Annotated in this window: 108 protein-coding genes, 5 tRNA genes, 2 pseudogenes and 1 riboswitch (2 of these 116 running past the window's edge); of the genes and pseudogenes, 68 read left to right on the top strand and 47 right to left on the bottom strand. The window is 70.3% G+C overall.

Annotated features, from left to right (window positions below; translation table 11 throughout):
* The 3 genes from M4486_RS09670 to M4486_RS09660 form a co-directional block, all read right to left on the bottom strand.
* Nucleotides 1-900, bottom strand: the 5' portion of a protein-coding gene (locus M4486_RS09670) for an NADP-dependent oxidoreductase (RefSeq protein ID WP_249480923.1). Its footprint begins 123 nt before the window's first position; only the first 900 of its 1023 coding nucleotides appear in the window; its start codon is at nucleotides 898-900; the stop codon falls past the left edge of the window.
* Nucleotides 901-1042: 142 nt separating this feature from the next.
* Nucleotides 1043-1116, bottom strand: a tRNA-Asp gene (locus M4486_RS09665).
* Between the two features lie 154 nt (nucleotides 1117-1270).
* Nucleotides 1271-1343: transfer RNA gene (locus M4486_RS09660), tRNA-Glu, on the bottom strand.
* 166 nt (nucleotides 1344-1509) lie between these two features.
* Here M4486_RS09660 and M4486_RS09655 point away from each other — a divergent pair.
* From M4486_RS09655 to M4486_RS09645, 3 genes are read left to right on the top strand one after another with little or no spacing between them, the layout of a single operon-like run.
* Nucleotides 1510-2574, top strand: coding sequence for an Atu2307/SP_0267 family LLM class monooxygenase (locus M4486_RS09655; protein WP_249480922.1), 1065 nt, complete (start codon nucleotides 1510-1512; stop codon nucleotides 2572-2574).
* Nucleotides 2571-3365: an NADPH-dependent F420 reductase gene (locus M4486_RS09650; RefSeq protein ID WP_249480921.1), complete on the top strand. Its 795-nt coding sequence runs from the start codon at nucleotides 2571-2573 to the stop codon at nucleotides 3363-3365. The genes M4486_RS09655 and M4486_RS09650 overlap by 4 nt, the downstream gene beginning before the upstream one ends.
* Nucleotides 3362-3733, top strand: coding sequence for a metallopeptidase family protein (locus M4486_RS09645; RefSeq protein WP_152352175.1), 372 nt, complete (start codon nucleotides 3362-3364; stop codon nucleotides 3731-3733). Before M4486_RS09650 ends, M4486_RS09645 begins: the two co-directional genes overlap by 4 nt.
* 29 nt (nucleotides 3734-3762) lie before the next feature.
* On the opposite strand, the gene M4486_RS09640 is transcribed toward M4486_RS09645, so the two are convergent.
* Together M4486_RS09640 and M4486_RS09635 are read right to left on the bottom strand one after the other, a co-directional pair.
* On the bottom strand, nucleotides 3763-4476 hold the full coding sequence (locus tag M4486_RS09640; protein WP_283257974.1) for a response regulator: 714 nt from the start codon (nucleotides 4474-4476) through the stop codon (nucleotides 3763-3765).
* A complete protein-coding gene (locus M4486_RS09635) occupies nucleotides 4455-5651 on the bottom strand; it encodes a sensor histidine kinase (RefSeq protein ID WP_249480920.1) in 1197 nt (398 codons plus the stop codon). Before M4486_RS09635 ends, M4486_RS09640 begins: the two co-directional genes overlap by 22 nt.
* Before the next feature lie 204 nt (nucleotides 5652-5855).
* Here M4486_RS09635 and M4486_RS09630 point away from each other — a divergent pair, with 204 nt between their 5' ends.
* From M4486_RS09630 to M4486_RS09615, 4 genes are all read left to right on the top strand, one after another.
* Nucleotides 5856-6869 (top strand): ABC transporter ATP-binding protein, encoded by a 1014-nt coding sequence (locus M4486_RS09630; protein ID WP_249480919.1) that lies wholly within the window; start codon nucleotides 5856-5858, stop codon nucleotides 6867-6869.
* A gap of 2 nt (nucleotides 6870-6871) precedes the next feature.
* Complete coding sequence (locus tag M4486_RS09625; RefSeq protein ID WP_249480918.1) at nucleotides 6872-7669, top strand: hypothetical protein; 798 nt, start codon at nucleotides 6872-6874, stop codon at nucleotides 7667-7669.
* Between the two features lie 94 nt (nucleotides 7670-7763).
* Nucleotides 7764-9437: an alpha/beta hydrolase gene (locus M4486_RS09620; protein ID WP_249480917.1), complete on the top strand. Its 1674-nt coding sequence runs from the start codon at nucleotides 7764-7766 to the stop codon at nucleotides 9435-9437.
* A 108-nt stretch (nucleotides 9438-9545) separates the two neighbouring features.
* A tRNA-Thr gene (locus M4486_RS09615) sits at nucleotides 9546-9618 on the top strand.
* A 100-nt stretch (nucleotides 9619-9718) separates the two neighbouring features.
* Here the strand turns inward: M4486_RS09615 and M4486_RS09610 are convergent.
* Together M4486_RS09610 and M4486_RS09605 are read right to left on the bottom strand one after the other, a co-directional pair.
* The gene (locus tag M4486_RS09610; protein ID WP_249480916.1) at nucleotides 9719-10537 is read right to left on the bottom strand and encodes a response regulator transcription factor; all 819 of its coding nucleotides are present in this window, start codon (nucleotides 10535-10537) and stop codon (nucleotides 9719-9721) included.
* A 49-nt stretch (nucleotides 10538-10586) separates the two neighbouring features.
* On the bottom strand, nucleotides 10587-11828 hold the full coding sequence (locus tag M4486_RS09605) for a histidine kinase (RefSeq protein WP_249480915.1): 1242 nt from the start codon (nucleotides 11826-11828) through the stop codon (nucleotides 10587-10589).
* A gap of 137 nt (nucleotides 11829-11965) precedes the next feature.
* Between M4486_RS09605 and M4486_RS09600 the strand changes: the two genes are divergently transcribed.
* The 3 genes from M4486_RS09600 (at nucleotide 11966) to M4486_RS09590 (ending at nucleotide 14519) form a co-directional block, all read left to right on the top strand.
* Nucleotides 11966-12235, top strand: coding sequence for a hypothetical protein (locus M4486_RS09600; protein WP_249480914.1), 270 nt, complete (start codon nucleotides 11966-11968; stop codon nucleotides 12233-12235).
* Between the two features lie 158 nt (nucleotides 12236-12393).
* Nucleotides 12394-12858, top strand: a complete 465-nt coding sequence (locus tag M4486_RS09595; protein ID WP_249480913.1) for a Fur family transcriptional regulator — start codon at nucleotides 12394-12396, stop codon at nucleotides 12856-12858.
* A gap of 149 nt (nucleotides 12859-13007) precedes the next feature.
* A complete protein-coding gene (locus M4486_RS09590; protein ID WP_249480912.1) occupies nucleotides 13008-14519 on the top strand; it encodes a catalase in 1512 nt (503 codons plus the stop codon).
* Nucleotides 14520-14662: 143 nt separating this feature from the next.
* On the opposite strand, the gene M4486_RS09585 is transcribed toward M4486_RS09590, so the two are convergent.
* Entirely contained in the window at nucleotides 14663-15046 is a 384-nt protein-coding gene (locus tag M4486_RS09585) for a universal stress protein (protein WP_152352165.1), read from the bottom strand.
* 33 nt (nucleotides 15047-15079) lie between these two features.
* Nucleotides 15080-15991, bottom strand: coding sequence for a lysophospholipid acyltransferase family protein (locus tag M4486_RS09580; RefSeq protein ID WP_249480911.1), 912 nt, complete (start codon nucleotides 15989-15991; stop codon nucleotides 15080-15082).
* A gap of 21 nt (nucleotides 15992-16012) precedes the next feature.
* Here M4486_RS09580 and M4486_RS09575 point away from each other — a divergent pair, with 21 nt between their 5' ends.
* From M4486_RS09575 to nrdE, 4 genes are all read left to right on the top strand, one after another.
* The gene (locus M4486_RS09575) at nucleotides 16013-17668 is read left to right on the top strand and encodes a Gfo/Idh/MocA family oxidoreductase (RefSeq protein ID WP_249480910.1); all 1656 of its coding nucleotides are present in this window, start codon (nucleotides 16013-16015) and stop codon (nucleotides 17666-17668) included.
* Nucleotides 17669-18428: 760 nt separating this feature from the next.
* Nucleotides 18429-18686: a glutaredoxin-like protein NrdH gene (nrdH, locus tag M4486_RS09570; protein ID WP_200502733.1), complete on the top strand. Its 258-nt coding sequence runs from the start codon at nucleotides 18429-18431 to the stop codon at nucleotides 18684-18686.
* Between the two features lie 29 nt (nucleotides 18687-18715).
* Nucleotides 18716-19114 carry a class Ib ribonucleoside-diphosphate reductase assembly flavoprotein NrdI gene (gene nrdI / locus M4486_RS09565; RefSeq protein ID WP_200502729.1) on the top strand — a complete coding sequence of 133 codons (399 nt, stop codon included), beginning with the start codon at nucleotides 18716-18718 and terminating at the stop codon, nucleotides 19112-19114.
* Between the two features lie 5 nt (nucleotides 19115-19119).
* Nucleotides 19120-21252, top strand: coding sequence for a class 1b ribonucleoside-diphosphate reductase subunit alpha (gene nrdE, locus M4486_RS09560; RefSeq protein ID WP_249480909.1), 2133 nt, complete (start codon nucleotides 19120-19122; stop codon nucleotides 21250-21252).
* Nucleotides 21253-21380: 128 nt separating this feature from the next.
* Here the strand turns inward: nrdE and M4486_RS09555 are convergent, their stop codons facing one another.
* Nucleotides 21381-22361, bottom strand: a complete 981-nt coding sequence (locus M4486_RS09555; RefSeq protein ID WP_283257973.1) for an NAD(P)-dependent oxidoreductase — start codon at nucleotides 22359-22361, stop codon at nucleotides 21381-21383.
* A 99-nt stretch (nucleotides 22362-22460) separates the two neighbouring features.
* Between M4486_RS09555 and M4486_RS09550 the strand changes: the two genes are divergently transcribed.
* From M4486_RS09550 to M4486_RS09525, 6 genes are all read left to right on the top strand, one after another.
* Entirely contained in the window at nucleotides 22461-23543 is a 1083-nt protein-coding gene (locus M4486_RS09550) for a D-2-hydroxyacid dehydrogenase (protein ID WP_249480908.1), read from the top strand.
* An 81-nt stretch (nucleotides 23544-23624) separates the two neighbouring features.
* Complete coding sequence (locus M4486_RS09545; protein ID WP_249480907.1) at nucleotides 23625-24458, top strand: IclR family transcriptional regulator; 834 nt, start codon at nucleotides 23625-23627, stop codon at nucleotides 24456-24458.
* Between the two features lie 124 nt (nucleotides 24459-24582).
* Nucleotides 24583-25986, top strand: a complete 1404-nt coding sequence (locus M4486_RS09540) for an MFS transporter (RefSeq protein WP_249480906.1) — start codon at nucleotides 24583-24585, stop codon at nucleotides 25984-25986.
* A 114-nt stretch (nucleotides 25987-26100) separates the two neighbouring features.
* Nucleotides 26101-26529 carry a DUF485 domain-containing protein gene (locus tag M4486_RS09535; protein ID WP_249480905.1) on the top strand — a complete coding sequence of 143 codons (429 nt, stop codon included), beginning with the start codon at nucleotides 26101-26103 and terminating at the stop codon, nucleotides 26527-26529.
* Nucleotides 26526-28112 carry a solute symporter family protein gene (locus tag M4486_RS09530; RefSeq protein ID WP_249480904.1) on the top strand — a complete coding sequence of 529 codons (1587 nt, stop codon included), beginning with the start codon at nucleotides 26526-26528 and terminating at the stop codon, nucleotides 28110-28112. Before M4486_RS09535 ends, M4486_RS09530 begins: the two co-directional genes overlap by 4 nt.
* Nucleotides 28113-28251: 139 nt before the next feature.
* Nucleotides 28252-28728, top strand: a complete 477-nt coding sequence (locus M4486_RS09525) for a VOC family protein (protein ID WP_249480903.1) — start codon at nucleotides 28252-28254, stop codon at nucleotides 28726-28728.
* A 32-nt stretch (nucleotides 28729-28760) separates the two neighbouring features.
* On the opposite strand, the gene M4486_RS09520 is transcribed toward M4486_RS09525, so the two are convergent.
* Entirely contained in the window at nucleotides 28761-29402 is a 642-nt protein-coding gene (locus M4486_RS09520) for a response regulator (protein WP_249480902.1), read from the bottom strand.
* Complete coding sequence (locus M4486_RS09515) at nucleotides 29390-30745, bottom strand: sensor histidine kinase (RefSeq protein ID WP_249480901.1); 1356 nt, start codon at nucleotides 30743-30745, stop codon at nucleotides 29390-29392. Before M4486_RS09515 ends, M4486_RS09520 begins: the two co-directional genes overlap by 13 nt.
* Before the next feature lie 235 nt (nucleotides 30746-30980).
* On the opposite strand from M4486_RS09515, the gene nrdF reads away from it, so the two are divergent.
* The gene (gene nrdF / locus M4486_RS09510) at nucleotides 30981-31952 is read left to right on the top strand and encodes a class 1b ribonucleoside-diphosphate reductase subunit beta (RefSeq protein WP_249480900.1); all 972 of its coding nucleotides are present in this window, start codon (nucleotides 30981-30983) and stop codon (nucleotides 31950-31952) included.
* Nucleotides 31953-32096: 144 nt separating this feature from the next.
* On the opposite strand, the gene M4486_RS09505 is transcribed toward nrdF, so the two are convergent.
* Nucleotides 32097-32834: a helix-turn-helix domain-containing protein gene (locus M4486_RS09505; RefSeq protein ID WP_249480899.1), complete on the bottom strand. Its 738-nt coding sequence runs from the start codon at nucleotides 32832-32834 to the stop codon at nucleotides 32097-32099.
* A gap of 475 nt (nucleotides 32835-33309) precedes the next feature.
* Here M4486_RS09505 and M4486_RS09500 point away from each other — a divergent pair, with 475 nt between their 5' ends.
* Nucleotides 33310-33672 carry a hypothetical protein gene (locus tag M4486_RS09500; RefSeq protein WP_249480898.1) on the top strand — a complete coding sequence of 121 codons (363 nt, stop codon included), beginning with the start codon at nucleotides 33310-33312 and terminating at the stop codon, nucleotides 33670-33672.
* A complete protein-coding gene (locus tag M4486_RS09495; protein WP_249480897.1) occupies nucleotides 33656-34576 on the top strand; it encodes a CPBP family intramembrane glutamic endopeptidase in 921 nt (306 codons plus the stop codon). Before M4486_RS09500 ends, M4486_RS09495 begins: the two co-directional genes overlap by 17 nt.
* A 40-nt stretch (nucleotides 34577-34616) precedes the next feature.
* Here the strand turns inward: M4486_RS09495 and M4486_RS09490 are convergent, their stop codons facing one another.
* The 3 genes from M4486_RS09490 to M4486_RS09480 are packed head-to-tail and all read right to left on the bottom strand — an operon-like array spanning nucleotide 34617 to nucleotide 37152.
* Nucleotides 34617-35231 (bottom strand): hypothetical protein, encoded by a 615-nt coding sequence (locus M4486_RS09490; RefSeq protein WP_249480896.1) that lies wholly within the window; start codon nucleotides 35229-35231, stop codon nucleotides 34617-34619.
* 2 nt (nucleotides 35232-35233) lie between these two features.
* Nucleotides 35234-35941, bottom strand: coding sequence for a helix-turn-helix domain-containing protein (locus M4486_RS09485; RefSeq protein WP_249480895.1), 708 nt, complete (start codon nucleotides 35939-35941; stop codon nucleotides 35234-35236).
* Complete coding sequence (locus M4486_RS09480) at nucleotides 35941-37152, bottom strand: MFS transporter (protein ID WP_249480894.1); 1212 nt, start codon at nucleotides 37150-37152, stop codon at nucleotides 35941-35943. Before M4486_RS09480 ends, M4486_RS09485 begins: the two co-directional genes overlap by 1 nt.
* A gap of 422 nt (nucleotides 37153-37574) precedes the next feature.
* Between M4486_RS09480 and M4486_RS09475 the strand changes: the two genes are divergently transcribed.
* Together M4486_RS09475 and M4486_RS09470 are read left to right on the top strand one after the other, a co-directional pair.
* A complete protein-coding gene (locus tag M4486_RS09475) occupies nucleotides 37575-37898 on the top strand; it encodes a hypothetical protein (protein ID WP_228359043.1) in 324 nt (107 codons plus the stop codon).
* 23 nt (nucleotides 37899-37921) lie between these two features.
* Nucleotides 37922-38446 carry a 4'-phosphopantetheinyl transferase family protein gene (locus M4486_RS09470; protein WP_249480893.1) on the top strand — a complete coding sequence of 175 codons (525 nt, stop codon included), beginning with the start codon at nucleotides 37922-37924 and terminating at the stop codon, nucleotides 38444-38446.
* A 105-nt stretch (nucleotides 38447-38551) separates the two neighbouring features.
* Here the strand turns inward: M4486_RS09470 and M4486_RS09465 are convergent, their stop codons facing one another.
* The gene (locus tag M4486_RS09465; RefSeq protein ID WP_249480892.1) at nucleotides 38552-39883 is read right to left on the bottom strand and encodes a M1 family metallopeptidase; all 1332 of its coding nucleotides are present in this window, start codon (nucleotides 39881-39883) and stop codon (nucleotides 38552-38554) included.
* 28 nt (nucleotides 39884-39911) lie between these two features.
* Complete coding sequence (locus M4486_RS09460; protein ID WP_249480891.1) at nucleotides 39912-43838, bottom strand: Pls/PosA family non-ribosomal peptide synthetase; 3927 nt, start codon at nucleotides 43836-43838, stop codon at nucleotides 39912-39914.
* Nucleotides 43839-44011: 173 nt separating this feature from the next.
* On the opposite strand from M4486_RS09460, the gene M4486_RS09455 reads away from it, so the two are divergent.
* Entirely contained in the window at nucleotides 44012-44296 is a 285-nt protein-coding gene (locus M4486_RS09455; protein WP_239202288.1) for a GlsB/YeaQ/YmgE family stress response membrane protein, read from the top strand.
* A 144-nt stretch (nucleotides 44297-44440) separates the two neighbouring features.
* Here the strand turns inward: M4486_RS09455 and M4486_RS09450 are convergent, their stop codons facing one another.
* From M4486_RS09450 to M4486_RS09435, 4 genes are all read right to left on the bottom strand, one after another.
* Nucleotides 44441-45271: a DUF3349 domain-containing protein gene (locus M4486_RS09450; RefSeq protein ID WP_249480890.1), complete on the bottom strand. Its 831-nt coding sequence runs from the start codon at nucleotides 45269-45271 to the stop codon at nucleotides 44441-44443.
* A 32-nt stretch (nucleotides 45272-45303) separates the two neighbouring features.
* Nucleotides 45304-45588 carry a hypothetical protein gene (locus M4486_RS09445; RefSeq protein WP_249480889.1) on the bottom strand — a complete coding sequence of 95 codons (285 nt, stop codon included), beginning with the start codon at nucleotides 45586-45588 and terminating at the stop codon, nucleotides 45304-45306.
* Nucleotide 45589: 1 nt separating this feature from the next.
* Nucleotides 45590-46930 carry an inorganic phosphate transporter gene (locus M4486_RS09440; RefSeq protein ID WP_249480888.1) on the bottom strand — a complete coding sequence of 447 codons (1341 nt, stop codon included), beginning with the start codon at nucleotides 46928-46930 and terminating at the stop codon, nucleotides 45590-45592.
* A 182-nt stretch (nucleotides 46931-47112) separates the two neighbouring features.
* Entirely contained in the window at nucleotides 47113-47865 is a 753-nt protein-coding gene (locus M4486_RS09435) for an IMPACT family protein (RefSeq protein WP_249480887.1), read from the bottom strand.
* Nucleotides 47866-48080: 215 nt separating this feature from the next.
* On the opposite strand from M4486_RS09435, the gene M4486_RS09430 reads away from it, so the two are divergent.
* From M4486_RS09430 to M4486_RS09415, 4 genes are all read left to right on the top strand, one after another.
* Nucleotides 48081-48623 (top strand): universal stress protein, encoded by a 543-nt coding sequence (locus M4486_RS09430; protein WP_249480886.1) that lies wholly within the window; start codon nucleotides 48081-48083, stop codon nucleotides 48621-48623.
* Nucleotides 48624-48705: 82 nt separating this feature from the next.
* Nucleotides 48706-49341 (top strand): hypothetical protein, encoded by a 636-nt coding sequence (locus M4486_RS09425; protein WP_249480885.1) that lies wholly within the window; start codon nucleotides 48706-48708, stop codon nucleotides 49339-49341.
* A gap of 123 nt (nucleotides 49342-49464) precedes the next feature.
* Nucleotides 49465-49537: transfer RNA gene (locus M4486_RS09420), tRNA-Lys, on the top strand.
* A 240-nt stretch (nucleotides 49538-49777) separates the two neighbouring features.
* Nucleotides 49778-50092, top strand: a complete 315-nt coding sequence (locus tag M4486_RS09415) for a hypothetical protein (RefSeq protein WP_249480884.1) — start codon at nucleotides 49778-49780, stop codon at nucleotides 50090-50092.
* A gap of 152 nt (nucleotides 50093-50244) precedes the next feature.
* Here the strand turns inward: M4486_RS09415 and M4486_RS09410 are convergent, their stop codons facing one another.
* The 3 genes from M4486_RS09410 to M4486_RS09400 form a co-directional block, all read right to left on the bottom strand.
* Entirely contained in the window at nucleotides 50245-52425 is a 2181-nt protein-coding gene (locus M4486_RS09410) for a heavy metal translocating P-type ATPase (RefSeq protein ID WP_429798333.1), read from the bottom strand.
* 222 nt (nucleotides 52426-52647) lie between these two features.
* Nucleotides 52648-54150, bottom strand: a complete 1503-nt coding sequence (locus M4486_RS09405) for a multicopper oxidase family protein (protein WP_122942844.1) — start codon at nucleotides 54148-54150, stop codon at nucleotides 52648-52650.
* 32 nt (nucleotides 54151-54182) lie between these two features.
* On the bottom strand, nucleotides 54183-54419 hold the full coding sequence (locus tag M4486_RS09400; protein WP_152352135.1) for an SHOCT domain-containing protein: 237 nt from the start codon (nucleotides 54417-54419) through the stop codon (nucleotides 54183-54185).
* Between the two features lie 161 nt (nucleotides 54420-54580).
* Between M4486_RS09400 and M4486_RS09395 the strand changes: the two genes are divergently transcribed.
* The gene (locus M4486_RS09395; RefSeq protein WP_228359030.1) at nucleotides 54581-55294 is read left to right on the top strand and encodes a response regulator transcription factor; all 714 of its coding nucleotides are present in this window, start codon (nucleotides 54581-54583) and stop codon (nucleotides 55292-55294) included.
* A gap of 67 nt (nucleotides 55295-55361) precedes the next feature.
* Complete coding sequence (locus M4486_RS09390; protein ID WP_249480883.1) at nucleotides 55362-56438, top strand: sensor histidine kinase; 1077 nt, start codon at nucleotides 55362-55364, stop codon at nucleotides 56436-56438.
* 27 nt (nucleotides 56439-56465) lie between these two features.
* On the opposite strand, the pseudogene M4486_RS09385 reads toward M4486_RS09390, so the two are convergent.
* The 5 genes and pseudogenes from M4486_RS09385 to M4486_RS09370 all read right to left on the bottom strand — a co-directional run bounded on the left by M4486_RS09385 (nucleotide 56466) and on the right by M4486_RS09370 (nucleotide 59123).
* Nucleotides 56466-57233, bottom strand: a pseudogene (locus tag M4486_RS09385) (cytochrome c biogenesis CcdA family protein).
* Complete coding sequence (locus M4486_RS19880; protein ID WP_318152451.1) at nucleotides 57233-57484, bottom strand: TlpA family protein disulfide reductase; 252 nt, start codon at nucleotides 57482-57484, stop codon at nucleotides 57233-57235. The pseudogene M4486_RS09385 and the gene M4486_RS19880 overlap by 1 nt, the downstream one beginning before the upstream one ends.
* On the bottom strand, nucleotides 57475-57732 hold the full coding sequence (locus tag M4486_RS19875; protein WP_319803200.1) for a TlpA family protein disulfide reductase: 258 nt from the start codon (nucleotides 57730-57732) through the stop codon (nucleotides 57475-57477). Before M4486_RS19875 ends, M4486_RS19880 begins: the two co-directional genes overlap by 10 nt.
* Nucleotides 57733-57887: 155 nt before the next feature.
* Nucleotides 57888-58364 (bottom strand): CueP family metal-binding protein, encoded by a 477-nt coding sequence (locus tag M4486_RS09375; RefSeq protein ID WP_249480882.1) that lies wholly within the window; start codon nucleotides 58362-58364, stop codon nucleotides 57888-57890.
* A 174-nt stretch (nucleotides 58365-58538) separates the two neighbouring features.
* The gene (locus M4486_RS09370; RefSeq protein WP_122942833.1) at nucleotides 58539-59123 is read right to left on the bottom strand and encodes a YdhK family protein; all 585 of its coding nucleotides are present in this window, start codon (nucleotides 59121-59123) and stop codon (nucleotides 58539-58541) included.
* A gap of 220 nt (nucleotides 59124-59343) precedes the next feature.
* Here M4486_RS09370 and M4486_RS09365 point away from each other — a divergent pair, with 220 nt between their 5' ends.
* Nucleotides 59344-59733, top strand: a complete 390-nt coding sequence (locus M4486_RS09365) for a four-helix bundle copper-binding protein (RefSeq protein WP_249480881.1) — start codon at nucleotides 59344-59346, stop codon at nucleotides 59731-59733.
* Between the two features lie 11 nt (nucleotides 59734-59744).
* Here the strand turns inward: M4486_RS09365 and M4486_RS09360 are convergent, their stop codons facing one another.
* The 3 genes from M4486_RS09360 to M4486_RS09350 all read right to left on the bottom strand — a co-directional run bounded on the left by M4486_RS09360 (nucleotide 59745) and on the right by M4486_RS09350 (nucleotide 64829).
* Nucleotides 59745-61280 carry an IS1634 family transposase gene (locus M4486_RS09360; RefSeq protein ID WP_249480880.1) on the bottom strand — a complete coding sequence of 512 codons (1536 nt, stop codon included), beginning with the start codon at nucleotides 61278-61280 and terminating at the stop codon, nucleotides 59745-59747.
* A gap of 688 nt (nucleotides 61281-61968) precedes the next feature.
* The gene (locus M4486_RS09355; RefSeq protein WP_249480879.1) at nucleotides 61969-63192 is read right to left on the bottom strand and encodes a type II toxin-antitoxin system HipA family toxin; all 1224 of its coding nucleotides are present in this window, start codon (nucleotides 63190-63192) and stop codon (nucleotides 61969-61971) included.
* Nucleotides 63189-64829, bottom strand: a complete 1641-nt coding sequence (locus tag M4486_RS09350) for a DUF262 domain-containing protein (protein ID WP_249480878.1) — start codon at nucleotides 64827-64829, stop codon at nucleotides 63189-63191. The genes M4486_RS09355 and M4486_RS09350 overlap by 4 nt, the downstream gene beginning before the upstream one ends.
* 116 nt (nucleotides 64830-64945) lie before the next feature.
* On the opposite strand from M4486_RS09350, the gene M4486_RS09345 reads away from it, so the two are divergent.
* Nucleotides 64946-65131: transfer RNA gene (locus M4486_RS09345), tRNA-Lys, on the top strand.
* Nucleotides 65132-65504: 373 nt separating this feature from the next.
* On the opposite strand, the gene M4486_RS09340 is transcribed toward M4486_RS09345, so the two are convergent.
* Nucleotides 65505-65933 carry an arsenate-mycothiol transferase ArsC gene (locus tag M4486_RS09340; RefSeq protein ID WP_249480877.1) on the bottom strand — a complete coding sequence of 143 codons (429 nt, stop codon included), beginning with the start codon at nucleotides 65931-65933 and terminating at the stop codon, nucleotides 65505-65507.
* 23 nt (nucleotides 65934-65956) lie between these two features.
* Nucleotides 65957-67048 carry an ACR3 family arsenite efflux transporter gene (arsB, locus tag M4486_RS09335; protein ID WP_109275231.1) on the bottom strand — a complete coding sequence of 364 codons (1092 nt, stop codon included), beginning with the start codon at nucleotides 67046-67048 and terminating at the stop codon, nucleotides 65957-65959.
* An 81-nt stretch (nucleotides 67049-67129) separates the two neighbouring features.
* On the opposite strand from arsB, the gene M4486_RS09330 reads away from it, so the two are divergent.
* The 12 genes and pseudogenes from M4486_RS09330 (at nucleotide 67130) to M4486_RS09275 (ending at nucleotide 75361) form a co-directional block, all read left to right on the top strand.
* The gene (locus M4486_RS09330) at nucleotides 67130-67495 is read left to right on the top strand and encodes an ArsR/SmtB family transcription factor (protein WP_122942803.1); all 366 of its coding nucleotides are present in this window, start codon (nucleotides 67130-67132) and stop codon (nucleotides 67493-67495) included.
* 26 nt (nucleotides 67496-67521) lie between these two features.
* Nucleotides 67522-67954, top strand: a pseudogene (locus tag M4486_RS09325) (arsenate reductase ArsC).
* Nucleotides 67955-68340: 386 nt separating this feature from the next.
* Complete coding sequence (locus M4486_RS09320; RefSeq protein ID WP_249480876.1) at nucleotides 68341-68511, top strand: hypothetical protein; 171 nt, start codon at nucleotides 68341-68343, stop codon at nucleotides 68509-68511.
* Between the two features lie 567 nt (nucleotides 68512-69078).
* A complete protein-coding gene (locus tag M4486_RS09315; protein WP_249480875.1) occupies nucleotides 69079-69666 on the top strand; it encodes a hypothetical protein in 588 nt (195 codons plus the stop codon).
* 136 nt (nucleotides 69667-69802) lie between these two features.
* Nucleotides 69803-69982 carry a hypothetical protein gene (locus M4486_RS09310; protein ID WP_249480874.1) on the top strand — a complete coding sequence of 60 codons (180 nt, stop codon included), beginning with the start codon at nucleotides 69803-69805 and terminating at the stop codon, nucleotides 69980-69982.
* Between the two features lie 101 nt (nucleotides 69983-70083).
* Nucleotides 70084-70515: an Hsp20/alpha crystallin family protein gene (locus M4486_RS09305; RefSeq protein ID WP_249480873.1), complete on the top strand. Its 432-nt coding sequence runs from the start codon at nucleotides 70084-70086 to the stop codon at nucleotides 70513-70515.
* A gap of 216 nt (nucleotides 70516-70731) precedes the next feature.
* Entirely contained in the window at nucleotides 70732-71016 is a 285-nt protein-coding gene (locus M4486_RS09300; RefSeq protein WP_152352126.1) for a GlsB/YeaQ/YmgE family stress response membrane protein, read from the top strand.
* A 413-nt stretch (nucleotides 71017-71429) separates the two neighbouring features.
* On the top strand, nucleotides 71430-71732 hold the full coding sequence (locus M4486_RS09295) for a hypothetical protein (protein WP_152352125.1): 303 nt from the start codon (nucleotides 71430-71432) through the stop codon (nucleotides 71730-71732).
* A gap of 64 nt (nucleotides 71733-71796) precedes the next feature.
* Nucleotides 71797-73572: a dihydroxy-acid dehydratase gene (gene ilvD / locus M4486_RS09290; protein ID WP_249480872.1), complete on the top strand. Its 1776-nt coding sequence runs from the start codon at nucleotides 71797-71799 to the stop codon at nucleotides 73570-73572.
* A gap of 86 nt (nucleotides 73573-73658) precedes the next feature.
* Nucleotides 73659-74408 carry an MBL fold metallo-hydrolase gene (locus tag M4486_RS09285; protein ID WP_249480871.1) on the top strand — a complete coding sequence of 250 codons (750 nt, stop codon included), beginning with the start codon at nucleotides 73659-73661 and terminating at the stop codon, nucleotides 74406-74408.
* A 139-nt stretch (nucleotides 74409-74547) separates the two neighbouring features.
* Nucleotides 74548-74727, top strand: a complete 180-nt coding sequence (locus tag M4486_RS09280; protein ID WP_249480870.1) for a hypothetical protein — start codon at nucleotides 74548-74550, stop codon at nucleotides 74725-74727.
* A 52-nt stretch (nucleotides 74728-74779) separates the two neighbouring features.
* Complete coding sequence (locus tag M4486_RS09275) at nucleotides 74780-75361, top strand: GNAT family N-acetyltransferase (RefSeq protein WP_249480869.1); 582 nt, start codon at nucleotides 74780-74782, stop codon at nucleotides 75359-75361.
* On the opposite strand, the gene M4486_RS09270 is transcribed toward M4486_RS09275, so the two are convergent.
* Nucleotides 75327-75737: a hypothetical protein gene (locus tag M4486_RS09270; protein WP_249480868.1), complete on the bottom strand. Its 411-nt coding sequence runs from the start codon at nucleotides 75735-75737 to the stop codon at nucleotides 75327-75329. The two genes, M4486_RS09275 and M4486_RS09270, sit on opposite strands and share 35 nt — an antisense overlap.
* 416 nt (nucleotides 75738-76153) lie before the next feature.
* Here M4486_RS09270 and M4486_RS09265 point away from each other — a divergent pair, with 416 nt between their 5' ends.
* From M4486_RS09265 to M4486_RS09240, 6 genes are all read left to right on the top strand, one after another.
* Entirely contained in the window at nucleotides 76154-77449 is a 1296-nt protein-coding gene (locus tag M4486_RS09265; RefSeq protein WP_249480867.1) for an aspartate aminotransferase family protein, read from the top strand.
* Entirely contained in the window at nucleotides 77449-78612 is a 1164-nt protein-coding gene (gene doeA, locus M4486_RS09260; RefSeq protein ID WP_249480866.1) for an ectoine hydrolase, read from the top strand. The genes M4486_RS09265 and doeA overlap by 1 nt, the downstream gene beginning before the upstream one ends.
* 12 nt (nucleotides 78613-78624) lie before the next feature.
* On the top strand, nucleotides 78625-80016 hold the full coding sequence (locus M4486_RS09255; protein ID WP_249480865.1) for an NAD-dependent succinate-semialdehyde dehydrogenase: 1392 nt from the start codon (nucleotides 78625-78627) through the stop codon (nucleotides 80014-80016).
* 157 nt (nucleotides 80017-80173) lie between these two features.
* A complete protein-coding gene (locus M4486_RS09250) occupies nucleotides 80174-80626 on the top strand; it encodes a hypothetical protein (protein WP_249480864.1) in 453 nt (150 codons plus the stop codon).
* A 392-nt stretch (nucleotides 80627-81018) separates the two neighbouring features.
* Nucleotides 81019-81222: a cold-shock protein gene (locus M4486_RS09245; RefSeq protein WP_152352115.1), complete on the top strand. Its 204-nt coding sequence runs from the start codon at nucleotides 81019-81021 to the stop codon at nucleotides 81220-81222.
* A gap of 251 nt (nucleotides 81223-81473) precedes the next feature.
* Entirely contained in the window at nucleotides 81474-81683 is a 210-nt protein-coding gene (locus M4486_RS09240; protein WP_249480863.1) for a CsbD family protein, read from the top strand.
* Between the two features lie 98 nt (nucleotides 81684-81781).
* On the opposite strand, the gene M4486_RS09235 is transcribed toward M4486_RS09240, so the two are convergent.
* Nucleotides 81782-82360, bottom strand: a complete 579-nt coding sequence (locus M4486_RS09235; protein ID WP_249480862.1) for a helix-turn-helix transcriptional regulator — start codon at nucleotides 82358-82360, stop codon at nucleotides 81782-81784.
* A gap of 91 nt (nucleotides 82361-82451) precedes the next feature.
* Here M4486_RS09235 and M4486_RS09230 point away from each other — a divergent pair, with 91 nt between their 5' ends.
* Nucleotides 82452-83543: an NAD(P)/FAD-dependent oxidoreductase gene (locus M4486_RS09230; RefSeq protein ID WP_249480861.1), complete on the top strand. Its 1092-nt coding sequence runs from the start codon at nucleotides 82452-82454 to the stop codon at nucleotides 83541-83543.
* Between the two features lie 169 nt (nucleotides 83544-83712).
* Nucleotides 83713-84591, top strand: a complete 879-nt coding sequence (gene thiD / locus M4486_RS09225) for a bifunctional hydroxymethylpyrimidine kinase/phosphomethylpyrimidine kinase (RefSeq protein WP_283257972.1) — start codon at nucleotides 83713-83715, stop codon at nucleotides 84589-84591.
* 32 nt (nucleotides 84592-84623) lie between these two features.
* On the opposite strand, the gene thiE is transcribed toward thiD, so the two are convergent.
* Together thiE and thiM are read right to left on the bottom strand one after the other, a co-directional pair.
* On the bottom strand, nucleotides 84624-85292 hold the full coding sequence (thiE, locus tag M4486_RS09220) for a thiamine phosphate synthase (RefSeq protein ID WP_249480860.1): 669 nt from the start codon (nucleotides 85290-85292) through the stop codon (nucleotides 84624-84626).
* Complete coding sequence (gene thiM, locus M4486_RS09215) at nucleotides 85289-86221, bottom strand: hydroxyethylthiazole kinase (RefSeq protein WP_249480859.1); 933 nt, start codon at nucleotides 86219-86221, stop codon at nucleotides 85289-85291. Before thiM ends, thiE begins: the two co-directional genes overlap by 4 nt.
* Before the next feature lie 80 nt (nucleotides 86222-86301).
* Nucleotides 86302-86397: riboswitch (TPP riboswitch) on the bottom strand.
* Between the two features lie 294 nt (nucleotides 86398-86691).
* Here thiM and M4486_RS09210 point away from each other — a divergent pair.
* The 4 genes from M4486_RS09210 to crcB all read left to right on the top strand — a co-directional run bounded on the left by M4486_RS09210 (nucleotide 86692) and on the right by crcB (nucleotide 90032).
* The gene (locus tag M4486_RS09210; RefSeq protein WP_249480858.1) at nucleotides 86692-88026 is read left to right on the top strand and encodes an MFS transporter; all 1335 of its coding nucleotides are present in this window, start codon (nucleotides 86692-86694) and stop codon (nucleotides 88024-88026) included.
* A 94-nt stretch (nucleotides 88027-88120) separates the two neighbouring features.
* The gene (locus tag M4486_RS09205; RefSeq protein ID WP_249480857.1) at nucleotides 88121-88852 is read left to right on the top strand and encodes a TetR/AcrR family transcriptional regulator; all 732 of its coding nucleotides are present in this window, start codon (nucleotides 88121-88123) and stop codon (nucleotides 88850-88852) included.
* Nucleotides 88853-89085: 233 nt separating this feature from the next.
* On the top strand, nucleotides 89086-89658 hold the full coding sequence (locus tag M4486_RS09200) for a fluoride efflux transporter FluC (RefSeq protein ID WP_249480856.1): 573 nt from the start codon (nucleotides 89086-89088) through the stop codon (nucleotides 89656-89658).
* On the top strand, nucleotides 89655-90032 hold the full coding sequence (gene crcB, locus M4486_RS09195; RefSeq protein WP_249480855.1) for a fluoride efflux transporter CrcB: 378 nt from the start codon (nucleotides 89655-89657) through the stop codon (nucleotides 90030-90032). Before M4486_RS09200 ends, crcB begins: the two co-directional genes overlap by 4 nt.
* Nucleotides 90033-90048: 16 nt before the next feature.
* Here crcB and M4486_RS09190 read toward each other — a convergent pair whose 3' ends face one another.
* The 4 genes from M4486_RS09190 to M4486_RS09175 all read right to left on the bottom strand — a co-directional run bounded on the left by M4486_RS09190 (nucleotide 90049) and on the right by M4486_RS09175 (nucleotide 96494).
* The gene (locus M4486_RS09190; RefSeq protein ID WP_249480854.1) at nucleotides 90049-91395 is read right to left on the bottom strand and encodes a M20/M25/M40 family metallo-hydrolase; all 1347 of its coding nucleotides are present in this window, start codon (nucleotides 91393-91395) and stop codon (nucleotides 90049-90051) included.
* 146 nt (nucleotides 91396-91541) lie between these two features.
* Nucleotides 91542-92522, bottom strand: a complete 981-nt coding sequence (locus M4486_RS09185; RefSeq protein ID WP_249480853.1) for a glycoside hydrolase family 130 protein — start codon at nucleotides 92520-92522, stop codon at nucleotides 91542-91544.
* Nucleotides 92522-93802 (bottom strand): MFS transporter, encoded by a 1281-nt coding sequence (locus tag M4486_RS09180; protein ID WP_249480852.1) that lies wholly within the window; start codon nucleotides 93800-93802, stop codon nucleotides 92522-92524. Before M4486_RS09180 ends, M4486_RS09185 begins: the two co-directional genes overlap by 1 nt.
* Nucleotides 93803-93851: 49 nt before the next feature.
* Nucleotides 93852-96494, bottom strand: a complete 2643-nt coding sequence (locus M4486_RS09175; protein WP_249480851.1) for a glycosyl hydrolase 2 galactose-binding domain-containing protein — start codon at nucleotides 96492-96494, stop codon at nucleotides 93852-93854.
* A 146-nt stretch (nucleotides 96495-96640) separates the two neighbouring features.
* Between M4486_RS09175 and M4486_RS09170 the strand changes: the two genes are divergently transcribed.
* Nucleotides 96641-97270 (top strand): TetR/AcrR family transcriptional regulator, encoded by a 630-nt coding sequence (locus M4486_RS09170; protein WP_249480850.1) that lies wholly within the window; start codon nucleotides 96641-96643, stop codon nucleotides 97268-97270.
* Here the strand turns inward: M4486_RS09170 and M4486_RS09165 are convergent.
* Entirely contained in the window at nucleotides 97267-98211 is a 945-nt protein-coding gene (locus M4486_RS09165) for an ArgP/LysG family DNA-binding transcriptional regulator (protein WP_249480849.1), read from the bottom strand. The two genes, M4486_RS09170 and M4486_RS09165, sit on opposite strands and share 4 nt — an antisense overlap.
* A 69-nt stretch (nucleotides 98212-98280) precedes the next feature.
* Here M4486_RS09165 and M4486_RS09160 point away from each other — a divergent pair, with 69 nt between their 5' ends.
* Nucleotides 98281-98892, top strand: a complete 612-nt coding sequence (locus M4486_RS09160) for a LysE/ArgO family amino acid transporter (protein WP_249480848.1) — start codon at nucleotides 98281-98283, stop codon at nucleotides 98890-98892.
* Between the two features lie 19 nt (nucleotides 98893-98911).
* Here M4486_RS09160 and M4486_RS09155 read toward each other — a convergent pair whose 3' ends face one another.
* Complete coding sequence (locus M4486_RS09155; RefSeq protein ID WP_249480847.1) at nucleotides 98912-100747, bottom strand: cation:proton antiporter; 1836 nt, start codon at nucleotides 100745-100747, stop codon at nucleotides 98912-98914.
* 167 nt (nucleotides 100748-100914) lie between these two features.
* On the opposite strand from M4486_RS09155, the gene M4486_RS09150 reads away from it, so the two are divergent.
* Entirely contained in the window at nucleotides 100915-101724 is an 810-nt protein-coding gene (locus M4486_RS09150; protein WP_249480846.1) for a DsbA family oxidoreductase, read from the top strand.
* 95 nt (nucleotides 101725-101819) lie between these two features.
* Here the strand turns inward: M4486_RS09150 and M4486_RS09145 are convergent, their stop codons facing one another.
* Nucleotides 101820-102503 (bottom strand): YceI family protein, encoded by a 684-nt coding sequence (locus tag M4486_RS09145; RefSeq protein ID WP_346731779.1) that lies wholly within the window; start codon nucleotides 102501-102503, stop codon nucleotides 101820-101822.
* A gap of 451 nt (nucleotides 102504-102954) precedes the next feature.
* Here M4486_RS09145 and M4486_RS09140 point away from each other — a divergent pair, with 451 nt between their 5' ends.
* Together M4486_RS09140 and M4486_RS09135 are read left to right on the top strand one after the other, a co-directional pair.
* Nucleotides 102955-104346: an MmgE/PrpD family protein gene (locus M4486_RS09140; protein WP_249480845.1), complete on the top strand. Its 1392-nt coding sequence runs from the start codon at nucleotides 102955-102957 to the stop codon at nucleotides 104344-104346.
* A gap of 88 nt (nucleotides 104347-104434) precedes the next feature.
* The gene (locus M4486_RS09135; RefSeq protein ID WP_249480844.1) at nucleotides 104435-105268 is read left to right on the top strand and encodes a phosphosulfolactate synthase; all 834 of its coding nucleotides are present in this window, start codon (nucleotides 104435-104437) and stop codon (nucleotides 105266-105268) included.
* 114 nt (nucleotides 105269-105382) lie between these two features.
* Here M4486_RS09135 and M4486_RS09130 read toward each other — a convergent pair whose 3' ends face one another.
* The gene (locus M4486_RS09130) at nucleotides 105383-105781 is read right to left on the bottom strand and encodes a VOC family protein (RefSeq protein WP_249480843.1); all 399 of its coding nucleotides are present in this window, start codon (nucleotides 105779-105781) and stop codon (nucleotides 105383-105385) included.
* Nucleotides 105782-106249: 468 nt separating this feature from the next.
* Here M4486_RS09130 and M4486_RS09125 point away from each other — a divergent pair, with 468 nt between their 5' ends.
* The 5 genes from M4486_RS09125 to M4486_RS09105 form a co-directional block, all read left to right on the top strand.
* The gene (locus M4486_RS09125) at nucleotides 106250-107623 is read left to right on the top strand and encodes a quaternary amine ABC transporter ATP-binding protein (RefSeq protein ID WP_249480842.1); all 1374 of its coding nucleotides are present in this window, start codon (nucleotides 106250-106252) and stop codon (nucleotides 107621-107623) included.
* Nucleotides 107620-108615, top strand: a complete 996-nt coding sequence (locus M4486_RS09120) for an ABC transporter permease (RefSeq protein WP_249480841.1) — start codon at nucleotides 107620-107622, stop codon at nucleotides 108613-108615. Before M4486_RS09125 ends, M4486_RS09120 begins: the two co-directional genes overlap by 4 nt.
* A gap of 43 nt (nucleotides 108616-108658) precedes the next feature.
* On the top strand, nucleotides 108659-109600 hold the full coding sequence (locus M4486_RS09115; protein ID WP_249480840.1) for a glycine betaine ABC transporter substrate-binding protein: 942 nt from the start codon (nucleotides 108659-108661) through the stop codon (nucleotides 109598-109600).
* A gap of 115 nt (nucleotides 109601-109715) precedes the next feature.
* The gene (locus M4486_RS09110) at nucleotides 109716-111050 is read left to right on the top strand and encodes a glycoside hydrolase family 32 protein (RefSeq protein WP_249480839.1); all 1335 of its coding nucleotides are present in this window, start codon (nucleotides 109716-109718) and stop codon (nucleotides 111048-111050) included.
* 46 nt (nucleotides 111051-111096) lie between these two features.
* A protein-coding gene (locus tag M4486_RS09105) for a patatin-like phospholipase family protein (protein WP_249480838.1) crosses the window boundary here: on the top strand, nucleotides 111097-111497 show its 5' portion. The gene runs 382 nt beyond the window's last position; 401 of the gene's 783 nt are visible here — the first part of the coding sequence; its start codon is at nucleotides 111097-111099; its stop codon lies beyond the right edge, outside the window.

Here is a 111497-nt window from a genome sequence, read left to right as displayed (position 1 = left end):
CCAGCCGGTCATGTCCCGCAGGAAGTCCTCGAACATCGTGGGCGCGAACTCGCGCTGGATGAAGCCTCGCAGCGTCAGGCTCTTGCGCAGCACCGCCCCCATCAGCTCGCCGCTGCGGTCCGGCCCCTCGGGGAGGGCGGTCGCGTTGTAGCTCGCGGCGAGGCCGCACACGGGCACGCGCGCGAACTCGTTGAGGTGGGGGAGCACGGCGTCCCAGACGGCGCCGCCGACGTTCTCGAAGTACACGTCGATGCCGTCGGGCGCGGCGTCGGCGAGGTGGGCGCCGAAGTCTGGGGTGCGGTGGTCCAGCGCGGCGTCGAATCCGAGCTCCCGCATGCGCTCGACCTTGCGCTCGCCGCCGGCGATGCCCACCGCGCGCGCCCCGAGGACCCGCGCGATCTGTCCCACGGCCGAGCCCACCGGGCCCGTGGCCGCGGCCACGGCCACGGTCTCCCCGGGCTGCGGCCTGCCGATCGCGAGCAGCCCCGCGTAGGCGGTGAAGCCGGGCATCCCCAGCACGCCGAGCGCGGTCGTGACGGGCGCGCCCTCGGGATCGAGGCGGCGCAGGCCCTCCGCCGCCTCCACGCTGTACTCCTGCCAGCCGCCGTAGGAGAGCACCGTGTCGCCGGCGCTGAATCCGTCGGCGGCGGACTCGACGACCTCCGACACGGTCGCGCCCACGATCACGTCCCCGATCTCCATGGGGGCGGCGTAGGACTCGGCGTCGCTCATGCGCCCGCGCACGTACGGGTCGAGCGAGAGGAACCGTGTGCGCAGGAGGACCTGTCCCTCGGCGGGGGAGGGGACGTCCACCATGTCGTGCTGGTAGTCCGGGGCCGTGGGCTCTCCGTGCGGGCGCGCTGCGAGGCGGATGCGGTGGTTCTGGAGGTGCGTGCTCATCCTTCGAGCGTAGGACGCGCGCGCCGCTCGTGGGCCACCAGCGGGTGACGGCGGGAGATGCCGCACGACGTCCGGATGCGGACGCGACGGCCGAGACGGCGAGAGGCCCCGGAGCATCTGCTCCGGGGCCTCTCGTGCGGGGCGACCCTGACCGGGCTTGAACCGGCGACCTCCGCCGTGACAGGGCGGCACTCTAACCAACTGAGCTACAGGGCCATTCTCGTCGTCCGCGCTCTCGCGTTTCCGACCTGGACAACTCTACCGGACCTTTTCTGGGCCCTCGACCACTCGGCCTGTGAAACACCTCGCAGTGCCCGTTCCCGGTGCTCGCGGCGGTGGTCCCGACCCCGGATCCGGAGCCGTCCAGTCGTACCCCCAACGGGATTCGAACCCGTGTCGCCGGCGTGAAAGGCCAGTGTCCTGGGCCGCTAGACGATGGGGGCCCGGGGGAAGCATACCGATCGCCCCGCGACGGCCGCGACCGCCTTCCGGGGCGATGCGGCGTACGCGACATCGAGGGTGCTGAGGGAAGAAGCGGCCCCGCGAAATAGTTGACCTGTCAACGAACCGGCATCAGGCTGGGATCCCGCGGCACGAGGAGGAGAGCACATGGACCGGATCACGCTCGGCGTCGACACCTTCGGGGACGTCATGGTCGATGAGAAGGGGCGGACCCTCGGCGAGGCCGCGTCGCTCCGGCACGTCCTCGAGGAGGGGATCATCGCGGACCAGACGGGGCTCGACGTCTTCGCCGTCGGCGAGCACCACCGCGACGACTACGCGATCTCCGCCCCGGAGACCCTGCTCGCGGGCCTCGCCACGCGCACGCAGGACATCCATCTCTCGAGCGCCGTCACGGTCCTCAGCTCCGACGATCCCGTGCGCGTCTACCAGCGCTTCGCGACCGTGGACGCCCTCTCCGAGGGACGCGCCGAGGTCATCCTCGGCCGCGGGTCGTTCACCGAGTCCTTCCCGCTGTTCGGGTACTCCCTGGAGGACTACGAGGTGCTCTTCGAGGAGAAGCTCGGCATGTGGATCGAGCTCATGAAGGAGCAGCCCGTCACCTGGTCCGGGAGCACGCGTCCCGGCCTCCAGGATGCGCAGGTCCACCCGCGCACCGACCACGAGGGCGGGATCCCCACCTGGATCGGCGTCGGCGGCTCCCCGCAGTCCGTCGTCCGCACCGCCGCCCACGGCCTTCCTCTCATGCTCGCGATCATCGGCGGCGAGCCCCAGCGCTTCGCCCCGTACGTGGACCTCTTCCACCGCGCGGCCGACCAGCTCGGCGTCCCGCGGCAGCAGGTCGGCATGCACTCCCACGGGCACATCGCCGCCACCGACGAGCAGGCCCTCGAGGAGTACTGGCCGGCGTACCGGGCCCACAACGCCCGCCTCGGCGCCGAGCGCGGCTGGCCCGCCATGACCGAGGAGCACTTCCTCCAGGAGGTCGAGCACGGCGCGCTGTACGTGGGCTCTCCCCGCACGGTCGCCGAGAAGATGGTGCGCAACATCCGCGCCCTGGACGTCCAGCGCTTCGACTTCATCTACACCGCGGGGCAGAGCCTGCCCTCGCTGCGCCGCCAGTCCGTCGAGCTCTACGGGTCGCAGGTGGTGCCGATGGTCCGCGAGATGCTCGCCGAGTCCGAGCGATCGGGCGAGGACGGAGCGGCATGAGCGCGGACAGCGCAGGGTCCTCCGCGCCGATCCGCACCCTCGGGATCCTCGGCGCGGGGAAGGTGGGCACGGTCCTCGCCCGCCGCGCGCTCGAGGCCGGGTACGAGGTGCTGATCTCCGGATCCGGGGACCCGGCGGCGATCGCCCTGATCACCTCGGTGCTCGCCCCCGGTGCGCGTGCGGTGCGCCCCGAGGAGGCCGCTCGCGACGCCGACGCCGTGATCCTCGCCCTGCCCCTGGGCAGGTTCCGCGAACTGCCGGCGGACGCCCTGCGCGGCGCGCTCGTGATCGACGCGATGAACCACTGGTGGGAGACCGACGGCATCAGCGAGGAGCTCGGCGGACCGGCCGCCTCCACGAGCGAGCTCGTCCAGGAGCATCTGGTGGAGGCCCGCGTCGTGAAGGCGCTGAACCACATGGGCTACCACGACCTCGACGAGAGGGCTCGCCCCGCCGGGGCACCCGATCGCCTCGCGATCGCGATCGCGGGAGCCCCGGCCGACGCCGACCGGACCGCGCGCATCGTCGACGCCCTCGGCTTCGACCCGCTCCTGATCGGCGACCTGCGCAGCGGCGTGCGGCTGCAGCCCTTCGCGGGCGCCTTCGGCGCGGCCGCCGACCGGGAGGAGCTCGCGCGCATCGTCGAGGAGTTCCCGCGCACCGAGCGCGGACGCGAGGTGCTCGCCGCGCTCGATGCCGCAGCGCTCGATCCCGCCGCGCTCGATGTCGCCCCGCTCGATCCCGCCCCGGGCGGCACGGGCACAGGCCGCAATGGTTCGATGAGCGCATGATCGCCATCACCCGCGAGGACTTCGAGGAGGCCGTCGACGACGCCCTCGACTCGCTCCCGGACGAGACCGCGCGCCTGATCGCCGAGTCGAACGTCGTGATCCTCATCGAGGAGGAGCCCGATCCCGCGCGCGACGGCCACCAGGCCACCGAGCTGCTGGGCATCTACCACGGCATCCCGCTGGACCAGCGCAGCGTCTTCGACAGCTACATCGAGCCCGATCGGATCCTCATCTTCCGCGGGCCCCTGCAGCGCGTGAGCGCGAGCCGCGAGGCGCTCGTCGCCGAGATCCGGGTGACCGTGCTCCACGAGCTCGGCCACCTGTTCGGTCTCTCCGAGTCGCGCCTGCACGAGCTCGGCTGGGGCTGAGCCGTCGGCGCCGCTCTCGGACGGCGAGCTCACTCAGGGGCGTCGAGGCCCTCGCTGAGCCCGGCCTCGTGGGCGATGATCGCGATCTGCACGCGGTTCGAGCAGTCGAGCTTCGCGAAGATCTTCGACACGTGCGCCTTCACAGTGGCCTCGCTCATGAACAGGCGCTCGCCGATCTGCGCGTTCGACAGCCCGGCGCCGACGGCCCCCAGCACCTCCGTCTCGCGCTCGGTGAGCTGATCCAGGCCGTCGTGCTCGGCGCTGCGCGTCCCGGGATTGGACTGCGAGAAGTGCGAGAGCATGCGACGGGTGACCGTGGGAGCGAGCATCGCGTCCCCCTGGGCGACCACGTGCACGGCGCGGATCAGGTCCTGCGGGGGAGTGTCCTTGAGCAGGAACCCGCTGGCCCCGGCCTCGAGCGCCTCGAAGACGTACTCGTCCATGTCGAAGGTCGTGAGCATGATGATCTTCGGCGGCTCCGACTGCGCGCACACCGCCCGCGTCGCGGCGATGCCGTCCATGCCCGGCATGCGCACGTCCATCAGCAGCACGTCGGGCCGGTGCTTCTGCACGAGCGTGACCGCCTGGTTGCCGTCGGACCCCTCGCCGACGACCTCGATGCCCCTATCCGCGCCCAGGATCATCGCGAGCCCCGCCCTCACCAGCGAGTCGTCGTCGACCAGGGCGATCCTCTTCACCCCGGTGCTCGCCGAGCTCTCGTTCACCCCTGCGGAATCGGCCACGGGATCACCGCCTTCACCTCGAAACGTCCGTCGTCCGTGGGGCCCGACGTGATCGTGCCGCCGGCATGCGTCACCCGCGTCTCGATGCCCGAGAGACCCATCCGCGCCCCGGGCAGATCCGTCGTGAACCCCTTCGGGAGCACATTACTGATCTCGATGAGCAGGTCGTCGCCCGGCTCGCCGATCAGCGCGATCCGCGCCCGCGTGTGCCGGGCGTGCTTGTGGATGTTCGTCAGCCCCTCCTGCACCACCCGGTAGGCGGTGCGGGCGAGGGCGTCGGGGACCGGGTCGTCGATGAAGTCGAACAGCTCGACCTGCACCCCGGCCTCCTTCGTCGACTCCACGAGGCGCCGCACGTCCTCCCAGGTGGGCTGCGGGTTCAGCGGGGCGGCCTCCTCCTCGCCGCGCAGCACGCCGAGCACCTCGCGCAGCTCGGAGAGGGCGTCGGCCGCGGTCTGCCGGATCAGCCCGGCCGAGCGCGAGACCTCCTCGCGCTCGAGGTTCTGGTTGACCTCGAGGGCGCCGGCCTGCAGCGCGACCAGCGAGATCTTGTGCGCGACGATGTCGTGCATCTCCCGGGCGATGCGCGTGCGCTCGGCACGCCGGGCGTCCTGCTCGGCCGTCGACCGGCGGTGCTCGGCCTCCTCCGCGCGCGCCGTGAGCTCCGCGAGCAGGTCGGCGCGGGCCCGCAGGTACATCCCGACGACCGCCGCGATCGCCGCGACCAGGCCGCTCACCAGCGCGCCCGCCACCGCGGGGCGCAGCGGGTTCGCGAGGTGGGGGAGCACGCCCGTGAGCACCGCGAGGGCCATCGCCCCGAGCGGCTGCCAGCGTCCCCGCAGGCGCCCGGCGAGCGCGAAGGAGGCGATCGCGAGCACCACCTGGGAGGCGCCCAGCACGTTGACCACGAGCACGAGCGGCAGCAGCCAGCGCCAGGTGCGGCGCCGCGCGAGCAGCGCGAGCCCCGCGAGGACGCCCACCCCGATCGCGACCGGGTCGTCGCCATGGCTGAAGGGCACGTGCCAGACGGCGCGCCCGACCCCCTCGGCGAGCACGGCGATCACGAGCACGACATCGACCCAGACGTGCCCGATCCATCCGGCGCCGTCGCGGTCGCGGACCTCGGCCCCGGCCCCGCGCGCGGCGCGCTCGTCCGATGCCGCCCGCCGCCTCATCCGCACTCCTCCATCGGGCCACTGTAACCAGGGCCGACGGCGCCTCCGGCCGGGAGCGCGCCGGTCCGACCGGCCGGGGAGCGACGGTCCCGTCCGGCCGTACCTTCGGTCGACCCCGCGCCGTCGGGCGAGGCGACCAAAGTCGGTCGCCGTCGGACCCGCGGGAGGATCCGCGCCCGGCCCCGCGGCCGACAGGGTGGAGCCATGACCACCACCAGCACCCCCACCGAGGCTCGCGGCACCGAGCCCGCAGGGACCCGTCGGAGCGACGCGAGCGTCGACCTGCGCATCGAGTCCCTGCGCAAGACCTACGGAGAGCAGACGGCCGTCGACGGCCTCGACCTGCTGTGCGAACCCGGCACGGTGACCGGCTTCCTCGGCCCCAACGGCGCCGGGAAGTCCACGACCCTGCGGATCCTCACCGGCCTCGCCGAGGCCGACTCGGGCACGGCGCTCGTGGGCGGCATGTCCTTCCGCGCGATCCCGCAGCCCGGCCGCGTCATCGGCGTCATGCTCGACGCGCGCACCCTGCACCCCGGCCGCACCGGCCTGGAGACCCTGCGCCTGGCCGCCCGCACCTGCGGCATGCGCACCTCCCGCGCCGACGAGGTCCTGGAGATGGTGGGCCTGTCCGGGGCCGGCCGCAAGCGCGTGCGCGGGTACTCCTACGGCATGCGGCAGCGGCTCGGCATCGGCGTCGCCCTCATCGGCGACCCCGCCGCGCTCATCCTCGACGAGCCCGCGAACGGTCTGGACCCCGAGGGCATCCGCTGGATGCGCCGGCTCCTGCGCTCCTTCGCCGACGCCGGCGGCACCGTGCTGCTCTCGAGCCACCAGCTCGCCGAGGTGCAGGCCACCGTGGACCGCGTCGCGATGATCGCCCACGGTCGGCTCGTCGCCGAGGGCAGCCTCGAGGACGTCACCGCCCAGGGCGGCACCCGCGTCGCGGCCCTCGATCCCGAGTCCCTGGGCCGCGCGGTCGAGGCCAGCGGCGTCGGCGCCACCCGCGGCAGCGACGGCTCCTTCACCCTCGCCCTCGAGCCGGCCGACGTCGGCCGTCTGGCCCTCGAGCACGGCCTCGTCCTCACCGAGCTGCAGCGTCTGAGCGACGGCTCCCTCGAGGACGTCTTCTTCTCCCTCACCGAGGACGGCCAGGCGCCGCGCCCCGCCCCGGCGACTGCCGCAGCCGCCGCACCGACCACCTCCCAGGAGGCCTGATCATGACCACCGCATCCTCTGCGCTCGCCACCGCCGGCACCTCCGCCGGCGCCTCCGGCCCCGGCACCTTCCGACCGCTGCTGGACCTGCGCCAGGTGCTCGACACCCTGGCCATGCGCATCCTGCTCATCGTCAGCGCCGTCGCCGTGCTCGGCATGGCCCTGCTCTCGACCGCCCTGCAGCCGCTGCTCCTCGAGGACTCGCCGGTGATCGCCTACGGCGGGATCATCGCGGTCGGCCTCGTCCTCGGCGTCGTCCTGCCCGTGCTCACGGTGCTCACCGTGGTCGGGGAGTGGCCCGGCGCGATCCAGCAGACCTTCCTCCAGCGCCCGCGCCGCACCGGCGTGCTGCTGTCCAAGATCGTCGCCGCGCTGATCATCGCGCTCGTCGTCACCGCTGTCGGTCTCGGCGCCGCCCTGGGCCTCGCCTCGCTCGTGGGCGGCATCTCGGGCGACGGGTCCACGTTCGAGAACGTCGGCAGCACGCTGCGCAGCACCGGTCTCGAGCTGCTGCTGGGCACCCTGTTCGCCGCCGCGTGCGCGGCTCTGCTGCAGGGCACCGCGCTGGCGATGGTCATCTCGGTCGTGCTGCCCTTCGTGGTCACCGTCGCGACCTCCATGGTGGCCGTGCTCGGCTCGGAGACCGTCGCGGAGGTCATGCGCTACGTCGACCTCACGAGCTCCGCGGACACCCTCGCCCGCGGCAACGTGACCGCCTCCGCGATCGGCGCGATCGTGCTGCTGATCCTCATCCCGCTCGTCGCCGGCGGCGTGCGCTGGGCCCGCCGGGAGATCGGCTGACCCGGCGTCCGAAAGGCCCGTCTGAACGGGCTTCCGCGGGGTGCCCGCCCCTAGGATGGGCGGGCACCCCGCACCCCACCCCAGGAGCTTCCCCATGCAGCGCACCCGATCGCGCCGAGGCGCCCTGCGCGTTCTCGCCGGCGCCGCCGCGACGGCCCTCCTGGTCTCCGGATGCAGCCTGCTGGACGGGGGAGAGGACGGGGCCGACGGGCGCTCGGGCGCCTCGGACTCGGGCGCTTCGAGCGACGGCGGCTCGGCGAGCGGCGGTTCGGGCGACGCGAACACTGCGCTCGCCGAGCTCGGCACGTCCCACGCGCAGGACCTGCCGTCGGACCCCGCGGAGGATTCCGCCTACGCGGACTTCTACGGCCAGGACGCCGTCTGGGAGGGCTGCGGGCAGGACGTGCTCGACGAGGCCGCCGTGCAGGGCCTGCAGTGCGCGACGGTGAAGGTCCCCAAGGTCTGGGACGACCCAAGCGCGGGCGATGTCGAGATCTCGCTCGTGCGCCTGCCGGCGACCGGCGAGGCGAAGGGGTCGCTGCTGACGAACCCGGGCGGCCCCGGCGGCTCGGGCGTCGACTTCCTCGCCCAGAGCGCGGACTACCTGTTCAGCCAGAAGGTCCGCGAGAACTACGACCTCATCAGCTTCGACCCCCGGGGCGTCTCCCGCTCCGAGGGCATCGAGTGCCTCGACGACTCGCAGACCGACGAGTACCGCGCGGACACCTACGACGGCGGCACGCCCGAGGGGCTGCAGAAGTCCCTGGACTGGATGCAGAAGATCTCCGACGCCTGCGAGAAGGACTCCGGCGATCTGCTTCCGTACCTCGACACCTATTCCGCCGCGCGGGACATGGACGTGCTGCGGTCGGCTGTCGGCGACGACTCCCTGAACTACCTGGGCTTCTCCTACGGCACCTACCTGGGGGCGACCTACGCCGACCTCTACCCGGACCGCGTGGGCCGCTTCGTGCTCGACGGCGTCATGGATCCGAGCCTCACCGGCGACCAGATCGTCGAGGGCCAGGCGAAGGGCTTCCAGCAGGCCACCGAGCAGTTCGCGAAGTTCTGCGTCGCGCGCGACGACTGCCCGCTCACGGGCTCCACGCCCGAGGAGGCCACGAAGGAGCTCACCGCCCTCCTCGACTCGATCTCCGACGACCCGATCAGCACCAAGGACCCCGACCGTCCGCTCACCGGTGCGCTCGCGACCGCCGGCGTGCAGATGGTGATGTACAGCGACGAGTACTGGAGCCTGGGCGTGCAGGCGCTCAGCGACGCCTCCGACGGCGACGGCTCGACCCTGCTCGCGCTCGCCGACCTCTCCGCCGGCCGCCAGGACGACGGCAGCTACAAGGGCAACGACCTGTACGCGATCAACGCCGTGAACTGCCTGGACCACCCCGGCGTCGCCTCCCTGGACTGGCAGAAGCAGGAGAGCGCGCGGCTGCTGAAGGAGTACCCGGCCGCGGGGATGACCGACTACTCGCAGGCCATGTGCGACACCTGGCCGGTCAAGCCGCTGCGCGAGCCCGCGGAGGTCCACGCGAAGGGGAGCGACCAGATCGTCGTGATCGGCACGACCCGCGACCCCGCGACCCCGTACGCGTGGGCGAAGAGCCTCGACTCCCAGCTCGACAACTCGACGCTCATCACCTTCGACGGCGACGGCCACACCGCCTACGGCCGCAGCGGCGGCTGCGTCGAGGACGCCGTGGACGCCTACCTCGTGGACGGCACCTCGCCGGAGAAGGGTCTGACCTGCTGACGGGCGACGATGGCGCGCCGTCAGTGTGGCGCGTCGCTCACGGCTCCGCTTTGCGCCCCCCGGTCGAGTTCTCGTAGAGTGGTCAGGTCCGCAGTGCGCTGCGGATGCGCCGCCTTAGCTCAGTCGGTAGAGCGATTCACTCGTAATGAATAGGTCGCCGGTTCGATTCCGGCAGGCGGCTCCGCACGGAGCATGACGAACGGCCCCACCCGGTTCGGGTGGGGCCGTTCTCTGCATCCGAGGCCCGATGCGGCAGGGCCGTTCCCGCCGGTGCGGTGGAGTCAGCCCCGCCGATGCGGAGCGGAGACGAGCCCCAGCTCGAACGCGCGCACGGCGACCTGCAAGCGCGAGGAGCAGTCGAGCTTCGTCATCAGGGAGCCGACGTGCGACTTCACCGTGGACTCCGAGAGGCTCAGGCGCTCGGCGATCCGCGCGTTGGACTCCGCCTCGCAGACCAGCTCGAGGACGTCCCGCTCGCGGTCGGTGAGGGCGAAGCGCGCCGCGGCGGCGTCGGCGTCGGTGTCCTGCATCCCGTCCGCGTCGTCCGACGTCGGGGCCGCCACCGGCAGGGGCATCGAGCCGCCGGCGGCGTCCGGCGAGGCGCCGTCCTGCGGGTGCGTGGAGGGGGAGGGGGAGCGCTCGGCGCTGGCCTGCGGGGCGAGCGAGCCGTCGCCGCTCTCCTTCGACGCGGTCTGGGCGAGATGCGCAGCGAGCTCCGGGGTGATCACGGTCCCCGCGCGCACCGCCGCCGCGCGCACGGCCGCGGCGAGGGCCGCAGCGGTGGTCGACTTCAGCAGGAAGCCCACGGCGCCCGCGCCGATCGCCGCCGCGACCTGCTCCTCGGTGCCGAAGGTCGTGAGCACCATGACGGCGGGCGCTCCGGGACGGGCGCTGATCCGACGCGTCGCGGCGATGCCGTCCATGCCCGGCAGCACGAGGTCCATGAGCACCACGTCGGGCGCCCCCGCGTCCAGGACCTCGAGAGCGGCCTCCGCGCTGTCGACCGACCGCTCCACGTGCACGTCGTCCTCCCGGGCGAGGTAGCCCTCGAGGGCTGTGCGGACGATGGGGTCGTCGTCGCAGATCAGCACGGTGATCATAGGGGCGTCGTCCTCTCGGGGCGATGGGGCGCGAGGGTTGGTCGGGCCGTCACCGGTCGGTATCGGTGGGGAGCTGGATGCGAGTGAGGAAGGTGTCCCCGTCGCGCTGGGTCTCGATGGATCCGCCGGCGGCCTCGAGCTGCTCGCCGAGGCCCCGAAGACCGTCGCCGCCGTCCACACGGACGACGGGGTCGTGGTCGATCGTATTGCGGACCAGCAGTTCCACACCATCCGACATGGTCGCGGACATGATCGCGACGGGGTACTCGCTGTCGGCGTGGCGGATCACGTTGGCCACGATCTCCCACAGGCACCGGGAGAGCACGGGGGTGGCCGACGGCGGCACCGGCGCATCGGACTCCGAGCTGAGATTCACGGTGAAGTCCGCGGCCTGCAGCCGATCACGCGCGGCCTGGAGCGCATCGTCCCAGCTCGCCGCGTGGACCGTGACGCCGTAGGTCGTCGGGCCCGTCGCCCCGTCGACCGGCGCGTCCGTGCGCAGCGACTCCATCAGGCTGCGCAGCTCATCGGTCGAGAGGCGAGCGGTGCGCGAGATCCTCGCGAACGCCTCGGCCTCGGCGGGGGAGACGCCGTCGGCGTGCTGCGCGGTCTCCGCGAGCAGGATGACCTCGGTGATCGCCCGGACCCCCGTGTCGTGCAGGTCGCGCGCGATGGCGCGTCTCTGCTCGGCGAGGTCGAAGGCGTGACGGGCGCGCTCGGCGGCGAGGTGGACGATCATCGAGCGCCACATGGCCCCCAGCAGATAGGCGGCTGCGAGCAGGAAGATCCACACGAGCGCGTTGGCGAACAGCTCGGCGTTCGTGTGCGCCGTCCGCTCCGAGGCGATCGTGATGACGCCGGTATGCCACACCCCGATCGCGATCGCAGGGAGCAGTCTCCCGACACCGGCGCAGGTGGCGAGTGAGATCGGCGAGACGAGCACCCCGAGCCCGGGGGTCGAGCCCGGATCGATCAGCGCGAGGCTGAGCACGATGCCGGTCAGAACGCCTCCGGAGACGGGGCGGACCAGAGCGAGGCCGCCGGCAAGGCTGAGGCCCATCCCCATGAGAGCCGACGGCGCGCCGTAGGGGAACGTGGAGGGAACGATGAGGGCCGCGAGGAAGAGGGTGATCGCGACGGTCGCTCCGGCACTGATCCTCAGCGACCCCGACATGTCGCCCGAGGGTCGGAACAGCCCGTTCAGGGCGCGCGCCCACAGGGCGTGGAGTCGACCGGTCTTCACCGTCGACTCGACGCGTCGTGTCTCAAGGGTTCCCTGGGAGCGCATCATGCTCAGCGTAGTGTGCGAGCACGATCGCGGCTCCTCCTGTGTCAGGAACCGAGTGCGGTGCTCAGGCGGCAGGTGGGCCATGGTCGTAGGGCCGACGACGGCCCGTCCACCTGGTTGATCTGCTGAGGAGCCCTGCCATGTCCCGTTCACTTCGTACCCTCTCGCGTCCCACGTCCGCTCTGCTCGCCGCGACGGCGCTCTGCATCGGTGCCCTTGCCATCCCGGGAGCGGCCTCCGCAGCCGAGTCCCAGGGTGCCGTCATCGCCGGTGACGGGCAGCAGGTCCAGACACCCCGGGAGCGCGCCCTCGAGGGCGGCGTCGCCGCATCCGATCCGCTGCACCAGGAGGCAGTGATCTGCTGGATCGCTCCTGCGTTCCCGTGGATCTGCCGCCAGCCCGGGAAGTGACCCCGCCCGTGCGGTGACAGCTCGCATGATGTCCGCGACCCGATCGCAGATGGCGGTCGGGTCGCGGTGTGTCAGAAAACCATCGATGGTTGTGCGTGACACAGGCTTGACGCAGTCATCTTCTGGATCTGGTCCAGAAAACGTAGTAGCCTGGACTCATGACGACCGACATGGCTGAAGACCTGCGTTCCGCGGGTCTGCGCGTCACCGCTCCGCGGCTGGCGACGCTCGCGGTCGTCGCCGAGTGTCAGCATGCCGAGGCGGATGACATCGCCGCCGCGGTGCGCGAACGACTCGGCACGGTGTCGCGCCAGGCCGTCTACGACGTGCTGCACGCGCTCACCGATGCGGGCCTGCTGCGCCGCGTCGCCACCGGCGCCCGCAGCGCGGCCCGCTACGAGATCCACCGGCACGACAACCACCACCACATGGTGTGCCGGGTGTGCGGTCGCCTCGAGGACGTGCCCTGCACGATCGGCGAGGCGCCGTGCCTGACGCCCTCCCACGACCACGGTTTCGAGATCGAGGTCGCGGAGGTGCTGTTCCGCGGCGTGTGCTCCGCATGCCGCACGGCGTCGGCGTCTCCCGGGGCCACGGTCCCGAGCGGCGCCGGAGCCGGCTGAGATCTGCTGATCAGAGTTCCGTCGATCCCAGCGACATCCGTCGAACACTGCGAAGAACTGCGAACCCCCGCACCGCTCTCGCCCGAGCGGTGCGGGACCCCCAACGTCCCGGCGAACGCTGCCGGGGCTCGCCCCGAGAAGGAGAGATCGTGACCACGTTCGACCCCACCGGCGACACCACGCCGACCATCCCCTCGTCCACCGAGAACGGCGCCCCGCGCGAGAGCGATGCGAACTCCCTCTCCGTCGGCCCCGACGGTCCTCTGATGCTCCACGACGTCGCCCTCGTCGAGAAGCTCGCGCGCTTCGACCGCGAGCGCATCCCGGAGCGCAGCCCGCACGCCAAGGGCTCCGGCGCCTTCGGCGAGCTCGAGATCACCGAGGACGTCTCGCAGTACACGAAGGCCGGCCTCTTCCAGAAGGGCGCCAAGACCCCGATGCTCGCGCGGTTCTCGACCGTCGCCGGCGAGCTCGGCTCTCCCGACACCTGGCGTGACGTGCGCGGCTTCGCGCTGAAGTTCTACACGCAGGAGGGCAACTTCGACATCGTCGGGAACAACACCCCGGTGTTCTTCGTCCGCGATCCCATGAAGTTCCCCGACTTCATCCACTCCCAGAAGCGCACCCCGGACTCCGGCCTGCGCGACAACACGATGCAGTGGGACTTCTGGACCCTCTCCCCGGAGAGCGCCCACCAGGTCTCCTACCTCATGGGCGACCGCGGCCTGCCCAAGACCTGGCGCCACATGAACGGCTACTCCTCCCACACCTACCTGTGGGTCAACGAGGCCGACGAGAAGTTCTGGGTCAAGTACCACTTCCTCACCGAGCAGGGCCTGGAGTTCCTCACCAACGACGAGGCCGACGAGCTCGCCGGCCTGGACGGCGACTACCACCGCCGCGACCTCTTCGAGTCGATCTCGAACGGCGACTTCCCGTCCTGGAAGCTCGAGGTGCAGATCATGCCCTACGAGGACGCGAAGACCTACCGCTTCAACCCCTTCGACCTCACGAAGACCTGGTCGAAGAAGGACTACCCGCGCATCCCCGTCGGCCGCTTCACGCTGAACCAGAACCCGGTCAACCACTTCGCGCAGGTCGAGCAGGCCGCCTTCAGCCCCTCGAACCTCGTGCCCGGCACCGGTGTCTCGCCCGACAAGATGCTGCTGGGCCGCGTGTTCTCCTACCCGGACGCGCAGCGCAACCGCCTGGGCACCAACTTCAACCAGCTGCCCGTGAACCGTCCTGTCGTGGAGACCAACTCCTACGACAAGGAGGGCTCGATGGAGTTCTTCCACAGCGGCAACGCCCCGGTGTACTCCCCGAACTCGTTCGGGCGCTCGTACCAGGACGCCCAGGGCCCGGTCGACAACGGCTGGGAGTCCGACGGCACCCTGGTGCGCCAGGCCTACACCCTGCGCTCCGATGACGACGACTTCGGCCAGGCCCACACGCTGGTCCGCGACGTCATGGACGAGGGCGAGCGCGAGCGTCTCATCGAGACGGTCTCCGGCGCTCTCGCCACCGTGATCGAGCCGGTCCTCTCGAACGCCTTCCAGTACTGGAAGAACATCGACCAGGAGGTCGGCGAGCGGATCGAGAAGGCCGTGCGCGAGAACGGCGGCGACCAGGTCCCCGGCGCGGACCCGCGCTCCGAGTGATCCCACCGGCGGCGTGAGAGCACGCCGCCGCACGGGCGAGGCCCGGACCCGAGCGATCGGGTCCGGGCCTCGCTGTGTCCGGTGCGCGCGGAGGCGCGGAGAGCCCTCGGACGAGGGGGAAGCCCCGGACGAGGGGGAAGCCCTCAGACGACGAGCACGTCGCACGGGGCGGAGAGCAGCAGCTTCTGCGGGGTGACGCCCAGCAGGTGCCGGGCGACGTCGCGCTCGCGGCGCAGACCGATCACCAGCAGCTCGGCCTTCTCACGCTCGACGGTGTCCAGCAGGACGTCGGCGATGTCGTCCTCGCTGCTCTCCTGGCGGATGTCGACCCGCACGGCCGAGCCGCGCAGGCGGTCCGCCGCCGCATCGAGGTCGCCCTCGCTCGCGTGGCGGGGATCCTGCTCGTCGCCCTGCCTGACCACGTTGACCACGATCAGCGGGCCGCCGCGCTCCTCGGCCGCGGTGCGCGCCGTGTCCAGCGCGTCGAATCCCACCGGGGTGGGGATGAAGCCGACCACCACTGCCACGTTGACCTCCTGTGTCGGGCGGGGAGAACGATCCTATGCGCTCGCGCCGGTCCCCGCGCCGCGGGGCTGCGCGCCCGGGGCCCACTCCTGGCCGGAGAGACGCTGGATCTCGGTCATGATCCGATCGGTGGCCAGGCGCCGGCGGGCGCCCGCACTCAGGTCCGTCGGCAGGTCCGTGAACTCGATGGGCGCCCCGAAGCGCATGTCGGGACGGTACCGGGTGGGCATCTTCCGGCCCTTCAGGAACAGGTTCTGCGTGCCTGCGAGGCCCAGCGGGATGACGGGGGCGCCGGACTCGAGGGCGAGCCAGGCCGCGCCCGGCTGGCCCTTGTGCAGCAGCCCGTCCCGGCTGCGGGAGCCCTCGGGGTAGATGCCGAAGCCCTCACCGGCCTTCAGCACGTCCAGGGCGGCGTCGAGCGCGCCCCGGCCGGAGCTCAGCGCCTCGCGGTCCAGAGGCACCGTGCCCACCGAGTTCATGAACCACTTCTGGATGCGGCCCTTGAGGCCGCCGGTCTTCCAGAACACGTCCTTGGAGACGAACCGGACCATGCGCGGGGACACCACGGGGATGAGGAAGCTGTCCACGTTGGCGAGGTGGTTGGAGGCCAGCAGGAACGCGCCGGTGCGCGGGATGTTCTCGAGCCCGGTGATGCGGGGGCGCCAATAGGCGCTGAACATGGGCCCCAGGAACGGGCGGGTGAGCGTGTAGAGGAACGGCACGGGCACCACGATAGCGGCGCTCGGTCGTGCCTCCCACACCCTGTGTCGGCGCCCTCGCCGCGCGGGCCGCACGAGGATCCGGATCAGCGCGCTGTGGTAGAACAGCGGCACGTGCCGACGGCGGTGGACGCGGTGCCCGAGCACCTCGCGCATGCCCGCGCGCGCCCGTGCACGCTCCGGCTCCTGGTCGGCCCGCTCCACCCCTGACCTGACCGTCCCGCTCATCCCGCGAGGAGAACCGCCCGCATGCCGAGGATCCTGAACATCGCCGTCATCGGTGCCGGAACGATGGCGCAGGCCGTGCATCTGCCCGTGCTGCGCCGCCGCTGGGACCGCTTCGCGGTGACCGCTCTCGTGGACCACTCGCCGCGGCGTCGGCGCGAATCGGCCGACGTCTGGGGCGTCGAGGAGGAGCATCGCTTCGAGACCGTCGCCGACCTCATCACCGCCGTGCGCGCGAAGGACGTCGCCCTCGATGCGGCGGTCCTCGCGACCGACGGCCTGCACGTCGAGGATCTCCTCCTGCTGCTGCGGCGCGGGATCCCCGTGCTCGTCGAGCCCCCGCTGGGGTACTCCGCGCAGGAGGTCGCCAGGATCAGCGACTTCGAGCGGCTCGTGGGCCGACGTCTGGTGATGATGGCCTACCCGCAGCAGTACGACGAGGTGCTCGAGGAGGTGGTCGAGAACATCCGCGCGCGCGACGTGCGCATGATCGACCACGAGGTGCTGATGCCCGCCTCCGGCCCCCTGTTCGGACGCGCCCACGTGACCGCCTCGGCCTATGACCTGCCCTCCGAGAAGCGCCAGGAGCGCCGCAAGACCCTGCAGGAGGCCGTCGTCGCCGGCGCGGGGGAGGGCGCGACCCAGCGCGATCGCGACCTCTACGTGAAGGGGCTGCTCACGGGCATCGCCCACCAGCTCGCCATCACCGAGCGCATCTACGGTCCGCTCACCGAGCTCACCGCGGTGCGCCACTGGCCCAAGGGCGTCATCCCCGGTTCGCTCGAGCTGCTGGGTGAGCTCGAGGACGGCGCTCCCGTGCGCCTGGTCTGGCACTACCTCCCCTTCGCCCCCGAGTACTCGGAGACCTACGAGGTGCTCTCGGCCCGCAAGCGGATCGACCTCGCGCTCGAGCCGCCGTCGTTCGTGGACTCGCGCTCGCGCAGCTCCCTGCGCGAGAAGGAGCACGGCCGCGTGGTCGTCACCTCCCGCTCCTCCGATCTCGGTGCGGCCGAGTCCATGTGGGAGGCCTTCCACGAGTTCGTCGAGAAGGGCAAGGAGCCCCATGCCGGCGCGACCGAGGCCCTCGCCCAGGTCGAGATCCTGCGCGAGGTCCTGAGGACCCTCGTCGAGGCCGACGGACGATCCCTCGAGGCGGATCCGGAGGACGAGGCCTCTGACCAGGAGGAGGTCTCGGAACAGGCGGCGGACGTCGGCACGACCGAGGGCCCCGGCGAGGCTGAGGACTCCGACGAGCCCGTCGCGGCGCCTGAGGCGTCCGCCGACGGCGACGTCGCCTCTGACGCCGACTCCGTGGCCGAGCCGGACGGCTCGGAAGCCGCGGCCGCGTCGACCGCATCGGCCGAGGATGCGGCCGCATCGTCGGCCGAGAGCACCTCCGTGCGGATCGGTCCGCTGACACCGGTGCCCGGCACCGGCGAGATCCCGCCCGCGGCACCGACCGAGGACCTCTCCTCGGCCGCCGATCAGCTCGAGGCGGCGCGGTCGGCGCAGCCGGAGGCGACGAGCGCCGCAGTCCCCGAGTCCGGGGGCGAGCCGCATCAGGCCACCGCTGCCGGCATCGATCGCACCGAGCCGGCCGACGGCGACGCCTGGGCGGCAGCGGCCGACGACGCCGCGGAGGACGGCCCGACGGAGGGCGAGGAGCCCCCGCGCTCCTGACCGGAGCCCCGCGCACCTGAACGGAGTGCCCGTGCTCCGGGGTCGAGCTGCGCCCTCATGTCGAGCCGCGTGCTCGTGGGCCGGGCGCGCACCCGGGACGGTGCCGCACGTCGTCCAGCGCCGCTCGATGTCTGCCCGGGCGCTGACCGGACCATGACCCGGTGTGCTCGTCGGCCCCGGCACGATCTGGCGTCGATCCTTCCCGTGACCGCTCGGTCGCACCGGGTCGGGGTGCCCCGCCGGCGAGGTTCTGACGACACGCCGAGAGGGCGTCCGACTGTGGACGAAGGGCCCCCGCAGGGCGGTCCGGAGGCGGCGCGGCACGACACGCCGACGACACGCCGATCCGATACCGATTTTCGGGGCGCGCGCCACTGTCCGACGGGTCGGCGGGGGTGCCGTCGTCCACCGTCGGACGGGGTGCATCGGGACGTTCCACAGCGCTGTCCACAGCATCCGCGCAGACGATGCGCGTTCGTCCCCAGCTGACCCACGTCCATCCACAGTCCGTCACCATCGGATTGTGGATAACAGTCTTGTAGTTCAGTACATCTTGTGGTGCAGACGTCGGGGCACCACTAGGTGTAGTGTTGGAGAGGTCGGCGCGGATCCCGTAGGGCACCGCTCGGCAGGCCGCGAGAACCCCTCGACGACCTCGTCGAACACCCTTCGATCCCCGCCCCACACACCCTCCTTCGCACACCGGATCCCGCAGCGCGGGCCCCGGCGACACGATCCCCACCGAGAAAGGCATCGCCCGATGGCCATCACCGTGTACTCGAAGCCCATGTGCGTCCAGTGCGACGCGACCAAGCGCGCCCTCACCAAGTCGGGCGTCGACTACGACGTCGTCGACATCACCGAGGACGCCGAGGCGCTCGCCCACGTGAAGTCGATGGGCTACGTGCAGGCGCCCGTCGTGGTCGCCGGTGAGGACCACTGGTCGGGCTTCCGCCCCGACAAGATCAAGGCCGTGGCGGCCGCCGGCGCCGAGGGCGCCCGCGCCGCAGCCATCTGAGCGCTCCCGATCATGCGGAGGTGAGGAGGATGGGAACCCTCGTCTACTTCTCCTCCGTGTCCGGCAACACCCATCGCTTCGTGCAGAAGCTGGACATGCCGGCCAGCAGGATCCCACTCCATCGCACGGAGGATCCCCTCGTCATGGACGAGGAGTACGTGCTGATGGTGCCGACCTATGGCGGCGGCAACGGACGCGGAGCAGTCCCGAAGCAGGTCATCAAGTTCCTCAACGACGAACGCAACCGGGATCTGATCCGGGGCGTCATCACCGCGGGGAACACGAATTTCGGCGAGGCCTACGGGCTGGCCGGCGAGATCATCTCGGCGAAGTGCCGGGTCCCGCACATGTACAGGTTCGAGCTGTTGGGCACGCCGCGAGACGTGCAGCAGGTCCACGACGGATTGGAAGAGTTTTGGCGACACTGACCGAGATGCCTTCGGTGGAGCATCACAAGTCCCTCGACTATCACGCGCTGAACGCGATGCTGAACCTCTACGGGGCCGACGGGAAGATCCAGTTCGACAAGGATCGTCTCGCCGCCCGTGAGTACTTCCTGCAGCACGTGAACCCCAACACGGTGTTCTTCCACTCGCTGCGGGAGAAGATCGACTACCTCGTCGAGAACGAGTACTACGAGTCCGAGGTGCTGGACCAGTACTCCTTCGACTTCGTCGAGGAGCTGTCGGAGCAGGCCTTCGCGAAGAAGTTCCGCTTCCCGACGTTCCTGGGCGCCTTCAAGTACTACACCTCGTACACGCTGAAGACCTTCGACGGCAAGCGGTACCTCGAGCGCTTCGAGGATCGCGTGGTCATGGTGGCCCTGACCCTCGCCCGCGGTGACGAGGAGCTGGCCCGCCGGATCGTCGACGAGGTGCTCGACGGCCGCTTCCAGCCCGCGACCCCCACGTTCCTCAACGCCGGCAAGGCCCAGCGCGGCGAGCTCGTCTCGTGCTTCCTGCTGCGCATCGAGGACAACATGGAGTCCATCGGCCGTGGCATCAACTCGGCGCTGCAGCTGTCCAAGCGCGGCGGCGGCGTCGCCCTGCTGCTCTCGAACCTGCGCGAGTACGGTGCGCCGATCAAGCACATCGAGAACCAGTCCAGCGGCGTCATCCCCGTGATGAAGCTGCTCGAGGACTCCTTCTCCTACGCGAACCAGCTCGGTGCGCGTCAGGGCGCGGGCGCGGTGTACCTCCACGCGCACCACCCGGACATCATGCGGTTCCTGGACACCAAGCGCGAGAACGCGGACGAGAAGATCCGCATCAAGACCCTCTCGCTGGGTGTCGTGATCCCCGACATCACCTTCGAGCTCGCGAAGAACAACGAGCCGATGTACCTGTTCTCCCCGTACGACGTGGAGCGCGAGTACGGCAAGCCGTACGCGGACGTGTCGATCTCCGAGAACTACCGCGACATGGTCGACAACCCGCGGATCGCGAAGAAGAAGATCAAGGCCCGCGACTTCTTCCAGACCCTCGCGGAGATCCAGTTCGAGTCCGGCTACCCGTACATCATGTTCGAGGACACGGTGAACAAGGCGAACCCGATCGCCGGCAAGGTCACCCACTCGAACCTGTGCTCGGAGATCCTGCAGGTCGCGACCCCGTCGCACATGAACAACGACCTCACCTACGACGAGATGGGTCGCGACATCTCCTGCAACCTGGGGTCGCTGAACATCGCCAAGGCAATGGACTCCCCGGACTTCGAGCGCACGATCAGCACCGCGATCCGCGCGCTGACGGCGGTCTCGGACACCTCGGACATCGAGTCCGTGCCCACGATCGCGGAGGGCAACCGCAAGTCCCACGCGATCGGCCTGGGGCAGATGAACCTCCACGGCTACCTGGCGCGCGAGGGCATCTTCTACGGGTCCGACGAGGGCCTGGACTTCACGAACATGTACTTCTACGCGGTCACCTACCAGGCCATCAAGGCCTCCATGGGGCTCGCCAAGGAGCTCGGGGAGACGTTCTACGACTTCGAGAACTCGAAGTACGGGACCGGCGAGTACTTCGACAAGTACACGGACCAGGTGTGGGAGCCGCGCACCGCGAAGGTCCGCGAGCTGTTCGCGAACTCGAACGTGCACCTGCCCAGCCAGGACGACTGGAAGCAGCTGCGCGAGGACGTGAAGACCCACGGCATGTACAACGCGTACCTGCAGGCGGTCCCGCCGACCGGGTCGATCTCCTACATCAACCACTCGACCTCGTCGATCCACCCGATCGTCTCCAAGATCGAGATCCGCAAGGAGGGGAAGATCGGCCGCGTCTACTACCCGGCGCCGTTCATGACGAACGACAACCTGGAGTACTACCAGGACGCGTACGAGATCGGCTACGAGAAGATCGTGGACACCTACGCCGAGGCCACCAAGCACGTGGACCAGGGCCTGAGCCTCACGCTCTTCTTCCCCGACACCGCCACCACGCGCGACGTCAACAAGGCGCAGATCTACGCATGGCGCAAGGGCATCAAGACCCTCTACTACATCCGCCTGCGGCAGATGGCGATCGAGGGCACCGAGGTCGAGGGCTGCGTCAGCTGCATGCTGTGACGCTCCGCGAGCTCTGATCGGAGCCCCGGGCGCCGTCTCCGGACGGCCGACGGGCCACGACGGGCGGGTCTCCTTCGGGAGGCCCGCCCGTCCGTGCGTGCGGGGTCTGGCAGTGGGCTCCGGCGCAGTCAGCCCCGCTGCTCGGTGAAGCGCCGCGTGGTCGCGAGGTCGCGGTCGCCCAGGCCCGCCTCGACGAGCTCGTCGAACGCCGCGCGCAGGGCGGGAAGGAGCGCGCCGTGGGTGCCGGTCGCCTCGGCGATCTCGCCGGCGAAGCGCAGATCCTTGACCATGTACTTCGCGACGCCGGAGGGGGAGTCGTCCCCGCTCACGAACTTCTCGCGCCGCGAGGCCATGAGGTTCGAGCCCGCGTAGCCGCCCTGCAGCAGCTCGAAGAGGGTCCCCAGGTCGAGGCCGCTGCGCTCGGCGAGCACCGTCACCTCGCCCAGCGCCAGCGCCGTGGCGCTGACGATCATCTGGTTGCAGGACTTCGCGACCTCGCCCGCCCCGAGCGGTCCCAGGCGCACCGGGTTCCCGCAGGGCGCGAGCAGTCGGGCGGCCTCGGCGGCGTCGTCCTCGGCGCCGCCCAGCATGATCGCGAGCGTGCCCGCCCGCGCGCCGTCCTCGCCGCCGGAGACCGGGCAGTCGACCACGCGCACACGGCCGTCGCTCTCCGCGGCCAGGCGCTCGCCGAGCTCGCGCACCTGCACGGAGGAGGAGGTCGAGCCGATCATCAGCAGCATCTCGCCGCCGGAGGCGAGAAGGCCGTCCTCGCCGCCCAGCAGCGGCTCGAGATCGGGCAGATCGGGGAGCATCACGAGGACCGCGTCGACCGCCTCGGCGAGCTCGCGCGGGGTCTCCGCCCACTGGGCGCCCTGCGCGGTGAGCTGCGGTTTCGGGGTGCGGGAGTGGACGGTGAGGGAGCCGTGGGCGCGCAGAAGGTGCTCGGCCATCGGCAGTCCCATGGACCCCAGTCCGAGCACGCCCACGCGCGGGGACCCGGGTCCGGGAGTCGTCGAGGACTCGGCGGGCGAGTTCTTCGCGTCCTCCGTGCCCTCAGCGGGCGCGACCGGGCGAGCGGGATCGGGGCGGACATCGTCGTCAGTGCTCATGGCCCGACCCTAACCCGTCGAGCAACGCAAGGAACGGTGTCCAACATATTGAACACGCGTTAGGGTGGTCCTGCTTCCCACCCGAGCGAAGGAGCTCCCATGAGCCAGACCCCTCCCGCTGACCGCGCGACGCCCGACGGACGCACGCGCGTCGTGGTCGCCGTCGATCTCCCCGAGGACCTGTGCGCGCTCATCGAGCGCAGCGAGCCGCGCGCCGAGGTGATCCGTGACCACGCGCTCTACCGCCCGCGCCGCGGACCCGCCGACTGGTCGGGCGACCCCGAGCATGTGCGCACGCCCGCGCAGCAGGCCGCCTACGAGCAGATGGTCGATTCCGCCGACGTGCTCTTCTCGCTGCCCGACGTCGACCCCGCGGCCCTGGCCCGCACCGTCCGCGCGAACCCGCGCCTGCGCTGGGTGCAGACGATGGCCGCCGGCGGCGGCTCCCAGGTGCGCGCCGCCGGACTCGCCTCCGAGGACCTCGAGCGCATCGCCTTCACGACCACCGCGGGTGTGCACGGCGCCCCGCTCGCCGAGTTCGCCGTGCTCGGGGTGCTCGCCGGCGCGAAGTCGCTCCCGCGACTGCTCGCCCAGCAGCGCGAGCACGAGTGGAGCGAGCGCTGGGAGATGCGGCACCTCGACGAGATGACCGTGCTCGTCGTCGGTCTCGGCGGCATCGGCAAGGCCTGCGCGGCGCGCTTCAGTGCGCTCGGCGCCCACGTGCTGGGCACGACCCGCAGCGGCGAGGCGGTCGAGGGCGTCGACGAGCTCGTGCCGATCGACGACCTCGCGGCCGCCGTCGCCCGCGCCGACGCCGTCGTGCTCACCCTCCCCGGCACCGACGCGACCGAGGGCCTCGTGGGCGAGGAGGTGCTCGCGAAGGCGCGCCCGGGGACGATCCTCGTGAACGTCGGACGCGGCACCGTCGTCGACGAGCCCGCCCTCCTGCACGCGCTCGAGGACGGCCGCATCGGCTTCGCCGCGCTCGACGTCTTCGCGACCGAGCCGCTGCCCGCGGCGAGCCCTCTGTGGGATCATCCCCATGTCCTGGTCAGCCCGCACACCGCCGCCCTCGACACCCGCGAGGAGGAGAGGATCGTGCGGCTGTTCGTGGACAACCTTGCCCGCCACCTCGACGGGCGCCCGCTGCGCAACGCCGTGGACACCGTCGAGTTCTACTGAGTGCGGCGGCGCGACGGGCCGACGGGGGAGAGCGCCCCGCGCGGTTCCCGCCGCGCCGACCGCGCAGGGAAGGGGAGCGCCGTGGCGCCCCAGAGCACGAAGACCACCCGCCGCGAGAGCCCGTCGGACGAGCCTGCGCCCGAGCGCCCGTCGACCGAGCCCCGCGATCCCTCGCCCGCCGTGACCCGCTCCCTGCGGATCCTCGGGGCGCTGGAGCGGGCGCGGGGACCGCTCACCCTCTCCGAGATCTCGCGCGAGGTGGGCATGGCGAAGTCCTCGGCGTCCAACATCTGCCAGGCGCTCGAGAACGAGGGCATGATCGATCGCGTCGAGAGCGGATACCGGCTCGGGATCCGCACCGCCGAGCTGGGCGGCGCCTTCGCCTCCCAGTTCAACCAGGTCCGCGAGTTCTTCGCCGCCGTGGAGGGTGATCCCGTGCTGCGCGGGCACGTCGTCCAGATCGCGATGCTGGACGCCCCCGACGCCCTCTACCTCGCCCGCCACGAGGGGCGCCGCCAGCGCCTGGGCACCCCGCTCGGCTCCCGCCTGCCTCTCATCCACTGCGCGGTCGGCAACGCCATGCTGCTCGCCATGGACGACGCCGAGGTGGGCGCGGTGCTCGGTGCCGCCGATTTCACGCCCACCACCGAGGAGTCGGTGACCAGCCCCGAGGCGGTGCGCGAGAAGATCGGCGCCGGTCGCGGGCGCGGATACGCGATCGACCGCGGCGAGTCCTTCCCCGGTATCCACGGCGTCGCCGTCCCGCTCGAGCCCTGGCAGCCCGGTGATCCGCGCATGGCCGTGGGCGTCGCGCTCGCCGCCTCCGAGGCCGGCGACGCCGTGGTCGACGAGCTCGGCGCCGCGCTGCTGACGCTCGCCGACGCGCTCACCAACCCCCTGTCGCGCCGCCCCTGAGATCAGAGCGTTCAACGGGTTGCACTGCGTTCGCGAATGAGTACAGTAGGGCCATCGGCCGGCCCCGTCGGCCGCGCCCGGTCCGGCTCGCTCGGGCCGCCCCGCCCGCATCGAAGGAGATGCCATGAGCTCGACGCCACGCTCCGCCCGCCCCGAGGGCGCCCAGGACATGCCCGAGGCCGAATACGCCGCGAACCTGCGCCGCGCGACGCTCTCCTCGTCCATCGGCAGCGCGATGGAGTACTTCGACTTCGCGATGTACGGGCTGATGACCGCCCTGGTGTTCAACACCCTCTTCTTCCCCGAGGGCAACGCCGCGATGAACACCGTCGCCGCCTTCGGGATCTACGGGGTCGGCTTCGTGGCCCGGCCCTTCGGCGGCCTCTTCTTCGGCGCCCTCGGCGACAAGATGGGCCGCAAGACCATCCTCGTGATCACGGTGCTGCTGATGGGCGGCGCCTCGACCCTGATCGGCGTGCTGCCCACCTTCCACTCCGCCGGATACGTCGCCCCGATCCTGCTGGTGATCCTCCGCCTGCTCCAGGGCTTCGGCGCCGGCGCCGAGCAGGCCGGCGCGACCGTGCTCATGGCCGAGTACGCCCCGGTGCGTCGGCGCGGCTTCTTCTCCGCCCTGCCGTTCATCGGCATCCAGGCGGGCACGCTGCTCGCCGGGCTCGTCTTCTCCCTGCTCACCCTGCTGATGCCCGAGGACGCCTTCCTCTCCTACGGCTGGCGGCTGCCGTTCCTGGCCTCCTTCGTGCTGATCCTCATCGCCCTGTTCATCCGGGCGCGGCTGCGCGAGACCCCCACCTTCGTCCAGCTCGAGAAGCACGAGCAGATCGCCGACCACCCGATCCGCGAGATCTTCACGACCGGCCGCCCGGGCGTGGTCGTCGGCATCGGCCTGCGCATGGCCGAGAACGGCGGCAGCTACATGTTCCAGTCGCTCGCCCTGGCCTTCGTGACCTCCGCGGCGATCGGGCTGGACAAGGGCGCCGTCGCCTGGGGCGTGACCCTGGGCAGTCTCATCGGGATCTTCTCGGTGCCCCTCACCGGCCACCTCTCCGATCGCTTCGGGCGCGTGCCCGTCTACCGCTTCGGCGCCGTGTTCATGCTCCTGTACACGTTCCCCGCCTGGTACCTGCTGTCCGTGGGGACCGAGGCCGTGGCGATCGCCGTGATCGCCATCGGCATCGGCGTCGCCGTGAACTCGATGCTCGGCCCGCAGTGCTCCCTGCTCCCCGAGATGTTCGGCGCCCGGCACCGCTACCTGGGTGTGGCGATGGCCCGCGAGATCTCCGCCGTCCTCGCGGGCGGACTGGCCGGCGTCCTCGGCGCGGCGCTGCTCGCCTGGACCGACAGCAACTGGATCGTGCTCGCCGTCTACATGGCGACCCTCGCCGCGATCACCACCGGCGCGACCTTCCTGGTGCCCGAGACCCGCGGCCGGGATCTTCTGAAGGAGACCGACGCCCTGCGGCTCTCCGAGGAGGAGCACGACCATCGCATGGCCGCCGCGGCGCGCTGACGCGGGCGACACCCGGGACTCCTCCGGCGCCGGAGGTGTGATGCACGATACATTGGGTGCATCGCGGTCTCCTCCCGCGATCCCCCTGTGCACGTCCGAGCGAAGGAGCCCGGCATGTCAGAGTCCGCATCCCTGCCCGATCCCAGATCCTCGGGCCGCGACCCTCTCGGAGATCCCTCCTCCGTCGGCGCCCGCAGCCTCGCCGTCCAGCAGTCCGAGGACTTCCAGCGGCTGCGCCGCTCGTTCCTCACCTTCATCGTGCCGATCACGGTGCTGTTCCTGGTCTGGTACCTGCTGTACGTGATCCTCGCGGGCTGGACCCACGAGTTCTTCGCGATCAAGGTCGCCGGCAACATCACCGTGGGCCTGCTCTTCGGCTTCGGCCAGGTCATCACCACCTTCGTGATCACCATGCTCTACCGCTGGTGGGCCGACAAGCGCTACGACCCCCATGCCGAGGCGATCCGCGCCGAGATGGAGAGCGGGGAGATCCTCGAGGACTCCGCCCGCCCGGCCGACGGGCAGGAGGGCGAGCTGCGATGAGCCACGAGATCAACCCCGTCATCAACATGATCGTGTTCGCGCTGTTCGTCGCGTTCACGCTGTTCATCGTCTTCCGCGTCTCCCGCCAGAAGGCGAGCGCCGCCGAGTTCTACGCCGGCAACCGCTCGTTCTCCGGACCGCAGAACGGCATCGCGATCTCCGGCGACTACCTCAGCGCCGCGAGCTTCCTGGGCATCTGCGGGGCGATCGCCATGGCCGGCTACGACGGCTTCCTCTACTCGATCGGCTTCCTCGTCGCCTGGCTCGTCGCGCTCCTGCTGGTCGCCGAGCTGCTGCGCAACACCGGCAAGTTCACGATGGCCGACGTCCTCTCCTTCCGCCTGAACCAGCGCCCCGTGCGCCTGGCGGCGTCGCTGACCACCCTCGCGGTCTGCTTCTTCTACCTCATCGCCCAGATGGCGGGCGCGGGCGGGCTCGTCGCCCTGCTGCTGGGGCTCGAGGGCAAGCTGCCGACGGCCCTGACCGTGGTGGTCGTGGGCGTCCTGATGATCGTCTACGTGATCGTGGGCGGCATGAAGGGCACCACCTGGGTGCAGATCATCAAGGCGGTGCTGCTCGTCGTCGGCGTCGCGATCCTCGCGATCATGGTCATGGGCCGCTATGGCTTCAACTTCTCCGCCGTGCTGGATCAAGCGATCGCGATGTCGCCCGACGGCGAGGCGATCCTCACGCCGGGCCTGAAGTACCCCAATCCCGTGGACTTCCTGTCGCTCGGGCTCGCGCTGGTCCTGGGCACCGCGGGCCTCCCGCACGTGCTCATGCGCTTCTACACCGTGCCCAGCGGCAAGGAGGCGCGGCGCTCGGTGGTCTGGGCGATCTGGATCATCGGCATCTTCTACGTGCTCACCCTGATCCTCGGCTACGGCGCCGCGGCCCTCGTCGGCCCCGAGGTGCTCGGGGATCCCGCGACGCCCGGCGGGGAGAACGCGGCGGCCCCGCTGCTCGCGCTCGCCCTCGGCGGACCGGTGCTGATGGCCGTGGTCTCCGCGATCGCCTTCGCGACGATCCTCGCGGTGGTCGCGGGCCTCGCGATCACGGCGGCCACGAGCTTCGCGCACGACATCTACGCCTCCGTGATCCGCGGCGGCGAGGTCCCCGCGGACGACGAGGTGAAGATCGCCCGCTGGACCGTCGTCGCGATCGGGATCCTCGCGATCGTGGGCGGCGTGGTGGCCCTCGGGCAGAACGTCGCCTTCCTGGTGGCGCTCGCCTTCGCGGTCGCCGCGAGCGCCAACCTGCCCACCATCCTCTTCTCCCTGTTCTGGCGACGATTCAACACCGGCGGCGCACTGTTCTCGATGATCGGCGGGCTCGCGGCCTGTCTCATCCTGATCGTGCTCTCCCCGGCCGTCTCCGGCAACGAGAAGGCGATGTTCCCGGGCGCCGACTTCGACCTGTTCCCGCTCTCGAACCCCGGCATCGTCTCGATCCCGCTGGGCTTCCTGCTCGGGATCGTCGGCACCCTCGTCACCAAGCCCGCGGCCGAGCACGACGTGAAGGCCGCCGAGATGGAGGTCCGCGCGTTCACCGGCGCCGGGGCGGAGGGCGCGTCGGAGCACTGACCCGCGCCTCCGTGCCGTACGGCGGACGGTGCACGTCACCGCATGTTCCGAGGAGCGGAGCGGACCTGGTGCCTCAGCACGCGTGAGACGCTCGGGGCGACCGACCGTCCATCCCCGCCGTCCCCACGGAGGAACGCTCATGGCGCCCACCCTGTCCGGTATCCACCACCTGAAGCTGCCCGTGCGCGACCTCGACGAGGGCATCGCCTGGTTCGCCGATTCCCTCGGTGCCCGGCACGTCGAACGGTTCGACCACCACGACGAGACGGGCACCCGGTACGCGGTGATCGTGCAGCTGCCGGGCCTCGACGTGCCCGTGGAGCTGCGCGAGGCGCCTGCGGCAGCAGCAGCGCTCGACGGATACGACCCCGTGACATTCGGCGTCGCGGACCGGGCGGCACTCGATCTGTGGGTCGAGCACCTCGACGCGCGGGGCGTGGCCCACAGCCCGGTGATCTCCGGCTTCATCGGAGATCTCATCGAGCTGCGCACTCCCGACGGCCTCGCTCTTCGTCTCTACACGGACCCGGCCGGTGGCTTCGACACCGTGGACCTCGACCCCGAACGCGCGGAGATCTCCTCGCCGCATGTCGCGCACGGGACCACGGATCGCTGAAGGGCGGGTGGGCCGCGGCGCCTCGCCGATTCTCACCCGCCCAGCAGGGTGAGCACGGCCATCACGCGCCGGTGGACGCTCGCGTCGGGGCTCAGCCCGAGCTTCGCGAACAGGCGCTGGGTGTGCTTCTCGACGGCGCCCTCGGTGACCACGAGGCGCTCCGCGATCCCGGCGTTGGTGAGGCCCTCGCCCATGAGCTCGAGGACCTCGCGCTCGCGCGGGGTGAGCTCGTCGAGAGGGGAGCGGCGCTGGGAGGCGAGGACCTGCGCGATGACGTCGGGGTCCATGACCACGCCGCCGCCCGCCACGCGCTCGACGGACTCGAGGAAGCGGCCGATGTCGCTCACCCGGTCCTTGAGCAGGTAGCCGGTCGCGGGGGTGCCGGCGCCGATCAGCTCGGCCGCGTAGGCGACGACGACGTACTGGCTGAGCAGCATGATCGGGGCCTCGGGCCAGCTGCGGCGGATCTCGTGGGCGGCGCGCAGGCCCTCGTCGCTGTGGCTCGGGGGCATGCGGATGTCCGCGATCACGAGGTCGGGCCGGTGCTCGAGCGCGCGGGCCACGAGCTCCGTGCCGTCGGCCGCGGAGTCCACGACGTCGTGCCCCGCGTCCTCGAGCAGCAGGCGCAGTCCCTCGCGCAGCAGGGCGGAGTCGTCGGCGATCACGAGGCGCACGGGATCACCGCCTCGATCCGGGTGCCCTGTCCGGCGGGGGAGTCGACCTGCAGCGTCCCCTCGAGCGAGGCGACGCGGCCCGCGAGCCCGGCGAGGCCATGGCCGGCGGAGATGCTCGCGCCGCCGCGGCCGTCGTCGACGATCACGGTGCGGGCGCTGCCCGCCTCACGGCTCACGCGCACCTGCACGGCGCTCGCCCCGGAGTGCTTGGCGGCGTTCGCGAGGGCCTCGGACACCACGTAGTAGATGCCGATCTCCACGTGCTCGGGGAGGTCGATCTGCGGGCAGTCGACCGTGGCGGGCACGGGGCACAGGGCGGCGCGCTCGGCGAGGGCTGCCGCGAGGCCCCGGTCCACGAGGATCGGCGGTGCGATCCCGCGGGAGAGCCGACGCAGGTCCTCGAGGGTCGTGCCCAGCATCTCGCGGGTCTCCGCGAGGATCCGCCGGGCGCGCTCGGGGTCCGACGGGGCGAGGCGCTCGGCTCGGGCCAGGTCCATCGTCGCCCGCACGATCCCCTGCTGGGGCCCGTCGTGCAGGTCCCGCTCGAGCCGCCGTAGGGACTCGGACTCCGCGGCGCGGCCGGCGTCGCGGGACTCCTCGGTGCGGGCCAGGCGCTGCTGCTCCTCGAAGCGGGAGCTCAGCAGGCCGTAGCCCACCGCATGATGGACCGAGGTCACGCCCCGGGCGACGGGGTAGGCGGTGAGCAGGAAGAACAGGCCGCCCGCGAACTGCAGTCCCAGGTCGATCCCGGTGGCCAGGGCTCCGTCGAAGCCGAGCAGCTCGCCGAGCCCGTTCATCTCGCCCGCGGGCAGGACGAGGCGCAGGATGATCGAGGCGAGCGGCGCCAGCACCGTCCCCAGGGCTCCTGCGAACCACGCGACCATGACGGGGAACGTGACGGCGCTCAGCAGCAGGTGCACGAGGGTCCACAGGCAGTCCAGCCACGACTGAGGATCCGCGAGCGGGGTGAGCATGCGGCGCACCCAGCCGGCGTCGGGCGCCGCGCGTCGGCGCATGGGCCGCGGCAGGGGGCGCTGCAGCAGGATTCGCTGCATGCCCCGCTCGGCGCCCGCGAAGCCCCGGGCGACCATCAGGGCGGCGATGAGGATCGGCAGTCCCACCCAGACCACGACCGTGCCCACACCCACCGCCAGCAGGGTGATGGTCAGGACGAACCCGACGATGCCGAGCACGAAGGCGGGGACCGCGTAGAGGAAGGCGCGCACGATCGTCCCCGCCCAGTGGGCGAGGAAGCCGCGGCGCCGGTCGGCCTCGGGTGCGCCGTCGGCGGGCATCGTCGATCCTGTGGTCGAGGCGGGAGCATGCGTCGAGGAGGAGGTCATGGCTCGAGTCTTGTCGTCGGGAGGCCGGAGCCCCATCCTGTCACCCGGCCGATGCGCTGTCGGGCTGGCCCGACGAGGCCCCGATGGGGGACCGATCCGACCGCGACGGAGCCCCGACGGTCGACTCCGCCACAGACGCGCTGGGCGGCCTGGAGGTCCGCCCGGGAGGTCCCTCACGGCACCTAGACTGGGGAGCGACGACCCCAAGCATCCCCAGAGCGAACGTGAGGCAGCGGTGAACTCCGATCACCTGAAGACGTCGGTCCAGGCCATCAACTGGAACCGCATCCCCGACCCGAAGGACAGCGAGGTCTGGGACCGTCTGACCGGGAACTTCTGGCTCCCCGAGAAGGTCCCGATCAGCAACGACATCCAGTCCTGGGGCCGCCTCACCGAGGGCGAGCAGACCCTCACCATGCGCGTCTTCACCGGCCTGACGCTGCTGGACACGGTGCAGGGCACCGTCGGCGCGGTCTCGCTCATCCCCGACGCGGTGACGCCGCACGAGGAGGCGGTGTACACGAACATCGCGTTCATGGAGTCCGTGCACGCGAAGTCGTACTCGCAGATCTTCTCGACCCTCTCGCACACCAAGCAGATCGACGAGGCCTTCCGCTGGAGCGAGCACAACGAGGCGCTGCAGAAGAAGGCCCGGATCGTCATGGGCTACTACCAGGGCGACGACGCGGAGAAGCGGAAGGTCGCCTCGACGCTGCTCGAGTCCTTCCTCTTCTACTCCGGCTTCTACCTGCCCATGTACTGGTCCAGCCACGGCGAGCTGACCAACACGGCCGACGTGATCCGCCTGATCATCCGCGACGAGGCCGTGCACGGCTACTACATCGGCTACAAGTTCCAGAAGGCGATGGAGAAGGCCTCCTCCCAGCGCCAGGAGGAGCTCAAGGACTACACGTTCTCCCTCCTCATGGACCTCTACGACAACGAGGAGGAGTACACCGAGGATCTGTACGACCCGGTCGGCTGGACCGAGGACGTCAAGATGTTCCTGCGCTACAACGCGAACAAGGCGCTCATGAACCTCGGCTACGACCCGCTGTTCCCCCAGGACCAGACCGAGGTCAACCCCGCGATCCTCGCGTCCCTCTCCCCGAACGCCGACGAGAACCACGACTTCTTCTCGGGCTCCGGCTCGAGCTACGTCATGGGCAAGGCCGTCGACACCGAGGACGACGACTGGGACTTCTGATCCGCTGACCGCGCACGTCGCCGGTGATCCCCGCCGACGGCGCGCACGCGAGGCCCGGACCTGCAGCCTTCTGCGGGTCCGGGCCTCGCGTATGCTCCGTCAGAGCCCGCCCCAGTGGCTCGGCACCGGACGCGACAGCTCTCCTCAGCTGCCGGTCTCGTCCGAGGAGCCATCCTCCTGCGAGAGGCGGAACGCCTGTCCGAGGGCTTCGATCTGCGCAGGATTGTAGAGGTCGGGCAGCGACTGGTAGAGGGCGTGCAGCGCCTCGCGTTCGCGCACATTCGTCGGCCGAGGCGGAGTGCGAGTGCCCGGGTAGTCCTCGTGGATCCCGCGCAGCACCATCGCCAGCCGTATGGCGACGGCACGGATGGCTTCGGCGCCGGCATCGGCCGGAAGCTCGTTGAACCCGATGTCGGCGTCCTGGTGGTGTTCGGCGATCTCGCGCAGGTCTCGCATGCCCCGTTCGTCGTAGAGCAGTGCGCTGATGGCGATCACCGCCCGGTCTGACTCGGTGAGACTGTCCGCGATGGATTCGAACCCTACGGGGACGTCCGGTCCGGTGCGGTGAGCAAGCAGCTCGGCGAGGTCGGCCCGGATCTTCTGCTGACGTTCGATGGAGGCGGAGAGCCGTGCGTCGAGCGAGCGCACGGTGTCGAAGAACAGGTCGTCCGAATCGATCGTCGACCGGATCTCCGCCGTTGACATCCCCAGGTCCCGGAGCTGTCTGATCTGCAGCAGGCGCACCAGGTGGGCCGTGCGGTACTGCTTGTAGCCGTTGGCCGTCCGCGCGGGCTCTTCGAGCACATCGGTCGCGTGGTAGTGCCGAATGGCCTTCACGGTCGTGCCCGCGAGCTCCGCGAGTCGGCGCGTGCTCCACGCCATCAGCGGTCACCAGGGGGAGCAGACATAACTCCATCCTCGTGGATGAGCGAGGGAATCGGAAGCGCTTCCTTGACCGTGCCCCCAGGGCACGGTTTCCGATGATGGTGCACATACCCGCCATCGCGTAGGAGCCCCCACATGACCGGCACTGGACGGAACTCCGATCGGATCGAGGTCCAGGAGGTCTCGCGCGATCCCGCCTTCGCGCGCCCGGCTGACTCGCCCGGCTGGACCCGACCGGCATACCTCGTGCCCGCTCACGGCCGGTGCGACGACTGGGCGCGCAGTGACAACCGGACCTCCCTCGTCCGGTTCGGCACTCAGCATCAGACCGCGGCCAGCGTGCTGCTGCCGGGGCCGGCCACCGGACCCAGTGCCCCGGCCCACCACGCTCAGGCGCGATCTTTCGCCGAGGGGGCCCTGCTGTCCGATGAGCCTCTGCTCCCCCACGGCCTGGACCGGACACGGAGCCACGATGGATGACTCGCTCATCTACGAGGGCGCGATGCAGGTCGTCCCCCTCCTGCTCATCGCGCTGTTTCTGGACAACCGCGCGAACACGCCCGAACTGCGCAGCCGACTCGGAAGGGCTCTGACGCGGTTCCAGGACCGAGCCATCGCCGTGCTGAGTCTCATCGCGTTCTTCATCTCGATGTTCGTTCTCGTCGGCGCGGTGCCCGTCACCGCCCTCACCAACGCGATCGTCGTCGCGGCACTGAGCGGCTCGATCGGGCTGCTGTTCGGCACCATCTGGCGACGCTTCGCCACCACCACGGATGACGGCTCCGCTCCGTCCAGCTCACACTCCCCGAAGGACCATCATGACCACGACTCCTGACCCGTCCCTCACCAACACCTCGAGCGCACCCTCTTCCGTCGATGGGAATCGTCCTTTCGGCGCGCACCTGTCGATGCGGTGGTGGGTCCCGCTGGTGCTGACGATCGTCGTCGTCGCGGCGATCTACGGCCTCCAACTGCTGCTGGGCGGTGCCGCCGCCATCGTCGAGGTCGCCCTGCTGGGCAAGGATCCCGATGGCGCCTCGCTGACCCCTCTGTCCTTCCTCGCGACGAATCTCGCGACCATCCTGATCGCCCCGCTCGCGCTCCTCCTGCTCGCCAAGGCCGGGCGGGTGCCCTGGCGATCCGCACTGAGCGCCGGGCGGGCTTTCCGGTGGCGTCGGCTGGTGATGTACGTCGGCCTCTTCGCGGTGCTGATGGTCCTCGCCAACATCGCGGTCCAGCTGATCAACCCCTCGCCGCTGTCCTTCTTCGCCGTCTCCGGCACGACCATCGCGCTGCTGGTGGTGCTGGTGCTGACCACGCCGTTGCAGGCCGCGGCGGAGGAAGTCGCTTTCCGCGGTGTCCTCACCGCCTCCTACGCGTCGTGGATCCGCGCTTCCCGCCCCGCGCTGATCGTGGGCATCACCGGTTCGAGCGTCCTCTTCGCCATCGTCCACACCAGCCTGGATCCATGGATGATCCTGAATTACCTGGGCCTCGGGGCGAGCACCGCGGTCATGGCTCTGCTGAGCCGGGGCCTCGAAGCTTCGATCGCCTTCCACGTCATGAACAATGTCTTCGCCTACGGCATCGGCGCCCTGTTCGCCGACGGCGGCGGCATCGCCCAGGACCGCAGCAGTGGCGCCGGCGGACCGTACATGCTGGTGTTCCTCCTCGCGGAAGCCATCGCCATCGTCACTGTCTGGCAGCTCGAGAAGCACCGCACCCGTCATCAGCGCTGAAGGCCCTGCACGCGGGAGAGCCCTGACGGCGCATCGAGGCTCAGTGCAGGAACAGGGCTGTGACGGCCTCGACCAGCGCAATGACCAGAAGCAGGATGATGATCATCGGATAGAGGCGCAGGTTGTCCTTGACGCCGGCGAGGTACCCCTCCCAGGCCGATGACAGATTGCGTCGGCGGTAGCCGAAGGTCGATCGCCAGAGGATGATCGATCCCAGCATCGCCAGGACATAGGCCTGGAACTCGATCAGCAGCACGGGCGAGACGGTGATCACCGTGATCAGCTCCTCGAGTGTTGTCGGCGCGTACGGCATGCCGATGAAGATCGCCCGTGCGATCGTCGCGACCACACCGAAGAAGGGAACGATGAGCGTGGGCAATGTCGTGGTCCCCAGTGCTGCGAACAGGAGGTTGGAGAGGAGAGTCAGCAGTGCGGGTCCGACGATGCTGCCGCTGCTGTAGGCATCGACGACCAAGGACGACCCGGGCGAGCTGAGGAAGGCCTCGGTGTTCCGGTGGCCGATCTCATGCAGACCAGGGATGTAGACGGACGCGATCATCGCCATCAGCAACGTGCCGTAGACGACGAGATTGGACACCAGGTACGGGTACCAGTTGGCGCGCAGGACTGTTCGGAAGCTGTCGAAGATTCGCATGGTCAGGATTCCTCTCTGGGGTGGGACTGCGGCCTCGGCTCGAGGCGCATGAAGTCCTTCTGCCGGTCGTTCAGCTCGCGATCGGCCAGGTCGAGGATCACCTGCATCTGCTCTTCCGTCAGCGAGGGCAGTCCACCGGCGACCTCGTCGACCAGCGACTGCGCCTGCTCCATGAGTTGCTCGAGCTCGGTGTCACCGGTTTTCTCATCGATGGCGTCGAAACGCTCCTGCAAGCGCACCAGGGCCGACCGCATCTGCGGGTCATCGAGTGCATCGGCGAAAGCGTCGATCTGCGGATGGTCCCGGTAGAGGTGGGCGAGGGCGACGGCGACCGGGATATCGGCCGGTGTCAGGCTCAGCGCAGCTGCTGCCCTGGAGAGTCCGACGTGGCGCCCGGCGCGCGCCCGGGCCAGCCGTTCGCGTTGTGCGGTCAGATCCGTGATCTTCGCTTCCAGGGCCCGGTCCACCTCATCCAGCGCCTCTTCGGTGGAGGGAGAGCCGGAGTCTGCGGCCACGGCTCCTGCCTGCGCCAGCGACAGACCGGAGTCGGTCAGCTGACTGATCCTCAGCAGGGAGACCAGATGATCCGCGGTGTAGTCCCGGTACCCGTTGGGTCGACGCGGCGGCTCGGGCAGCGCGCCTGCCTGGTGGTAGTAGCGGACGGTCCGGACCGTCACCCCGGCGAGTTCTGCCAGTTCTGAGATGCGCATCAGGTGGACACCTGTCCTGATCGGCGGATGCTGGGACTGAGCTGGGCCAGGGCGGCCGCGCCGATCCACAGAAGGGCGAGAGCTGTGGTGGCCAGGTGCAGGGTGCCGATCTCGATGAGCAGAGCGGCCACGCCGATGCCGGCTGCCGGGACAAGAGTCATGAGGGCGTTCTGGGCGCCCAGCACCTTCCCGCGTTCGGCATCTGCGACGTTCTCGACGAAAGTCAGTCCGACGACGGCGTTCATGCAGCCACCGCCCAATCCGACGATCGCCGCTCCGGTGAAGATCGACCACACAGGTCCGAGTATGCCGATGACGACGAATCCCACGGCGACGACGATGGCCCCGGTGGTGAACCACCCCCGGCGCGGGATCCTGGTCCCGAATACGGCGAAGAGGCCACCGCCGATGAGGAGGCCTGCGGCCAGTGCGCTGAGGACGAACCCGACGAGACCGGCCTCGTTCTGGAATGCGAAGTGCACGGGGATCACCATGCCCTGCGTGGCGGCGAGCACGACTGCCAGCGCGAGACCCAACAGGACGACGACGCGCAGGAGCGGTGTGCGGAAGATGACCACCAGGCCGTGGAAGACGGAGCCGGGCGTCTCGTGCTGGGGATCTCCTTGCCGTTCAGGGGGCAGTCCCGAGGCGCGGGAGGGGATAACGAGGGTCAGCAGGGCCGCCAGTGCGGCGATGCCGGAGGTCGCCCACATGACCGTCACCGGCTCCAGGGAGGCGACGAGGATGCCGGCGATGGCGGGTCCGACCAGGAGCGAGACTCCTGCGAGGGATTCCCGCAGGCCGATCAGCCGCGAAGGTTCCATCCTGCCGGCATGAGCGATGGCGGGGAGCATCGCCTCCCGCGCGGTGATGCCGGGAACGTCGCCGAAGGAATTCAGGATCGCCACGGCGATGAACCATCCCAGGTTCAGCCCGACGGTGAGGTCGATGACGGGCAGGATGATCAGGGCCAGGGCCGAGATCACATCGGAGAGGATCGCGGCGGTGCGGCGGTTGATCCGGTCGATGAGCGAGCCCATCAGCAGTCCGGCGACGGCGGCGGGCAACGCTGCCGCGATGGCAACGGCCCCAGCCCCCAGCGGACTGCCCGTGGTGAACAGGACCAGCAGCGGGAGCGCTATCGCAGTGATCGAGTTGCCCAGCAGCGATGTGCCGAACGAGGTCAGGTAGAAGAAGACGATCCGTGCCATGGGACAAGCCCAAACGATGACGTCGCGTCAAGGTCAAGCCCGTGCGGAGGAGATCGTGGACGGCGCCGAGCCTTCGCAGGCCACGGCCTCGCGGGCGTCACCTCGGTGAGACTCGCCGTGGCGATGAGCCGAAGCCGGACTCATCATTCCCGGTCCGAGCTGATCTCCGTGAGGGCGTGGAAGCGGAGGAAGTGCGCGAGCTGCACCGGACGAACTCGATCCCGTGGTGGCCCTCTGCTTCACTCTCGTCGGGGCCAGGCCGCCCACTCTCGAAGCGATCAGTGCGCGAAGAGGACATGCGGGTCGAGATCCACCGTGTCCATGCGGCGAATCTCGGCGTCTGCGGGTCCGGCGGAGCAGTATCGGGGTGTCGGAACATCGGGGCACTGGTGCTTTGCGCGCGGGAGGTCCACAGTGGTGCCATGAACACGCAAGAGGCCCTGATCACTGCGGATCTGGCCCGTGCGGCTCGGGCTCTCGCCCAGGTCTCGCTCGCCGATCTCGCCGAGCACACCGACATCGACCTCGAGAGGCTGCGCGCCATCGAGCAGGGGCGGATCCTCGCCACGGCGGAGGAGAGCGGCCTGCTGCACCGCGCCTTCGCGGAGTTCGGCGTCGAACTGCTGCCCGTCGACGAGCACGCCGGCGTGGGCTACGGCGTGCGCCAGAAGTTCAACCCGCGCACCGTCACCCGCCTGGAGAACTGGGAGAACGAGGGCGGCCCCGCGGGCGAGGACGACATCTGAGCGGCCCGTATCCTGGGGCGGCCATGACCGCTCCCGCCGCCCACCAGCACCGTCACGGGTCACCGCTCGTCACCCTGCATCGCGCCGAGGACGACGCCGATGCGGTCCTGCGCGCGCGCATCGCCGAGACCTGCGGCTTGGAGGAGGCGGCGGTGCGCACAGGGCGGCACTGCCCGCGGTGCGGCTCCTCGGCGCACGGCCGGCCCTGGGCCCGCATCGGTGCCGCCTCCGACATCCCCGTGAGCATCTCCCGCTCCGGTGCGCACCTGGTCACGGCCGTGCGACGCGAGGGTCCGGTGGGCGTGGACATCGAGTCCGTCGCCGCCGTCGACCGGCTGTGGTCGCCCGACCTCGTGCTGCACCCGAGCGAGCGCGGGCTCGATCGGACGCCGGAGGATCGCGCGCGCCTGTGGGCGGGCAAGGAGGCGGTCCTCAAGGCGCTCGGCGTCGGGCTCGCCCGCGCGATGCCCACGATCGCGCTCGCCGACTTCGACGTCGAGGACCTGCCGGCTCCGCCGGGGCACGTGATCGCCTGCGCGCGGCTGTGAGGCCGCGGCGCGGCCGTGCCGGTGATGCCGGCGGCGCCGGCCGCACTCCCGACCGTCGGCGTGCCGCCCGAGGCGCCCCGTCGGCCCCGAGCACTCCGCGCCGGATCAGGCCGGACGCGGGCACTCCGGCAGCGGCAGCGACTCGAGCCATGCCTCGGCGAGGTCCCCGAGCTCCTGCCCGCTCTCGCGCTCCGCGTGCTCGAGCAGCATCGCGGTGGTGACGTTCCCACCGGCGTGCTCGGCGAGGAAGGTGCGCAGGAGCGCGAAGAACGCGTCGTCGCCCACGCGCATCCGCAGGGCGTGCACGGTGAGGGCGCCGCGCTTGTAGACCCGGTCGTCGAACATGAGCTCGGGCCCGGGATCGGCGAGCAGCAGGTCCTGGGGGAGCTCGGCGAGCAGGGCGTGGTGCCTCTCGACCTCGGCCTGCACGGTGGAGACGCCGGAGCGCTCGGCCCACAGCCACTCGCAGTAGCACGCGAAGCCCTCGTGCAGCCAGATGTCCTTCCACGCGGACAGGGTGACGGCGTTGCCGAACCACTGGTGGGAGAGCTCATGGGCGATCAGGCGCACCGACTCCCAGTCGGTGTCCACGAGGTTCGCGCCGAAGGTCGAGAGGCCCTGCGACTCGAGCGGGATCTCGAGGTCGTCCTCGGTGATCACCGCCGTGTACGAGGCGAACGGGTAGGGCCCGAAGAGCTCGGCGAAGAAGGTGAGCATCTCGCCCTGGCGGGCGAAGGAGCCGAGGAGGTCGTCCGGGGTCGTGCCCAGCGGGACGAGGGTGCGCACGGGCACGTCTGCGCGGGCGATGTCGACGGGGGAGTAGCGGCCGATCTGCACCGTGGCCAGGTACGTGGCCATGGGCACGCGCTGCTGGTAGGTCCACGTGGTCACCGCGCTGCGGCGGCGCGTGCCCTCGAGCTCGCCCGCGGCGGCGACCCAGTAGTCCGGCGGGGCGCCCAGCTGCAGCGTGTAGGTCGCCTTGTCGTCGGGCCGGTCGTTGCACGGGAACCACGAGGGCGCGCCGTGGGGCTGCGCGGAGACGATGACGCCGTCGGTCAGCTCCTCCCAGCCGGTCGCGCCGAGCACCCGCGAGGGCACCGGGCGGGGCTTGCCGGAGTACTTCACCCGCACCACGAACTCCTGGTCCGCGGTGATTGGAGTGCGCACGGTGAGCGTGCCGGAGCGGTGGCCGGTCTTCACGGCGCGGCCGTCGACCTGCACCTTCTGGGCGCTCAGGCCGTACAGGTCCAGACGGATCGAGTCCGCGTCCGCGAGGGCGCGGCAGTGCAGCGTCGCCTCGCCCTCGAGCCGATTGGTGTCGACCTTGTAGACGAGGTCGAGGTCGTAGTGCTCGACGCCGAAGGAGCGGTCCCCGTGCCCCGGGACGTAGGGGTCCGCGCCGTCGCCGCCGTGCGCGTGCACGCTGTGCTCCCTCATGCGCCGAATCCCCTCACGCTGCGTCCCCTCATGCGTCGTCCTCCCACGGTCCGATCGGATTGCCCTGCCAGCGCGTCCCCGCGGGCACGCTCTCACCGCGCATCACCAGGGACACCGGGCCCACGGTCGCATGCCGGTCGATCCGCGCCGCAGGGAGGATCACGCTGCCGGGGCCGAGGGTCGCGCCCTCGGCCACCACGACCGTGTCCATGCTGAGCACGCGGTCGTGGAACAGGTGGGTCTGCACCACGCAGCCGCGGTTGACGGTCGCGCCGTCGCCGAGCTCGACGAGGTCGGTCTCGGGAAGCCAGTACGACTCGCACCAGACGCCGCGGCCGATGCGGGCGCCGAGCGCCCGCAGCCACCAGTTCAGAGCGAGCGTACCGGTCGTGGCGCGCGCGAACCACGGCGCGGCCAGCACCTCGGTGAAGGTGTCGGCAAGCTCATTGCGCCACACGAACGACGTCCACAGCCCGTGCTCGCCCTCGCGATGCCGGCCGACGATCAGCCACTTCGCGACGACCGACACGACCGCGGCGGCGACCGAGCCGGCGAGCAGCACCGGACCGCCCAGCAGCACCGCGGCGCCGAGCCCGTGCCGGGCCACGAGGACGAGCAGGGTCGCGCCGACCGCCGCCCACAGCACCACGGCCAGCAGCATCGGCAGGATCCGGCAGGTCTCGACGATCCCGCGGAAGATCCGCAGCCTGCGTGAGGGCGCGTACGTGCGGGACTCGTCGGCCTCGCTGCCGGCGCGGCGCAGCCGCCGCGGCGGACTGCCCATCCAGGAGCCGCCGGCCTTCGCCGAGGTCCGACGGGGCGCCGCCGACAGCACTGCCACCAGGGACTTCTTGGGGACCTTGCGTCCCGGGGCGAGCATGCCGGAGTTGCCCACGAAGGCGCGCTTGCCGACCTTCACCCGCTCCACGCGGATCCACCCGCCGCCGAGCTCGTAGGGGCCCACCATGGTGTCGTCGGCCAGGAAGGCGTGGTCGCTGACCTGCACGAGGCTCGGGATGAGCAGCACGGTCGAGGCCTCGACGCCCTTGCCCACGCGCGCCCCGAGGGCGCGCAGCCAGAGCGGGGTCAGCGCACCCGAGTAGAGGGGGAACAGCCAGCTGCGGGCCTCGTCGAGCAGGCGCAGCGTCCCCCAGATCTGCACGCCCGGCAGGGAGCGCACCGGATGGTGGCCGGGACGGATGCCGAGCGCGAAGAGCCGGGTGAGGGCCAGCACCAGCAGGATCAGCACGAGGTAGCCGACGAGTGCGGACAGCGGCAGCCAGGGCAGCGCCGCGAGGACCGCCCCGCCGAAGGTCGGCGCGGAGGCGATCGCGGGGAGAGCCGCCGCGGCGCCCGCGACGACGGCCACGGCGGGCAGGGCCGCGATCACCAGCGCGACCAGCGCGTACACGCCCTGCCAGAGCGGTCCGCGGTGCGGGTGCTCGCTCGACCAGGGGCCGCGGGCGCGGGCCTTCCGACCGGCGGGGGAGCCCGACCAGAACTCGCCCGCGGGGACGTCGCCGAGCACGGCCGATCCCGGGGCGATCTCCGCGTCCCTGCCCACGTGCGCGCCGGGGCCCAGGGTGCTGCGGGCGCCGATGCGGGCGCGCTTGCCGATGCGCACCGCGCCGATGTGCAGGGTGTCGCCGTCGATCCAGGTGCCCGCGAGGTCGACCTCCGGCTCGACGGAGGCGCCGGCGCCGATGTGCAGCAGGCCGGTGACGGGGGGCAGCGCGTGCAGGTCGGCGTCGCGCCCGATCCTCGCGCCGAGCAGCCGCGCGTAGTACGGGACCCAGGGTGCGCCCGCGAGGCCCTGCGCGCCGAGCTCCTCCTGGAGGCGCTCGGCGCACCACAGGCGCAGGTGCGCGAGGCCCCCGCGGCGGTGGGCGCCGGGCCGCCGGATCCCGGTGAGCAGCAGCCGCGCGAGCAGCGCGGCGAGGGTCATCCGCACGGGCGGGACGAGGAGCACGAGCGCCGCGGGGACGAGCACGCCGAGGGGAGCAGCCGGCGCCCAGGCGACGTCGAGCAGGCCGGAGGCGAGGGTCGAGGCGATCATCAGCCAGGTGAGCCAGCGCAGCGCCCCGATGGCGCGCAGCGGCAGCAGCAGGACCAGCTGGGCGGCCTGGAAGGCGCGGCGCAGGGGAGGCGCCTCGTCCTCGTTGCGGGCACTCGAGGTGCCCATCCCGTCGAGCGCGGAGGCGAGGGAGGCGATCGTGGAGTGCGCGTAGACGTCGGCGACCGCGACCTCCGGGTGCATCTCCCGCAGACGGCCGACGACCTGCGCGGCCGTCAACGAGCCTCCGCCGAGGTCGAAGAAGTCGTCGCGCACCGAGGTGGCCCGAGCGCCCAGGACGTCGGACCAGATCTCGGCGATCCAGGCGGCGGTGCCCTCGAGGTCGCGGGCCGAGCCCGGGGCCGACGGCAGGGGCCAGGGGAGGGCGTCGCGGTCGACCTTCCCGGAGGTGCGCGTGGGCATGTCCTCGACGACGGCCAGGCGCGGCACGAGCGCCGCGGGCATGCGCTCGCGCAGGAGGGCACGGGCGGCGTCAGCGTCGAAGGTGGCGTCGGCCGTCAGGTACCCGACCAGGAGCTTGTTGCCCGTCTTCGTGGAGCGCACGGCCGCGGCGGCGGAGACCACGCCGGGCAGGCGCAGCAGCTGGTCGTCGATCTCGCCGAGCTCGATGCGGCGGCCGCCGAGCTTGATCTGGTCGTCGGCCCGCCCCGCGAACAGCAGCCCGTCCGGGTCGTTGACCACGCGGTCCCCGGAGCGATAGGCCCGGTCCCAGCCGAGGGTGGGCATGGGCGCGTACTTCTCGGCGTCCTTCGCGGGGTCCAGGTACCGGGCGAGCCCCACGCCGCCGATGATGAGCTCGCCGGTGGCACCCGCCTCGACCGGCTCGCCCTGCTCGTCGACGACGGCGAGGTCCCAGCCGTCCAGGGGGAGGCCGATGCGCACCGGATCGGTGCCGTCCAGCTGCGCGGCGCAGGCGACGACCGTCGCCTCCGTCGGCCCATAGGTGTTCCAGACCTCCCGGCCGGGGGCCTGGAGGCGCGCGGCGAGCTCGGGCGGACACGCCTCGCCGCCCATGATGAGCAGCCGCACGGCCTCGAGCGAGGAGTCCGGCCACAGCGAGACCAGGGTGGGGACGGTCGAGACGATGGTGACGGAGTTCGCGAGCAGCCAGGGGCCGACGTCGACCCCCGAGCGGACCAGGGAGCGCGGCGCCGGGACGAGGCACGCTCCGTGGCCCCAGGCCAGCCACATCTCCTCGCAGCTCGCGTCGAAGGCGACGGACAGTCCCGCCATCACGCGGTCGCCCGGTCCCAGCGGCGCGTCCTGCAGGAACAGCCGCGACTCGGCGTCGACGAAGGCGGCGGCGCTGCGGTGGGAGACGGCCACGCCCTTGGGCTTGCCGGTCGACCCCGAGGTGAAGATGATCCAGGCGTCGTCCTCTGGGGAGGGGGCGACGGGGGCCACGGACCCTTCGGCCGGCGCGCTGGTCTCCGCGCCGGTCGCCGCGCCCGTCGCCGCGTCCGACGCCGTCTCCGTCGGCGTGAGCGCGAGGTCGTCGCCGAGCACCGCTGCCACGGCGGACTCCTCGAAGACCACGCGGGCGCGCTCGTCGGGGTCCTCGGCGTCCACGGGGACGTAGGCGGCACCGGCGAGCAGCGTGCCGATGATCGCGATGTACAGGTCGGGGGTGCCGGAGGTGATGCGCACGCCCACGCGCGAGCCCGGTCCCACGCCGATCGCGGCGAGGCGGCCCGCGAGCTCGGTCGCGGCGGCGTCCAGCTGCGAGTAGGTGAGGGGCTCGAGGCCGGTGTCGATCGCGAGGGCATCGCCGTGGGCGGCGACGGTGGCGCGGAAGACGTCGACGAGGGTGCGGGGCGCGGGGGCGCGGTCTCCGGCGAGGAGCGCGGGCACTGGGGCTGTCACAGCATGATTGTCCGCCATGGACACGCGGATCGCGGAAGCGACGTGAGCGATCCGTACTGGTCATGACCAGCAGGTGAACAGCGGATCACCGTCGCGCGGACGGGACGCGGCGCGCGGCGTCGGGCCCGCGGTGTGAGATCGTGTGACGTACATGGTCCGCACCCGCGGACCGAAGGGAAAGGAGCTTCCCCATGGGTCTCATCGGACTCATCATCTCCTGGATCATCATCGGAGCCATCATCGGCCTCATCGCTCGCGCGATCCTGCCCGGCAAGCAGGCCATGGGCATCGGGATGACCATCATCCTCGGTGTCATCGGCGCGATCGTCGGCGGCTTCATCGGCAGCCTCTTCGGGGGCGACGGCATCAGCGGGATCATGAACAACCCGTGGAGCGTCGGCACGATCCTGCTGTCCGTGGTCGGCGCGATCATCGTGATGGTCATCTACGGGCTGGTCACCAAGAACCGCGCCTGACACCGCCCGGTCCCGATCTCGGAACCTGACGGAACATCCCGACCCCGCGCCGGAACGACGAGCGCCCGATGCCGGAAGGCATCGGGCGCTCGTGCATGTGCGGGGAGTTCGACTCCCACGAGGGAGGCCGGTTCCCAGGGGAGGTCAGCTGCGCTCTCCCAGCGGCCAGCCCTTCACGGCCAGGTGCTCGGCGACGCGGCGCATCTCCTGCTCGGTGGGCAGGTCGTTGGTGTAGCGGGTGATCGCGACGCCCGCGTCCGTCGGGTCGACGATCCGGTGGCCGGCCTCGTCCACGAGATGCGAGGCGATCTCCTGGGCCTCGTCGTCCGTGAGCTGGCGGCGCAGGAGCGCGAGCAGCGGGATCCTGTCCGTCGCGGGGACGCCTGCGGGGTATCCGGCCGAGAGCCAGTCGATGATCCGCTGCACGGTGTTCGAGGACGGCTCGCCGGGGCCCGCGGGCGTCCCGGGGCGGGCCGGGCTCGCGGACGACGTCGCGGGGGAGTGCGGTGCGCTCTCCTCACGGGCGCCCTCGGCGCGGGCGGGGGCCGGGGCCTCCGCCTCGTCGTCGGTCGACGACTGCGCCGTGTCCGGCGCGCCGCCCTCCGCATCGCTCGTCGTCCCGGCGGAGCCCTCGGTGCTCGTGGCCAGGGCGCCGTCGGCCGCGATGGCACGGGCGACCTCCGCGGACTCCTCGTCCACGGGCCAGCCCGCGTCCGCGAGGCGCTCGGCGACCTCGCGGGCGTGATCCTCGGTGACGGGAGCGGAGGTGACGCGGCCGATCGCTCCGCGCACGTCCTCCTGGCTGACATCGCCCTCGGGGTTGTCGCGCTTGAGCTCGCCGACGATCTTCTCAAGCTCCTCCTCGCTGAGATTGTGCGTGAGGAGGGCGAGAAGCGGGTAGAAGTCCTTGGGCGGCACGCCGTCGGGATAGCCCACGCGCAGCCAGTCCAGGATCATGCTCAACGGGTTGTTCATCGTGTCCTCTGCCCCTCGAACTCGGACGCCCCTCAGAGGGGCAGCTGGATACCCAGGTAGTGGTCGATGCTGCCCTTGGTGATGAACAGCAGACCGTAGAGGATGACCAGGGCGACGACCGCGAAGATCGCCCATGCGCCCACGCGGGCCGCGGGGTTGGCGGCGATCACGGTGCCGTCGCGCTCCACGCCGCCCTCGCCGCGGTCCTGCAGCTTGATGCCCAGGGAGAACAGGAGGGGAAGGCCTGCGCCGAGCAGGAGCCCGACGCCGAGGACCTTGAGCGTTCCGGTGATGATCTCGATGAACTCTTCGGACATCTCAGGAGTCCTTCCTGTGCGAGGTGGGGGCGGGTTCCTCGGCGCTCCCGGCGCCGCCGGAGGGCGTCGCCACCGGAGTCTTCGGGGTCGCGCCGCTCGAGGCGGAGGAGCCGCAGGTTGTGCCCGCGGTCTCGAGGACCGGGCTGCTCTCGCCCGGGAGGGACACCGCCTCGGCGCCCTCCTCCCAGTCGTCGTTGACGTTGGCGGCGTCGACCTTCTGCAGCTGCGAGCGGTAGTAGATGTATCCGCCGACGGCGAGCAGGATCGCGAAGACCAGGAAGGCTCCGCCGACGCCGCCCACGAGGTGTCCGATGAAGTAGGTGATCGCACCCACCACGGCTGCGGCGGGAAGGGTCAGCAGCCAGCCGACGGCCATGCGTCCGGCGACGCCCCAGCGGACCTGCGCACCGGGCCGGCCGACGCCGGAGCCGACGATCGAGCCGGTCGCCACGTGCGTGGTCGACAGCGCCATGCCCAGGTGGCTGGAGGTGAGGATGATGGCGGCGGAGGAGGCCTCTGCGGCCATGCCCTGCGGGGAGTCGAGCTCGACGAGGCCCTTGCCGAGGGTGCGGATGACGCGCCAGCCGCCCATGTATGTGCCGAGGGCGATCGCGCCGGCGCAGACGATGATGATCCACGGCGGCAGGCCGTTGTCGACGATCTCCTGGTCGGAGAGGGTGCCGTGGGCGATGAGGCCCAGGGCGATGACGCCCATGGTCTTCTGCGCGTCGCCCGTGCCGTGGGCGAGGGAGACCAGCGAGGCGGTGGCGATCTGGCCGTAGCGGAAGCCCTTCTCGCGGCGCTCCTCGCGCACGTTCGCGGTGACGCGGAAGACGAGCCAGGCGGCGCTCGCGGCGATGGCGCCGGCGATGAAGGGGGAGAGGAGGGCCGGGATGATGACCTTGATCATCAGGCCCTCCCAGTTGATCCCCACGGTGCCCAGCGCCGCGAGGCCGGCGCCGATGAGGCCGCCGAACAGGGCGTGGGAGGAGCTGGAGGGGATGCCGAACAGCCAGGTCGCGAGGTTCCACAGGATGCCGCCGACGAGCCCGGCGAAGATGATGAACATCGCCGTCTCCGCGTCGAGGCCCGTGATCAGCGCTCCGGTGTCGGAATCCTGGATCTTCAGCACCGAGGTGGTCACGGTGACCGCGACCTCGACGGAGAGGAATCCGCCGACCACGTTGAGGATCGCCGAGAGCGTCACGGCGGTCTTGGGCTTGAGCGCCCCGGTGGCGATGGACGTGGCCATCGCGTTGCCGGTGTCGTGGAAGCCGTTCGTGAAGTCGAAGGCCACTGCCGTGATGATGAGCAGGGCGAGGATGACGATGTCACCTGTCATGCGGCCAGTGTGCGCCCGGGGCAGAGAGGGGTGCCAGTTCTCCTCGGCCCCGTTCACCTGCCGTTCACCCGGTTCCTGGGCGTTCGTGCGTGCCGGTGCCTGAAGTCACAGAAAGCGAGGGTGACCTGGGGCGGCGGACCGCGCGGAATGTCCGGTTCGCCGTCGCCTCCCGTTCACCGAGTTCACGCGGGTGTCGACGGAGGGAGGGGGACGTCGACGGTGCGGCGACCGGTCTCGTGCGGGGTGAAGCGGCCCTGCGACCACGAGGCGACGTCCTGGGCGAGATCGCCCGCGAGCGCGGGGTCGATGAGCAGGCGCAGGCGGGCGCCGTCCTCGCCGTACTCGGTCCCGTGCACGCCGGCGGCGCCCTCGCCGTGGACGTCGGCCCAGTGGCGCACGGCGTTCTCCGCGAGGCCGACGTCGGTGAAGGGCACCTCGAGTGCGACCTCGCTGCGCGGGACGCGCTGGAGGAGCGGGGCGTCGGCGAGGGCCTGCTCGACCGCCGCGGTGTAGGCGCGGACCAGGCCGCCCGCCCCGAGCTTCACGCCGCCGAACCAGCGCACCACGATCGCGAGGGTGTCGGTGAGGTCCGCGTGCAGGAGCGCCTGCAGGATCGGCATCCCGGCCGTGCCCGCGGGCTCGCCGTCGTCGTTCGAACGCTGCACGGGACCGGTGCCCGTGGTCTGGTCGGACAGCACGAGTGCAGAGCAGTGGTGGCGGGCGCCGGGGTGTGCGGCGCGGGTCGCGCGCAGCAGCGCGTCGGCCTCCTCGATCGAGGAGACCGGGTGCAGCTGGGCGAGGAAGCGGGACTTCTTCTCGATCAGCTCGCCCTCGACCGCCTCCGCGAGGGTGCGGACCGCGGTCGGCGCAGCACCGGGGGGCGTCGGCCCGGTGGGCGGGGGAGTGCCCTCCGTCGGCGTCTCCTCGCGTTCCATCCCGGCAGTCTACGGATCCCGCCGATCCGGTCTCGCGGGCGGCGGATGTGCCGGACTTTCCGGGGCGAATCGCGGTTCCTCCTGCAGGTCGGGACCTTCGACCTCCCCCATCCGTGCCCGGTGAGGGGCACAATGGGGTCACCGGCGAGGATGCCGGTGTCGACCGTCAGATCCTGCGGGGTCGCCCCGCAGGCGCCGGAAGGAAGTGGTCCGTCGTGAACGCAGCCCCCGAGCAGTCCGGAGACGCGCCCCGCAGCGGCGAAGCCCGACAGATCGTCGTCGGGGTGGTCGACGAGAGATCGCGGACGGTGATCCAGACCGCCGCGCAGTATGCGAAAGCCTTCCATGCGACCCTCACCTGCGTGTACGTCGAATCGACGATGCTCGCGCTCGGCGAGACCCCGCAGGGCTCCCTGTACGCGGCGGGTCTCGCCGCGGAGATCGACGAGCCCTTCTTCCCCGACGACCTCACGAAGGTCATCGAGGAGGGCGTGGGCACGACCGGCGTGACCTGGAAGGCCGTGCCGCGCCGCGGCACCCCGACGGTCGAGCTGCACGAGGTCGCCGAGGACGTCGACGCCCTCATGTTCGTCCTGGGCACCCGCAAGCCGGGCCTGCGAGACTCCATGCGCGAGTTCATCAACGGCTCCGTCGCCACCCAGCTCTCCCACAAGCAGGTGCGGCCCATCGTAGTGGTCCCGCTGTGCGTGGTCGGGCACGACGACGACCTGCCGTGGATGGGCGACGGGCAGTCCTGACCAGAACCTGGTCCAGCACGGGGTTTGAGCTGGTCCTTTCCGATATCGTGTGAATCGCACCATGTCGATGAAGGAGACTCCCGTGAGCATGCCCGCCCAGCCCCAGTACCCCGGCAGCCCGCAGGGCGCTCCCGGGGCTCCCGCTTCCTACCCCGCCCCGAACGGCAAGGTCCCCGGCAAGGGGATGAAGCGGGCAGGACTGATCATGCTGATCGTCGGTCTGGTGCTGTGCCTCGTGGGGATCGTCGTGTTCGTCGTCGCGATCGTCAAGGTCGTCGGCGTCGCGAGCGACGTCTCGGACAACAGCACGGTCTTCAACGGCGAGGCCACCGTGCAGCTCGAAGCCGGCAAGGACATGCAGGCGTACGCCCACGAGGGCGAGACCGCTCCGAGCTGCACCATCATCGGGGCCGACGGCACCGCGCCCGCCACCGACACCACCGATCAGAAGAGCAAGGTGACCGCCGCCGGCGCCGACTGGGAGTCCTTCGGCTCCTTCACGGCGAAGTCCACGCAGAAGTACACCATCACCTGTGATTCCCCGACCGAGGTGATGGTGGCTCCGCCCGTGTCCGTCGGAGGAATCCTCGGAGGGGTGGGCGGCATCGTCGGCGGCATCTTCGTCGCCGGGCTCGGCTTCCTCCTGCTCGTGGTCGGCGTGATCCTGTTCTTCGTCGGCCGCAGCAAGGCCAATAAGGCGCAGAACCCAGCGTTCTGACCCGTCTGCACGAGTCCGCCCGTCGGCCCTCCGACCCCGCCCGTTCGACCAGGTGGGACGGAGGGCCGACGTGCGTCCCGCGGGCGTGCGCGGATAGGATGGACGGGCCCGCCAGGCGGGCACGGGCCTGTAGCTCAGTTGGCAGAGCATCGGACTTTTAATCCGCGGGTCGAGGGTTCGATCCCCTCCGGGCCCACCCTGGTCAGGACTATGCTCGTGGTTGCGGGCCTCGCCCCAAAATGGGCAATGACAGCAACGCTGACAGCAACGCGGCTGTGTGTGCTGTGCGGGACGAGGGGTGACAGCAACCGATCCTTCGCCACTCCGCGAGCGCCGTCGGGACAGATTCAGAATGCCTCGGCCACAGTGCTCCACGTCCTGGTGGAGGGCGGGCGAGCATTCCGAACATCAGCTCCTCAGTCACGGAGGTATGTGCATGAGTGCCGCCGAACGGCCCAGAGTTGCCTGCCTCTGCGGTTCGCTGCGCTTCCAGAGCCTGTTCGAGTCGGAGCGGCGTCGTCTTACTGCGCTCGGGATGATCGTGCTCGCCCCCGAGGCGATCGATGAAGACCTGACACCAGCCCGACGTGAGGCTCTGGGGGAGCTGCATCTACGCCGTATCGACGTGTCGGACGAGGTGCGAGTGGTGAGCGAAAGCGGATACCTCGGATCGGCAACGCGGCGTGAAATTGCGTACGCGAGAAAGAGGTGCAAGAGCATCAGCTCAATGGATCCGATCCTCGACCTCTAAAGCCATCGGGGCATCCCCCTTTCGTCATCGCGCGAGTTGCGGGATTAATGGCCGGTTCCGATTCTCGGTGTCGTCTCGACGCTCATGGTGGGCCTTGATCGTGGAGTACTGCGTTGACGACGATCATGAGAGGTTCCGTTCTGTGAGCGGGATCAGCGTCGGTCGCGCAGGGCCGCGACAGTTGCTTCCGGGTGCAGGTCGAGGCGTCGCAGGAGCTGGGCGTTCATCGCGACGACGACGGTGGACAGGGACATGAGGATCGCGCCGACGGACATGGGCAGCACGAATCCGATAGGGGCGAGGATTCCGGCGGCGAGCGGCACGGAGATAAGGTTGTAGCCGGCTGCCCACCAGAGGTTCTGCTTCATCTTCCGGTAGGCGGCGCGGGAGAGCTCGATCACTGAGAGCACCGAGCGAGGATCGGAGCTGGCAAGCACCACACCGGCCGAGGCGATCGCGACGTCGGTGCCGGCCCCGATGGCGATGCCGACATCGGCCTGGGCGAGGGCGGGGGCGTCGTTGACGCCGTCGCCGATCATCGCGACCTTCTTGCCCTCCTTCTGGAGCTGGGCGACCTTCGAGGACTTGTCCTCGGGACGTACCCCGGCGAAGATACGGTCGATGCCGAGCTCACGGCCGACGCTGTTCGCGACCGCCTCGGCGTCGCCGGTGATCATGACGACCTCGACCCCCAGGCTGTGCAGGGCATCGATGGCTTCGCGAGATTCGGGGCGCACTTCGTCGTGGAGCTTGAGACCGCCGATCACCTCGCCGTCCCGGAGGACGTGGAGGATGATCGCGCCCTCCTGGCGCCAGGCCTCAGCGTCTTCGATCTCGCGTGCTCCGGTTTCCTCGAGCAGGCGGGGGCTGCCTACGCGGATCTCGTCTCCATCTACTTGGGCGCTCACTCCCAAGGCAGGGGTAGAGCTGATGTCGGAGCCCGTCGGGATCCGGACTCCCTCGGCCTGCGCCTTGGCGATGATGGCGCGGGCGAGCGGATGCTCGCTCTCGGCTTCGGCGGCAGCTGCCAGGGCCAGCACGTCGGTCTCCTCCGCGCCGCGGGTGATGATCTCAGCGAGGACGGGCTCGCCCTTGGTGAGAGTGCCGGTCTTGTCGAACAGGACGGCGTCGACGGTGCGCATCGCCTCCAGCGCCAGGCGGTCCTTCACCAGGACGCCGCCGCGGGCAGCCCGCTCTGTCGCGATCGAGACCACCAGCGGGATCGCGAGCCCCAGGGCGTGGGGGCAGGCGATGACCAGGACGGTCACCGTGCGGACCACTGCCTCATCGGGCATTCCGAGCAGTGACCAGGCGATTGCCGTGATCACGGCAGCGCCGAGAGCGAACCAGAACAGCCAGGCCGATGCCTTGTCTGCGATGCGCTGTGCCCGGGAGGTGGAGTTCTGCGCCTCGGTCACCAGGCGCTGGATGCCGGCGAGGGCGGTGTCGTCACCGGTGGCGGTGACCTCAATGCGCAGGCTGGAATCCGTGGCGACGGTCCCCGCCACGACGGAGTCTCCGGTGGAGCGCGTCACGGGACGGGACTCGCCGGTGACCATGGACTCGTCCACGTCGGCGCGGCCTTCGCGGATCGTGCCGTCGGCCGGGACGCTCGCCCCCGGGCGCACCAGGACCAGATCCCCGTGTTGCAGCTCAGTCGGTGAGACATTCACGATCTCGTCACCGTCGATGCGTTCTGCCATGTCGGGAAGCAGTGCGGCCAGGGAGTCGAGCGCGGAGGTCGTCTGGGCGAGGGATCGCATCTCGACCCAGTGCCCCAGCAGCATGATGACGATCAGCAGGGCGAGCTCCCACCAGAATTCCAGCTGGTGGTCGAGGAGGCCAAGGGTGGCTCCCCAGGAGGCGATGAACGCAACCGTGATCGCGAGCCCGATCAGGAGCATCATTCCGGGTTGACGGGAGCGGATCTCGGAGACTGCGCCGGTGAGGAACGGGCGGCCGCCCCAGATGTACATGACGGTGCCGAGGAGCGGGGCGATCCACATCGCGCCGGGAAGATCGGGAACGCTGTAGCCGAGCAGCATCGCGAACATCGGCGAGAATGCGACAACTGGGACCGCGATGATCAGGTTGATCCAGAACAACCGCCGGAACTGCCCGACGTGGTCTCCATGACCGGAATGGCCACCATGTCCTGAGTGACCCTCGTGGCCTGAGTGGTCCTCATGGTCGCCGTGAGATCCATCGTCGCTATTCGCGTCGGATGCGTCGCGCTCAGCAATGCCGGTGCCGGGAGATGTGTGGGAGGGATGAGGGTGCTGCATGTCGGGTTCTCCGTGGGCGTGACGGTGTGTGGGGTTGCCAGCGTTCATACGCCTGACCATATACCCCTGGGGGGTATGTGTCGACGGGTTGGAGTCCGCTGTGAGCATCGGCGTGATCCAGGTGCGGAGGTGTGGCACTCGAGATATCACGTCGGCGCCAGAGTCCAAGCCGCTGACTCCGACCTGCTGGCCCGCTCACCCTTGAGCGAGGCCCAGGAGAGCGACACCAATGTCAGCCTTCTTCGGCGCCGGGGGCCGGAACGCACGGCGTCAGGATGCGTAATCGATCCCTGTCATCATGCCGGCTTCCTGGTGGTAAGCGTTGTGGCAGTGTGCCGCCCATCGACCCGGATTGTCCGCATCGAAGTCGAGGGCGACCGATTCCATGGGTGCCAGCAGCACGGTGTCCTTGCGGAGACCGGAGGGCAGGGCGAAGGTGTGGCCGTGGATGTGCAGGGGATGGGTCATCATCGTCTGGTTGGACGCGATGATCCGCACCCGCTGTCCTTCGCGGATGCCGAGCGGAGTGTTCTGCCCGTAGGGTCTTCCGTTGATTGCCCAGCGGTAGGGCTGCATCGAGCCTTGGAACGCAAGCTCCAGTTCGGTGTCGACGGCGCGGTCCTCGAGCCGCGCGGTCTCGGCCGGTTCCAGGGTGGACCCGATGAGAACCTCCCCGTCGAGCTCTCTGACCTGGACGTTCGGAGCGGGAACGGAACCGGAGCCGGTCCTCAGCACCGCGAGCCCCTGGCCGCCGCTGGTCTTCCCGACAGGACGGGCCACCAGAGGGAACATGCCGTCCTTCACGGTGACCACCACGTCGTACCGTTCACCCATGCCGAGATAGAGCGCCTTGGCGGTGACGGGTTCGACGGCGAATCCGTCCGAGTGGGTGACGGAGAGGTCGTGGTCGCCGAGCGCGAGGGCGAAGATGGTGTCGGCGGAGGCGTTGATCAGGCGGACGCGCAGGCGCTGGCCAGGCTTCGCCTCGAAGATCTCCGGCGCTTCGGGAACCTGGCCGTTGACGAGGAAGTGGGGGTAGGCCACGTCACCCGCGTCGCCCCAGGGCTCGCCCCCCATCGGCATGCCGCCGTGGTCCATGCTGCCGGGTCCGTCGTCGCCCATGGGCATGTCGCCGTGGTCCATGCCGCCGGCATCTGAGGGCCCGGCGCCGGTGAGCGCGGCCAGGACCTCGTCTGGGGTCTGCCCGGTGCCATCGATCCAGTCATCGAGGGTCACGATCCATTCCGCGTCGTAGTCACCGTTTTCGTCGGGATCATCGATGATCAGTGGTGCGTAGAGCCCGCGGTCGAGCTGCAAGCCGACATGGGAGTGGAGGAAGTAGGTGCCGGGGTCGGGGGCGACGAACTCGTAGGTGAAAGAGGCTTCCGGCTCGACGGCGTCCTGCGTCATCCCCGGCACCCCGTCGGCTGCGTTGTGCAGTCGGATGCCGTGCCAGTGGATCGTGGAGGTCTCGGGAAGGCGGTTCTCGAGCGTGATGTGCAGCAGGTCGCCGGCCGTGGCGCGGATCAGCGGCCCGGGGAGGCTCTCGCCGTATGCCCAGGTCGAGACCGTTTTCCCTCCGAGGTCCACCGTCGTCGGTGCCGCGGTGAGGGTCTGGGTGACGACGTTCTGACCGGCTTTCGGCGTAAGGGCAGGAGGCGGTGCGAAGGTCCCCGCCTCAGTCGGGGTGGTGCGGTTACCGCATGCCGCGAGTGTCAGCGCTGCCGCGCCGAGGCCTCCGGTGAACACGGTGCGGCGGGAAAAGGTCTTCACAGGTGTAGTCCTTCTGGAGTGAGGGGGTGGTGTCATGGCCGAAATGCGTTCAAGACCAGTCGTTGCCGTTGCTCGAACTCGTCGGCCGTGATCTCTCCTCGAGCCAGGCGCAGGGAGAGTTCCCCGATCGCCTCGTTCTCGTCCCGAGCGCGTCGGGGGCGCCCGGGCAGCACGGTGCGTGCCAGCAGCAGTGCCGAGGCCCAGAGGAGAACGAGGAGACCGGCGACCATCGCCCACATCAGCCACGACATCGCATCGGTCGGCATCATCGAGGGTCTCCCTTGGTCGAGTACGTACGCGGCACGGTCCACATCAGATTCCCCCGGGGCGGGCGAAGTTCTCGTCGAGAGTTCCTCAAGATCTGGTCCAGATAGTCCGTCTGCGCCTCCGTAGACGCGCGGTGTCCAGGAACGGAGACCAGACTGGAGCCATGAGGAGCGAAGCGGATCGAGCAGCGGCGATGGTTCTCGTCGTCGAGGACGAGGTCGCGCTGTCGGACGTGGTCCAGGCGTATCTCGCGAAGGCCGGCTACGCGACTGCGAGCGCGCGGAGCGGTCCGGAGGCGGTGGAGGCAGCCCGCACTCTGTCACCGGACGTGATCGTCCTCGATCTCGGCCTGCCCGGGCTCGACGGTCTGGAGGTGATGCGCAGGATCCGCGCCTTCTCCGACTGCTACGTGCTGATCACGACGGCACGGTCAGAGGAGGTGGACCGCCTGGTGGGGCTGTCGGTGGGGGCGGATGACTACCTCACCAAGCCGTTCAGCGTGCGTGAGCTCGTCGCTCGGGTCCAGGCCGTATTGCGCAGGCCCCGCGCCGATTCCGGGACGGCGTCTTCGGACACAGTGCGCACTTTTGGAGAGCTCGAGATCGACACAGCTGCCCAGGAGGTGCGGCTCGCCAGCCGGCCACTTCCGCTGACCCCCACCGAGAGGGGACTCTTGATGACCCTGGCGCTCAGTCCTGGCCAGGCCTTCAGTCGCAGACAGCTGATGGAGGCCGTCTGGGGCGACAGCTGGATCGGAGACGACCATCTCGTCGATGTGCACATCGCCAACCTCCGACGAAAACTCGACGAGACGGCTGAATCTGCACGGTTCGTCACCACGGTGCGCGGTATCGGATACCGGATGGGGAAGGGATGAGCTCGTGACCGCACCGAATACATCTGTGCGAACGGTTCGCCCTAGCACCAGCTTGGCCTCGCGCCTGATGATCGGCCAGCTCATCGTGCTGCTCGCCGGCGCGCTCACCATCACGGTGCTGACGGTGATCATCGGGCCCGCCGTCTTCCACTACCACCTGCTCCAGACCGATCTCCCGGTGGGCAGCGACGAGCTCGTCCACATCGAACGCGCCTACCGTGACGCGCTCGCACTTGCCCTCGGGGTCGGACTGGTGGTCTCCCTCCTGGCCGCCGGCCTGGTCACCTGGAACCTGGCACGACGACTCCGCCAGACGCTTCACGGCCTCACCTCGGCTGTCGATGAACTGTCCCGCGGCCACTACTCCACGCGCGTGCCCTCCGTCGGAGCCGGGACCGAACTCGACTCCCTGGCCGCCACGCTCAACGACATGGCAGCGCGCCTGGACGCCGTCGAGGAGACCCGACGCCAACTGCTCTCCGACCTCGCCCATGAGCTGCGCACCCCCATCGCCACCCTCTCGGCACATCACGAGGCCATGGCCGATGGCGTCATCGAGCCGGAGGCAGCCATGCCCATCCTCGCCAGCCAGACCATGCGACTTTCGCGGCTGGCTGACGACATCAGTGAAGTGTCCCGGGCCGAGGAGGGCCAGCTCCCGGTACAGCTGCACCCCCTCACCGTCGACGACCTGCTGGAGTCGATACTCCCGGCATGGGATGAACGGTTCGAGACAGCGGGCGTGGCACTACGACGAGGAACGGCCCTGCCCCACTCCGTGACGATCCACGCGGACCCGGACCGCCTCGCCCAAGTCCTCGGAAACCTGCTGAGCAACGCTCTACGGCACACTTCCCCCGGAGGCACCGTCACGGTCTCGGCAGCCACCCACGGCAGCACGGTGGAGATCACGGTAGCGGACGACGGCGAAGGCTTCACCAATGAGGACCGGTCACGCCTGTTCGAACGGTTCTTCCGCGCCGACAGCTCACGCACCCGTGACAACTCCGGCTCAGGCATCGGCCTGACGATCAGTCGAGCCCTGGTCGATGCGCACGGCGGGACCGTGGCCGCGGCCAGTGAGGGCCCAGGACGGGGCGCCACCTTCACCATACGGTTGCCGCGAGCGATCACTGATCGCTGAGCCGGCCGCGTACGGCGGGCTCAGCTCTCAGACGATCGTGGTGAAGGTGCCGATCCGCACCTGCAGCAATGCCATCCACTGCTCCCACACGCCGGTGACCAGCAGGAGTCCGATGGCGATGAGCACGGAGCCACCGACGATCTATAGCGTCCGGCGATGCCGGGACAACGCTCGGGAGATGCCCAGGGCACGCCGAAACACGAGAGCGAAGAGGATGAACGGGATCCCGAGCCCGATCGCATAGCCGAAAGCCAGGAGAGCGCCGCGACTGGCGGAGGCCTCCCCGAGGCTGAGCGCCGCGACTGCGGCGAACGTCGGCCCGATGCACGGGGTCCACGAGAAGCCGAACGTGATCCCGAGCAACGGGGCACCGGCGAGTCCGGCATCGGGGCGCTTCCGGATCCGTTTCTCACCGGAGAGGCGGGGGAAGATTCCCACAAACACCAGGCCCATGAGGATCACCAGCACCCCGGAGATCCGATTGATCGCTGTTGTGTACTGAATCATCAATGACCCGAGTGCACCGACGAAGCCGCCGATGACCAGGAACACCGTAGTGAAGCCCGCGACGAACAGCACCGCTCCCGTGACCAGGCGCCATGGCCGTTCCCCAGGATCGCCGGTACGGCACGGCCCGGCGTTCTGTCCGGTGAGCCCGGTGATGTATCCGAGGTAGCCGGGGACCACAGGAAGCACGCACGGAGACAGAAACGCGACCAGACCAGCCACGATCGACAGCAGCAGGGCTGCGGCCAGGGGTCCGCTCAGCACGGTGGTGGCGAACAGTTCACCCATCAGGCGGCCTCCGCCAGCACGGTATCCAGGAGGCTCTCGAGGGTGCTCTGGTTGGCCGCGCCCGTGATCCGGGCGGCTACTCGTCCTTCAGCATCCAGGATCAAAGTCGTGGGGACGGCGTTGGGCGAGACGCTGCCGTCCATGGAAGAGATGACGACTCCGTCGGGATCGGGGATCGAGGGGTAGGTGATGCCGAAGGTCGTTTCGAACGCGGCGGCCGGCCCCGCTTGGTCGCGGGTGTTCACGCCCATGAATGCCACTCCCGGGCGTTGTATTCGCTATGCACGGCCTTCAGCGCGGGGGCTTCGAGCCGGCATGGTGGACACGAGGCGTACCAGATGTTGAGCACCAAGGGTGCGCCGCGCAGCGCCGTGGAGTCGAAGTCGTCGCCGTCGTAGGTGGTTCCCTGGATCGCCAGAGGATCGGCGCGTCCCTCTGGGGGGATCTCGACGACGACGCCATCGCCGGAGACGTACCCGGCGTTCGCCTCACTCGCCACATCTGAGGAATTGCTGCACGCCGCAAGGACGGGGGCGAGGACGAGCAGGCTCCCGCCCAGTCGGAGCGTGGTCCGACGACTCAGGCCTGGTGTGACGCTCCGCCCAGCTGGGCCGACCACCGAGTGCCAGAAGGCGGACCGGGTGTTTCGCCTGCTCACGTCAGTTGGAGACTGGTCAGACAGGTCAGATCATCCTCCGCCTGGGTCGAGATGGACGCGGTCCCTGTGTAGTCCTCGAGGGTGCACGTGAGCTCCGCGGTGATCCCGCGCGGCAGCCAAAGACCGAGGAACCCGTTGTCATGCGTGGTGCGAGGGCCCTCCGCAAGGACGTCGCCCGAGCCGCTGTCGACCACGCTCACAGTGAGCTCGCGGCTGCGCAGTTCCCCGCGGCAGGTGGTCAGGCTGTGGAAGGCGCACTCGTGGGTGGTCTCCACGAACGGGGCCACCGACAAGTAGAACTGGTCCTCGGGAAGGGGCAGCTCGGCCTCTCGCCCTGCATCGTCTTGGAGCTGAAGAGACGTCGCGGTGACGCTGGCGATCAGGTCCTGCGGTCGTTCAGCCACCGGGAGCGCTTCGAGCCTGTCGATGATCTCGTGCGCGTCCGCGTCGGCGAAGCCATGTTCCTGGAGCAACTCCTGATCACTCGTGACGGATGCGGGCTCGGACCCGCCGGTCCCGCAACCGGCGACCAAGCGGGAACAAGCCAGCACCGATCAAGACCGATCGCCGGGGCAGCCGCCCAGTGCGACGACGCGGCCCATCCCCGGAGGAGGCGAATGCACTTCGAGGGCTCGACGGGGTGGTCATCACGCAGGCTCGATCTCGCTCTCGACGACCCACTTGTGGTTCGTCATCATCATCCCGTCGGCCTCGTAGTCGACCATGTACACAGTCTCCTCGGTGGCACTGTCGATGGTGGCTTCAGCACCCTCCATACCCGCCATGTGATCAGCGGTGATGACCACCTCGGTGCCCTCTGCCAGCGGTGCCTTGCCCGGGTTCTCGAGCTCCTCGTGGACGACCCACTTGTGGTCAGTGACCGGCTCGCCGCCGTCGGTCGGGGTGAAGCTGACCGAGTAGGTCGTGGTGTCGAAGGCACCGGAGATCGTCGCTGTCGCTCCCTCCATGTCCTCCATGTGGTCCGCCGTGAGCGTCACCTCTGTGCCGACTGGGAACTCGGGATCCTCCGCAGGCACCATCCCCTCAGGCGCAGGGCCGCCATCCATCGGGTGCTCCATGCCCCCGTGGCCACCACCATCGGACGCCTCCGATGCTTCGGACCCACCGGACGTCTGACCGTCGTCAGACCCGTTGTCGGTGCATCCGGCAAACACAATCGCACCGGTGAAGACGACGGCCGCGAGACGGCCGAAGGAGCGACGAGAACGCATTATTACTCCTAGTCAGAGGACATTTTGCGCCAGCCTACGACCCTCAGATCAAGGTCTCTTCAAGGTCAGGTTTGGACTTCTTGAGCACAGCGCTGACCAGTCGGCCCGCACTGCCTGCGAACGAACGGTCTGCTCGCTTCCGTCATTGGTGACGCCCCGGCTACCGTCGTCAGAGCGGGCCGGTATCCGCGGTCTGTTCGGAACGAGAAGGAGCACGACCATGAACCATCACGTCGCCTCAATGCTTCAGACCTACCCGAAGGGCCTCGGCACCATCGACCAGCAGAAGCTCGCCGCATGCATCGAGGCCTGCTTCGAGTGCGCCCAGACCTGCACCGCCTGCGCGGACGCCTGCTTGGCCGAGGAAATGGTGGCGGAGTTGACCCAGTGCGTCCGACGGAACCAGGACTGCGCCGACGTCTGCGAGACGACCGGCCGGGTCCTCTCCCGTCAGACGGGTAAGAACGTCGCCCTCAACCGTGCACTGCTCGAGGCGTGTCAGGCGGCGTGCCAGTCCTGCGCCGAGGAGTGCGAGAAGCACGCCGAAATGCACGAACACTGCAAGATCTGCGCCCAGGCTTGCCGTCGCTGCGAGCAGACCTGCACCTGAGTTGGACCTCTTTAGTGTGTCAGTGCATCAAGTACGTGTCGGGCGTCGTCGGTGAGTTCTGGTTTCGCGGTGATCTGCTGGCCCGCGAGGCTGATGGTGACGTCCTGCAAGGGTCGTAGTGTGCGGATGATCTTGCGGATGCTGAACCCTGTCTTGCTCTGCATGAACCGCGCGATGGCCAGCGCGGTGAAGACGATCGTGAGGTGGGCTTCGATCGCGTCGCGTTTCCGGTGGAACATGGGCCTGGCCTGGAGGTCTGTCTTGCTCATCCGGAATGACTGCTCGACGTGCCAGAGGTCGTGGTAACTCGAGATGACCTCCGCTGCCGGCATCACACTGGCGGGGATGTTGGTGACGTAGCCCTTCAGCCCGACCAGTCCTCGCGCTCGTTCGAGGGACGCCTCATCGAGGGTGCGGCCCGCGGCCGTGGTCTTCACGAAGCGGGTCGACTTCACCGCCGCGTCCCCGTCGATGACCGCGCGGGCGCGGTTCTCCTGCGCGGTCAGCGTGTGCCCGTCCCGGGTGGCGCGCTTCGTCGAGAACGCCCAGATGGCGCGCCAATGCCCGGGATACTGCTCGGCATCCCAGACCGGCTCCCGCCGGTGCCGCTTCTGGTCAGTCCTCGTGCTCCCGTGACGGGGCGTGATCGTGTCGATCACCTGCCCGTCCTCGAACGCGTCTCCGTTCCAGTGGAAGTGATGGGCGAGGTCACCTGGGGCCTTGACCTGTCTTGAGCCGACGATGAACTTCAGGCCCGCTTCGTCCAGCGCGGTCAGGTTGGTCGTGGAGAGCATCCCGGCATCGGCGACGACGACCATGTCCGCGAGGTTGTGGCGGGCCTGGAACTGCTTGATGATCGGCACGATCGTTCTCGTCTCCGCATGGTTCCCCTCGAAGCAGCCGATCTCCAGCGGGAACCCGTTGCGGTCCACCAGCAGCCCGACCACGATCTGCGGATCCACCCGGCGCTCCTTGGAGTAGCCGACCTTCCGCAGCTCGTCCTCGTACTCCGCTTCGAAGTAGAGCGTGGTGACGTCATAGAGCACCAGAGAGATATCACCGCTAGTCGCGGCATGCTCGAAGCACTTCGTGGCGATCTGGTCGCGATACTCTCGCTGCGAGACCCGTGCCAGGCAGCGCTTCATCGTCGAGCGGTGCACGGGATCCATGCCGACCTCGCCGAGCACGCGAGAGCAGTCGCTCATCGAGGTCGGCTCGATCAGCCGAGCAGCGACCAGGTGGAAGAACGCCTCGTCCTCGATCACGTCGAAACCAAGGTCGCTCCATGCTGACCGGAGCGTCTGAAGCAGCTGGCGGGAGCGTCTGGAGTGGACCACTGCTGATTGCGGATCCTGTGAGAGTCCCAGGTCAAGAGCCTCTTGGCCTGCGTTGATCCTGTCCCGGCCGGCGCTCATCAGCGCGGCGAGCTCCGCCTCGGTGTGCGCGGAGCCGAGGTGTTCGAGGACCACGTCCCGGCGGTCCTTCCGCTCAGCGATCTGCACGGCCGTCGCCCCCGACGCCGTCTTCACCTTCCGTAGAAACACCACACCGTTAGTGTGTCATCCACCAGCCCCGACAACGCCGCCACCAGCGACAATGCCGTCAAAGTCAGCGATCAACCGAGAGAGAGGGCCAACTCAGGCCTAAACCTCATAGCTGCACCATCGCGGTGGTGTCTGAAGCTGGCCTCGGGAGTTCCTGTCGGACGACAGGGCCCGAGGTAAGCGTCCACTAGCCCATTGGCGGTCTCGACGTCGAGTGCTGGCCCGTGAGAACTTTCCCTACTCCTTCAAGTGGCGGCTCCGCCGCCCCAGAGCGAGCGCCCCTCGTGTCCTCGCTTCGCTCCGGGCCTCCGGTCGCTCGCTCAGTGTGGGGAGCACGTAGAACGTTGAAAGAGGCATTACCGTCTCGACTGTTAAAGACTCCGCACCTCGAGTCAAAACTCGCAGTAATTCCGGGAAGTCAAATGCGCGCGCCATTGAGAAAAATCACTATCGCGCCAAGGCGCTCTCGGGTAAACCCGTCGTTCCTGGTGGCCGATCCCGCCTAGTCAAACTCTCTGGTGAGTTTCGCTAAGTCGTCGACATCTATTATGATTAAGTACAGTCGAAGACGGCCTCGTGTATGACTTTCGAAGCATCTGTAAAGCCCTCGGTAAATGGGTCGGTCTGTGACTCCGTGGAGGTGTACGCCGGCTCGGAGATCAGGAAGTGCGCTTCACAAAAGAGGCTTGGCTCACCGGCTGCGGCCTCGAAGCAAAATGCGCATCTGGGGGGCGTGCTCGTCGATCCATGTGCGGGAGCGTGCGGGGAACGCTTTGGCGGCGCCGTCTGCCCAGTGCCGGAAGAACGCGTTAGTGGTTTCGTCGACGACCTCGAGGAGGACAGCAGGGTCGATCTGTAACCTTGTGGCGAGGCGGACGAAAGCATCGCGCCTGACGCGGTGGGGATCCTTTGTGCCGCCAAGCTTCAGGCCGATATCAAGCTCGCCGTCGCTGTACGGTGCAGTGGAGACGAGGTCGTACGCAGGGGAGAGCCGCGGGGTGCGCTGGTCGGCGTAGAGGAATGACCAGTTCTTCAGATGCGCATCGTCGTTGCCGACGAGCAGGTTGAAGGTTAGGCGCCGGATCACCTCCTGCAGTGAGTCGAGGTCCTCTCCCCGGTATGCCAATGCCGCGACCGTCTCGAAAGAACCCTGATACTTGCCCTCTGGATAGAACCCCCGGACCTGCGCGAAGTCTTCGATGTGGATGCGTTTGCCCCCTGCAGTCCGGTCGAAGCGCTTGATCGCGAACGCCAAGTTCTCGGTGCTCCGCCACATCAGATCAGGTAAGCACGGGAGCTCGTCGCGGTGGACGAGCCGGATCTCGGGCACGTCGATTCCCATGGCGTGGGCCAGGGACATTGTTGCGAACTCGGTCTCAGGGACTTTCTCGTAGGCGGCGTCCGGGAACTTGACGATCCAATCGCCGGCCTCGCCTACCGCGGGGATTGTGAGCCGATCGCCCTGTTTTAGCAGGGAGAACTTAAGCCCTACGCCGGCTAGCGAAAACTTCCAGAAGCTCTCCTCCCTGGGGGATTCGACGTGACGGGGAGATTCTGCGAAGTGCCGGACATCCACCTCGGAGTGCGGGTCGGGGACGACCGTCACGGCACCGGGAAGGTCGTGTCCGATCTGGAGGAGAAGTTGGAGTTCACGGTCGACACTCACCGCGCGATCGCGGGCAATCCACTGCCGGAGCGGGCCCTCCGGCAGCAGATTCGAGAACCATTCGGGTAAGCGGAGCGCGGCTCGGGGCGAGCGGCGAGGATTGTCCTCAAACCACATGCCTAGCACTCCACGCGCAGGATCGCTCCAGTAGTCGTCCTCGAATACGAACCGGGCGACGTCGCCGCGCTGGAGCAGCGAACCGAGGCGTTGCCCGTTCAGCGCGACGGCGTGGACGGCCTCGGTAGTCATAGGGAAGTTCCATCTTCGTCATAGAGGTCGTCGAGGTCGAACTGTGAAAGCGGCGGGGTGGTGCTGAACCCGTCGCCGGTGCGCTCGGCGAGGAAACAGCGCACCTGATCGGCGACACGCTGTTCACGATCAACGAGAAACTCCGTGCCGTGCGCCTCAATCGACGAGAGCATGGCTTCGTCGAGCAGATGGCTCGCCAAATGCTCGGGACGAAGGTTCTCGAAGAACGACTGTCGGTCCACGGTCGAGATGACCCGGTTGGCAGCGTTGGTGCCGGTGCCGTTGTTACTCAAAGGCAGCGCCACATGGCGAGGCTGCGTCTCAGCTCCAAGAGCCTCGGCGAGATCGGCGGCCGAAAGCCTATCACCTGTGGTCGGGTCGATCGGGCCGAGGGCCCATAGCGCTGAGAGGATCATCTTCCCTGTTGCGCTGTTGGTCCGGAACGCAGCAACACTGGGCACGACAAGCCCGCTTGCGTGCTCTGTGGCTGCGAGCAGTCTTTGCACGGAGCCGCTTTCATCGTCTTGCTGGATCATTCCTGCGAGCCGGCGCACAGTCGCAGTCGAGCCGGTGAACCCTAACGGCCCGGCGAGCGACGTAGAGCGCCACAGCCACCGGCTCAGCAGGTGGAGGTTGCGGGTCTCTGCATTGGGATGATGCGCGAAGAACCGGGCTAGCACTAGCAGATGGAAACGGAAGGGCACGAAGCTGCTGTGGGGGACGCCGGCCGTTTCTTGCAGAAAGCGGATCGCCAGGGTGAGCGCATGTTCGCCCCGTTTGTAGGCGTCGGTCTCGTCGTCACCTGAGAAGTCCAGCTCTATATCTCGGTCGGTGCTGAACTCCGTGTGCACGTTGCGCGTGAGGTCCGTGTGCCGGATGACCAGGATGGCCTGGTACACGGCATCGTCTGCGAGTCGGCCGAAGCTCGTGGCGGAGGCCAGACGGTCCGCGATGACGGTCGTCGAGATACGTCGCCCCTCCGGGTCCACGGTAGCGCTGTTTATCGCGTCGAAGATCTCGTAGGCGTTGAGCTTCCGGCCAGCAGTGTTGATGCGGTTGAAGACCTCGCGGAGCACGCTCTCATCGTTCTCAGCAATAATGGATGCTGGCACTACGACGTCCCGCAGTCGCGCGGTGACATCCTGGATGTCCTGGGCATACGGCAAGGAGTCGGGGTTATCCTGAATCCACGCGAGTGCTCTACCAAAGTCGAACAGATCTGCGACGGGGGCGGCAAGACGGCCCCGAACATCCTTGGTGAGCACGAACTGGCGGTCCTCGAGCAGGAACGAAAGCGCGAACCTCTCGTCCACGCTGGCTACGACTGAAACCGCGTTGACCAGGCTCGTGATGCGCTGCTGGCCATCGACCACCCAGAGCGCGTCCGTCTGCTCGGGCGCCTCGACCTCGAGCGCTCCGATTGTCACGCTCGCGGCGGGTGCTGGTCTGCGCCAGAGCAGTACGCTCCCGAAAGGATACCCGCGCAGGATGCTGTCGAACAGACTAAGCACGTCTTTTGGGCGCCAGCGGAAGGAGCGCTGGAACTCCGGTACGCGGATCCTTCCTGCGGCGACATGCTCTGCGAGCTCGTGGATTCGGTACCAGTCGTTCTTCGACGTCGTGTTCGGCAGTGCCATCCGCTCTTCCCCTCGGTCATTGGTCAGTCTGTCACTCGGCACCGACACCCGGGCAGAGCAGTTCCCGATCTTCAGTGGGCGCGTGTTGTGCCTTCGAGGCGGTTGCAGTGGGAGACGGGCCCAGTCGGAGCTTAACGTTGCAGTTGCGAGAGTGGTGACAGCAACGGTGACAGCAACGCGGCAGCGTTCGGTCGACCCGCTGCGGCACTCCGGATTCTACGACCTGCAGGGACAGTCTCTCCCGTCCATGCCCGGACGGACTTTTAATCCGCGGGTCGAGGGTTCGATCCCCTCCGGGCCCACCCTGGTCGAAGCCTGTCGTCGGCGACATGGCCGCGTCCTGTGGGGAGTCGACGGGAACTTGGTCGCACACCCGGCCCGTATGCCAGGGAGTGCCTGCCGGCTGCGTCCGAGGGACGAGCAGGGTGTACACGGTGCGAGAACCATGTCGGCGACCCATCGGTGTCGAAGCGCGGTCTCGCCCGCGCGAGTGCCCAGGCGGAGGCGCTGGTAGGCGCCGCTCTATTGACTGTTCCGCCATCCGGGGCAAGGAGCCGAGAGCCGCGTTCTCAGAGGTGGGCGGTAGTGGCCGGGCCGATGGGACCAGGGTCGGTGACGACCAGGGAGGCGAGTTCGATGCGGTGGCGAGGTCGGGCCGTGTCGCTGCGGACGTGGTCAGTTCGCGGTAGGGGTGAGGTCGTTAAGGAGTGCACGGACGCGGGCGTCGATGTCGTCGCGCACCAGGCGCATGCGCTCCATCCCTTCGATGCCCCTCAGGGAGGGCTCATCGGTGTGCCAGGTGGTGACCGGCGCGGTCATTCCCTCGACGGGTTCGATGACGGCTTCGCCGCCGATGACGATCACGTGATCGACGCTGCGCAGCAGCTCGGGGGTCACCGGCTGCGGGACGGCGGAGGACATGTCCGCGCCGACCTCGGCGATCGCCTCCGCGGACTGGGCATTGATGGCGGTGCCGGGGCGGGTTCCGGCGGAGTGCACCTCGACGGCATCTCCGGCGTGGTGGCGCATGAGGGCGGCCGCCATCTGGGACTTGCCGCCGTTCTTCACGCACACGAACAGGACTGCGGGGCGTTTCGCGGTCATGGTGACTCGAACTCTCTGCTGGTTCATCGGGTGGGAACGGTTGGGTCGCCTGGGAAGAGCCGGCGGCCCATCGCGAGAGCGACGTAGACGAGGGCGACGAGGACCGGGACCTCGATCAGGGGACCCACGACGCCGGCGAGGGCTTGGCCGGAGGTGACGCCGAAGGTGCCGATGGCGACGGCGATGGCGAGCTCGAAGTTGTTGCCTGAGGCGGTGAACGCGACGGTCGTGGACTTCGCGTAGTCGAGGCCGATCGCGCGGCCGAGCAGGAAGGACCCCAGGAACATGACCACGAAGTAGACCAGCAGGGGCAGGGCGATGCGGGCCACGTCGCCTGGGGCGGAGAGGATCGCGTCGCCCTGGAGGGCGAACAGCAGCACGATGGTGAACAGCAGCCCGTACAGCGCCCACGGGCCGACCTTCGGGAGGAACCGCTCCTCGTACCAGGTCCGGCCCTTCGCCCGCTCCCCGAGGACGCGGGTCAGGAACCCGGCGACCAGAGGGATCCCGAGGAAGATCAGCACGCTGAGGACGATCGCGCCGATCGAGAACTCGGCCGACGTGGTCGGCAGTCCCAGCCACGACGGCAGCGCCTGGAGGTATAACCAGCCCAGGGCACCGAAGGCGATCACCTGGAAGACGGAGTTGATCGCGACCAGCACGGCGGCAGCTTCGCGGTCACCGCAGGCGAGGTCGTTCCAGATGAGCACCATCGCGATGCAGCGCGCGAGACCGACGATGATCAAGCCGGTCCGGTACTCCGGCAGGTCGGCAAGGAAGATCCACGCGAGGCCGAACATGAGGGCCGGTCCGACGAGCCAGTTCAGCACCAGCGAGGTCACCAGCAGGCGTCGGTCAGCTCCGATTCTCCGGGTCTCGTCGTAGCGGACCTTCGCCAGGACCGGGTACATCATCACCAACAGCCCGATCGCGATGGGGAGGGACACAGACCCGATCTTCACCGCCTCCAGCGCGGTGTTCAGGCCGGGGACGAACCGCCCCAGCAGGAGTCCCACGGCCATGGCGGCCAGGATCCATACCGGGAGCCAGCGATCGAGGAAGGACATCTCCTTCATCACGCGCGGTTGCTCCACATCCTTGGTGGTCGTACTCATCAGGGCTATGTACCTTCCATCGACGGTTATCGATGAGTACGCTATGTTCCACATCGATGACTGTCAATGTAAGGTGAGGGCATGACCACGACGACCGACGCCACAGCCACAGGATTCGCGGCGAGGACCGGCTCTGAGGAGTGCTGCTCGCTGTCAGCAGGGCCGGTCGACACCGTCGACGCCGAACGGATCGCCACCCTGCTCAAGGCGCTGTCCGACCCCACGCGGCTCCGGCTCCTCTCCCACGTCGCCGCACAGGGTTGCGAGTCGGTCTGCGCATGCGATCTCACCGAGCCGCTCGGCATCAGTCAGCCCACCGTCAGCCACCACATGAAGAAGCTCGTCGACGCCGGCCTGCTCACGCGCGAGCAGAAGGGCCGCTGGGCCCACTACTCCGTCGTCCCGTCAGCCTTCGCCGAACTCCGCGCGTTCCTCGACATCGCCTGAACCTCACCCCCGGTCGGGAGGCTCCCATGACCGCTCGCCCCAGCGTCTTGCTCGTCTGTGTCCACAACGCCGGTCGATCCCAGATGGCAGCCGGGTGGCTGCGGGAGCTCGCCGGAGACCGCATCGAGGTCCGCTCCGCCGGGTCAGCGCCCGCCGACTCGATCAACCCCGCAGCGGTGGAGGCCATGGCCGGAGGTCGGCATCGACATCTCCCACCAGAACCCGAAGATCCTCACCCCCGAATCCGTCCAGGCCTCCGACGTGGTCATCACCATGGGATGCGGCGACGCTTGCCCCTACCACCTCGGCAAGCGGTACGAGGACTGGAAACTCGAGGACCCAGCCGGCAAGGGCGTGGCGGAAGTCCCCCCGGTGCGCGACGAGATCCGCACCCGCATCGAGGAGCTCATCGGCAGCTTGCTGTCCCGCGAGCCACTCGACATTCCAGTCCGAGGTTGAGGAAAGCCGAGCGCACGTGTGACTAGGGCTTCTGGAGACACCATCCCCAAGGAACAGATGCCGACTCGTCTCGAACACCTCTTGACAGCAACGCGATGGTGTCCGTCGCGCTTCGGGTAGCAGTACGAGCCCTCTGACCTGCTTGTGCACGCTCTGCGGCCGATGCTCTGGCGGACTTTTCATCCGCGGGTCGAGGGTTCGATCCCCTCCGGGCCCACCAGTTCAGCCCCGGTATGTAGTGCTCCACATGTGGCGATGGTGTAGCCGATGGTGTAGCCAGAATACCCGAGCGTGGTCCAGTCCTAGCTCAGGTGTCACACATCGGCATTCTGCTGTTTCGCGCAGAACAGACTCCGCGTGTTCCACCCCGGGGCCAGACTTTACCCATGACGAGCATGCGTGAGCGGGACGCGGAGTGGGCGCACGAGGTGCGGGTCAGGATCGAGCAGCGGGTGCACCCGTTCTTCGAGCCGTCCGTCCCGACGGCCGACGACGAGTGGGCGCAGCGTGGCGAGGAGTCGCAGGATCTGGGCGGCTGGGGGCGACGTAGTAGCTGAGAGACTGGGGGCGACCGTTTGAGGGAGTTGGAGGTACACGATGACAGACGGCTTGACCCGTGGTGTGCGAGTGCTTTTGGTATCGGATCCGGGGCTTCCGACTCGGCGCGCACGGTCCATCGAGGATGAGCTTCAGGAGCATTTGAATGAGGTGTTCAGTCCGCCGGTGGAGTTGCATACGCGCACGTCGATGCTTCGCCTACGGCCGGATAACTCTCTCGACCTCAGCGATGCAGTGCAGCTTGCGGAGGAGTACGAGCGCCCGGACGTGGTGCTGCTGTTGACGGAGATTCCTCGCCTCACTGACGGGAGGCCCCTGATCGCGGAGATCTTCCCCGACGAGCAGGTGGCGGTGATCTCGTGCCCGACCCTCGGAGCGTTCGCCAGCCGGCAGCGCATTCTGGACACCCTCATGGACTGCATTCTGAAGATGAAGCCCGTGAACGAGGGGAGCGGAACGTCGCAGTTCGGCCGATCCTGGCTTCACTGGAGTGACGCTGGAGAAGCGGGGCCCACTCGACTCTCCATGCCAGCCCGGTGGTCGGTGGGGTGCGGACCGTTCTGGGGATGGTCGCCGGCAATGAGCCACGGAAGACCGCTCCACGGCTCTCGAGTGCGCTGGCAGCGGCCTCAGCGACCGGGGCGTTCGGGATCTTCTACAGCTCGATCTGGGCCATGTCTACGTATCTCTCGATGCCGCGCCTGGTCGGCATCGGAGCCTTGGCAATAGGTGCGATGGTGCTGTGGTTGATCGTCAGCAATGGCTTGTGGGATTCGCCGAGACGAAGCGGTTTGGCTCGGGTTGTCCTGCTGTACAACCTCTCCACGGTCGGGACGCTGCTGCTCTGCGTGGTAGCGCTCTACCTGGCTCTCGTCCTCCTGATCCTGGCTGGCGGGCTGATCTCCATCTCGCCGGATTACATGGCCACGATCATCCGGGAGTCACCTACGTTCGGGAACTATCTGGACATCGCGTGGCTCAGTGCGGCAATGGGGGTCGTCGCTGGTGCACTCGGCTCGAGCTTCGACCATGAGACCAACCTCCGCACCCTCACGCACGGGCAGCGCGAGCGCCAGCGCCGATATACCGAGGAGAAAGAGCGCGACTCGCGTTCTTTCGAGAGCTCGGGCAGCCACGATCGCCCGTCCACCTGAGCGGCCTCGCCCGCCGGTGCGGTATAGCTCCACCAGCGACCACCGGATCGGTTCGGTCGCATGCTTTCCCGATGCCCGTGTTTCGCTCTACCCTCGTCATCCGGCCGCAGTTGGATGTAGGGAAGGAGGGAGCTATATGAACGGCGAACCGCGTGAAAACCGCCTTGATGTGCCTCTCGAGGATGCGCAGGAACAGGCGGTGTCTGCGCTGGACGAGGACCAAACTTTGCAGGGGCCGGTCGGTTCCCACGACGCCGACCCGGTCGACGTCCTCGAGCAACGCGAAGAGGTTCCGATCGATGAGGAAGAGGTCTAGCACTCTCGGGAGGAGAGTGCTAATCTGGCCGCACTTGAGCGGGGGACGCTCAAGACGCGCAGGCCGCTATGGGAGCGGCCTCCGACAGGAAGGAGACTGACATGGCCACCTATGATCCGCTCCGAGACCTGGAGCGCTTTGCCTCCACCATCCTCGAGTCCGGCCGCCGCGGCCCGCGGCAGATGCCGATGGATCTGTACCGCAAGGGTGATCACTACATCCTCTCGGCAGATCTGCCTGGCATCGATCCCGGATCCGTCGACGTCGACATCGACGGGCAGCTGCTGACGATCCGCGCCGAGCGCACCCTCACCACGGACGAGGATGCGCAGTGGATCACCAGAGAGCGCACCAGCGGGAGCTTCTTGCGTCAGCTCAGCCTGGGACAGGGACTGGATACGGAGAAGATCTCTGCGACCTACAACAACGGCGTTCTCAGCGTGATGATCCCGATCAGCGAGAAGGCCAAGCCTCGCAAGATCGAGATCTCGACAGAGAACACACCTCAGCAGATCGAATCCACCACCACCTGACCGGTCTCACTCATGGGCGGGCCCTTTCGCTTCGGCGACAGGGCCCACCCTCGTTTCCGGCTTGCGCGCGCGGAGCGGGCGATTGCCTCCAATTCAAAGGGGCCTTCTATGTGTGCTTTCGATCACTCGGGGTGTGACGGAAGTGCGCGCTGGTGCGTCCCCGTAGGGGTCGCATTGTCGGCCCGTCCCTGTCCCTAGTGCATTGGAGTGTGCATCATGGGCTTCATCGGAGCTCTCATCTGGTGGCTGGTCATCGGCGCGATCATCGGTCTGATCGCCCGCGCGGTCATGCCCGGCAAGCAGGCCATGGGCATTGGCACGACCATCGTTCTCGGTGTCGTGGGCGCGCTCGTCGGCGGCTTCATCGGCGGGCTTTTCGGATCCAAGGGCGTCAGCGGTGTCTTCGCGGATCCGTGGAGCGTGTGGACGATCGTGCTCTCCGTCATCGGCGCATTGATCGTCATGGTCGTCTACGGTCTGGCCGCAGGTCGGCGCCGCTGAGCTACTCAGGAGACGACGGAGCACCCCCACCCCGATCGTGAGGTCAGGATGGGGGCGCTTCGAATGGCGGGAGTGGCTGCTCCCGCGACGTGGAGGCCTCCCCGACGGTCCACAGAAGAAGCCACCTTCCACGAAGGCTACCCCCAGGCACGAAGAACGCCCCCGCCTCCCAGCTACCGAGAACGGGGGACGTTTTCGAAGTGCGCCACTCCAGAGGCGGATCTCCCGGGCTTCAATCAAGAGAGCCACCGAAGGCCACTCCACGGCACGCGGGACATTCGTGGGGGCAAGTCCGACACTTCACAGGAAGCGCCCGCGCCCCGTGGAAGGGGGTGGGGGCACCCGGGCGGGGGCGACGCCCCCGCTCTGGGCGGCCAGCGCCTGCCCGGGTACTAGCCGCCTGCGGTCAGGCTATGTCTGCGGCTGCGCTGGCGGGCGCGTTCGTCCTCGCCACGCTCGACATCCTCATCGTGAACACCGCCTTCAGCTCGACCGGACGGGAGCCGGGCGGCGGGATCTCCGCGCTGCTGTGGATGGTCGACGGGTACGCGCTGGTGTTCGCGTCACTGCTGTTGTGCGCCGGGAACCTCTCGGACTGCGTCGGGGCTCGGCGCGCGGTGGAGGCAGGGATCGTCCTGCCGTCGTCCTGGCAGCCGTGCTGTCGGCGCTCCGGATCGGCGCGACCGAGCGCCCCGTGGCCGCCTGAGGTCGCGTAGGGCGGGGGATCCTCCGCTCCCGTGCCCCCTGACATGATCGCGCTCACGTCCTAGAGTCGAGGGCATGACCGCCCCCGGGAACACCGCCGATTCCGACCCCACCGCCGCCGACCCCACCGCCGCCGATCCCGTTGCCACCGGCACCGGCGCCTCGCGACTGAAGCCCCGCAGTCACCAGGTCACCGACGGGCCCGACGCGATCGTCTCGCGCGGGATGCTCCGCGCCGTGGGCATGGGGGACGAGGACTGGGACAAGCCGCAGATCGGCGTCGCCAGCTCCTGGAACGAGATCACCCCGTGCAATCTCTCCCTGGACCGGCTGGCGGGCGCCGCGAAGGACGGCGTGCACGCCGCGGGCGGCTACCCCCTGCAGTTCGGCACCATCTCCGTCTCCGACGGCATCTCGATGGGCCACGAGGGCATGCACTTCTCCCTGGTCTCCCGCGACCTGATCGCCGACTCCGTCGAGACCGTGATGAGCGCCGAGAGGCTCGACGGCTCCGTCCTGCTCGCCGGCTGCGACAAGTCCCTGCCGGGCATGCTCATGGCCGCCGCCCGGCTCGACCTGGCCAGCGTGTTCGTCTACGCCGGGAGCATCATGCCCGGCCACGTGGACCTCTCCGACGGCACCTCGAAGGACGTCACCATCATCGACGGCTTCGAGGCCGCGGGCGCCCTCGCGCGCGGCCGCATGAGCCAAGCCGACGCCGACCAGATCGAACGCCGCATCTGCCCCGGCGAGGGCGCCTGCGGAGGCTTCTACACCGCCAACACCATGTCCACCGTCGCCGAGGCGATCGGGATGTCGATCCCCGGCTCGGCGACGCCGCCGTCGGCCGACCGGCGCCGCGACGCGGACGCGCGACGCGCCGGCGAGGCCGTCGTGGAGATGCTGCGCCAGGGCATCACGACCCGCGATATCCTCACCAAGCCCGCGTTCGAGAACGCCATCGCCGTCGTCCAGGCGTTCGGCGGCTCCACCAACGCGGTGCTGCACCTCATGGCGATCGCCCACGAGGTCGACGTCGACCTGACGCTCGAGGACTTCGCCCGCATCGGTGCGAAGGTCCCTCACCTGGCGAACCTCAAGCCCTACGGCCAGTACGTCATGAACGACGTGGACCGCGTCGGCGGCATCCAGGTCGTCATGCGCTCCCTCCTCGAGGCGGGCCTGCTCGACGGCGACTGCCTCACCGTCACCGGCCGGACGATCGCCGAGAACCTCGAGGTCCTCGACCCGCCCGAGCCCGACGGGAAGATCCTGCGACCGGTGTCGGACCCGATCGCGCCGACCGGCGGCATCACGATCCTCCACGGCTCCCTCGCCCCCGAGGGCGCGGTCGTGAAGTCCGCCGGCTTCGAGGGCGACGTCTTCGAGGGGACCGCGCGCGTCTTCGAGCGCGAGAAGCCCGCCCTGCAGGCCCTGCGCAACGGCACCATCACCCACGGCGACGTGGTCGTCATCCGCTACGAGGGCCCCAAGGGCGGCCCCGGGATGCGCGAGATGCTCGCGATCACCGCGGCGATCAAGGGCGCCGGCCTGGGGAAGGACGTGCTGCTCATGACCGACGGACGCTTCTCCGGCGGCACCACTGGCCTGTGCGTCGGGCACATCGCCCCGGAGGCCGTGGACGGCGGGCCGATCGCCTTCGTGCGCGACGGCGACCGGATCCGCCTCGAGGTCGCGACGGGGAAGCTGGACGTGCTGGTGGACCCCGAGGAGCTCGAGTCCCGCAGGGAGGGATGGGCGCCGCTGCCGCCGAAGTTCACCAAGGGGGTTCTGGCCAAGTACGTCAAGCTCGTGAAGTCCGCCTCGCGCGGAGCGATCCTGGGTGACTGACATCGCCGACCGGCGCGCCGCCTACCAGCGCGTCGCGGTGCCTGTCCGTGCTGCGCGCCCCGTCCGAGAACCGGAGGACCCCTGTCATGCGTGAAGTCGCCGATGGAGTCTTCTTCTCCTCCGGATGCGGATCCAACTGGATCCTGCTGCGCGAGGACGACGAGCTCACCCTCGTGGACGCCGGCTACCCCGGGGATGCTCCGCAGGTCGCGGACGACGTGCGCCGACTCGTCGGCAGCCCCTCGAAGGTCCGTGCCGTGCTGGTCACCCATGCGCACGTCGACCACATCGGCACCGTGCCCGGCCTGCTGAGCCACTGGGACGTGCCCGTGCTCGCGCATCCCGACGAGATCCCCGCCCTGCACGGCGAGGTCCACGACCAGGCGGGCGCGCGCGACGTGCTCGCCAACCTCTCCGCCCCGCACATGGCGCGGTGGATCCTCACGGTCCTGCGCGCGGGCGGGCTCTCCCACGTGGCCGTGCCGTCGGCCTCGCCGCTGCCACTGGGCGGGCCCCTCGACGTCCCCGGGCATCCCGAGCCCGTGGCCTCGCCCGGCCACAGCCTCGGGCACGCGGCATTCCTGCTGCGGGACGCCGGGATCCTCCTCAGCGGCGACGCGCTGATCACGGGGCATCGGCTCTCCGTGGTCGACGGCCCCCAGATGCTCCCCGAGTTCTTCGCGCGGGATCCGCAGGCGGCGCTCGACGGGCTCGATGTGTTCGCCGACCTGCCCGTCGGCCTGATCCTCCCCGGGCACGGGAACCCGTGGCAGGGGAAGGTGCGCGAGGCCGTGGAACGCGCCAGGGTGCGGAGCGCATCGCAGACGTCCCGCTGAGCCGTAGAGGTGTCAGGCTGCCGGGCTGCTCGACGCGGCGCGACCGGCCTCCGGCGCGGCGGAGCGGCGGAGCGGCGTTCAGCCTCCACCACGGTGGGGTTCAGGGAGACCGCAGAGCGCCCTGATCGAGTACCGGGGCATGAGACTCTCCCACCTCGTCCACGCCGCCCGCCATGCCCTGCGGACCGAGAAGGGGCGGCAAGCCGCAGGGAGCGCCGCGGACGCCGTCGCGGGCGCAGCCCGGAAGCGCGCCCCCGCGCACGCCCAGAAGATCGACCGGGCCCACCGGTCGGCACGCGACTTCCTCGACCGCCGCTGAACAGGCTCGCCTCGCGCCTTCCCGCGCTCGCCGGGGTCGGTAGGGTGCGCGCATGGACGCACCGGCCCCCGCCGCAGGACTGCGCATCCACCCCTGCGGGGAGGACGATGCGCGTGCGCTCACCTCTCGTGAGCCCGTGGGGAAGGACTATGCGTCCTCCGTGTTCGCCGCCCAGCAGCAGGAGCTGTGCCTCTTCCTGGTCGCGTGGATCGGTGAGGTCCCCGTCGGCTCGGGGGAGCTGGTGTGGAAGCAGGTGCCGGAGCTGCGGAACCTGCACGTCGAGGCGGGCTTCCGCAGCAGAGGCGTCGGCTCCGCGCTGATCGCGGAGGCCGAGGATGCCGCACGACCGCTGGGCCGGATCGGTCTCGCCGTCGGTATCGACAATCCCGATGCGCGACGCCTGTACGAGCGGCTCGGTTTCGCGGCGACCGGCGAGTCGGAGACCTGCACCTACGAGTACGTCGACGACGCAGGCGTGCGCCGCAGCGCCACGGAGACCTCGCAGAGACTCGAGAAGGAGCTCCCGCGGGCTCTCCGACGCGGAAACTCCGACGCGGCGGCGTCCCCACGTCCTGCCTCGGAACGGCGGCCGCCCGCCTTCACCTCCGGGGCACGACGTCCTGCAGCGCAGTGAGCACCACATCGCGGTCCACGCGGGTGCCGAACACGCGCACGTCCTCGTGCACGACTCCGCGCTCTGCGGCGACGACCTCGCGCACGTGCCGTTCCACCGCGGCGAGGGTGGGGCCGTGCACGGCGGTCGCGGGTTCGAGGACCACGCCCACGGTGGCCGGGCCCTCCTCGTAGTACAGGAACATCGCGCGCTGGGAGGGCTCCCCGAACAGGCGGTGCTGCACCTTCTCCGGGAGGGCGCCGAGCGCATCGAACAGGAGCGCCTGCGCCTCCGCCCGCGAGTTCGGGCCGCTGCGCGGGCTGCCGGGCACGAGGGCCAGCTCGCCGCGCGCGACCCGCAGCGCGATCTCGGCCAGGTGGGGCTCTGTCTGCGCCATCGTGGTCGCCTCCTCCGTCGCGACGTGTGATGGCTGCCACCCTACGTGCGCTCGCATGCCTCGGGAAGGTCGGGGCGCGAGCCGTGTGCACCCACGGTGCGCCGTGGCGGCGCACACCGGCCCGCACCGCTCGAACGCACGCCGGCCCGCGCCGCTCGGGCGCACGCCGGTCCGCGCCGGGCGGACACGCCGGGGCCCCGATCCCCGGATGTATCGAGAAGGACCCCGCGCAGGTGGGAGCGCGGAACCGCCCGACCCGTCGGCACCGGGGGACAGACCCTGCTTGACGGGGGCGGCATCGGGGGTCGAGGGTGCGTCATAAGGCGGTTCTCGATTCGGGGCCGCCTTCGTCGATCCCGGACACAGTGGTCCGGATCGACGTCCTCTCGCACGTCGCCGAAAGCGAGGCATATGCCATGGACACTGCAGTCTTCGAGCAGCACGAATCCGAGATCCGCGGCTACTGCCGCAACTACCCGACCGTCTTCGCCTCCGCGTCCAACGCGCGCCAGGTCGACGAGGACGGGACCAGCTACATCGACTTCTTCGCGGGCGCCGGCGTCCTGAACTTCGGGCACAACAACCCGAGGATGAAGGAGGCGCTGATCGACTTCATCAGCAACGACGGCGTCGCCCACAGCCTCGACACGTACACCACCACCAAGCGGGACTTCGTGCAGAAGTTCCAGGACGTCATCCTCGCCCCGCGCGGCATGGACCATCGCATGCAGTTCATGGGCCCCACCGGCTCCAACGCCGTCGAGGCCGCCATGAAGCTCGCCCGCCGCGCCACCGGCCGCCGGGAGATCGTCGCGTTCAGCCACGGCTTCCACGGCATGACCCTCGGCTCCCTCGCCGCGACAGCCAATCACGCCTTCCGGCAGTGGGCGGGCGTGCCGCTGGACAACATCGTGCGCCTGCCGTTCGAGACCGCGCCGGGCGGGGACACCGCGATCGCCGAGTACCGGGAGGCCCTGCTGGACACCTCGAGCGGGCTCACCGCTCCCGCCGCGTTCCTCCTCGAGCCGATCCAGGCCGAGGGCGGCGTCAACGTGGCCAGCGCCGCCTGGCTCCGTTCCGTCCAGGACCTCGCCCGCGAGGTCGGCGCGCTCGTGATCTTCGACGACATCCAGGCGGGCATCGGCCGCACCGGCAGCTTCTTCTCCTTCGACGGGATGGGTCTGGACCCCGACATCATCACGCTAGCCAAGGGCCTGGGCGGGTTCGGCACCCCGATCGCTATGAACCTCAACAAGCCCGAGGTCGACCGGCACTGGTCGCCCGGCGCGCACACCGGCACCTTCCGCGGCCAGGGCATGTCCTTCGTCGCGGGCACCGTGGCCCTGGACTACTTCACGGACGACGCCTTCGGGAAGCAGGTGACCGCCAAGGGGCAGGTGATGCGCGACCGGCTCGAGCAGATCGCCGCGGCCCACCCCGAGCGGGGATGGGAGGTGCGCGGCAAGGGCATGATGCAGGCCCTGGACACCCTGGAGGGCGCCTTCGCGAAGAAGGTCCAGGACGAGTGCTTCGCGCGCGGGCTGCTCATCGGTCCCTGCGGCCAGGACGGCCGGGTCGTGAAGCTCATTCCGCCGCTGACCATCCCCGAGGACGACCTCGCGGCCGGCCTCGACATCCTCGCCGAGGCGATCGACGCCGCCGCGGCGGCGATCCCCGCCGCGAAGGACGCCGACCTGGAAGGCGCCCGCTGATGCGCCGGCGCGAGGACATGACCTTCGCGCCCGAGGAGTACGAGCGCCGCCTGGACGGCCTGCGCAGCCGCATGGCCGAGCGCGGACTGGACGCGGTCGTGGTCTCGGACCCCGAGAACCTCATGTACCTCACGGACTACCAGACCACCGGGTACTCCTTCTTCCAGGCGCTCGTGGTGCCGCTGACGGACGATTCCGTGTTCGTCACCCGCGGCATGGAGGAGTCCAACGTCATCCACCGCACCTGGGTGGACCGCACCCGGCCCTTCCCCGACGACGGCGACGCCATCGCCACCCTCGTGGGCCTGCTGAAGGATCTGGGGCTCGGCGACGCCACGGTGGGCTTCGAGCGCAACAGCTACTACTTCCCGGCCTACCAGCAGGACCGCATGCACGAGGCCTTCGGGCACGGGCTCGTGGACTGCTTCGGGATCGTCGAGGAGGGGCGCCTGCGCAAGTCTCCGGCGGAGATCGAGGTGATGGGCCGCGCGGCGCGGGCCGCCGAGGCCGGCTGGGCGGCGGGCGTCGAGGTCGCCGTCCCCGGGAATACGGAGAACGACGTCGCCGCGGCGATCGCCTCCGCGATGTTCCGGGCGGGCGGCGAGTTCCCCGCGGTCATGCCCTACGTGACCTCGGGGCCGCGCTCGATGATCGGGCACGCCACCTGGGAGGGCCGCATCATCCAGCCCGGTGAGCACGTCTTCCTCGAGATCGGCGGCTGCTACCGCCGCTACCACGCGGCGATCATGCGCACCGTGGTCAACGGCGGCCTCACCGACTCCATGCACGAGGCGCAGGAGACGATGAAGCGGGCACTCTCGGAGCTGCGCGGACTCATGAAGCCCGGCGTCACCGTCTCCGAGGTCGACGAGCTCACCCGCGCCGTCATCGAGGACAACTCCGTGGGCGCGCATCTGATCACCCGCGCCGGCTACTCGATCGGCATCGCCTTCCCGCCCAGCTGGGACGAGGGCTACATCCTCTCCCTCATGAGCGGGGACCGGCGCGAGCTCGAGGAGGGCATGACCTTCCACCTCATCCCCTGGATGTGGGGCGTGGACGGCGACAAGACCTGCGGGACCTCCGACACCGTCCGCATCACGGCCGACGGCTGCGAATCCCTCTTCCACGTCCCCGAGGACTTCACCGTCCACTCCGCCTGAGAGGAGCACACCATGAGCGAACAGACCGCCAGCGTGCTGACAGCCATCGACCCCACCACGGGCGACGTCGTGCGCGAGGTGCCCGCCGCGACGCCCTCGCAGATCAGCGGGATCGTCGGCCGCGCCCACGACGCCTTCACGACCTGGAAGGAGACCACCTTCGCCGAGCGCTCCGCTGTGCTCCGCGCCGTCGCCGCGCACATGCGTGAGCACGTCGAGGAGCTCGCCCCGCTGATGACCCAGGAGATGGGCAAGCCCATCGGCGAGGCCAGGGGAGAGGTGAACAAGGCCGCCTGGGCCGCCGAGCATTACGCCGACCACGCCGAGGAGTACCTGGCCGACGAGCACATCGCCTCCGACGCCACCTCCTCCTACATCCAGCATCTGCCGCTCGGGCCGGTGCTGGGCGTGCTGCCCTGGAACGCGCCCTTCTGGATCGCGTTCCGCTTCGCCGCCCCCGCGCTGATGGCCGGCAACACGTGCGTGATGAAGCACGACCCGCACGTGCCCGGCTGCGCGGCGGCGATCGGGGAGGTGTTCCGTGCCGTCGGCGCGCCCGAGGGGATCTTCCAGGTCCTCCAGGCCCGCACCGAGGACGTCGAGCAGGCGATCCGCGATCCCCGCATCGCCGCCGTCTCCTTCACCGGGTCCGACCGGGCCGGTGCGAAGGTCGCGGCGATCGCCGCGAGCGAGATCAAGCCGGCCGTGCTCGAGCTCGGCGGCTCGGACCCGTGCATCGTGCTGGCCGACGCGGACCTCGAGGAGGCCGCGAAGGTCTCCGCGCTCTCGCGGATCATCAACGCGGGCCAGTCCTGCATCGCCGCCAAGCGCGTGATCGTCGAGCGCTCGGTGCACGACGAGTTCGTCGAGCTGCTGCGCGCGCAGCTCGAGGCGCTCACCGTGGGCGACCCCCACGAGGACACCACTCAGGTGGGGCCCATCGCCCGGGAGGAGCTGCGCGAGAACCTGCACCGGCAGGTCGCCTCGTCCGTCGAGGCCGGTGCGCAGCTCGTGCTCGGGGGCGAGATGCCCGACGGGCCCGGGTTCTTCTATCCGGTCACTCTGCTCACCGGCGTGCAGCAGGGCATGACCGCGTGCACCGAGGAGACCTTCGGGCCGGTCGCCGTGGTCGTCGCGGCCGACGACGCGGACGATGCGATCGCGATCGCGAACGACACCCCGTACGGGCTCGGCTCCTCGATCTGGACCGAGACCGCGCGCGGGGAGGCCCTCGCCCGGCGCATCGAGGCCGGGCAGGTGAGCGTCAACGGGATCGTGAAGACAGACCCGCGCCTGCCCTCGGGAGGCATCAAGCGCTCCGGCTACGGCCGGGAGCTGGGACCGCACGGCATCCGCGAGTTCGTCAACGCCCAGCAGGTCTGGGTGGGCCCCGCCGTCGGCTGACCGGCCCGCCCGGCGCCTGACGGGCCCGGGCGGCGATGCGCCGTCCGGGAGTGAGGGCAGGAGGTCGGGCGGACTCGGTGCGCGATGCCGAGTCCGTCCGCCTCGCGCTGTCGGGCGCGCGCCGTCGGGCGCGCCGCTCGTCGGGCATACTCGCCCCATGGGCCAGCCCGAACACCCGCGCTCCGGCGCCGCACCGTCCCCCTCCGCCTCTGATCCCTCGTCGTACCCTTCGTCGACGTCGGCCGCCGTCCCCTCCGGGCAGGTGACGGGCGCGAAGCCCGCGTCGAACCCGCTGGGCGCCGTCTCGCTGGTCGCGGCGATCGTGCTCGTGGTGCTCTCGACCATCCGCGGCGGGCTGAACGTGCTGGTGCCGCTCCTGATGGCGAAGTACAACACGGGCTACGCGCTCTGGGGCTGGGGATCCACGATCCTGCTCGCGCTCGTGGCGCTGGTCGCGATCGTCATCGGGATCGTCGCCCTGCTGCAGCGGTCGCGGCGCAGGACGGCGGCGATCGTCGGCGTCGCGGTGGGTGCGTCATGGCTGGTGATGATGGTGGGCGGCCAGCTGCTGAGCGTCGTCGTCGCCGGAGTCGCGCGTGCGATGTGGTGACGGGAACCGGCGCCGGCGGGGCCTCATCGCGTGCCCGTCGAGTGCTCCGCCCGACACTCCCGCATGATGCACGCGGCAAACCCCTCGTGCGATCGGGATCCATCGGGTACGCTCGAATCAACAGCGCCGATCGAGCGCACGGCCGAACGTCAGGACATCTTCACCCGCAGCACCCGCACCCCCTGCAATCGACCGTGGCGTCGCAGGTCCAAGGAGGACCTCCGCAGCGCACTCGGCAGCCCACCAGGATGAGGCGATCCCGCCCATCCCCACGATCTCCCCACTTCGGACTCCTTCCCCTCGGGAAATGTCCGCCGTGGGGGCGCACGGCGGAAATCTCGTCGTGACCGCACAGAGAGCATCTGCTCTCTGCACACCGAAGGAAAGACTGCATGACTACAGGCACCGTGAAGTGGTTCAACTCCGAGAAGGGGTACGGCTTCATCGCCCCCGACGACGGCTCGGCCGACGTCTTCGCCCACTTCAGCAACATCGCCGGCTCCGGCTACCGCAACCTCGAGGAGGACCAGAAGGTCTCCTTCGACACCGAGCGCACGGATCGCGGCCTGACCGCGACCAACATCCAGCCGGCCTGAACCTCCTCCTGAGCTGAGGGGCGGGTCCGCCCGCCGCCTCGTTCCGGGAGTCGCACGCTCCGCGTGCACCGCGCCCCGTCCCCCGCCCTCGTCGGCGGGAGGCGGGGCGCGACCGCGTCCAGGTCCAGATCGCCGTCAGCCCGCCGAGAGCGCGTTCAGCTCGCGGCCAGGTGGAACTCGCCCGCCGTCCGGCGTTCCTCCCTATACTCGAAAGGGTACGAGCAGGACATCCGACAGCGAGGGAGGCACTGATGAGTGCGGATGAGAAGTTCGAGAACACGGCGGATCAGCTGGGCGGAAAGGCCAAGGAGGGCTTCGGCAAGCTGACCGGTGACAAGGAGGCCGAGTCCGAGGGCAAGGTGCAGCAGGTGCGCGCCGGTCTCGAGGACAAGGCCCAGGACGTCAAGAACTCGGTGAAGGGCGCTCTGAACGGCCTCACCGGCAAGAACGACGGCGAGTAAGACCCGCCGCGCGGAGTCCCAGCACTCCGACAGGAGCCCCCGTCCGGCACACGCCGGGCGGGGGCTCCTCGCGTCGTGGCCTGCGGAGCCCGGTCGGCTCAGTCCGCCGACGCCGACGGCGGCCCGCTGTGCTCGCGCCTCGCCTCGCGGTCGAAGACGCCGAGGATCTCGCAGGGCCGGCCGCCCTCCGCGCCGATCGCGTGCGGGAGCATCGTGGGGAACTCCGCCGCCTGGTTCTTCTCGACCCGCAGACGCCGGTCGCCCAGCAGCAGGGTCGCGGTGCCCGAGAGCACCACGAACCATTCGCGGCCCGTGTGCGCCCGCATGGCCGACGGCGCCGAGGGCGGCTCCGTGAGTCGTTGGCGGATCACCGAGAGATCCGGCTGGCCCCGGATCGTCCACCGCATCGCTCCTCGGGGCCCGTCGAGCGTGGGGCTGGAGACCACATCGTCCGCGCCGGAGTCCACGAGCTCGTCGAGAGTCGTGTCCAGGGCTCTGGCCAGCGTGATCAGCTGATCCAGGGCCAGGCGCCGGGTCCCTCCCTCGATCCGGCTGAGCGAGGACGGACTCATCCGGGCGCGCTCCGCCAGATCGCCCAGCGACCATCCGCGCGAGACGCGCAGCGCCCGGATCCGTTTGCGCACGAGGGTCTCGATCGCGCCATCTTCTTGCGTCATACGCAAAAGGGTATGCCTCGTGAGCAACGCCTGCCTAGTGTCGACGTCGTACACGACGATCGGCCCGCCCCGCGGGCAGGAGGAGGCACCCATGGACACCCGAGACATCCCCGCTGCACCTGCAGGCACCAGCACCGGCGGCATCTCCCCGGCGCGCGGCGCGGCGGATCCCACCGCGGACGTCGTCGTCATCGGCGGCGGCGCCGCCGGACTGAACGGCGCACTCATGCTCGCCCGTTCCCGCCGGCGCGTGATCGTCGTGGACGCGGGGGACCCGCGCAACGCCCCGGCGGAGGGCGTCCACGGCCTGCTGGGCCGCGAAGGGACGCCGCCCGCCGAACTCCTGGCGCGCGGGCGCGAAGAGGTCGAGGGATACGGAGGGACCGTCGTGCAGGGCCGAATCGCCTCGGTGCGGCAGGACTGGAGCGTCGACGGCGTCGAGGGAGGCTTCGACCTCACCCTTGAGGACGGCCGCGCACTGCGCGCACGCCGCCTGCTCGTCGCGACCGGCGTGCGCGACGAGCTCCCTGCGATCCCGGGGCTCGCCGAGCACTGGGGGAGCGGCGTCGTCCACTGCCCCTACTGCCACGGCTGGGAGGTGCGCGACGAGCCGATCGGGATCCTCGCCTCGGGCCCGATGTCCGCGCACCAGGCGTGGCTGTTCCGCCAGCTCAGCGATGACATCGTCTTCTTCGCCCGCGGCACCGCGCTGGATGCCCGGACCCGGGCGAGGATGTCCGCCCGCGGGATCCGCGTGATCGACGAGGAGGTGGCCGAGGTGATCGCCCACGACGGTGCGGCCCCCGATGCCGGAGAGCGCGCGTCCCGCATCGCGGGCGTCCGCCTGGCGAGCGGAGAGGTGATCGAGCGCCGCGTGCTGGCCGTCGCGACCACGATGACACCTCGCCTCGACGGTCTCGAGGGCCTGGGGCTCCGTGCCGAGGAGATCCCCGGGATGGGGGCGAGGGTCCCGTCGGCGATGGCCGGGGTGAGCGATGTCCCCGGCGTCTGGGTCGCGGGGAACATCACCGACCCGACCGCGCAGGTGGGCGCCGCGGCGGCTGCGGGTGCGCTCGCCGGAGCGCACATCAATGCCGACCTCGCCACTGCTGACACCGACGCCGCGCTGCGCTCGCGGACGATGGGCGCGGGCGCCGACGGGAGCCTCTCCCTGCTAGCGTGAGCGGCACCGAGGGGAGTCCCGGCAAGGGGCTGAGAGTCCACTGGTCACGCGATGCGCAGGAGCGCGGGGCGGCGACGGCGTGGAGACCCTGAGCACCTGATCCGGATCATGCCGGCGCAGGGACGGAACCGCTGAGCGCCCTCCCCGCCGGCCTCGTGGAAGAGGCATCGTGAGCACCAGCGACACCCGCCCCAGCGCCCCGACCCCCGACGCGCCCGTGAGCGGTCGCGTCCCCAACGTCCTCTCGATCGCCGGGACCGATCCGACGGGCGGCGCGGGCATCCACGCCGACCTCAAGTCCTTCGCCGCCCAGGGCGCCTACGGGATGGCCGTGGTGACCGCCGTCGTCGCCCAGAACACGCAGGGAGTGCGCGGCGTCGTCGCGCTCGACCCGGAGTTCGTCGGCGAGCAGATCGACGCGGTCTTCGAGGACGTGCAGGTGGACGCCGTGAAGATCGGCATGGTCGCGAACGCCGCCATCGCGAGGGCCATCGCGGAGCGCCTGCGCCGCCACGGGGCGCGCAGGATCGTCCTGGACCCCGTGATGGTCGCCAAGAGCGGTGACCGCCTCCTGGACGAGGACGCGGTCGACGCCGTGCGCGAGCAGCTCGTGCCGCTGGCCGACGTCCTCACCCCGAACCTGCCCGAGGCCGCGGTGCTGCTGGGGGAGGAGCCCGACTGGAGCGAGGCGGAGATGCGCCGGCGCGCCCACGACCTGCTGGCCCTCGGACCGCGCCGCGTCCTCCTCAAGGGCGGCCACCTCGAGGGGTCGCCCACCAGCACCGATCTGCTGTGCGGGAGCGAGGGCATCCTCGAGCTGCCCGCCCCGCGCATCGAGACGACCAACGACCACGGCACCGGCTGCACGCTCTCGGCGGCGATCGCCGCTCGGCTGCCGCGCATGCCCGTCGAGGACGCCGTGCGCGGCGCCAAGGAGTACCTCCATGGCGCGCTCGCCGCGAGCGACCGGCTCGACGTGGGGCGCGGCCACGGACCGCTGCACCACTTCTTCGCGCTGTGGGAGGGCGAGGGGATCCCGGCGCGCTGACCCCGGCGCCGGCTCGCCCTGCGGACCCGGGGTCACCGGTCCGGCGCCGCCTCGGTCCAGGCCGCGCTGAGCACGCGGGACGCGCGCAGGGGGTCGTCGGCCGCGCAGACCGCCGAGACTACCGCGCACCCCGAGGCGCCCGCGCGCCGCAGGGCCGGGACGTCGGCCGTGGTGATCCCGCCGATCGCGACGCTCGGCACCGGGGACGCGGCCGCGAGCAGCGCGAACCCCTCGACGCCGAGGGCCGGCGGATGATCCGCCTTGGTGGCGGTCGCGCGGATCGCGCCGATGCCCACGTGGTCGACGGTGCCCTCCGGCAGCGCGGCCACGGCGTCCAGATGCGCCGACGTGTTCGCGCTGAGCCCGATGACGGCGTCGGGCCCGAGCAGTTCTCGTGCACGGCGCACGTCCTCGTCGCCCTGCCCCAGGTGCACGCCGTCCACGCGGATCCCCTGCTCGCGTGCCGCGACGGCGGCGTCCACGCGGTCGTTCACCAGCAGCAGCGCGCGGGCGTCGATCACCCGCGCGAGACGCTCCAGCAGGCGCACGTGCTCGGCGAGGTCCGCGTGCTTCTCCCGCAGCTGCACCACGCGCGCACCGCCCTCGACGGCGAGCTCGACCGTGCGCACGATGCCGCGCGCACCGCACAGCGCGGCGTCGGTGACGAGGTACAGGCCGAGGCTCTCGCTCGAGGGCCTCATGCCGCCTCGCCCCCGTCGCCCTGATCCGCGAGGCTGACGTGCAGGCGCCCGGGCGCCCGGAGCTCGTCCGGGCCGATGGCGGCGAGGGCGTCGAGCAGCCGGGGCGCGAAGGTGCCCGGACCATCGGCCCCGGAGGCGGCGCGCTCGGCCGCCGCGGAGTAGGCGGAATGCGCGGCGACGACGGCCTCGAGAGCAGGCGTCCCGTCGGGTCGCACGCCCAGGAAGGTCGCGATCACGGCGCCGAGGGCGCAGCCCCCGCCGGTCATGCGGGTCAGCATCGCACTGCCACCGGCGACCTCCACGAGAGTGCTCCCGTCGGTGATGAGGTCGCGCTCGCCGGAGACCGCGACCACCGTGCCGTGGGTCCGCGCCAGGCCGGTCGCCGCCGCGACGGCCGCGTCGATCGGGTCGGAGGAGTCGACGCCTCGGCCGCCCGTGCCCTCACCGGCGAGGGCGAGGATCTCCGAGGCGTTGCCGCGCACGGCGGTCGGTCCCTGGGCCACCAGCTCGGCGGCGAGAGGCGTGCGCACCCGCAGCGATCCGATCGCGACAGGGTCCAGGACCCACGGCGTGCCCGAGCGGCGGGCGCCGCTGACGGCTTCGCGCATGGCCTCGCGCTGCTCGGGCGCGGGGGTGCCCAGGTTGATGAGAAGACCGTCGGCGACCGCGGCGAAGTCGCCGGCCTCGCCCACGATGTCGACCATCGCCGGGGCGGCGCCGATCGCGAGCACCACGTTCGCCGTCACGTTCGTGACCACAGAGTTCGTGATGGCGTGGACCAGCGGACCGCGCTCGCGCACCGCGTCCAGAAGGTCGCCGCAGCGGGCGGCGAGCCCTGCGGGATCGACGGGACCGACGGGTGCCGCGGGGCGCGCGGAGGGATCGGCGGCGACCTCGGGGATGCCGTCTGCGGGGGTTGCGGGGGCCATCGGGCTCCTCTCGTCGGGGCGAGGGGCCGGAGCGGCCGCGGCGGGTGATCGGCGAGGATCCTGGAGGATCGTCGGCACCCGGCCGCGGCTTCGGACATTCCCTACGCCAGCGCTGACTGGATCAGGTTCGACGGGTCTGCTCTCAGCCGCCATCGGCGGCACCCCGTGTCACGTGCCGACGAGCCTAGCGCGCCGGAGAGGACGCCGGGGCGCGCCGCCCGCTCCACGGCCGACACGACGCTCCGCACGCCCGTGGCGCCACGGAATCCTGTGGTGCGCGCCTGTGATGTGTGGCACGGCGCTGCTCGGGGTGACCAGCTCAGAGAGTCGGTCGGGCGTCCAGGACGTCCGTGCGGAAGTCCGCGGCTCGACAAAATAGTTCGTGGCAACTAATACTTTCGGCACGGTCGCACGGACCGCACGCACACCGTCGCGAGCATCGCCCGACGGTCATGACGAAGGAGTCTCCCGTGTCCACTGCCGCACCCGATCTCGAGGTCGATCCGACCGTCGACCCGACGGGCAGCCCCAACATCCTCGGCCCGCGACTGCGCGTGCCCGCCATGGGCATCAAGCCGGACCGGAAGAAGCCGATCTGGTATGTCATCGGCATCTTCCTGGGGCAGTTCGGCCTGTTCGTCGCCCTGATGGGGCCCGCGACGGTGTCGGTCCAGATGAAGGCCCGCACGCTCTCGGACCTCCCGGCGGAGCAGGCCTCGATCGCGGCCGCCGCCCTCGCCCCGGGCGCGATCGCAGCGCTCGTCTTCAACGCCCTCGGCGGACGCCTCTCCGATCGCACGCGATCGGGACTGGGGCGGCGCCGACCGTGGATCATCGGCGGGGCCTTCGCGATGTGCGCGGCGATCCTCATCATGGCGATCGCGCCGAACGTCGTGGTGCTGGCCACCGGCTGGTTCATCGCGCAGGCCTGCGCGAACATGGCGTACGCGGCATACACGGCCTCGCTCGCCGATCAGCTGCCGGACGAGCAATACGGCAAGGTCTCCGGCATCGTGGGCATCGCCCAGAACTCCGCCATCATGGCCGCGACCTGGCTGGCCTCGTTCTTCGGCGGGACCATGGTGGGGCTGTTCATGATCCCCGCCGTGCTCGGCTTCGTGCTGGTGACCGTCTACGCGCTGATGATCCCGGATCCGGTGCTCAAGCAGAACCGCTACCCGTTCAACGTGCGCGAGCTGGTCACCTCGTTCTGGACCAATCCCCTGAAGTTCCCGGACTTCGGACTGGCCTGGTGGGGCAGGTTCATGATCATCCTGGCCTCCTACCTGTTCATCAGCTTCCGCGTGCTGTTCATGACGAACCACCTGGGGCTCGAGGACGCGGCGGCCGCCACCGCGGTCGCCACCGGCGTCACGATCTACACGGTGCTGTCCATGGTCGCCGGACTGGCCGCCGGATGGATCTCCGACCGGATCGGACGCCGCAAGGTGCTCGTGGCGGGGTCGATCCTCGTCTTCGGACTGGGCACCTACATGCTCGCCCACGTCGACTCCGTCGGCGGGTTCTTCCTGTGCGAGGCCATCATGGGCCTCGCCTACGGGACCTACCTCGCCGTCGACCTCGCACTCGTGTTCGAGGTGCTCCCCGACCGCAGGACGGCGGGCAAGGACCTGGGCGTCTTCAACATGGCCAACGCCCTGCCGCAGTCGATCGCCCCGGCCCTGGGCGGGATGCTCCTCGCCCGCATCGGCGGGGGCACCGACTTCACGGTCCTCTTCGTGGCCGCCGCGATCTCGGGCGTCATCGGCGCTGTGCTCACGATGTTCATCCGCGGCGTGAAATAGTAGGGGTGACACATTGATGACGGGCCGGTGCGGCACGATCGCACCGGCCCGCTCTCGTCCCAGGTCGACGGAGACCTGTGCCGAAGGGGAGCCCATGAACACCGAGCAGACCACGCGCGCCGCCGCGACCGCGAGCGCCGCCGAGGGGACCGTCGCCTCGCGCGGGCCGCGCGAGCGCAGCACCGCCAAGGGGCCGGCCGCCGAGAAGCGTCCGGTCCGTCGACGCCCGGGACGGCCCCGCGGGCAGGACTCCGCGGTGGTCCGCGAACAGGCGCTGCAGACGGCCGTGGACCTCATCGCCCGTCAGGGCTTCGGAGCGACCTCCATGGCGCAGGTCGCCGAGGGCGCCGGGATCTCGCCGTCGGGCCTCGCCCATCACTTCCCCTCGAAGAAGGCGCTGCTGGGGGCCGTGCTCGCCCATCGCGACGCCGTGGACAGCGACCCCATGCCCCCCGAGGGATCCACGCCGTGGTCCGCCTTCGACCATCTCGTCCGCGTCGCCGGGCTGAACATGCAGCGCCGCCAGATCGTGCTGCTCTACGCGACGGTCACGGGCGAGGCCACCACCCCCGACCACCCCGCGCACGAGTGGATGCTCGATCACTTCGAGGCGGTCATGGAATCGCTCATGCGCTGCCTGCGCCTGGACCAGGAGAAGGGCGACGTGCGCGAGGACGCCCCTGTGGAGCGCATCGCCCGGGAGACGGTCGCCCTCATGGACGGGCTGCAGCTGCAATGGCTCATCGACCCCTCGGTGGATATGGCGGAGATCCTCGGCGACCACGTCGCCCGGCTCAAAGAGGCCTGGGGAACGGGCCGGAACTGACGTCCGCTCGGGGCGGAGAGCCGCACGCGACCGGCAACGACTTGCCCCGTTCGGCCCGCGCGGCGTTCAATGGTGCGCGTCGGCCGCCCTCGGGCGCGCCGGCACGGCGGTGGGGCCCGCCGTACCCAACCTCGAAGATCGACAACGGTCCCTGTTCGCTCCCGGAGCGCGGCCCTCGCGCGCCGGGATCCGGCGGTCGCGCGCGCCCGCCCGACTCTGAACAGGAGTGATCCGTGACCCGACCCGAGGACCCGCATCCCGAGATCCCGCTCGACCCCGACGCCGAGAGCCCCGACCCCCCGGGCGGCACGACAGCGCCGAGCGACACCACTGCGCCGGGCGACACCACAGCACCCGACGTCCTCCTCCCAGCACGCGTCCGACCCCTGCACCTGCGGCCGGGCTCGATCGCCCTGGTGCTGATCGGCGGAACGCTCGGCACGGCCGCCCGCGAGGCCCTGACGCTCGCCGTCCCCGAGCTCGGCGGAGTGCCCGTCGCCCTGTTCGCGATCAACCTCGTGGGTGCCTTCCTCCTCGGGATCCTGCTCGAGGCCCTCGCCCGGAGCGGACCCGACCAGGGCGTGCGCCGCGCGCTGCGGCTGTGCGTCGGCACGGGAGTGATGGGCGGCTTCACCTCGTACAGCTCGCTCGCCCTCGCCATCGATCAGCTCATGGCCGACGGGCGGGTCCTCGTCGGCGCGGCTTTCGGGCTGGTCAGCGTCGTGCTCGGCGTGCTCTGCGCCGCCGCCGGCATCCTGGCCGCCTCCCGCCGCACTCCGCGGCGCACCGAGGGGGCCGCCCGATGAGCGCCGCGGTCTTCGTCCTGCTCAGCCTCGCCGGCGGCATCGGCGCGGTCGCCCGCTTCGTCGCCGACGGGCTCGTGCGCTCCCGCGTCGCCGGCGCCATGCCCTGGGGGACCGTGCTCATCAACGTCACCGGATCGCTGCTGCTGGGCCTCGTCACCGGGATGCTCGGCGCCCAGCTGCTGAGCCCCGAGCTGCAGGTCGTGCTGGGGGCCGGATTCCTCGGCGGCTACACCACCTTCTCGACCGCGAGCGTCGAGACCGCGCGACTGCTGCAGGAGCGCCGGGTGCTCTACGCCCTCGGGAACCTGCTGGGCTCGCTCGTCGTCGGCTCGGCCGCCGCTGCGCTGGGGCTCGTGGTCGGCGCGGCGCTCTGAGGACGCGCCCTCCCCGTCAGCAGTCGGAGACCAGGCGCAGCAGCACGCGGGCGCCGAAGCGGATCGCCTCGACCGGCACGCGCTCGTCGATGCCGTGGAACAGGGGAGCGAAGTCGAGGTCGGCAGGCAGCTGCAGGGGCGCGAAGCCGTAACCGGTGATGCCGAGCTCGGCGAGCTGCTTGTTGTCGGTGCCGCCGCTCAGGCAGTAGGGGAGCAGCTCGGCGCCGGGGTCCTCGGCGAGGATCGCGCGGTGCATCGCGGCGACGAACGGGGTGTCGTCGGGAGCATCGAGCGAGATGCCGAGGGTGTCCACGATCATCTCGACGTCGGGCCCCGAGAGCTCGTCGATGAGCGCGAGCAGCTCGTCCTGGTGGCCGGGCAGGAAGCGGCAGTCGAGCTCCGCCTCGGCGGTCTGCGGGATCACGTTGCCCTTGTATCCGGCGCTGAGCGTGGTCGCGTTCGCGGTGTCCGAGAGGGTGCCGGAGACGAACTGGCGCGCGCCGCCCAGCAGCGGCAGGAACGCCGCGGGGTCCGCCTCGTCCCAGTCGCGCCCGCTGATCTCGCCCACGCGGTCGAAGAGGGTGCGCACGCTCGCGATGTACTCGTAGGGGAACTCGTGCGCGTCGATCGCGGCGATCGCGCGCGACAGCCGCACGATCGCGTTCTCGTCGTTGGGGACCGAGCCGTGTCCGGCGCGGCCGTGGGCCCGCAGACGCATCCAGGCGTAGCCCTTCTCGGCGGTCTGCAGCAGATAGGCGCGCACGTCGCGCCCGGTGCCCTTCTCGGGGACGGTGATCGAGTAGCCGCCCACCTCGCTGATCGCCTCGGTGCATCCCTCGAAGATCTCGGGGCGGTTCGCGACCATCCAGCGGGAGCCGAGCACGCCGCCGGCCTCCTCGTCGGCGAACATGACGATGACCAGGTCCCGCGGCGGCTTCTGCCCGGTGCGGGCGAGGTGCCGCACGAGCGCGAGGATCATGCCGTCCATGTCCTTCATGTCCACGGCGCCGCGGCCGTAGAGGACGCCGTCGCGGACCTCGGCGGCGAAGGGGTCGACGCTCCAGTCCTCGGCGTTCGCGGGCACGACGTCGAGGTGGCCGTGGATCACCAGGCCGCCGCGCTCGCGGTCCTCGCCGGGGATGCGCAGCACCACGCTCGCGCGCCCGGGCTCGGACTCCATGATCTCCGGCTCGTACCCGACCTCGCGCAGCCGTCCGGCCACGTACTCGGCGGCCTCGCGCTCACCGGGCCCCTTGTTGCCGCCGAAGTTGCTGGTGTCGATGCGGATGAGATCGCGCGTGATCTGCACCGCCTCGTCCTGCAGCAGCGTCAGCTCGTCCTGGGTCGGTGCGGAGAGGGGCACGCGGCGTTCCTTCCATCTCGGGGTCTCAGGGTCTGCTCGGGATGAGCCGCAGGGCTCCTGCGCGGGCGTGCGCGCAACGTCGAGTCGTCCCGGCCAGCGTACGCGCGGAGAGGGGCTCGACGGGACGCGCCCAAGCTGCCGACCGTTCAGCCGTGGGGACGATAGGAGTCCAGCGCCGGATCATGGATCGCGACGGCCAGGCGGGTGTCGGCCTGGCCGTAGTAGGCGAGCCAGCGACCGTGGAAGTGGACGAGTCCCTCGACGAACGTGACGCTCGGGACCAGTCCTTCCGTCTCGGCGCGGGTGGCGGGCCGGAGCCAGGGGACATCGGTGTGCGCGAGCACCCGCGTGGGATCCGACTGGGCCAGGGCGAGCTGCCCGCAGCGGTAATCGACCTCGTGCGGCGACTGGGCGACGGCCCCGTTGATGAGCAGCACCAGGAGCCCCTCCGCGGTCGCCACCGGCGGGGCTCCGATCTCCACCAGGGTGGCGTCGAACCGCGAGGGGTCCGCGGAGGGACGGTGGATGGGACGATCCTGCGCGCACGGTGTCCAGTGCAGAAGATCAGTGCTGGTCGCGACGTAGATCGCACCTTCACCGAAGTACATGACATAGACCCCGTCGATCGGTTCGGGCCAGATCACGCCGGCCTTCGACCAGGGCCCGTCGGGACCGTAGGGGAGCGTGCCCCACGTGTTGAACTGCGGGAACAGCGGTCCGTGCTTCTCCCAGGCATGGAGGTCGCTCGAGGTCGCGAGGCAGAGCTGCGCGCGATGGCCGTCGTAGCCGGTGTACGTGAGGTAGAAGGTCCCGTCGATGCGGGTGATTCGCGGGTCCTCGCAGCCGGCGGACTCGAAGTCGTGCTCGGGGACGAGCACGGGCTCCGCCTCGCGGGTGAAGCTCAGCCCGTCGCGACTGCGGGCGAGGCCGATCCGGGAGACCAGGTCCTCGCCGTGCGCGCGGTACAGCAGCACCACCTCGTCCTCGACGACGATCGCCGCCGGGTTGTAGAGGTTCGCGGACTCCCAGCCGTCCCCGCGCGGCTCGAGGATCGGATTGCGCTCACTGGGGGTGAACGGACCGAGCGGGAAGACGGCGGCCGGGGCGGAGGGGGAGGTGTGCGACATCAGCGGACCCTTCTGACGGGAATGATGCAGGCGGCCGCGACCACGCAGGTCACGGCCACCGCGATGAACGAGGCCTCGTATCCGACGGCCGATGAGAGCGAGCCGGCGACGATCGGGGCGAAGACGGCGGGGAGGGTGTTGGAGGCGTTGAGGACGGAGAGGTCCTTGGCGACGTGGTCCTGGTCGGGCAGCACGTCGAGCATCAGCGCGGCGTCGACCGAGAGGTAGGCCCCGTACGCGATGCCGCCCAGGGCGAAGAACGCCAGGAAGGCCCATGGGGTGCGGAACGCCATCAGCGGCACCACGGCCACCGCCGTGAGCAGAGGGGCCGCGATCACGAACGGCCGCCGTCCGAGCCGGTCCGAGAGTGGACCAGCGATCACCGTGGCCGCTCCGGCGCAGACCGCGAGCACCGCGGAGGCCGTGGCGATCAGGTTCCCGGCGGCCTGGCGCTCCAGCCCGATGTAGTCGCTCGCGATGAAGACCTGGTAGAGGACGACCATGTAGAGCGCGAGCACGAAGAGGAAGCGGCCGACGAAGACCAGCCAGTACTGCAGGTCGGCCGGAGGGACGAGGGCCCGCAGGAAGCCTCGTGCCCCGCCCGTCGGCCGTGGTTCGTCGAGGCTCGAGCGCCGGGGCAGGGCGATGGCGACGCCCACGCAGACCACGAGCATGATCCAGGGCACGGCGAGCAGACCGTGCTGGGGTCGGGTGATGAACAGGGCGGTCAGCACGCCGCCGACGACCGTGCCCAGCAGCACGCCCAGCCCGGCCAGCCCGGACATGCGCCCAAAGATCCTGGGGACGAGGTGATCGGGGCCGACGGCGAGCACGGCGGCGATCATCGCGTTGATCGACATCTGGAAGAGGGCCCAGCCGATCACGACGAGGACGCGGGAGCTGCTCGCGCCCGTGAGCATGAGGGAGAGGGACCCGATGATCGCGCCTCCGGCGATCCACGGGGCTCTCTTCCCGAAGCGGCTGCGCGTGCGATCCGAGAGGGTGCCCGTGATGACGATGGTGACCGCCGCGAGCAGGGCGCCCACCGTGGAGGCCGTGGTGTAGAAGCCGATCGGGTCGCCGGGCGCGATCGCGTCGGACGCGGCCTGCAGGTACGCCCCGCCGGCATTGTTGGTCGCGGACCAGCCGAGGTTGAACACCAGCACGAGCGGGCCGATGATGCCCAGGGTCTCCCGCAGTGCGGTGCGCGGGCCGGCCTCGGTGGACGTGGACGTGGACGGTGGCTGTGCGTCCGGGAGCGGACGGGGTGGAGTGGGCATGGCGGGCTCCTCATCGGGCCTCGTGGGATGGGCGACGGGTCGTGACGTCTCAGAACTCCGGCGTCCAGAGGGCGGGCGCGGAGCCCGGCGGTGTGTATGCGCTGAGGAGGAGCTCGTCGAGCCTCGAGTGCAGCCGGGGCGCCCGGATCTCGAGGTCCCGGGCGCGCCCCGCTGCGAGATCGATGGCGTTGTCGTCTGCCAGGACGTCGTCCGCGCCGAGGGTCACGGTGAGCCCGAGCGCCAGGGTGCGCGCCTGCAGGCGCAGACGTGCGCGATCGCCGGTGGATTCGAGCACCTGTGACCGGACGTCGGGAACCGGAAGTGGCACGTCCTTGAGCGCGCCCCCGAGCAGCCGGTTGCCCGGCACCCGCGCCGGGCCCCCGGCGTCCTCGACCCAGGCGATCGTCCCGGCATCGAGCACGTGCGGCCCCTCGGCGAAGAACGCCGTGGAGGACGCCGGAAGCGTCCACAGCACAGCGGCGCCGTGGGCGGGGGCGGCGCCTGCGGCCTCGTCCTCGAGCAGCACGGTCCCGTCGGCCCGCTCGAGACGCACGCGCAGGCGCACGTCCGCGGGCTCGGGCGTCGAGTTGACGGCCCAGAGACGCAGCATCCCCTCGGAGTCCTCGAAGGAGGCGATCACGGGGGCGAAGGCCCTGCGCACCGCGTGGAACGCCTGCTTCCTGCGCAGGGCATGGTCGACGAGCGCCCACGTCATCCCCGGCCAGGGCTCGTTCAGCTGCCAGATCAGGGCGCCGCTGGTCCACGGCTCCTGCCGGCGATAGTGCTCGATGCCGTACTTCATCCCCTCGGCCTGCAGGGCCTGGGTGGCGCGGACGTACTCCGCGAACGTGCGCGGGATGCCGGTCTCGACCTCGAGGATCGAGAGCGCCTTGTCCTTCGGCTCGTCCCGGATCCGCGAGCGCAGGACGGGGGAGTCCAGCCGCAGGTGCTCGTGGGGGACGACCTGCTCGAGAGTGGGAGCGCAGGCGGCGGAGAGGATCCCGAACTCGCTGATGAAGCGCCCGGTGTCGTGGCGGTAGCGGCGGAAGTGGGCCGCTTCGCCGAAGGATGCGTGCTGATCGGGATCCAGGGCCCCCAGCGGGAGCCCGTGCCAGACCTCCCAGGCATGGCGATCGCCGTCGGCGACGCCGTTGACGCCGGCGGGATCGTCCTCGCCGAAGGGCGAGTTCGGCCAGTACGGCACCTCCGACGCGATCTCGGCGAGGACCCGGGGGATCAGCTCGCGGATGATGTGCCAGCCCCACGCGCCCGGCTCGAGTGAGCCGTGGGCGAGCTCATGGAGCGCGAGCACTTCGTTGCCCCCGGTGAGGAGTGCGAGCGACGGGTGCTCGGCGAGGCGGGCGGCCTGGACGCGGATCTCGGCCTCCACCTCCGTGAGGAAGTCGGTCGTCTCCGCCTGGTCGCTGCAGGCGAAGGGCGCGTCCTGCCAGATCAGCAGGCCGAGCTCGTCCGCGGCCCCGAGGAGCGCGTCGCTCGCGTACCCGCCGCCTCCCCAGACGCGCAGCATCGTCATGCCCGCCTCCCGGGCGAGCTCCGCCAGACGGCGCTCGCGGTCAGGATCCGGGCGCAGCATATCGTCGGGGACGATGCTCGCCCCGCGCGCGAACGTCCTCGTGCCGTTGACCGCGACGTGGAAGGCCCTGTGCCCGTCGCCCTCGTCCTCCCGCACGAGCTCGATCGTCCGGATGCCGACGCGTCGGGCCAGCCCCGTGCCGTCGGTCAGCGCCGCCGTGAGGGTGTGCAGACGGGGCTCTCCCAGGTCGTGGGGCCACCAGAGCTCTGCGGCGGGGATCCTCAGGCGGGCGCGTGCCTCACCGTCCCGATCGGCGATCGCGTGCGTGGACAGGGGGCCGGTGGAGCAGGAGGAGCAGGCGATGCCGGCGGGCCGTGCGATCTCGAAGTCGACCCGTGCGCCGGCGGCGGTGGTCCGAGCGATCAGCTCGACCTCGGCCGCACCGTCCGGGTCCAGGGCGAGCGTGCGCAGGCGCACCCCGAGGACCCGCCGCTCGGACCGCTGCACGACCTCGATGGCCCGCACGCCGATCGAGGGGAGCCGCGGCGCGAAGTCCCAGCCGAAGTGCACCACGGGCTTGCGCCGCAGCACCGTGCGGGGATCGCCGAACAGGCCCTGGTCGTCGCTGCCGCCGCCGTCGGAGGCATCGCGGCCCATCGCCGCGGCGAGCAGCCGCGCCGTCTCGAGCGGTCCCTCCGGGGCCTCCAGGCCCCACAGCGGGGGATCGATGCGGATCAGCAGCTCGTGGGAACCGTCAGGGCCGTCGGGCAGGGGGATCTCGAGATCGCGGTAGAGCGAGGCGTGGGTCGCCGCGAGCTCGCCGTCGAGCCAGAGGGTCGCCGCGAGGTCCAGGCCGCGCACCCGCAGGAGGCGTTCGCCCTCCGGACCCGCCTCCCGGTCCGTCGCGGGGATCGTGGTGCGCAGCCACCACGCGCGCTGCTGGATCCAGCCGAGCCGCTCGGAGTTCTCCGCGACGTACGGGTGGTCGATGCGATGCGCGCGGTGCAGGGCGTCGTGCACCTCGAAGGGGAGGTCGGCCTCGAGCCAGCCCTCGTCGCCGGGGTCGAGGGAGGTCGGCGGCACGGCCGGCTCCGACTCGGTGAACCCGGGGCGGCCGACTGCGGTGATCGTCTCGGTGGTCCGCACCGGTTCGCTCATGAACGGTCGCTCCTCTGCGCAAGAAAAATGCGAGTAACTCGCAAAAGCGAGAGTATTGCAGGATCTCGGGCGGGGCAAGGCCCGATGTCCGCCCGGCCGCGCCCCGTGCTCGTGGCTCCCTGCTCGCGGTTCGTAGACTTCGGCCCGTGGGACTTCGAGAGCGCAAGGCGCAGCAGACGCGGGAGCGGATCGTGGAGGTCGCCCTCGCGCGGTTCGCGACCCAGGGCTACGACCGGACCACCATGGAGGGCATCGCCGCCGAGGCGGGCGTCCACCCCGCCACGCTCTACCGCTATTTCCCGAGCAAGGACCAGATCGTCCTCGCGGAGTTCGCGACCTCGATCGAGAAGCTCGCGGAGACCTTCGAGGACAGCTCGCCGGATCTTCGGCCGGAGGCCGCGCTCATGCAGGCGATCGATGCCGTGCTGGAGCCGGAGGACCAGGAGCACAGGGAGCAGCGTCGCCAGCTGCGCGCGATCATCGACCAGTCGCCGCCCGCGCGGGCCAGGGTGTGGGACCTCCTCGCCCAGCAGCGCCGCAGGCTCGCGGACGAGATCGGCCGCCGCACGGGCACCGAGCCGACGGCGCCGCGGATCGTGCTCACCGCGCGCCTGGCGGTGCTCGTCGCGGAGACGGCGGCCGATCTCTGGCGCGACGGCGACGGCGAGACGCCGGGGCGCGAGATCGCGCGCGACCTCGCGCGGCTGCTCGCGGACGGCAGCGTCCTCCTCCCCGACGCCGGCGCAGACATCGACGCCGACGTCGACGCGGGCTAGCCCGCCCGCAGCTCCCGGCGGGCCGCGGCCTCGACGTGCTCACCCAGGTCCCGCAGCAGAGCGGGAGGCGTGCGCCACGCCTGCCAGTACAGCGGCGTGGCGACCTCGGGTCCGCCCAGGGGGATCAGCCGTCCCTCCTCGCGCAGGGGGACCGACTGCTGCAGCGGCATCATCGCCCAGCCGAGCCCCTCCACGACCGCGCTCGCGAGGTCGTGCGTCGAGGGCACGAGGTGGCGCGGGGCGTCCGCGGGGCCGACGGCGTGCGCACGCAGCCACTGCGCCTGCAGCTGGTCGGTACGGTCGAAGTCGATGCGCGGGGCGCGGGAGAGGACATCGGCCGACGGCGGCTCGGCCCCGCGCCCCGTCCCGGATCCTTCTCCCCACCGCTCGCACCACGCCGGGGAGGCGACAGCCTCGTACACGAGGCTGCCCAGGGGCGTCACCGAGCACCCGGGGGAGGCCTGCGCGGAGGAGGTCACGGCGGCCATCGCGGCGCCGCTCTCGAGGAGGCGCGCGGTCGCGTCCTGGTCCTCGCGCAGCACCTCGACCTGGACGTCGTGCGCGGCGACGAACGCGGCGAGCGGCTCGATGAACCAGGTCGCCGACGAGTCGGAGTTCACGGCGACGGAGATCCGGGGAGCCTGCGCCTCGCCGTCGAGCCCGAGGGCCTCGTGGGCCTCGTGCTCGATGAGCGCGTGGCGGCGCGCGAAGCGGATCACCGCCTGCCCGGCGCCCGTGGCGCTCACCGGACGGGATCGCACCAGCATGCGCCGCCCCAGCTGCTGCTCGAGCTGACGCACGCGCTGGCTGACCGCCGAGGGTGTGAGGTGCAGGCGTCGCGAGGCCGCCTCGAGCGACCCTTCGTCCACGACGGTCGCGAGGGTCTGCGCGAGGACGGGATCGATGCGCGTGGGAGCGACGCGCAGGGGATCGGTGCTCATGAAGCAACGCTACATCTGCGTGAAGAATCTTCGCTGGCGCTTCAGGTGCGCGGCTCGTAGCGTCGAAGGATGCCTGCTCCCCTCCACGGCCTGCTCACGGGTCTCGCACTCATCGTCGCCATCGGCTCGCAGAACGTCTTCGTCCTGCGCCAGGGCCTGCGCCGCGAGCACGTGCTCGCCGTGGTCGTGGTCTGCACGCTCTCGGACGTCGTGCTGATCAGCGCCGGCGCCGGCGGACTCGGGCTGCTGGTCGCCGGCGCGCCGCAGCTGGTGCAGGTCGCGCGGTGGGCGGGGGCGGCGTTCCTCGTCGGCTACGCGCTCCTCGCCGCGCGTCGGGCCCTGCGGCCGACGGGCGAGGCGCTCGAGGCGGAGGGCCCGACGGGCCGGCGAAGCGGGACGACCGCCGTCGCACTCACCGCGCTGGCGCTCACCTGGCTGAACCCGCACGTGTACCTCGACACCGTGCTCCTGCTGGGGTCGGTGGCGGCGACGCACGGGCCCGACCGCTGGCAGTTCGCCCTCGGTGCCGTCGTCGGCAGCGCCCTGTGGTTCTCGGCGCTCGGCTTCGGCGCCCGCGCGCTCAGCGGCCCGCTCGCGAGCCCGCGCGCCTGGCGGGTGCTGGACGCCCTGGTCGCGGTGACGATGATCGTGGTCGCGGTGATGCTGGTGACGGGCGGCTGACGCCCGGGCGGGGATGGGCTCAGTCGACGGGCGCGCCGCGCATCTCCACGGAGATCTCCTCGGCGTCGATCGTCGCGAGCACGTGCTCGACCATCTCCGCGTCGAACAGCCCGTCGTCGCGCGCATCCAGCAGAGCCTTGCGCTGCGCCCGGAGGATCCGCAGCATCTCCGCCTTGTCGGGATGGCCGCCGGGCCGGCCCGTGCGACCGGGCTTCGTGGCCGGCGCGTCGGTGCCGGGCCCCGCATCGTCGGCGCCCGACCCTCGCTCCTCACCCTCGTCGGCGGGCTGTTCGCCGTCCGGATCCGCGCCCGTCGTGGCCTCACCCGGCGCGTCCTCGCCCGGCGCGTTCTCGCCCTCCGCGTTCCCCGCGCCGATCGTGCTGGTCCCTCCGGCGGCGGCTGCGGCGCCGGCGAGCAGGTCGAAGATCGCCTCGCGCTGGCGGCGATCGAACTCCTCGGCCTCGACGTCGGCCTCCCCGGCGGGGAAGAGGTGCTTCGCGAGCTTGCCGACGGTCCCTCCCTGGATCAGCAGGGAGAGCGTCGCGACGGCGAAGGCGATGAACACCAGCAGCGGACGGTGGGGGACCGAGGCGGGCAGGGTCTGGGCGGCCGCCACGGTGACGGCGCCGCGCATCCCGCCCCAGATCAGCATGATGCCCTCGCTGCGTCCCAGATCCTGGCGGGAGTAGTAGCCGAAGTCCGCGCGGGCGCGCCGCAGCCGCGTGGCGAACAGCTCCGTGTTCTTCACGGTCACCGCCTCGCCCCGGCGGGGCCCGCCGCGCCGCGGCATGCGGATGTCCTCGCCGGCCTCGATCATCTTCTGCATCGCGGCGATGCGCTCGTTCATCGCCTCGCCGCGCACCCGCGATCGGCGCAGCCGTTTGAGCAGCGTGCGCACCAGCAGGGAGCGCACCGCGAGGGTGACCACGAGGGCGAGCGCGGTCAGGCCGAGGCCCGCGAGGATCCCCAGGCTGTCCTCGTGCAGCGCCTCGAGCACGGTGGTGATCTGCAGGCCCATGGTGAGGAACACGAATCCCTCGAGCAGCAGCTGGATGCTGGCCCAGTTCTCCGCGCTGGACATGCGGTGGCGCGGCGGCAGCACCCGCGGATCGAGCGTGCCGGTGATGAGGCCCGCGACGACCGCCGCGACCAGGCCCGAGCTGCCCAGCATCTCCGTGGGCACCGAGGCGATGAACGGCAGGGTGAAGGTGAGCGCGGTGTTCACGGTCGCGCTCTCGATGTGCTTGCGCACCACGAAGCTCACGGCCGCGACGATCACGCCGATGATGATCGCGACCACGAGCGACCAGGCGAAGGACCCCAGCGCCCCTGCGAGGGAGAAGCCCGAGGCCGTCGCGACGATCGCCGTGCGCAGGATGACCAGGGCCGTCGCATCGTTCAGCAGGCTCTCGCCCTCGAGGATCGTCACCACCCGACCGGGCACCCGGCCTCCGCGGATGATCGAGGTCGCGACCGCGTCCGTGGGGCTCAGCACGGCGCCCAGGGCCACGCCCCACACGTAGGAGACGCCCGGCACCAGCCAGGCGAAGAGGCCCCCGAGGGCGAGCGACGACGTGATCACGAGGATGATCGAGAGAGCGCTGATCGGGTAGATGTCGCGGCGGAAGCTGATCGCGGGCATCCGCACCGCGGAGGCGTACAGCAGGGGCGGCAGGATCACCTCGAGGATCAGCTCGGGCTCGATCTCGACGGCGGGCACCCCGGGCACGACGGAGACCAGGATCCCGATGCCCACGAGGATCAGCGGTGCCGCGGTCCGCACGCGCGGCGCGATCACGTCGGTCGCGCAGATCACGATGATCGCGGCGACCGCGAGGGCGATGGGGAGGGTCACGGCGGGCTCCGTCCGGACGGGCGTGCAGGTCATCTCGCAGCGGGCGGGCGCGTCCGGGAGTGCGGGAGAGCACTCGGCTGCATGCGCTGCACGTGCGGCCACGAGCGTAGCGTGAGCGCATCGAGCCGCCCCGCGCTCCCTCGCCCCGCCACCGGAGATGAGTCGTCATGTCGCCCTCAGAGTCCACTCCCGCCGCCGCCCCCTCGCTCATCCCGCTCGGCGCGACGCAGCCGCTCGTCGTCGACGTCTGGACCGACGTCGTCTGCCCCTGGTGCTACGTGGGCGAGGGCCGGCTCGAGCAGGCCATCCAGGAGGCCGGGCTCGCCGGGAAGGTGCAGGTGCGCACGCACTCCTTCGAGCTGGACCCCTCGGCCCCCACACGCGCCGAGGAGCGCGCGGCAGGGCAGTCGCCCACGAACGTCGAGCACCTGATGCAGAAGACCGGCCGCGGCGCCGAGGAGGTGCGCGGCATGGAGGAGCAGATCGCGCAGCTCGCCCGGGAGCTCGGGCGCGACTACGCCCTCGAGCGGCCGGTCGCGAGCACCCGCCCCGCCCATCGCCTGCTGCAGGCCGTGCGCGCCGCGGCGGGGGAGGAGGCCGCGAAGGACTTCTTCCTCTCCCTGCAGCGCGGCTACTTCCGCGGCGAGCTCGACCCCTTCGAGGACGAGGTTCTCGTGGAGCACGCCGTCGCGGCGGGACTCCATGCGCAGGCGGCGCGCGAGGTCCTGGCCTCGGACGCCCACGACAGCGAGGTCGACGAGGAGGTGCGCGCCGCGGTCGAGATGGGGGCGCGCGGCGTCCCGTTCATGGTCCTCGGCGACACCTACGCCGCCCCCGGCGCGCTCCCGGTCGAGGCGCTGCGCGGCGCCCTCGAGGAGCTCGGCCGGGCCCGCGGGCTGCTGGGCGAGGACGGCGCGGCCGACGGGCCGACGGGGATCATCGGCGGGGAGGCCTGCGGCATCGACGGGAACTGCTGAGGCCGGCACGAACTGCAGAGCCGGGCTCCGCCGAGAGACGACGGGCCCGATCCGCTGCGTGCGGATCGGGCCCGTCGGGGTTCAGGAGCGGGAGATCACCTGTCGGCGGGACCGGTGTCCTCGGCGAGCTCCGCGGCGCCGTCAGCGGTGTCGACGGCGACGGCATCGCCCGAGCCGGCATCGGCATCGACGTGGGCGGCATCGGCGGCGGCGGCCGCGGGAGCCGGGGAGACCTCGTCGGACTGCTTGATGAGCGACATCTCGAACTCGAGGTTGATGCGATCGGAGATCAGCAGGCCGCCCGAGTCCAGCGGGGTGTTCCAGGTGACGCCCCATTCGCGGCGGTCGATGCGGCGCGTGCCCTCGAAGCCCGCGCGCAGGTTCCCGAAGGGATCGGTGTCCACGCCCACGAAGTGCAGCGGAATGCTCATCGGCCGGGTGATCCCGTGGATCGTGAGGTCGCCGCTGACGATGTATCCGCCCTCGTCGACCTCCTCGACGCGGCTCGAGCGGAACACCATCTCCGGATGCGCCTCGACGTCGAAGAAGTCGGCGCTGCGCAGGTGCTCGTCGCGCGCCGAGCTGCGGGTGTCGATGCTGGCCATCTGCACGGTCACCTCGACATGGGAGCGGTTGTGGTCCTCCTCGTCGAAGGCGATCGTGCCGGCGACGTCGTTGAACGCGCCGCGCACCTTCGTGACCATCGCGTGGCGGGAGGAGAAGCCGATCCGCGAGTGGTCGGGGTCGACGGTCCAGGTGCCTGTGAGCTGGGAGGACATCAGCGGACCACCGTCCCCTCGGGTGCCATCGGGATCGGGCGCGACGACTCCGTCGCGCGCGTCGAGAAGGTGGTGTTCGGGTGGGGCATGGGTGCTCCTTGGAAAAGGGGGACCGGTCCCGGGCGCCGGGATGCGGACGCCCGGACGGGGAGGCGTCGTGCCCGTGGGTGGGACAAAACGGACGCCCGGACTCGTCCCAGGATAGAGGGCAGGGGAGCGTCGCGTCGATGCGGCGTGCCAACACCATGCCATGACGGGGCGCCGACCAGCGGTGGGAGAGGTTGTTCAGGGTCTCCCGGGAACCCCCGTCCGGAGATCTCTTGACGTCAAGATATATTCGTGGTGTCATGGTGGCAGAAGGAAGGCAAGGCATGCCTTACCTCCTGTCCGCTCACGGTCGGCGGTGCTTCGAGCGCGTCGGCCCGTCCACCCCGGAAGGGAGACGCCACCCATGACCACAGACGCCGGACCCACCCGCGTCCAGCAGCTCGCCGCATTCGTCGACCGTGCCCGCTACGAGGACCTCACCGAGGCCGCCGCGGAGCAGCTGCGCATCCGCGTCCTCGACACCCTCGGCGTCGCGATCGGCGCCCTCGACGCGGAGCCGATGATCGCGATCCGCGAGCTCGTCGACGACCTCGGCGGCGCCCCGCGCTCGGGCCTCATCGGCGGCGGGCGCACCGCACCCGACCGCGCCGCCTTCGTCACCAGCGGCCTCTCGCGATACCTCGACTTCATGGACTCGTACCTCGCACCGGGGGAGACCTGCCATCCCAGCGACAACCTCGGCGCCGTCCTGGCCTGCGCCGACTCCGTCGGCGCGAGCGGGAAGGAGCTGCTCACCGCGCTCGCCGTCGCCTACCAGGTCCATACCCGGCTGTCCGACGAGGCGCCGGTGCGCGCCAAGGGCTTCGACCACACCGTCCAGGGCGCCTACGCGGCCGCCGCCGGCGCCGCGAAGGCCCTGCGTCTGCCCGCCGCGCAGATCGCCCACGCGATCGCGATCTCCGGCACGGCGAACAACGCCCTGCGCGTCACCCGCACCGGGAACCTCAGCCACTGGAAGGGCCTCGCCTACCCGCAGGTCGCCAAGGAGGGGACCTTCGCCGCACTGCTCGCCGCGCGCGGGATCACCGGACCCGAGGAGGTCTTCGAGGGCAACAAGGGCTTCGAGGACTCCATCGCCGGTCCCTTCTCGATCGACTGGGAGGCCGAGGACCTCGAATCCGTGCTGCGCACGATCATCAAGAAGCACAACGCGGAGATCCACTCGCAGTCCGCGCTCGACGCCGCCCAGGACGTGCGCGCCCAGGACGGCTTCTCCGCCTCCGCGATCACCGGCGTGCGCCTGCGCACCTTCGACGTCGCCCACTCGATCATCGGCGGCGGCGAGGAGGGCGACAAGCGCACCGTGCGCACCAAGGAGGAGGCGGACCACTCCCTGCCGTGGATGCTCGCCGTGGTGCTCCTGGACGGCGAGCTCACCCCCGCGCAGTACCACCACGAACGGGTCCTCGCCGACGACGTGCACGACCTCATGCGGCTCGTCGAGATCGTCCCGGACGACGAGCTCTCGGCGCGCTTCCCGCAGGCCATGCCCGCGGACCTCGAGGTGACGCTGGCGGACGGCACCGTCTTCCGCTCCGCAGCGGACTCCTACGAGGGCTTCCACACCGACCCCCTGAGCTGGGGCGGAGCACGCGAGAAGTTCGACGCGCTCGCCGCCCCCTTCGCCTCGGCCGAGCTGCGCGATCGCATCGCCGGGATCGTCGAGGACCTCGAGCACCACGAGGTCGCCGACCTCATGGACGCGCTCGCCCAGGTGCGCAGCTCGCGCGCCTGACCCCGTCGGCCGCGCCCCGGGGTCCGATCCGTCGGGCCCGCGTCGCGACCGCACCACGAACACACCCGCTCTCACTCCAGGAGGAATCATGAGCAACCAGATCCCCTTCGACGTCTCCTTCAACTTCGTCCCCCGCGCGAAGCGCCCCCAGAAGCCGCGCACCGTCGGCCTCACCGAGATCCGCGCCCCCTACTACTCGACGTTCGGCACCCGCCACCTGAGCGACGTCTTCGACGTGGCCGGGCAGTGGGTCGACGGCATCAAGTGGGCCGGCGGCTCCTTCGCCCTCGTCCCGCCGGAGCAGGTGCGCGCCTTCTCCGACATCGCCCACGAGAACGACTCCTACGTCTCCTCGGGCGGTTGGCTCGAGACCGTGCTGCGCTACGGGGACGACGCGGTCGACCACTACCTCAAGGAGGCCAAGGAGGTCGGCTTCGACGTCATCGAGATCTCGACGGGCTTCATCATGCTGCCCACCTCCGGGCTCGAGCGCCTGGTCGAGAAGGTCGTGAAGGCGGGGCTCAAGGCCAAGCCCGAGCTCGGCATCCAGATCGGCTCCGGCGGCGACTCCGGCGAGGACGAGCTGGCCGCCGAGGGCGCCAAGGACATCGGCGACCTCGTGGACCGCGGCAAGCGCGCCCTCGACGCCGGTGCGGAGATCATCATGATCGAGTCCGAGGGCATCACCGAGAACGTCCGCGAGTGGAACACCGGTGCCGCCGCGTCGATCATGAACGGGCTGGGCATGGAGAACGTCATGTTCGAGGCCGCCGACGGGCCCGTCTTCGAGTGGTACGTCAAGAACTACGGCAACGAGGTCAACCTCTTCGTCGACCACTCCCAGATCCTGCAGCTCGAGGGTCTGCGCCAGAACATCTGGGGCAACAAGTCCACGTGGGGGCGGGTCATCAACCCCGCCTGAGGCGGAGACGGCGCCCGGGAACGGCGCGACGCCGACGACGGGTACGACGCCGGGGACGGGGGCGGGAGCGGGCGTGATGCCCGGGACTCCCGCCCCCGTCGGCGTGCGTGGGGCTCACTCCCAGCAGATGCAGAACGGATGCCCCGCAGGGTCGGCCAGGACGTGGAAGCCTCCGGGGTCCTGCGGCGTCGCCGCCGGCTGGAGCATCCGGGCGCCGAGATCCAGGACCTCCTGCAGTGCGGCCGGAACGTCCTCGTGGGCGACGTAGAGGTCCGGATGGATCTGGATCCGCTGGCGCTCGGGTCCCTGGCCCGGCCACTCGGGCGCCACGTGGTCCGGGGCGTGCTGCGCCCCGAGCGCGATGCGGCCGTCGACGACGACGTCGCGCCAGTGCGCGAACGGGCCCTCGTCGGGCCCGGCCTCGACCTTCCCGCCCAGGACCTGGGCCCAGAAGGCGGCCTCCCTCTCGGTGTCCGCGGCGTCCAGGACCATGAAGCTCTTCGTGATGCGCATGCTGCGATGCCTCCCGATATGAGGGGGTCCGACGGATCGGGCCCCGGTCTCCAGCGTCCGGGACCCCCGCGCGGACCGCAAGTGCAGAGGCGGATTCGAGATCGTGACACAAATGTGATGAGTGCGCTCGGAGAGCGCCCTCCGAGAATGCGCGAAAAAGCCGCGCCGGTGCTGGTCAGGGCGCGTTCCGGGAGGGGGTCGGATTCGCGGTCCGAAATCTGCGGACACAGCACCCGGATCCGCCGGAAATCGGGCGCGACGTGCGTTCCTGGGTGTTCCGAGGTTGAGAACCGCAGGTCAGCCGACCAGTATGGGACGTCGGGTCAGGGTCGGCCGCAGCATCGAAGAATCGTCATTCGCGCGCTCGAGATGGCGGAGGAATCGCCTCGAGCGCTCGCAGAACCGCGGTTCCGGAGCGTTCTGCCTGCCCCTGACCGCCCGCCGGACGTCTACACGAGGGAGTCGATAGTGCCCGTCATCTCAGCCGACGGTCTCTTCAAAGTGTTCGGGCGCCGCCCGCAGCGGGGCGTCGATGCGCTGCGCCGCGGGAGCACCCGCGACGAGCTGCGCGAGGACGGCCTCACGGCCGCCGTCATCGACGCCTCCTTCGAGGTCGAGCCCGGTGAGATCTTCGTGGTCATGGGCCTGTCCGGCTCGGGCAAGTCCACGCTCATCCGCATGGTCAACGGGCTCCTGCCCGCGACCGCCGGAAGCCTCGAGATCGGCGGCGAGAACCTGTTCACGATGTCCGCGAAGCAGGAGCGCGAGGTGCGGCGCCGGCGGATCTCCATGGTCTTCCAGCACTTCGCCCTGCTGCCCCACCGGACCGTGGGCGAGAACGCCGCGTACGGGCTCGAGGTCAGCGGCGTGAACCGCGCCGATCGGGAGAAGAAGGCGGAGCAGGCTCTGCAGATGGTGGGCCTCGAGGGCTGGGGCGGCTTCAGCCCCTCGGCGCTCTCCGGCGGCATGCAACAGCGCGTGGGCCTGGCCCGCGCCCTCGCCGCCGGCACCGACATCCTGCTCATGGACGAGGCCTTCAGTGCCCTCGACCCGCTGATCCGCCGCGACATGCAGGACCAGCTCGTCGACCTCCAGCAGCGCCTCGAGAAGACGATCCTGTTCATCACCCACGACCTCAACGAGGCCATGCGCATCGGCGACCGGATCGCGATGATGCGCGACGGCCGCATCGTCCAGGTGGGCACGAGCGAGGAGATCCTCAACGAGCCCGCGAACGACTACGTCGCGAAGTTCATCCAGGACGTCGACCGCAGCCGCGTGCTGACCGCCGGCGCGATCCTCGAGAAGCCCGCCGAGGTGCTCGGAGCCGCCCAGGGTCCGCGCACCGCGCACAAGCTCATGCGGGAGACCCAGAACCCGTGGCTCGTGGTGCTCAACCGCGACCACACGCCGGCCGGCGTGCTCTGGGAGGACGACGTCGCCGACGCCGTGAGCGACGGACGCGAGGACCTGCCCTGGTCCCAGGTCCACGAGATGCCCGTCGTCCGCGAGGACACCCCGATCGCCGAGCTCTTCGCGCCGTCGGCCCAGCACCTCAGCCCCCTCGTGGTGGTCGACGGGGCCGGGAAATTCACGGGCGTCGTCCCGCGCGTCACCCTGCTGACCGCCGCGGGCGTCGCGAACGACGAGCACCGCGGATCGCCCTCGGAGCCCCCGTCACCGCCGGATCCGACGGGGGAGAGCGGCCGCCCCGATGCGCCCGCCGCCGCTGTGGCGAGCGATCGCCGCACGATCTCCTCGGCGACTCTCGGAGACGCCGCGGACCGCGCCTCGCGCAGCGCGCATGACACGACCGAGCACCAGGGAGGGGAGGCCCGATGAACCCCGACGAGAGCATCATCCCCGCCATCCCGATCGGCGACTGGGTCGAGTCGGCCATCGACTGGCTGACGGAGAACGTCGGCTGGCTGTTCGACGCCATCAAGCTGATCTTCACGTTCCTGGTCGAGAACCTCACTCTCGGCCTCACCGGGATCGCGCCGATCGCGCTGATCATCATCTGCGCGCTGCTCGCATGGGCCGTGCGCTCCTGGAAGTTCGCGATCGGCACCGTCGTCATGTTCGCGCTCGTGCTGTCCATGGGGCAGTGGGTGCACATGATGGAGACCACCGCACTGGTGCTGGTGGCGACCGTGATCGCCGTGGTGATCGCGATCCCGGTGGGAGTGCTCGCCGCTCGCAACCGCGTGGTCAGCGCGATTGTCCGACCGATCCTGGACTTCATGCAGACGATGCCCGCCTTCGTCTACCTGATCCCCGCGGTCACCATGTTCTCCATCGGCGTGGTGCCCGGCATGGTCGCGACGATCATCTTCGCGCTGCCGCCCGGGGTGCGCATGACCGAGCTGGGCATCCGCCAGGTCGACGGCGAGACCGTCGAGGCCGGCGAGGCCTTCGGCGCGACCCCCTGGCAGATCCTGCGCGGCATCCAGCTTCCGCTCGCCGTGCCCACGATCATGGCGGGCGTCAACCAGGTCATCATGCTCGCCCTCTCGATGGGCGTCATCGCCGGCATGATCGGCGCTCCCGGGCTCGGCAAGCAGGTCGTCCAGGCGATCTCGAGCCTCGACCTGCCGCTCGGCGTGGAGGCCGGCCTGTCCGTGGTCTTCCTCGCCGTGTTCCTCGATCGCCTCACCGCCGCCCTGGGCACGCCGAACCAGTACGGCAGCTCACTGATCGCGCTCGCGCGGAAGGCGCGCGGCAACCGGGCGAAGAAGTCCGCGTCGGGCGCCTCGGCGTCGTCCTCGGCGAACGCCCCGAGCGCCCCGAGCGGGTCTGCGGTCGCGTCCGCATCTGCCGACTCGAACGCCTGACCCCCGCCGCATCCCACATCCCGACCGAAGGAGAGAAGCAGAGATGAACGAACGACACGTCCTCAGCACCCGCCCCCTCGCCCGCCGCAGCGCCCTGATCGGCGGCGCGGGACTCGTGGGGCTCGGCCTCGCGGCCTGCTCCGGCAACGCCACCACCGGCGGCGACTCGGGCGACTCCGGCGACAGCGGCGGCAAGGAGATCGTCATGGGCTACGTCCCCTCGTGGACGGACGGCCTGAGCACCGCCTACCTCCTGGACAACCGGCTCAGCGAGATGGGCTACTCCGTCAAGCACCAGGAGATCGAGGAGCCCGCGGCGCTGTACGCGGGGCTCGCCAAGGGCGACATCGACATCTACCCGTCGGCATGGCCCGAGGTCACCCACAAGAAGTACATGGACAAGTACGGCGACGACATCGACGACCTCGACACGTACTACGGCAACGCGGTGCTCACCATCGCCGTCCCGAAGTACACGAAGATCGAGTCGATCTCCGACCTCAAGGGCAACGCCGACATGTTCGACGGGAAGATCATCGGCATCGAGCCCGGCGCCGGCCTCACCGGTGTCGTCAAGGACGATGCGATGCCCACGTACGGCCTCGACAAGGAGTACGAGCTCGTCACCTCCTCGACGACCGCCATGCTCAGCGAGCTGAAGAAGGCGACCGACGCGGAGAAGGACATCGTCGTCACCCTGTGGCGCCCCTTCTGGGCCAACACGGCCTTCCCCGTGAAGGACCTCAAGGACCCCGAGGGCGCCATGGGCAAGAAGGAGGGCCTGCACTTCCTGGGGAAGAAGGGCTTCGCCGACGAGTTCGCGGACGCCGCGGAGTTCATCGGCGGCATCAAGCTCGACGACAAGCAGTACAACAGCCTCGAGGACCTCGTGGTCAACGAGTACGGCAAGGGCAAGGAGGCCGACGCCGTCAAGAAGTGGCTCGAGGACAACCCCGACGTCCTTCCCGAGGTCAAGAAGAGCTGACCGGAGGGAACACCCCGGAGGGCCCGCCGCCTCATGCGTGAGGCGGCGGGCCCTGCGCCGTCCGAACCGCCCCGCTACGCCCCGCCCGCCCCGCCCACGAGCACGAGGTGCCTCCATGACCCACGCCCCTGATCCGTCCTTCCCCGCCCTGCACCGTGTGCACCCGACGGGCTGGATCAACGACCCCAACGGGATCGTGCGCACGGACGACCGCTGGCACGTGCACTTCCAGTACAACCCGGCCGCGCCCCGGCACGGGGACATCCGCTGGGGTCACATGTCCTCATCCGATCTGGTGAGCTGGCGCCCCGAGCCGGACAGCCTCGTCCCGCGCCCCGGAGAGGCCGACGCGGGCGGCTGCTGGAGCGGCGTCGCCCTCCTCGATCCCGCCCGCGATGGTGCGCCCACCCTCGTCTACTCGGGCGTCGACGGCGTCGACGACGAGCACGCGCGGGTGATGCTCGCGCGCACCAGCGCGGACATGACCGAGATCCTCGAGCCGGGTCACGTGGTCGCGGACGTCCCCGAGGAGCCGCGCCTGCTGGGCGTGCGCGACCCCTTCGTGTTCGAGGCCTTCGGTCATCGCTATGCGATCCAGGGCGCTGGGATCCTCGACGCCGACGGGACGGACGCAGACGGCGGGGCCGCCCCTGCGACGCCCGCGCTGCTGCTGTACGGCTGCGACCACCTCGAGAGCTGGGAGCCGCTGGGCACCCTGCTGACCGGGGAGGACCCGATCGCCGGCGAGATCGCGCCCGCGGAGATCTGGGAGTGCCCGCAGCTGGTGCAGGTGGACGGGGACTGGGCGCTGCTGCTCTCCCTGTGGGGCCGCCGGGGCGCGACCGAGGGACGGACCTCCCGCACGGTGCACCTCGTCGGCTCTCTGGAGCAGGACGAGGAAGGGGCCCCGCGGTTCGTCGCCCGCACCGGTGGCCCGATCGACTCCGGTCCCGATCTGTACGCGCCGCAGGCGGTGCAGGACCGCGAGAACGATCGAGTGCTGATGTGGGGCTGGTCCTGGGAGGGGGAGGGACGCACCCAGGAGCAGGCCGACGCCCAGGGCTGGGCCGGATGCCTCACCTTCCCCCGCGAGCTCGCGCTCGAGAACGATCGTCTGCTCGCGCGGGTCCCGCGGGAGATCGACGCGCTGCGCGCACGCGAGGAGCTCGTGATCGGCAACGCCGTCCAGGTCGGGGCGCCGCCGCGACTCGAGGTGCGCGCACCGCACGGTGCGCGCGTGGAGGTGCTCGCGACGGACGGCGGCGCCCATGAGGTCGTCGCACTCGACGGCGCCCTGCGGATCTTCGTCGACGGCAGTCTCCTCGAGGCGATCGGGGAGCGCACCCTGCCGCACACGCGGCGCGTGCACCTCGCCGACGGCGAGCGGCTGCGGATCAGCGGCCAGGAGCTGCAGGCCTGGAGCCTGTGCGTCCCCGCATCCTCGGAGTGAGCGCCGACCGCGTGGGACCCCTGCCCCTGCCGGTAGCCTCGCGAGTGTGAGGATCGAACTCGTGCTCGGCGCCGGCTCGGCGTTCGGGCTCGCGCACCTCGGCGTGCTGCGCGCCCTGCGCGAGCGCGGCCACGAGATCGTGCGCCTGCACGGCTGTTCGATGGGGGCGCTCGTCGCGGGCGCTGTCGCGGCCGGGAGCGTGCGCACGCTCGAAGCGCTCGCGGATCGGGCCGGGCCGTTGGATGCCCTGCGTCTGGTCGATCTGCACGCGCACGGAGCCGGTCTGGTGGGCGGACGCCGCATCGAGGACCTCCTCACCGAGCTCTACGGGGAGTGCCGCATCGAGGAGCTCGACCTCCCCCTGCGCGTGGTCGCGACCGACGTCGCCACCTGGCTCCCGGTCTCGTTCGAGAGCGGCTCGCTGCGAGAGGCGGTGCGGGCCTCGAT

Source organism: Brachybacterium kimchii, assembly GCF_023373525.1.
In the GTDB taxonomy this organism is placed as follows: Bacteria; Actinomycetota; Actinomycetes; order Actinomycetales; family Dermabacteraceae; genus Brachybacterium; species Brachybacterium kimchii.
Note: the sequence above shows the minus strand (reverse complement) of the source record. Positions and strands in the feature narration are given on the sequence as shown.

Bases quoted from the DNA above. Each gene is read 5' to 3' on its own strand.
- M4486_RS09655 (WP_249480922.1), top strand. From the start codon at position 1,510: ATGGACCGGATCACGCTCGGCGTCGACACCTTCGGGGACGTCATGGTC.
- M4486_RS09650 (WP_249480921.1), top strand. From the start codon at position 2,571: ATGAGCGCGGACAGCGCAGGGTCCTCCGCGCCGATCCGCACCCTCGGG.
- M4486_RS09645 (WP_152352175.1), top strand. From the start codon at position 3,362: ATGATCGCCATCACCCGCGAGGACTTCGAGGAGGCCGTCGACGACGCC.
- M4486_RS09635 (WP_249480920.1), bottom strand. From the start codon at position 5,651: ATGAGGCGGCGGGCGGCATCGGACGAGCGCGCCGCGCGCGGGGCCGGG.
- M4486_RS09630 (WP_249480919.1), top strand. From the start codon at position 5,856: ATGACCACCACCAGCACCCCCACCGAGGCTCGCGGCACCGAGCCCGCA.
- M4486_RS09625 (WP_249480918.1), top strand. From the start codon at position 6,872: ATGACCACCGCATCCTCTGCGCTCGCCACCGCCGGCACCTCCGCCGGC.
- M4486_RS09620 (WP_249480917.1), top strand. From the start codon at position 7,764: ATGCAGCGCACCCGATCGCGCCGAGGCGCCCTGCGCGTTCTCGCCGGC.
- M4486_RS09610 (WP_249480916.1), bottom strand. From the start codon at position 10,537: ATGATCACCGTGCTGATCTGCGACGACGACCCCATCGTCCGCACAGCC.
- M4486_RS09605 (WP_249480915.1), bottom strand. From the start codon at position 11,828: ATGATGCGCTCCCAGGGAACCCTTGAGACACGACGCGTCGAGTCGACG.
- M4486_RS09600 (WP_249480914.1), top strand. From the start codon at position 11,966: ATGTCCCGTTCACTTCGTACCCTCTCGCGTCCCACGTCCGCTCTGCTC.
- M4486_RS09595 (WP_249480913.1), top strand. From the start codon at position 12,394: ATGACGACCGACATGGCTGAAGACCTGCGTTCCGCGGGTCTGCGCGTC.
- M4486_RS09580 (WP_249480911.1), bottom strand. From the start codon at position 15,991: ATGAGCGGGACGGTCAGGTCAGGGGTGGAGCGGGCCGACCAGGAGCCG.
- M4486_RS09575 (WP_249480910.1), top strand. From the start codon at position 16,013: ATGCCGAGGATCCTGAACATCGCCGTCATCGGTGCCGGAACGATGGCG.
- nrdH (WP_200502733.1), top strand. From the start codon at position 18,429: ATGGCCATCACCGTGTACTCGAAGCCCATGTGCGTCCAGTGCGACGCG.
- nrdI (WP_200502729.1), top strand. From the start codon at position 18,716: ATGGGAACCCTCGTCTACTTCTCCTCCGTGTCCGGCAACACCCATCGC.
- nrdE (WP_249480909.1), top strand. From the start codon at position 19,120: ATGCCTTCGGTGGAGCATCACAAGTCCCTCGACTATCACGCGCTGAAC.
- M4486_RS09555 (WP_283257973.1), bottom strand. From the start codon at position 22,361: ATGAGCACTGACGACGATGTCCGCCCCGATCCCGCTCGCCCGGTCGCG.
- M4486_RS09550 (WP_249480908.1), top strand. From the start codon at position 22,461: ATGAGCCAGACCCCTCCCGCTGACCGCGCGACGCCCGACGGACGCACG.
- M4486_RS09540 (WP_249480906.1), top strand. From the start codon at position 24,583: ATGAGCTCGACGCCACGCTCCGCCCGCCCCGAGGGCGCCCAGGACATG.
- M4486_RS09535 (WP_249480905.1), top strand. From the start codon at position 26,101: ATGTCAGAGTCCGCATCCCTGCCCGATCCCAGATCCTCGGGCCGCGAC.
- M4486_RS09530 (WP_249480904.1), top strand. From the start codon at position 26,526: ATGAGCCACGAGATCAACCCCGTCATCAACATGATCGTGTTCGCGCTG.
- M4486_RS09525 (WP_249480903.1), top strand. From the start codon at position 28,252: ATGGCGCCCACCCTGTCCGGTATCCACCACCTGAAGCTGCCCGTGCGC.
- M4486_RS09515 (WP_249480901.1), bottom strand. From the start codon at position 30,745: ATGACCTCCTCCTCGACGCATGCTCCCGCCTCGACCACAGGATCGACG.
- M4486_RS09505 (WP_249480899.1), bottom strand. From the start codon at position 32,834: ATGGCGTGGAGCACGCGCCGACTCGCGGAGCTCGCGGGCACGACCGTG.
- M4486_RS09500 (WP_249480898.1), top strand. From the start codon at position 33,310: ATGGATGACTCGCTCATCTACGAGGGCGCGATGCAGGTCGTCCCCCTC.
- M4486_RS09495 (WP_249480897.1), top strand. From the start codon at position 33,656: ATGACCACGACTCCTGACCCGTCCCTCACCAACACCTCGAGCGCACCC.
- M4486_RS09490 (WP_249480896.1), bottom strand. From the start codon at position 35,231: ATGCGAATCTTCGACAGCTTCCGAACAGTCCTGCGCGCCAACTGGTAC.
- M4486_RS09485 (WP_249480895.1), bottom strand. From the start codon at position 35,941: ATGCGCATCTCAGAACTGGCAGAACTCGCCGGGGTGACGGTCCGGACC.
- M4486_RS09480 (WP_249480894.1), bottom strand. From the start codon at position 37,152: ATGGCACGGATCGTCTTCTTCTACCTGACCTCGTTCGGCACATCGCTG.
- M4486_RS09475 (WP_228359043.1), top strand. From the start codon at position 37,575: ATGAACACGCAAGAGGCCCTGATCACTGCGGATCTGGCCCGTGCGGCT.
- M4486_RS09470 (WP_249480893.1), top strand. From the start codon at position 37,922: ATGACCGCTCCCGCCGCCCACCAGCACCGTCACGGGTCACCGCTCGTC.
- M4486_RS09465 (WP_249480892.1), bottom strand. From the start codon at position 39,883: ATGAGGGAGCACAGCGTGCACGCGCACGGCGGCGACGGCGCGGACCCC.
- M4486_RS09460 (WP_249480891.1), bottom strand. From the start codon at position 43,838: ATGGCGGACAATCATGCTGTGACAGCCCCAGTGCCCGCGCTCCTCGCC.
- M4486_RS09455 (WP_239202288.1), top strand. From the start codon at position 44,012: ATGGGTCTCATCGGACTCATCATCTCCTGGATCATCATCGGAGCCATC.
- M4486_RS09450 (WP_249480890.1), bottom strand. From the start codon at position 45,271: ATGAACAACCCGTTGAGCATGATCCTGGACTGGCTGCGCGTGGGCTAT.
- M4486_RS09445 (WP_249480889.1), bottom strand. From the start codon at position 45,588: ATGTCCGAAGAGTTCATCGAGATCATCACCGGAACGCTCAAGGTCCTC.
- M4486_RS09440 (WP_249480888.1), bottom strand. From the start codon at position 46,930: ATGACAGGTGACATCGTCATCCTCGCCCTGCTCATCATCACGGCAGTG.
- M4486_RS09435 (WP_249480887.1), bottom strand. From the start codon at position 47,865: ATGGAACGCGAGGAGACGCCGACGGAGGGCACTCCCCCGCCCACCGGG.
- M4486_RS09415 (WP_249480884.1), top strand. From the start codon at position 49,778: ATGAGTGCCGCCGAACGGCCCAGAGTTGCCTGCCTCTGCGGTTCGCTG.
- M4486_RS09410 (WP_429798333.1), bottom strand. From the start codon at position 52,425: ATGAACGCTGGCAACCCCACACACCGTCACGCCCACGGAGAACCCGAC.
- M4486_RS09400 (WP_152352135.1), bottom strand. From the start codon at position 54,419: ATGATGCCGACCGATGCGATGTCGTGGCTGATGTGGGCGATGGTCGCC.
- M4486_RS09395 (WP_228359030.1), top strand. From the start codon at position 54,581: ATGAGGAGCGAAGCGGATCGAGCAGCGGCGATGGTTCTCGTCGTCGAG.
- M4486_RS09390 (WP_249480883.1), top strand. From the start codon at position 55,362: ATGATCGGCCAGCTCATCGTGCTGCTCGCCGGCGCGCTCACCATCACG.
- M4486_RS19880 (WP_318152451.1), bottom strand. From the start codon at position 57,484: ATGGGCGTGAACACCCGCGACCAAGCGGGGCCGGCCGCCGCGTTCGAA.
- M4486_RS09370 (WP_122942833.1), bottom strand. From the start codon at position 59,123: ATGCGTTCTCGTCGCTCCTTCGGCCGTCTCGCGGCCGTCGTCTTCACC.
- M4486_RS09365 (WP_249480881.1), top strand. From the start codon at position 59,344: ATGAACCATCACGTCGCCTCAATGCTTCAGACCTACCCGAAGGGCCTC.
- M4486_RS09355 (WP_249480879.1), bottom strand. From the start codon at position 63,192: ATGACTACCGAGGCCGTCCACGCCGTCGCGCTGAACGGGCAACGCCTC.
- M4486_RS09350 (WP_249480878.1), bottom strand. From the start codon at position 64,829: ATGGCACTGCCGAACACGACGTCGAAGAACGACTGGTACCGAATCCAC.
- M4486_RS09340 (WP_249480877.1), bottom strand. From the start codon at position 65,933: ATGACCGCGAAACGCCCCGCAGTCCTGTTCGTGTGCGTGAAGAACGGC.
- arsB (WP_109275231.1), bottom strand. From the start codon at position 67,048: ATGAGTACGACCACCAAGGATGTGGAGCAACCGCGCGTGATGAAGGAG.
- M4486_RS09330 (WP_122942803.1), top strand. From the start codon at position 67,130: ATGACCACGACGACCGACGCCACAGCCACAGGATTCGCGGCGAGGACC.
- M4486_RS09320 (WP_249480876.1), top strand. From the start codon at position 68,341: ATGACGAGCATGCGTGAGCGGGACGCGGAGTGGGCGCACGAGGTGCGG.
- M4486_RS09315 (WP_249480875.1), top strand. From the start codon at position 69,079: ATGGTCGCCGGCAATGAGCCACGGAAGACCGCTCCACGGCTCTCGAGT.
- M4486_RS09310 (WP_249480874.1), top strand. From the start codon at position 69,803: ATGAACGGCGAACCGCGTGAAAACCGCCTTGATGTGCCTCTCGAGGAT.
- M4486_RS09305 (WP_249480873.1), top strand. From the start codon at position 70,084: ATGGCCACCTATGATCCGCTCCGAGACCTGGAGCGCTTTGCCTCCACC.
- M4486_RS09300 (WP_152352126.1), top strand. From the start codon at position 70,732: ATGGGCTTCATCGGAGCTCTCATCTGGTGGCTGGTCATCGGCGCGATC.
- M4486_RS09295 (WP_152352125.1), top strand. From the start codon at position 71,430: ATGTCTGCGGCTGCGCTGGCGGGCGCGTTCGTCCTCGCCACGCTCGAC.
- ilvD (WP_249480872.1), top strand. From the start codon at position 71,797: ATGACCGCCCCCGGGAACACCGCCGATTCCGACCCCACCGCCGCCGAC.
- M4486_RS09285 (WP_249480871.1), top strand. From the start codon at position 73,659: ATGCGTGAAGTCGCCGATGGAGTCTTCTTCTCCTCCGGATGCGGATCC.
- M4486_RS09280 (WP_249480870.1), top strand. From the start codon at position 74,548: ATGAGACTCTCCCACCTCGTCCACGCCGCCCGCCATGCCCTGCGGACC.
- M4486_RS09275 (WP_249480869.1), top strand. From the start codon at position 74,780: ATGGACGCACCGGCCCCCGCCGCAGGACTGCGCATCCACCCCTGCGGG.
- M4486_RS09270 (WP_249480868.1), bottom strand. From the start codon at position 75,737: ATGGCGCAGACAGAGCCCCACCTGGCCGAGATCGCGCTGCGGGTCGCG.
- M4486_RS09265 (WP_249480867.1), top strand. From the start codon at position 76,154: ATGGACACTGCAGTCTTCGAGCAGCACGAATCCGAGATCCGCGGCTAC.
- doeA (WP_249480866.1), top strand. From the start codon at position 77,449: ATGCGCCGGCGCGAGGACATGACCTTCGCGCCCGAGGAGTACGAGCGC.
- M4486_RS09255 (WP_249480865.1), top strand. From the start codon at position 78,625: ATGAGCGAACAGACCGCCAGCGTGCTGACAGCCATCGACCCCACCACG.
- M4486_RS09250 (WP_249480864.1), top strand. From the start codon at position 80,174: ATGGGCCAGCCCGAACACCCGCGCTCCGGCGCCGCACCGTCCCCCTCC.
- M4486_RS09245 (WP_152352115.1), top strand. From the start codon at position 81,019: ATGACTACAGGCACCGTGAAGTGGTTCAACTCCGAGAAGGGGTACGGC.
- M4486_RS09240 (WP_249480863.1), top strand. From the start codon at position 81,474: ATGAGTGCGGATGAGAAGTTCGAGAACACGGCGGATCAGCTGGGCGGA.
- M4486_RS09235 (WP_249480862.1), bottom strand. From the start codon at position 82,360: ATGACGCAAGAAGATGGCGCGATCGAGACCCTCGTGCGCAAACGGATC.
- M4486_RS09230 (WP_249480861.1), top strand. From the start codon at position 82,452: ATGGACACCCGAGACATCCCCGCTGCACCTGCAGGCACCAGCACCGGC.
- thiE (WP_249480860.1), bottom strand. From the start codon at position 85,292: ATGAGGCCCTCGAGCGAGAGCCTCGGCCTGTACCTCGTCACCGACGCC.
- thiM (WP_249480859.1), bottom strand. From the start codon at position 86,221: ATGGCCCCCGCAACCCCCGCAGACGGCATCCCCGAGGTCGCCGCCGAT.
- M4486_RS09205 (WP_249480857.1), top strand. From the start codon at position 88,121: ATGAACACCGAGCAGACCACGCGCGCCGCCGCGACCGCGAGCGCCGCC.
- crcB (WP_249480855.1), top strand. From the start codon at position 89,655: ATGAGCGCCGCGGTCTTCGTCCTGCTCAGCCTCGCCGGCGGCATCGGC.
- M4486_RS09185 (WP_249480853.1), bottom strand. From the start codon at position 92,522: ATGTCGCACACCTCCCCCTCCGCCCCGGCCGCCGTCTTCCCGCTCGGT.
- M4486_RS09180 (WP_249480852.1), bottom strand. From the start codon at position 93,802: ATGCCCACTCCACCCCGTCCGCTCCCGGACGCACAGCCACCGTCCACG.
- M4486_RS09175 (WP_249480851.1), bottom strand. From the start codon at position 96,494: ATGAGCGAACCGGTGCGGACCACCGAGACGATCACCGCAGTCGGCCGC.
- M4486_RS09165 (WP_249480849.1), bottom strand. From the start codon at position 98,211: ATGAGCACCGATCCCCTGCGCGTCGCTCCCACGCGCATCGATCCCGTC.
- M4486_RS09160 (WP_249480848.1), top strand. From the start codon at position 98,281: ATGCCTGCTCCCCTCCACGGCCTGCTCACGGGTCTCGCACTCATCGTC.
- M4486_RS09150 (WP_249480846.1), top strand. From the start codon at position 100,915: ATGTCGCCCTCAGAGTCCACTCCCGCCGCCGCCCCCTCGCTCATCCCG.
- M4486_RS09145 (WP_346731779.1), bottom strand. From the start codon at position 102,503: ATGTCCTCCCAGCTCACAGGCACCTGGACCGTCGACCCCGACCACTCG.
- M4486_RS09140 (WP_249480845.1), top strand. From the start codon at position 102,955: ATGACCACAGACGCCGGACCCACCCGCGTCCAGCAGCTCGCCGCATTC.
- M4486_RS09135 (WP_249480844.1), top strand. From the start codon at position 104,435: ATGAGCAACCAGATCCCCTTCGACGTCTCCTTCAACTTCGTCCCCCGC.
- M4486_RS09130 (WP_249480843.1), bottom strand. From the start codon at position 105,781: ATGCGCATCACGAAGAGCTTCATGGTCCTGGACGCCGCGGACACCGAG.
- M4486_RS09120 (WP_249480841.1), top strand. From the start codon at position 107,620: ATGAACCCCGACGAGAGCATCATCCCCGCCATCCCGATCGGCGACTGG.
- M4486_RS09115 (WP_249480840.1), top strand. From the start codon at position 108,659: ATGAACGAACGACACGTCCTCAGCACCCGCCCCCTCGCCCGCCGCAGC.
- M4486_RS09110 (WP_249480839.1), top strand. From the start codon at position 109,716: ATGACCCACGCCCCTGATCCGTCCTTCCCCGCCCTGCACCGTGTGCAC.